Raw genomic sequence first — 91,443 nt, 5'->3', positions numbered from 1 at the left:
CCTTTAAGCTCGTGTGATCGCGTAAATACTGTTGCACCAGCAGCAGCTTAAAATCCTCGTTGTATTGCTTACTCATAAAAACACCCCGAAGGTTGGATTGAGCGTCCAACTTTCGGGGTGCAGTTCACGATGCGCTGGCTTTTGCATTGCGCCATCAAGCGGATTCGAGAGCCAGCTGCTCAATCGAGGTCGAAACACTGCGCGCCCCGGTGAGTACCTCATTGACGATAATTTCAATTTCACCAACGCTGACTTGGCTCGATTTGCCTTGTTCCACTACCTGCTGCATGGCCTGGGTAGTGCGTTCCACTAAGGCGCTGTTCTCTTTCAGTACCCGAGTAATATCCTCCACCGCTTCACTCGACCCTTTGGCCAAGCGGCGCACCTCGCTAGCGACCACCGCAAACCCGCGACCCTGTTCGCCTGCACGTGCGGCTTCTATCGCTGCATTGAGTGATAGCAGGTTGGTTTGATTGGCGATTTTGGCAATTGACTCGGTAATGCTATTGATACTATGTGCCTGCTTGTTAAGCGCAGCGATTAGCTGCTGCGCTTCTGCCAAGGTTAGCGCCGCCTGCTCAGAGTCACGTACCACCCGCTGTAGGTGGCTAAGACCGTTTTGGGCGATCTGCTCTGTTTGCGAAGAGGTGCTTTGGGCGGCAGTGACGGCGCGAGTGGCGGATTCAGCTGCCTGAACGGAACGGGTAATATCGGTGGCGAACTTGACCACTTTTACTACGTTTCCATTGCTATCTTGAATTGGATTATAAGTCGCCTCTAGCCACACGCTGGTGCCACGAGAATCCAAACGCTCGAACTTACCCTGCATGTATTCGCCTTGAGCAAGCCGTTCCCAGAAACGCGGGTTGGCTTGAGAGAAGTTAGCGGGACAAAACATTCGGTGGTGTGCACCCACTAATTCATCATTTCGATACCCCATCGCCTGCTCAAAATTTGAATTCGCATTGAGAATCTCACCGCTGGGGGTAAATTCAATCACCGCCATGGAGCTATTTAACGCGTCTAGCACAGCGTTTTTGCGTTCCGCCTCTTGGTGGGCAGCGGTAATGTCATTGGCAATTTTGAGCACCTCGACAACCTTACCGCGCCGATTACTGATCGGTATGTAGGTGGCCTCTAACCAGATTTCCTCTCCCAGGGCATCCGAACGCCGAAAGCGGCCATGCTGACTATGCCCTGCTGCCAGTGCTTGCCAAAACGCTCGGTACTCTTGGCTATTGCTCTCTTCAGGAAAGCAGAATACACGGTGGTGTTGACCCTTCACTTGGTCAAGGGTGTAACCGACGACGTTTAGAAATTGCTCACTTGCCTTCTTGATAACCCCTTCAGGTGTAAAAGAGATACAAGCGGTATGTTGGTACAGTGCACTGTGTAAACCATTAGAAGCGAGGCGCGTGAACATTGCTAATCCTGTCAAAGAGGCTATTTGAGTCATTTGTACAAGGTTAGAGCAGTCCCGGTTTGTAAGCATCATTTTGTATCTGTATGACACAAAATGTTGCAATTGTGGGTTTTTAGGTGTCTTTTAACATGAGTTTCGGTTAATCATCAGGGCATCTAGCCAGACTGATCATGATAAATAGCGTTAGCTGATGTCACCTGAAAAGCTGCTTGTTCGAGCAATTTGGAAAAAGCAGTGGAGGCCAACCGTTTCTTTTAACTTCTTGTACAGTATGTGTATAATTTTAATTGTAGAGAAAATTCTAAACAAAAGCACTTCAATGTATAGATTTTGTATAATATCTTTGTTGGGCGCACGCAAGTTTCTGCTGATGGGAAGCGTAAGAGGGGCGTGAGGTGGTTTGCAGTGCTTGGTTGAAGGGGCTAATCGTCTAACGTTTGGCGAGAATTATACTGGGAGGCCGGATGATGTTTGCCAGCTTGATGCAAAAGGTCGAATTGGCGGGCGCAGGTGCGGCAGGCCTGGCACATCGACAGATGAATACGCAGCGCCATCTTTTCACGTAACGTTAGGGTTTTGTCCTGCTTTAAGGACATCAACGCCGTGGCTTCGCGGCACATAAGCATATCAGGCTCCTTTTCAACTAATTTAACCAACCATGATCCAAGCACTCTCTTAGCCGCAAACGCGCACGGTGTAAGATAACCCAGCAGTTGGTTTCAGTAATGCCGGTTTCCTTACAGATATCAGCGGTGGAAAGCCCCATGAGTTCACGCAGGGTAAATACCCGTGCAATGCTTTCCGGTAAGGCGATTAGGCAGGCATCAAATACTTGCCAAAAACGCTGGTTTTCTAATACCTGCTCAGGCTCGCCCCAGTGGCTAGGGCGGGCAGCGCTCTGCCAGTGACCATCCTGTTGAAATAGACGATCAAGGGTATCGTCGTCTAAGTCCTGGTCTAGCGGTTGCCAAGTCCCTTGACGGCGCTGCTGACGCAGTTGATCCAGAATTTTGTACTTTAAAATGCCAAATACCCACGTCTCGAACTCGGAGCGACCTTCAAAGGTAGCGCTTTTCTCAAAGGCGGTGAGCAAGGTTTCCTGTACCGCATCTTCAGCGGCGGTTGCATCACGTAGCTGCAACCGCGCAAAGGCCACTAAGCGAGGTCGTAGCTGGGTAAAGTGGGCGGCGGCTAAGGTAGCGGAAAGAGGCATTCAATTCCTTTGAATAAATATTATCCGCTGTGCATGCTGCGAGTGGGGCGGATCACAGCATTTCGCTGTATGGTAAAACTAGGTGCCGCTGAATTGGCTGCCACAATAAATTATTATATATATAAACCTATAATCATCAGGCTTTAAAAGTCAACAGGCCTTGAGCGCTTGTATTGAAAATGTGAAAAGTCCTGTATCAGCATACGGAGATGGTTTTCTTTACCCAACAAGCCTAACGTTCCAGAAATTTTATATAAAGAGTGTAATGATTGTGCATTTCAGAGCACAGAATAGCGTAAGTCAAACAGACGCTGGAAATTTACGTTACTGTGACGTTTTAAAAGTAAGGCGGCTATCTGTAAAATAAGGAGATAGACATGTTGTTTAATAATCTAGCGAAAAAAATGTGCGTAATGGGGCTCTGTATGGGCATCGCTGCAAGCCCGCTAGCCTTCGCCAATAACTCGATTGGGCTAAACAAAGATCGCTCTGCAGGCCATGAGGTAATTGTAAAACCACAATCCCATGCTACGTTGAGAACCGATACGTTCACCAAAAATGACCTTTTATATGACAAAGGAGATCGTCAAACAGACCAAAAGTTCATGACTAAAAAGAGCGAGTATTCAGTGAAAGGAACGACTACCTTGAAGCCTGCGGATCTAGTTCTTCAAAGATAATTAGGGTGCGCGTTGATAATATGTATTTTAATTATACTTGGGTCATTTTTAAAATGATCCAGGCGCTTTTTTATAACAATATATTTGGGGTGTTGAAATAATAATGTTTTGCTCTTTCTTAATGTCTGTATAAATCTTGAGGATTTTGACTGGTGACAGCTATTTCGGGCAGATGGGGGTATCTTTTGTGCTTGAAAAGCCAACATGAGTAAACCAAGCCGTTACATTACCTCCTGCATTATCGCCATCGCTCATTAAAGCAACGCCATTAATCAGGTCAGGGGAGCTGCCGAAGAGCGCAGCAAAGTCTGCACGTACATCGCGGACCTCAGCGACCCATTCCCTAACGCGAGATGAGCCTCCTTGCAGTGCGATTAGTTCGGCACGGTCGGTAAATGCGTTGCTCCAGGTGCTTCCAACCTCTTGAGTGGACGACCAAACATAGTTCACCGATTCCACCTGCCAAGGCAATAGCCCGGTTTTACGTGCAACATAAACACGAGCGGGGTAGTCATCGCCCGCTTTAGTCGTTTCGTCCAATCCAGGGTAGGTATTGCTAACTTGCCAGCACCAGTGCAGATAGGGCGTTTCGTTTAAATCAATATCACGTTCAAGATAGCGGGCAGACGCTTGCCCTTGGGATTTTGCTTCCAGTACCCGTCGTCCCGATTTTTCGACAATTGTGTACTGGGTTTCACCTTCAAAACTGCGCGTAGGCCAGGTCATGATTTGGTTAGGGGTAAAATGCACTTCCTGCGCGAGCGTGATGCCTACCATCAAAGGTGCACTGCATAAACTACTCACTATCATCAACACCACTTTCATGCGCTTAACGAGTGTCATGATAGCTATCTTTATTGAATGATGTGCTCAGGGTGGGGTGGTGATGAACGATCTGGTGGAGCAGGTCGAATTGACGCGCGCAGGCACGGCATGCTCCGCACATTGCAAGATGAAACCGGAGGGCGGTGTTTTCTCGAAATGTCAGTGTTCTATCCTGTTTGAGCGACATTAAGCGCGTTGCTTCACGACACATAATCATAGTGTAACCTCTTACGAATAACGATAGGCGCCCGGAATGGGGCTCATAGAAGATACGCCCGTGGCATTTCATCGCTTAACGTTTAGTGCCTTTTAAGCCAAATGCCTTACAAATTTAAGTGTTAGTAAAACATATAATGAAGGTGATTAGTTAGGCTTAGCGGCGTGAAGCTACCAACTGTTCAAATGCGTCGCGCAATGCGTTAACACTCGTGACCCCTTGGATCGTTTCTTGGCGATTGCCTTGGGCATCAAAGAGTAAAATCGTGACGTGGCCGACACCCTGTTAATTGGCGAAATCAGCACCTTTGGTTGTATTGATATCCACAACGCGCCAAGCTGGTGGCTCGTTTATCTGCGCCAGTGCATCCTCGGCATTGGCTTTTAAGCGTTGGCAAAGTGGGCAACTATGATCATGAATTTGCACGGCGACCGGCGTTCCGCTGCCAATAACGCTAAGATCTGATTCTGTACGCACGCTATGTTCGTTAGCTATTAGCCAAGCAATCGGAACGGCTAGAAACGCAAGTGCAATAAGTATTTTTCTAAACATTGACGTTATTTTTTTTGCAGGATTGCTCGGTGCTTTTTTTTGCCTAGGAGGTAAAGTTTTACGGGTTTTCTTCATATTACGTTAACCAACCTTTTTCAATACAGGCACGTAGCCGCAAGCGTGCACGGTGCAAAATCACCCAGCAGTTTGCCTCGCTTAACGTTAACGCTTCGCAAATTTCCTGGGTGGTTAGCCCCATTAATTCGCGCATAGTAAAAACCCGCGCAATATTGTCGGGCAGCACCATCAAGCAAGTGTCGAGCAAACGCCAAAACGCCGCGTTTTCGAGTACTTGTTCGGGTTCCCCCCAGGGCGTAGGTTTGCTGGCGGCTTGCCAACGCCCATTGTCTTTGAACAGGTTTTCAAATGAATCTTCATCGCTCAGCTCATCGTCTTGCCAAGAAAGGTAACGTCGCTCATGACGGAATCGCTCAAGTATTTTATTTTTTAAAATACCAAACACCCATGTTTCAAAAGCCGAACGCCCTGAAAAAGTCTGGTGCTTCTCCAGGGCGGTGACCAGCGTGTCCTGCACAATATCCTCAGCAGCGGCATTGTCGCGCAACTGTAAAAGCGCAAAGGCAACAAGCTTGGGCCTCAGCGTAGCAATGTGCTCTTCAGTAGAAGGCGTGGCAGTCGTCACGGCAGTCCTCATGGGTAAAATAAGCTAGCAGCAATGTGTTTATTTATAGTTGTATGGCGATCTATGCAGGCGTATCAATAACTTCATTCACCTGCATGACGGGCTCTACGTTGGTGAAGTTGGCAATGTCGGCAAGCAGTTGGTCACCAATAGCGGCAAACGCGGATTCAAAGCGTTGTGCTGACTCAAACCCTAGGTGTGCTACCAAGTGATAAGTGGCTTGAGAGTCGATACAGTGATGTACGCGAAGGTAGCGCAGTCCGTGCTCAGCAAGCAATGAATTGACCAGCGGCGAGTGTTTTTCGATGTAATACGCATCGTCAAAAGCCAAGGTGTCGGAATTAGGGTAAGCGACCATAACGTCGATCATAACTGTCTCCAAATTAATTAAGCCTGTGACCGCATCGACGGCCACAGATAAGCATGGATTATGACGCAGGCGCTTCCCAAGCTAGCGGCTTAAGTTCTTCATTAAGCGGGGTGCCAGCAACATGATTAGTGTAGTTGGAAAGCGTTTTTAGTGCGCAAGCAATCACTAGCTCAAGAACGTGCTGGTGGGTAAAACCTGCTTCAAAAAAAGCGTCCAGCTCGGTTTGCTCTGCCCAGCCGCGCTGCGCATTTAAATGACGGGCGAAACGCGTAACGGCCGCCAGCTTGGCGTCGTTAGGCGTGTTGCGTGCGCGTAGATCTTTGATGATCTCGTCATCGGCACCGGCTTTCTTAATCCCACCTGTATGCGCTGCCACGCAGAATGCGCAGTGGTTATCAGCACTAATGGCGAGCAATGCTGCTTGTTGTTCAACAGGGCTTAGGCTGGTTTTAGCGTAGATACCGTCGAGTGTTAGATAAGCCTCAAGCAGCGTGGGGGCTTCTGCCATTTTGGCAAAAAGATTAGGCAGGAAACCCATCTTTTTTTCAGCGGCTTGAAGGTTCGCTTGAGCCTCTTTGGGTGCGCTCTCAACAGTATGTAAAGAGAAATCAGTCATTTCAAACTCCTTCTGATCAAAAGATGATCGTTTACGTTGTGCATTTAACTGGCCTGAATGATTATGGAACAATTGATCCATAAATGGCAATGGTGATGTCAAAAATACCCAAAACAAATGATATGTCTGCTTGTTTGATGATCAGACTGTAAAGATAGTGGACTGTTGAGCACCAACCTTTACAAGTGCTAGATAAGACGGGGGCGATATGAAAAACGTGTTGCAGAAAATTGGCTACATGATGAGTTGCTGGTTGTCGTGCCCTCGACATGAACAGCCGAGCGCGGGGCAAATTGAGGATCATATTGCCACTTTTTTAAAACCTGGTGATGTTTTATTGGTAGAGGGTTCGTCGCGGTTCAGTGTGGTTATTAAATATTTGACGCAGTCGTCCTGGTCTCATGCAGCGTTATACGTGGGGAGCGAAAATGCCCGACATTTTGGCGCTCATGGCGGTGAGTGTTTTATCGAAGCCGATGTGGCAGAGGGTGTCCGTTTGGTCGGACTGAGTGAGTTTAGCGGTTGTCATTTACGTATATGTCGGCCTGTGGGGCTACAGGTGAGTGAAGTTGAAGCGTTAGTTCAGTTTGTCGGTAGTCGCCTTGGGCATCGTTATGACTTGCATAATATTATTGATTTGGCGCGTTACTTTTTTCCGTTACCCCCCGTTCCCCAGCGTTGGCGTAAGCACTTTTTGACGCTAGGCAGCGGTGATCCTACACGAGCAATATGCTCAACCCTGATCGCCCAAGCTTTTCAGTCGATTTACTACCCTATATTGCCTATCGCGGATGACGAGCCAGCCTCAAACAGTGATCGTTTACTGACCCAGCGTCACTACTCGTTATTCACGCCGCGTGATTTTGATTTGTCGCCTTACTTTGAAATCGTGAAGCCCAGATTGATAGGTGGGTTCGATGCCCACCAGTTGCACTGGCGGGAACCAATAGATTCATCTTCATTGTGATCCTGGCGTGTAAGGAAGTCAGGCGTTCGCTCACTGATTGAATGTAGTACTAAAAAATCAAACAACTAGGCAAGTGCTGGGCTGAGACCTACCAAGGCGCGGCTCTTCACAACAAGGCTGACTTCGAGAGGTGACCCCATGTCGCTCACTAAACAAACCCGCAGTGATTTACTGAATAAACTTCGTCGCCAGGTGCGTTACACCGCACCTGCTTTGGTGCTGGTAGCAGGTGGCGTCGCGCTAGGCGTTTCGGCCAATGAGCAAAACGTATTTGCCAACGATCAATCCACTACCAGTGGACTAATGCTGGCAAGCCATCATGCAGAGGCAGAGGCGCAACCTGAAGGCGAGGCTAGCGCTGAGGGCGAAGCAGAGGCAGATGGCGAAGGTGAGGCAGAAGGCGAGGGCGAAGCGGAAGGAGAGGCTCAAGCCGAGGGTGCTGCGGGGGGAGGCGTGCAGCCTAATGAGCGCACGCAGTTAGTATCCCGACCCGAAGGTTATGTGCCGGGTTACGATGAAAATGGCGACAATCCTAAGTCTTTGATTGAGCGTGGTGAAGCCCTGTTCAACGACACATCACTCAGCACGAATGGTCTCTCCTGCGCCAGCTGTCATGGCAGTGACGGCCAACAAGGCTATCAGGCAACGTTCAATCAGCCCTATCCTCATCCGGTTGCCATGGGCACCAACCTGTTTGGCATTGAAACCGTCCGTGCCGACGAAATGGTGCAACTCTGCATGGTATCTCCCATGGCGGCTGAGCCGCTGGAGTGGGAGTCTGACGATTTAGCCGCCCTGGCGGCCTATGTGGTTAATGCCCGTCAGCGCTTCGCTGGTGAGGCGAACGGCCACTGTAATATGTAGATCAGCAGGGCTTAGAAAAGCACGGCGGCTTTTAGCATTGAGCTGAAAGCTGCCTTTTGGACTGGTTGTTCTTTTTGTGGTAAAAAGCTTTCGCCCGTTGATAAATGAAAAGGATCTTGAATGTTTGCTGACATGGCGAAAAATGCATAGCGTAATTGCCAAGCAACTGACCGTCATGATGCTGGTAATCTTGGTGACGCTTTCAGGTGCTGGCTTTAGCAGCGCTGTAAAAGCAAGCTGTCTGGTTGACGCGCCTGTCTCAGCGACTGTTAGCACGGATAGCCATTGCCACTCTCCCTCGTTGTTAGCGCAAGCCGCAGAGCATGCAGATGCTTCTTGCTCGCCCTACGCACCTGCCGCGGCTAACGCCATATCAGGCGCTATTTTGACGTCTTCGCCCCAATGGTTGATGAAGGTGCCTTATCCCCAGTCACACCCTGAGCGTTTAGAAAAACCTCCCCGCCTTTCATTGCATTTCTGAAGACCTACACGCGTTTTCATACCGCTTCTGAATCATGAGTGCACCTCATGAGCTGACGGTATGTCTGGAAGACATAAACGGAGAAAGCAATGGAATACCCTGCGATTGAACCTATTGCTGTGGCGATTGGGCCACTGGTGATTCATTGGTACGGATTAATGTATGTGGTGGGCTTTTTATCCGCCTGGCTGTTGGGGCGTTGGCGTGCTGACTACCTGGGCCTCAATAAAGAAGACATCAGTGACCTTATTTTTTATAGCGCCGTTGGCGTCATTGTTGGCGGCCGGTTGGGCTATGCCATTTTCTATGGCATGGAGCAGTGGTTAAGTAACCCGTTGTGGGTCTTTCAGGTATGGGATGGAGGCATGAGCTTTCACGGTGGTTTGGTGGGTGTCATTGCTGCAACACTCTTTTTCGCACGCAAAAAGCGTATCGCTTTTATGGATATGGCGGATTTTATAGCGCCTCTCGCCCCTATTGGCTTAGGCGCTGGTCGGTTGGGTAATTTTATTAATCAAGAGCTTCCTGGCCGTATCACTGATGTGCCTTGGGCGTTGATCTTCCCGCAGGTAGGGCCTGCGCCACGCCATCCCTCTGCGCTATACGAGATGTTCCTGGAAGGAGCTGTGTTGTTTGTTGTGCTTTTTTGGCTGTCGCGCCGTCCACGCCGAAGAGGCCTGCTATCCGGTGTTTTCTTATGTGGTTATGGCATTTTCCGCTTTGCGGTGGAGTTTGTACGCATGCCCGATGCCCATATCGGGTTCATCGCCTTTGATTGGGTCACCATGGGCCATTTGCTGACACTGCCCATGTTATTAGGAGGCGCTGCATTGATCCTGTGGTCGCGCTCCCAGTCTGTTACTAGCGTTAAAGGAGCGTAATAATGAGCTTAATGAACACCACCAGTACACGGCGTATTTTTTTAAAAAAGAGTGTTCTCGCTGTCTGTAGTATGACAGCTGTTAGCACCTCGGCATGGCCTTTATTGGTGTATGGCGATGAGGAGGAGTTGCCTGACAACAACCATTACCCTCTCCCTGATAAGGGCAATATGATCGGTCAAGATTACCAGGTAATGGCCAGCCAAGAAGATACGCTTATTGATATTGCTCGTGTGCACAACGTGGGTTATGAAGAGATTCTTTCTGCGAATCCAGAGGTCAGTGTGTGGATGCCAGGTAAGGGAACGGCCGTTACTATCCCTCGGCGCCATATTTTGCCTAATGAAGCACGCAAGGGAATTGTGATTAACGTCGCTGAACTGAGGCTATATTACTACCCGGAGGTTAAGCCGGGTGAAACACCGCGGGTTGAAACTTACCCCATTGGCATTGGCCGTGAAGGCTATAACACACCACTGGGTATTACCAAGACAACGATTCGATTGGAGGATCCAGCCTGGTACCCGCCGCGCTCTATGCGTGAAGAAGCTGCTGAGCGGGGAGACCCCGCGCCGGCGGTGGTGCCTCCCGGCCCTGACAATCCGTTAGGTGAGCATGCGATTTTATTGGATATTCCTGGCTACTTAATTCATGGCACCAACCAGCCCGACGGCATTGGCATGCGCGCTAGCCGGGGCTGCATACGCATGTATCCAGAGGATATTGCCTCCATATTTGATAACGTGCCCAGTGGTACGCAGGTCAATATTATCGACCAGCCCGCTAAGGTGGGCGTTAGTGAAGAGGGCGATGCCTATGTGCAGGTCTTTAAAACGGTTGATAGCGATAAGGTAGGCGTTGACGCGTTGAAAGCGATGCTGCGTTTGCAGTTGTCGGCGTCTGAGGATGATCTCGCTGAGCTGGATAATAACCGTCTACAGGCGCTCTTCGATCAGCCGGATGATCAAATAGTCGCGTTATCGTCACTTACTCAAGTACCGAATGAGAGTGAAGCGGAAGCAGCGAAAATGGATATTTATCAAATGATAACGCAGACGCCTTCAACTTAAAGCTGAGTATAACGCCTTCATGACAGTGCCTTGTCATAAAGGCGTTCCATAAAAAGGCTTAATGTGGATGTGGGGCGCGTGAACACATCTGGCGAGCCTTCCACGTTTTGGGTTTATTAACGATTGAAGCATCAATCGAAAAGGCGTCTTCCCGCTGGAAAGCAATTAACAGCAGGCTGCTGGCAAAGATAATCAGCGAAGGATAAAAAAGTAAGTTAGTGCCTTCCAAATACCAGCCCAGCGGGTCAATGATCGAGGGGAAAACCGCCACTAACGAGGCCCCATTAATCACTACCTGTAGGGGAAGCACCCAGCGGCGTAGAAAGCCGACCAGTATTAATGCCCCGATCACGATTTGTACCACGCCGAAAAAGGTCAGAAGCCCTTCTGCGGACATAAACGAAAGATAGTATTTCTCACTGATTGCCGCGCTCCCTTCAGTATTAAGCAGCTTGTTGGCACCCCAAAATACCATCAGGCCTGCAAGCGAGATACGTAGAAACAGCAGTGTTAGGGCCTTCATGCAACTTATCCTTTGCGTCAATTGTGTAATTGAATAAGTGGGGTCAAAAAATGACCGAACAAACGGGAAACGAGCTTTAGTGGTAGTTGCGTCTATTGCCTTACAGATGCGCGGCGATTTTTCACGTCGACACTACGCAAGCCGCATCACAGTGGGGCATGCTAGCTCCACGATCCTGGCTACGGGGCTAAATCAGTTAAGCCAAGCAGGATGACGCGATAATCTATAGGTGCGTTGAGAAGGTGATCATCATCAATATGTAAGCTTGATCAAAAAAGACGCACCAAGAAGAGCTTAACTTATAAGAAGCCGTCATTTTGAGCTTAAGCTCAATATATGAAGCGAATGCAAGGGAAACGAATGGCAATAGCAGACACAAGGCAGACGGGTGGTCAAAAATCCCAAAGTGCCAGCCACCCACCTTTATGGCCAAGAGCCTTAAAAACGGCGCTAATTGTTGGGCCATTACTAACGGTGATCAACCAATTTGAGGCGTTTTGGCAACTCAGTGACTTCAGCTTCTGGCAATTTGCTTTAACGATGTTGGTGCCGTTTGGCGTGTCATGGCTGGGGGCCTCTGGCGCCAAACAGCACTATGACCATATTAACCGAGGGCACATGAATCGTTTTGATAGTGTCATTGTGCTTGCAGACGAAATTAGCGGGAATGCCTCTCAGGTGAATGACGCGTCACAAAAGCGTTATGCATTCCTTGAGCAGGTGCTGACCCATAGCCGTCAGGCGGGTCAAGAGGCCGAGCATCTGCAGTTGACCGCTGAGCAGAGCTGTAAAACGCTGCGCCAAGCGAATCATGGCGCCACTGATGTGAATTCACGTATTCAATATGTCGCGGATGGCATGTCAAAAGGTCGCGTGCTTACTCAGCAAACGGCTGAGGCGGTGGATACGTTTAGCCAGCAGTTTGAGGATATCCAAGGCATGGCGGCCAGCATTCAGCATATAGCCACTCAAACGAATTTGCTTGCGGTGAACGCGCGTGTGGAAACGGCTCGGGGAGGTGAAGTCGGGCTAGGCTTTGCCATTGTGGCGATGGAGGTCAATAAACTCGCTGACAGCGCTGCTAAAGCGGCGAGTGATATTCACCAGCGGTTATAGGCGCTTTCCTGTACCACTGGCGATGTTAAGCAGAAGATGCACGCACTACAGTCGCAAATCGAAACACTTGACGCCGAAAGCCAGGCGGGCCAGCGCAAAGTGGCCACGGTAACCACGGCGATTGATCACGCCACTATAGGGGCTGATGAGGCGGCTGGCCATGCTCAACGGCAAGTGAAGACAACCCAGGTCGTTATACACGATTTAGCGCAGGTGCTGGATGATACCCAACAAGCGATTGAGCGCTTAGCGAATAACCACCAGCTTGCCTTGGAACTCAGGCCTGTCGCTAACCATGACTTGTGCCCGACTCTGTAACGGCACTCTCTAAATCGGGAGCTCAAAATGGCATGGCGTAACTGGTTTGATGTTTCCCGACACGTGGCCAACTGTTCCCAAGCACTGCAAGATATAAACCAACGGCTGCGTCAGGAAATTGCTGAACGTCGTGAAGCGCAGGCGCTTGTCGAGAGCCTTGCCCGGTTTCCCGAAGAGAATCGTCAGCCGGCGTTGCGTATCGACCACCGTGGAGAGGTGCTCTTTGCAAATAGTGCTGCCCGACCGTTACTTAACCATTGGCATTGCGATGCTCCAACTGATGATGCGCCCCGGCAATTGCAAGTGCCCAGCGCTTGGCAAACACGCATTGATAGTGCCCTGAAAAGCGGGGAACTGGTTGAGGAGGAGTGCTACCTGGAACAACGTTGGTTGTTATTAACGCTTACCCCCCTTGTTGACGGCAACTACGTCAATCTTTACGGCACCGATATCACGGATCGCAAAGCCTATGAGAAGGCGTTAGAGCAGCGTAATCGCTATGACGAGCTGACAGGGTTAATCAACCGGCATTTACTCTATGACCGCGTGGATCAAGTGTATCGCAGTGCTAACCACCAACGCGGGTTCGCACTTGTCGTGCTGGATCTGGAGAACTTTCGCTTAGTGAACAGCTTGCTGGGTCATCAAGGGGGCGATCAAGTGCTTGCTGCCCTGGCTGCGCGTTTGCGCCAGCAGGTGGATGAGGCCGCCACATTGGCCCGTTTGGACGGTGATACCTTTTACTGCCGTTGACGGTTTCGCTCTCCCATTTGGCGGCAAGCGTTGAAGGCTGGCTGGGTGAGCTGGGCAAACCGCTTGCCATTGACGGCGAGCGAATTGAATGCCAAATGGTGGCGGGCATTGCGTTAGGCCCGCAAGATGGAGAGGATGCGCGGGAGCTGTTACGTCATGCCCATTTAGCTGCCCATCGAGCGCGGCAAAGCCAGCAGCGTTACCACTTTTTTGTTAACGAGCTCAACACCCATTTGCACCGACGTCATCAGCGCTCAAGCGCTTTAAAAGACGCCATACACAATGATGTTCTCGTGATGCATTACCAGCTTCAGTTTGATGCATCTGGCGTGGCGGTGGGCGCTGAGGCCCTGATTCGCTGGCCGCAACCGGATGGCAGTATGGTATCGCCGGGTGAGTTTATTCCTCTGGCAGAAGAGAGTGGCTTGATTGTGCCCATTGGTCGATTAGCGCTCAACCACGCCTGCGCGCAAGCTGCCAAGTGGCGACAAAGCGGTTATCCCCTTCGGGTGGCGGTCAACCTCGGCGCTGAGCATATTCACGACCCGGAGTTGCCTGAGTTGATAGAGGGGCTTTTGGCTCGCTATCAGTTGCCTGCCCGTGACCTGGAAATTGAAGTGACCGAAAGCAGCCTGATGGAGAATATCAGCCAAGGCCGCCAACAGTTGCAACGGCTACGCGAGATCGGCATTGAGATTGCGTTGGATGACTTTGGCACAGGTCATACCTCGTTGGCTTACCTACGCGATTTACCCGCTCAACGGCTTAAGCTCGATAGAGAATTTATCACCGACTTGCCCCATCAGCCTCACAACCAGGCGATCTGTCGTGCTGTTATCACTCTGGGGCATGCCATGGGGATGACCGTGCTAGCCGAAGGCGTTGAACGGGAAGAGGAATATGCGCTGCTTAAAGCGCTTGGGGTAGACGAGTTTCAAGGATTTCTGCTGGCAAGGCCTTTGCCAGGCGCTCAAGTAGGCGAGCACCTTAAGGCGTTATCATTAGCGCCGTCAGTTAAATAACGACACGACGTTGATGGTTACCCTGTATTCAGCCGCTGCTTTGTTTATCCCGCACAGCAAGACAACTGCTTCACATCCTTGGTGAAGGTTTGGGCACACAGCTTGAGCCCTTCCACCATGGTCAGGTAGGGGAATAGCTCATCGCCAATGGCTTGTACGGTCATGCCTGTTCTCAATGCCATTACTGCTGTCTGGATCAGCTCACCGGCCTCGGCAGTGACTGCCTGCATACCCAATAATCGTCCTGAATCACGGTCGGCGACCATTTTTATAAACCCATGGGTGTCGAAGTTGACCAGTGCCCGGGGAACGTTCTCCAAATCAAGTACACGGGTATCCACGCTGAAGCCTCGCTTGAGCGCCTCGGCTTCCGTCAGACCTGCGGTGGCAACCTGTGGGTCGGTAAACATCACCCCCGGCATGGCACTGAGATCCAGAGTGGCCTCGCCTCCCGTCATGTTGACCGCGGCCCGACTGCCCCCGGCAGCGGCGACATAGACAAACTGCGGCTGATCGGTACAGTCACCGGCGGCATAGATGCCCGGCACGGTGGTTTGCAACTGTTTATCCACCTTAATCTTGCCTCGCTCGGTTTTCACACCGATATCCTCAAGGTTGAGAAGCTCGGTATTGGAGGTTCGGCCAGCGGCCACCAAGAGTTGATCCGCCCTCAAAGTACCCCTGTTAGTGTCAAGAATGAATTCATGGTTGATATAGTTCACGCGGTTGGTCTGAGTCTGCTGGAGCACCGCAATATTCTCGCGCTTGAACGCTGCCTCTATGGCTTCGCCGATAGCGAGGTCTTCATTGGAAAGTAAACGGCTCCGGGCTAACACGGTGACCTTGCTACCCAACCGGGCAAACGCCTGGGCCAATTCCAGCGCGACGAAGCCTGCGCCAATGACAATCAGCCGGTCGGGTAATGTGTCCAGCACCAACGCACTGGTGGACGTCAGGTAGGGCGTATCGGCCAGCCCTGGTATCGACGGCTCTGCCGGGCGGGCGCCAGTGCCAATAAAAGCGCGGTCAAAGTGAACAGCCTGCTCACCGCCGTCGTTCAGTTTGACCGTTAGATGATGGGAATCGACAAACCGGGCATCGCCTCTTAGCACCGTGATCGCCGGGTGGTCGTATAGAATCCCCTCATACTTGGCACCGCGCAGCTCTTCAACACGTGCTTGCTGTTGCTGAACCAGTTTCGCACGATCCACCTTAGGCGCTTTCTGGGCGCTTACCCCGGCGTCAAAGGGGCTCTCCTTGCGTAGGTGGGTAATATGCGAGGCGCGAATCATGATCTTTGAGGGGACGCACCCGATATTGACGCAGGTACCGCCAATAGTGCCGCGTTCGATCAGGGTGATACGGGCGCCACGTTCTGCTGCCTTCAGGGCGGCTGCCATGGCTGCACCGCCGCTACCGATGACAGCAATGTGCAGGGTGTTATCACTCATCAAAGGAACTCCTTGAAGTTGTAGAGGCTTTCTCACAGTTGGCGTCGTATTTCTTTTTGCGCCATACCGCATAGATGGTCAGGCCAATGAATACGGCAAGGGCTGGAAGCAAAACGTAGTCGAGATACCCGGTCAGGGCGGCCAAGCCCACGGTGGAAAGCAGTATGACGAGAATGGGTGTGAAACAGCACAACGCCACAAAAATGGTGCCTGCTACGCCTACCCGAATCAGGGGCTTAGGGTTTTTCAACATACATTCTCCTTTCGAGATAAGGAAAGTCGAGCATTCGGATCCGCATTTAGATAAGGTTACTTCCGTAGTTAGCTACGGAGTCAAGGCGTATGACTGATAAAGTGAATTCATTGACCATCGGAGGTTTGGCAAAGGCTGCCAGCGTCCATGTTGAGACGATCCGCTATTACCAACGGCGTGGGCTATTATCTGAGCCCCAGCGTCCTCAGGGTGGTATCCGACGCTACGGTACTGCCGATATTGGCCGCTTAGCGTTTGTGAAAAATGCACAACAATTGGGATTCAGTCTTGATGAGATCGGCGATTTACTACGATTGGAAGATGGTGCTCACTGCCAGGAAGCCAGTGCGCTGGCGGAGCACAAGTTGCGGGATGTGCGCGAAAAGATCGACAAGCTGACAAAAATCGAAAAGGTGCTGGGCGACATGATCGGTCACTGCCACGCACAACAAGACAGTGTGAGCTGCCCGCTGATTGCTTCTTTACATGAGGGAGGCGCGGCAGGAGAGTAAAAACGTCAATTTCTCGTGGAGAGAAACTGACCTGGCCGAAAGGGGCACCAGCGTTTAAATGATTTATATGAGCACTCCAATGGCCAGTCTATCCCACCACACCGACCGCTAGAAGTAACACGTGATGTTATAGCTTGCCGGTAAGATGGCTTCTCTAACGACTACTTAGGGTGCAACAGCGCTATCGCCAATCCGTTGAAAAATAACGTCTAGCTCTTGCGCTGCATTGGCTAAGTCGGGGGTGTGTTCTGTGATATAAGGAGCAAAAACATCGTTAGGGTGTTTCCATGCAAGCGTTGCGCTTTCTGCATCTTCCTCGGTGACATAAAACCGCAAGGGCGCTTCGATCATGGCAGGCACGCTTTCACGAATGATGGTCACGGCAAAGTCGTTGCGAAACACACCAACGACCCGGTTACCAGGAATGGTTTCGCCCCGCTGTGTCGCGGCCTCTGTCGGGCCCGCTTCGGTAACGACCGCCATACCAGCGTCTTCGACGGCGTCACGCAAGTCGTCTAACAGTGTCGCGTAGTCTTTCTCGGCAGAAATCACTGTCCAGCCTTGGTCTGGCCAATCATTTAGCGCACTATCAGATGCCTGAGCGGTAAACGATCCAGCGCCCATGGACAAGATAAACGCAGCAAGATAATAGCGTGTTTGATTGAGAAATCGATTCATTGCAAGGACTCCTAGTAGGCAAGAATAGTAGGAAAGAATCACTTAATGGGGTTGCTGTTGCCAATAGCGCAATGTGGATGGATGAACACCAAAATCGCTGGATAACGTTATGTTCATCGATTCACACAACAAACGAATCAGCGCCATATGGTGCACCGTGTGACTGGAGAGAAATGCCAGTTCGCGCCCTAAGCTTGACGTCAATGGAAGGCTATGTCCTTCATCTCCTATAGGGTAGTGGATGATGATAGGTGTATCTATCGGCCGATCAGCTAACGACACCAGAGGCGCCTTAATCACGCTAATTGCCTTGGCCGCAACGTCAGGGTTCTCTTCTAACGCTGTTTGCCGGGGGCGCTGCTCGTAATCAATACCAATCTCCTTAATGCTGTCGTTAATGCCTGTCAACAAGGTATGATAATGCTCCAATATGTGGCGAACGTGTTTGCCGACCGACTGGCTACGAAACAGCCGTTGATAGGACGTGCTTGGCATTGTGGCAAGTAACTTTTGGAGCTGGGTGAGAGGCTGAGTGTTTTCATCCACCAGCGCCTCACTTGTTGAGTGACATACCGCAACGGGCAGTGACGTAACAGGCATAGCGAAGGCTCCTTATAAGCTGAGCTGGTCAACACACCAGCTCAGCACAACGGATAAAGCGGACTATTCAGTATTAACCGGCTTCAGCACCGCCTTCTCCCTCTCCTTCACCTTCACCTTCGGGTTTCTCGCCTTCGCCAGTGCCTTCAGCGCCGCCTTCTGCCAACATCATGGGCGCTTCCTGCATCGAGGCGAATCCTTCGGTGGGCTCGTCTGCCTGAGCTTGAAAAGCAAGTCCGCTTGCCACCAGGGCGAGGGCCGGTGCGGTATAACCGAACTGGCGGCTTAAGCGGCTCAGTAAACGGCGTTTAGCTTCGTGTTGAGACATGATGTTTCTCCTTATAGTGTTACAAGCAAATGCGCCAAATGGCGCGTCTTCCTGCCGCTATAACGCGGCGTGAGAAGGGGGTAAAAGCGTTGTCTGGCTAAGCCACTGAGTAACGGCCTCGACCTGAGGGCTGGTCAGCCGAGCGCGGCAGCGCGTGACCTGGGTCATTTGCTGCAGCGCGGTCAAGGCGTCAGGGCTCAATCCTTGATGGGGTTCTGCTGACGTTATGGTCAGAGGCAGTAGGGCACCTAGTGATTCAAGCGAAGACGGTACCTCCTGGGTGTCGCAATTGTCAGCATCAAACCATAAAAGCCCCGCGCAGGGGCCGCGTTCCTGAAATAAGAACCCGGCACCTTCAATCGGTACATTAAGCGGTTCCAGACTTTTTGGCGTAGCGAGTGAAAGGCGGGCTCCGCGTGTCAGGGCGAGGCCGTTATTTTCCGCCACCGTCTTCAGCGCTTCCATCGCCTGGGGAGCTTCCTGGCTGGGAACAATGCAGACAACATGGCCCTCCTGCCGACTCACCAGGACGACATCAAGTACCAGCTGTCCGTCACTCAAAGTGTGGGATAAACAGTGCTGGATGATAGCGGGGATGATGTCATCCAGGTGTAGGCGCGAACGAATCACCCGACTATCGCTGGTTAGGCAGTAGCCGTTGGCGCTTTCCAGTATATGCAGCGACACGTCAGGGGCTTTGTCGTTGGCGTCGAGCAGGGGCGCCAAGGCGTCGGTAATGCGTTCGACCACGGGCCCTTGGGGCGCGCTGATTGACCAGCGGCGATGATCAAAAAACAGGGTGCTGTGCCAGGTAGCGGGTTGTGCGCGGGCGGGGCAAAACGTGCCGAATGCAGCAGTGTCGCGATCCCCAGGCGCTAGCAGCCCATGCTGCCACCATAGCGAAAGTGTGGCCCACATATCGCTGGCAAGGGTGTCTGCATCGACCTGCCCGCCGCTTGCCGCCTGTAGGTGATCCATCACAGTCTCGATCGACTCGCCTTCGCTGACCAGTAGCCAGATCAGCGCCGCACTGTTGTTAAGCTGGAAGTAGCGCCCGCTTGCGTGGTGGTAAAGCGCCAATTGCTCACCGTCGATAAGCTCGCTGACGTCCTGGCCATAAAACGATAACGACAGCGGGGCAAGCTCAGCCGCCAAACGGTAATCAGCAAGGCTAGGTAGCCCGATAAAGGGCAGGTAGCGATGGGTGTCCTGGGTTGGGTAGAGCGGAACAAATCCACCCATCCGTTCGCGCTCTGCCGCCAGCGCAGCGGCATCGAAGGTAGCCGTGTCCCGGGGCGGCTGATCAAGCCCTGTCAGGGCGATCATATCCTGCACCAGGCCGGTTTTGACGGCCTCTTCGACCACGCCGCCGTGCTCGGGCTTGGCGCAGGTGCCCAGCGAGGGGCTCAGGTTGCACTCCAGAATCCAGGGTTTAAGCTGGTCGTCGACCAGGCAGTCCAGGCCGATCAATTCGTAACAGCCCCGCGGGTCGGCGCTGTCTTCCCGGGAGCGGGCGCGCATCGCCTCGACCCCGGAGAGCGCTGTCAGCGTGGCCAGGTCATGAAGCTGGTCAAACAGTGCCTGGTCGTCGTGGCCCTGCTCCCGCAGCCAGTGGCGGTAGCGATCAAGGTCGATAAACTCCACCGGAATCTCGGCGTCCAGGTTGAGCGCGTTGATGTCGGGGTTGGTCAGCTGGCTGAAGGGGTTGTCGATGTCATCCGGGCTCCACGGCGCCGAGGCCAGCTTGGCAAAGCCCTGGTCGTAGAGATACACGCGTAGCGGGTCGATGCTGGCGATCAGCATATACAGGCGCAGCACGTACTTGTGGCCGCGGATTGTATGCGGGTTGGCAACGTACTCTTGCACCAGCCAGTTGGGCGTCAGCGGTGCGGTGTTCGGGTCGCGCAGCACCTGAACTCCCTGGCCCTTGGACGCATTGGTCGGCTTTAAGATCCAGCGCTTTTCGGGATGCGCGGCAGCATCCTCCACCAGCGCCGGGTAGTCGTGGGGCATTTCATAGGCGCGGGGGAAGAAATTCAGTCGCTCCGTGTTGGGGTGCGTCTCACCGTAGTGACGCTGGGTACGTTTGCGCAGCTCGCTCAAGCCTTTATGCAGGCGGCTCTTGACCGTGAGTGCGGCATTACCGGGAATGTGGTTCATCACTCGGCTGGGGGAAGTCGCCTTGAATGCTGTCCTGGGCGGCATGCCGGTGACCCAGGCTGCCTGCCACTGCGCTTCGTCGCCTTGTTGCCATCCCTTGGCTTCCAGGGTCTGGCGGAAAAAGAGATCCTGCTCGGCATGGCGTTTACCGCTTAGCCAAAATCTTGGCGCTGTATCAGACGAGCGAGTCGCGGAAGGGGGCATGGCAAAGCTCCTGTTTCATTGTTCTAACGTTCAGTGGTGCCGTCTTGGTAATACTTACAGCAGGGCGAAAAAAATCTTCATTCAAGGCGCTATTAGCTAAATCGATATAACCAATATGTATTGTCAGCACCTCTCTTTATAGCGCATGATGCGAATATTGTACCAATCGTTCCTGCGTTATAGAGGAGGTTTTTCCATGAAAGGCGTTATCATCACTGCTATCAGCGTCCTCAGTGTCGCTACCCAGGTTCAGGCGTTAGAGATGACGCCTTTAGTCGACGCCCAGTGGCTGGATGCGCATCAGGAAGAGCCTTCACTGGTTATTTTGGATGTTCGCTCCTCTATCGATAATGGTGGCGATGAGGCCAGTTTTCGAGAAGCCCATATCCCTGGCAGCCGCTACACCAGTTACACCGACGACGGTTGGCGTGAAAGCCGCGATAGCGTGGCAGGCTTGATGCCTGAAGTCGGCGCCTTGGAGGCGCTGATCGGAGGTTTAGGCATTAGCAATGAAAGCGATGTGGTGATTGTGCCTGCGGGTACCGGGCCAACCGATTTTGGCAGCGCGGCAAGAGTGTATTGGACGCTGAAGGTGCTTGGCCATGATGATGTGTCCATCTTAAACGGCGGCTTTGCTGGCTGGCAGCAACAAGGCTACGACGTCGCTAGTGGCAATACTGACGCATTTGATCCAGTGAATTTCGAAGCATCACTGCGCGAGCATTTAGTGGCGAGCACGGAAGAAGTGGAGGCGGCACGGGAAGCGCAAGCGCAGCTAGTGGATGCGCGCCCCTCCGACTACTTTGCGGGTGATACAAAGTCTCCGGCAGCACGAGTAGCAGGTACCATTCCAGGGGCACGCAGCCTGCCTCACCAAAGCCACTTAAACGTTCAAAACGGGGCCTACTACCTTGATGTAGATGGTCTCCAGTCGCGAATTAACGACGCCGACCTGGATAGCCGTGAACGTACCATCGCCTTCTGCAATACCGGCCACTGGGCTGCCACCGACTGGTTCGTGCTCAGTGAAATCGAAGAGTTTGATAATATCGCCATGTACGATGGTTCGATGGCGGCCTGGACTATCAGCGATTCGCGTCCGGTGCAGCTCGCACGTGAAGGCATTAAGCAAGTGCGTGAACTGCTCAATTAATCGTTTTTATCTAATGCCCGCATGCGATGTGCGGGCATTTTTGTTGGTGGACGGCAGGCACTTTCGGCAGTCGGCACGGCCCATATGATATATTAGGCAGCTAATCAGTAAGGTGGGCAGTGGGGGAGACATATGAGCGTTGGAAGACCGATGCAGCATCAACCTGAAGCGGCGCTAAGTGCTGCCATGCATTCGTTTTGGCGTTCGGGATATCACCACACATCGCTGCGTGACCTGTTAAACGCCATGAAAATTTCCCGCAGCAGCCTATACCATATCTACGGCAATAAAGAGGTGCTGTTTAAGAAGGCGCTGTCACGCTACCGCGAGCAGCTCTTGGCTCAGCTCGCGGCGTCGCTAGCACAGGAAAAAAGCGCGTGGTGCTTTATTGAGCGTTTATTGATGCGCACTGCTGAGCAGGCTGAAAGCGAACAAGCCGCCTTGGGCTGCTTGATTTTTAATTCCGCTACCGAGCTGGGCAGCCAAGGCACACCAGAAGCCGATGCCGCCATTCAAAGTGTCCGAGAGATTACTGGGTTTTTCGTAACAGTCATTGAGCAGGCGCAGCAAGAGGGAAGTATTTGCCAAGAGCGTGATGTACAGAGCTCAGCATATTTCTTAACCCTTTCAATATCGGGTCTGCGCATGCTGCTGAAAAGCGGTGCTACTCAGCAGCAGGCCGAACAATTGGTGGAAAATATTTTGCGTGGATTGCGCTGAGCCAAAGGGCATATTCAGCAGGAAGTTTCTCTAGGCTCAATAATGGAAAATACGCTGTTATTAGGATTTTTAGGTAGCTTGGTCGCTGGCCTTCTGACTGCTGTTGGCGCACTACCGGTGCTGTTAGGCAAAACGCCGAGCCGAGGATTTCGCGATTTAGCGCTGGGTTTTGCGGCGGGAGTAATGCTGGCAGCGTCGTTTTTCTCACTGATTATCCCCGCGCTGGACGCCGCAGAAATCTACTATGCCGGTGGCCCGGTGCCTGCTGCGATTGTCTGTGCTGCTATTTTGCTGGGCATGGGCGCGATTGCGCTGCTCAACGAGTATCTCCCTCATGAGCATTTTGCCCAAGGCCGTGAAGGGCCTGAGGCCGCATCGTTGCGCCGTGTATGGCTATTTGTATTTGCCATTACTATTCATAATCTGCCGGAAGGTATGGCGGTGGGCGTCGGCTTTGGCGCCAATGGATTAGAGGGCGGCATGCCGCTGGCGATCGGTATTGGGCTACAGAACATGCCGGAAGGGCTGGCCGTAGCGGTCGCTTTGATGGGAGAGGGCTACTCGAAATGGCGTTCTTGGTCGATTGCTGCTCTAACTGGCCTAATCGAGCCCATCGGAGGGCTGTTTGGCGCCAGTATTGTCAGCGTTTCCCAGATACTGCTGCCGTGGGGCTTGGCGTTTGCCGCCGGCGCCATGCTGTATGTCATCAGCCACGAAATCATCCCCGAAACCCATCGCTGCGGGCACCAGAAAAAAGCCACCTTCGGTTTGGCGATGGGTCTGGTGATTATGTTGTTTTTAGATGTGTGGCTGGGTTAGTCCACCCCTAGCCGATGACATCCGCGCCACCGTGAGGCTCCACCTGATGGCACAGCCGGTGGTCGCTGAGTACGTCAATGATATGGCACTGGCCAACACTGCCCCCCGCGCACTGATTGATCATGCGTTTGAGCTCATCGCGTACCGCAGTGAGTCGTGCCAGCCTCGCTTCCACCTCGGCAAGATGATGTTTTGCCAGCGTATCCACCTCCTGGCAAGGCATCGCTGGGTGGTCGGCCATTTCCAGCAATTCTCTTACCGCCTCCACTGAAAAGCCAAAATCCCGCGCATGGCGAATAAACGTCAATCGACGGATAGCGGCTGTGGTGTAGCGCCGTTGGTTGCCCTCGTTACGCGGTGCTGAAGGCAGCAGCCCAATCTGTTCGTAGTAGCGTACCGTTTCGGGCTTACAGCCGGATTCCCGTGCCAGTTCGCCGATGCCAATATAGCGCTCAGTAGTGGATGGCGCTGGTTTTTGCTCTTTCATTACTTGAACCTCTAGTAACTATAGGTATTACGCTGCTCCTAAGATAGGCGAACTTGGAGCACCGTGCGATGAGTAATTCAACACCCGCTACGACGACACCCACGACGACCACCCTGCGCGTGCAGGGCATGGACTGTGGCGGCTGCGAACGTAAAGTCGAATCAGCGCTAAAGCGCTTAAACCACGTCGATCAAGTCTCCGCGAGTTCGCTGGCGGGGTCGGTACAACTCACCCCTCCGCCAGGGCAATCGCTGGCACGCGCTGAGATTGAGGCGACGATTAGCGCTCTCGGTTACCAGGTGTTAGATGAGTCGGCGGACAAGGCTGAATCAAAAAAAGCGCCTTCTTGGTGGCAATCGCCAAAAGGGCGATTAGTGATCGTTAGTGGCGCATTGCTGGCGCTTGCCTGGGGGCTTAAATTTGCCTGGCCTGCGCTGGGCAGTTGGCCCTTTATTGCGGCGACGCTAGTTGGTTTAGTACCGATTATTCAGCATGCCTGGCAAGCGCTCAAATTGGGCAACCCCTTCACCATTGAAATGCTAATGAGCATCGCCGCGCTTGGTGCGCTGGCCATAAACGCCGCCGCCGAAGCGGCGGTGGTGGTGTTTCTGTTTGCCGTGGGTGAGCTGCTGGAGGGTGTTGCCGCTGCCCAGGCGCGCCGCAGTATTTCGGCACTTTCCAAACTGACGCCCTCCACCGCTCGGTTACTGGAGCAGGGCGAAGTGCGCGAGATAGCTGCCGCCTCGCTCCAGCCGGGGCAACGGGTGCAGATACGTCCCGGCGATCGACTGCCCTGTGATGGGCAAATTATCGCCGGTCACTCCTCGATCGATGAATCGCCGGTCAACGGCGAATCGGTACCGCGAGAGCGGGAAGTAGGTGAAACGGTGTTTGCGGGCACCGTCAATCTGGATGGCGTATTAGAGGTCGAGGTGACCCGTAGCGCTGAAAATAACACTATCGCCCGGGTGATAAAGCTAGTGGAAGAGGCCCAGGCAGCGAAAGCGCCAGTGGCCCGCTTTATTGACCGTTTTGCGTTTTACTATATGCCTGCGGTGGTGGGTGTGGCGCTACTGGTGGCTATCGTGCCGCCGCTGGTGTCGACGATGCTATGGTCAGAATCCATCTACCGCGCCTTAGCGCTACTGCTGATTGCCTGCCCTTGCGCGCTGGTGATTTCGACTCCCGCGGCGATTGCGGCGGGGTTATCGGTGGGTGCTCGCAACGGCCTGTTGATGAAAGGTGGTGCGGTGTTAGAGCAGCTAGGCAAGCTTAAACGGGTTGCGCTGGATAAAACCGGCACACTGACTGCAGGCAAGCCCATGGTAACGGATGTAGAGAGCTTTAATGGCGGCCTTACCGTTAAAAACAGTAGCGATGAAATAGTGCGCCTGGCCGCCGCCCTGGAGCAGGGTTCAAGCCACCCCCTGGCCGTTGCTATTAGTGACTATTTTCAAAATAATAGCGGCCAGCAGTCAAAAGCTACGTTGACTAAAGTAGTTGGCGGTCGTGCGCTCGCGGGGCAGGGCGTAGCAGGGCAGGTGGAAGGGCGTGAGCTGATGCTCGTTAGTCCACGCTACTTACAACGCTTCGATCATTTTGCAAATGAATGGGACGCACGTATTGAGGCATTGGAAGCTCAAGGTAAAAGCCTCGCGGTATTGGTAGAAAATGAGCGGCCTATTGGGCTGATCGCCCTGCGTGATGAGCCTCGCGAAGATGCTCAAAAGGGTCTTCAAGCGTTAGCGCGCTTGGGTGTTCAAGCCGTTATGCTCAGCGGAGACAATGCCCGCACCGTGGCCGCTATTGGTCACCAGTTGGGTATTGAAGCAGAAGGCGAGTTAATGCCCGAAGACAAAGCTCAGCGCGTGCATGAATGGCAGGCTCAGGGGCTGGGGCCGGTAGGCAAAGTAGGCGATGGTATTAACGATGCACCGGCGCTTGCCGCGGCAGAGGTGGGCATCGCTATGGGCAGCGGTACCGATGTGGCACTTGAAACCGCCGATGCCGCGCTGCTTAAAAACCGCGTAGAGGGGATAGCCGAAATGATCGCGCTCTCCCGGGCGACCATGCGCAATGTAAAGACCAACGTAGCGTTGGCGCTGGGCTTTAAAGCGCTGTTTCTGGTCTCTACGGCGCTTGGAATCACCGGAATGTGGGTTGCGGTAATGGCAGACACTGGGGCGACCGTGTTGGTCACCCTCAATGCGTTGTACCTATTGCGTTACCGCTTTAACGATATTAGCTAGAAAACGATCAGTGACCGGCTAGAAAGAGGCGGACTAGTTGCTCTGTACGCCTTAGCCCTGAACGTATTCCACCAGCGCCTGGGCGAAGGAGTCGGTAGAGCCGGTGCCGCCCATATCGGGGGTGACCATATCGCGGCGGGTTTCCAGCACAGTACGGATACCCTGGCGGATGGCGGTGCCTTTCTCCGCCATACCCAGGTGATCGAGCATCTGTGCCGCAGCCAGCAGCAGGGCGCAGGGGTTGGCGATATTTTTGCCTTCGATATCTGGCGCTGAGCCGTGTACGGCCTCAAAGATCGCTGCTTTTTCGCCGATGTTCGCCCCTGGGGCCAAGCCCAAACCGCCGACTAAGCCAGCGCAAAGGTCAGAGAGAATATCGCCAAACAGGTTGGTGGTAACGACTACATCAAACTGATGCGGGTTCATCACCAGCTGCATGCAGGCGTTATCGACGATCATCTCCTGGAATTCGATCTCGGGGTACTCTTTGGCGATTTCGCGCGCCACGTCCAAAAACAGTCCCGAGCTGGTTTTGATGATATTGGCTTTATGTACCGCGGTGACTTTTTTGCGGCCGTTGTTTTTGGCCAGCTCGAAGGCGTAACGCACAATACGCTCGGAGCCCTTGCGGGTGACTTTGATCACTGAAATGCCGGTATCGCCGCCGTCGATCATCTCCTGGCCGTCAGAAAGATAGGCGCCTTCGGTGTTTTCACGCACGGTGATCATGTCGATATCGTCGTAGCGCGATTTAGTGCCAGGGAAGCTAATAGCAGGGCGCACATTAGCGTAAAGATCAAAGTGACGGCGTAGCTGCACGTTAATTGAGGAAAAACCTTTGCCAATCGGCGTGGTCAGTGGGCCTTTCAGTGCAATACCCAACTGTTCGATGGCATCCAGCGACTCTTGTGGAATCAGCGTGCCATGCTTTTCAAGCGCGCCTAAGCCCGCATCAATATGCTGGTAGGTTAAGCCGCAATCTAACGCGTCGAGTACTCGCAGCGTGGCGTCCATAATCTCGGGGCCGATGCCGTCGCCCTTGATGACTGCAATAGATTGGCTCATGTACTGCTCCTCTTTAATCGACTTATCGGCGGAAAAACCGTGCCGCTTCAACGTGAATAGTTGGCAATCCACGTCTCTTTTAACGGCGCAATGATACGTCAAAAGCGGGGCTAAGGTCACTCTGTCTAAAGTGGCGGTGGGAAGCCCACACGTTGAGGTTAGACGTTAGGTGCAATGCAGCAGGATTGCTGATAACATACGCCACTTTGTCGCACCCCGTGCTCTGTAAATTGTTCTGTAAAAGAATCTTTGCTAATGACTAAATTTCCGCATTGCTTTTTAGGGCTGATGACTCCGCCCTAGTTCTTCGCTTCCCTCCTAAGGTGCTGATAGTGCGTTCACCGTGCTGTCATCGTCTTGTGGTATTGATTTAGCCGTAACCAACGCTAGCCCACCCTTTTTTATAATAAAAATTGATCATCTCAGCGTGCCAATTGATGGCAGTGCTTGCTCCTTGTCGGCGGCGCTGTTCGAACGCTTTTGGCCTGTTATTAACCTAAAACCGTGGACCCCTCGCATGTACGAAAAGTTTAAACAATCTTGGCTCTCTAACCTCAAGGGCGACACCCTTGCGGGGATTGTCGTGGCGCTAGCGTTAATACCCGAGGCCATTGCGTTCTCGATTATCGCAGGTGTTGACCCCAAAGTAGGTCTTTACGCCTCATTCGCTATCTGTGTGATTATCGCCTTTGCTGGTGGCCGCTCTGGAATGATTTCTGGTGCAACAGGCGCAATGGCGCTGTTGATGATTACGCTCGTCAAGGATCATGGTCTGGAGTATCTGCTGGTGGCTACCCTGCTAACCGGGGTGCTGCAAATTATTGCAGGGTATCTAAAACTTGCCGAACTAATGCGCTTTGTATCGCGTTCAGTGGTGACTGGGTTTGTGAACGCCCTGGCTATTCTGATTTTTATGTCGCAGTTACCCGAGCTCACGGATGTATCATGGCATGTTTACGCTATGACGGTTGCTGGCCTGGTGATTATTTACGGCTTCCCTTATGTGCCCGTCATCGGTAAAGCGATCCCATCCCCGCTGATTTGTATCGTTGTGTTGACCGTCATCTATATGATGACTGGTATGGATATTCGCAGCGTAGGAGATATGGGTGAACTTCCTGATACCCTGCCAGTATTTTTGTGGCCCGATGTGCCGCTGAACCTAGAAACGCTGATGATTGTATTGCCCTATTCAATTATGTTGATGGTCGTAGGGCTACTGGAATCAATGATGACCGCAACGATCATTGATGACTTAACCGATACCAAAAGCAACAAAAATCGCGAGTGTAAGGGCCAAGGTATCGCCAACATCGGCTCGGGGCTCATTGGTGGTATGGCGGGTTGCGCCATGATTGGTCAATCCATCATTAATATCAAATCCGGTGGTCGTCGCCGTACCTCCTCGCTCATCGCTGGTATCGCGCTATTATTAATGGTGGTCTTCCTGGCGGACTGGGTTTCTCAGATCCCCATGGCGGCGCTGGTAGCGGTAATGATTATGGTGGCAATCGGTACCTTTAGCTGGGAGTCGATCCGCGATCTGAAAAAGCATCCCATGAGCACCAACTTTGTCATGGTGGCAACGGTTCTTGTGACAGTCGGTACTCACAACCTGGCGATTGGTGTGTTCGTTGGGGTACTTCTCGCCGCAATGTTTTTTGCCAACAAAGTCGGCAACATCATGTATATCGGTTCCAAAGAAGTGGAGGCCGGTAAAGAGCGTGAATACGAAGTGGTGGGTCAGGTGTTCTTTGCCTCATCAGAGCGCTTTATAGCTGCCTTTGACTTCAAAGAGAGTATCGATAAAGTTACTATCAACCTCTCCCGCGCGCACTTCTGGGATATTACCGCTGTACAGGCACTGGATCGCGTAGTGATTAAATTCCGCCGTGAAGGTACCGAAGTAGAGATGGTGGGCTTGAGCGAAGCCAGTGCGACAATAGTGGATCGCTACGCGGTACATAATGACCCCGAAGCGGTTGAGAAGTTGATGGGCGGCCATTAATTAAGACAAGGAGAGCGATATGTCAGAACAGGTATTAGCCGCCATTGACGGCTCCCAGTTTTCCGAAGGCGTCTGTGATTACGCCGCCTGGGCAAGCTTGGCCATGGATGCACCGTTAACCTTTATTCATGTGGTTGACAATCACTCGGAATTACCCGAAGAGCAGAACCTTTCCGGCAACCTGCGCTTCGGGGCCCGCGAACGGCTGATGAAAGAGCTCTCTGAGCTTGATGAGCAGCGTGCCAAGATAAATCGTGATCAGGGCAAGCTGATGTTGGAAGCGGCCCATGCCCGAGCTGTTGAGGATGGTATTAGTAACTCAACTACCCGTCAGGTAAACGGGACCTTAGTAGAGTCATTGGTAGAACTTGAAAAAGACGTGCGTTTGTTGGTAATGGGTAAGCACGGTGAAAATGCCCACAAATCCAGCGGTCACTTTGGTTCGAACCTTGAAAGGGTAGTGCGTGAAATGCACCGCCCGATCCTGATGGTGCCACAAACATTCAAGCGTCCAGAAAAGATTCTGATAGCATTTGATGGTAGCAAAACGGCCCGCAAGGGCGTTGAAATGCTGGCGCGATCACCGCTATTTACAGGCACCGAATGCCACGTGCTCATCGTGGGTGCAGAGACGGCTGAACGCCGCTCAGAGCTAGAGTGGGCGTTAAATACGTTGCGTGACGGCGGCCATCAAGCCGAAGGCGCTATTCGTGCCGGCGAAGTAGACGAAGCACTACAGGCTTACGAAAAAGAGCACAGCATTGATCTGCTGGTGATGGGCGCCTACGGGCACTCGCGTATTCGTCATCTGTTAGTAGGTAGCACAACAACGGCAATGCTACGCGGTAGTCGTATACCGGTGCTGATTCTGCGCTAAGGCGCACTGAAAATAGCGCAAAAAAAGTTTAGCTCGCATTTGCGTAGTTTACCCCGCAGCCGGCCCTCACTTATTGAGCGTGCCGGCTTTTTTGTTCTAAGGAGACGCTAATGAAAACTTGGCAGCTCAATAAAACACACATCATCATTAATCAAGCGGATATCGATGTTTCGCTAGAAAATGCATGCGTAGTGCCTGCTAAACAAGAGCAAATAAACGCCTTGGGCAGCAGCGTTATTGGTGAGGCCTGGGTGCTCTCGCAACCATTTCAGGAGGAGGGGGCAGCGGTAATTAAATTTGCACCGCCCCAAAGCAGTAATAGTGATACTAAAACGCTGGCTTTATGGGCCAAGGGCTATCGTAAAATTATTATGGTGGCCGAACGCGAAGAACTTGCTACGCTTTCTATTCCTTTGCCTGGCGTCAATTCTCATGTTCCAGGCGGTATAGAGGCTGTTCGGGAAGCTGTCTTGGCTTTGAGTGATCAGCTGCAACACACGAAACACCTGCACCACTTGCACCTTTATGTTTCCGATGAAGAGAGCGTATGGTCGTTATTCAAATCGTCGTTGTGATCTATTTTTTGAGCATCACGCGGCTTGAAACTGATGGCTTTCCAGCTTTGCGATAAACGTCGAGGGTGCGTCATGATAAGTAAGATCAAGTTGGTGCATTGCTCGTGTGCAGGCCACGTAGAGTAAGTTGCGCTCCATATCCGTCGCATAATGGGTGGCCGTTACCTCGGGCACAATGACGCGGTCAAATTCCAAGCCCTTCGCCATATGGGCAGTACAGATAATAATGCCCTGTCCAAAAGCGGTGCTTTGCTCAGTGAGTAACTGTAGCTTATCGAACTGTCCTTCTAACGCTTTAAAAACGAGACTGGCCTGCTTTTGGGTTTTGCACACAATCCCCAAAGTGTTATGCGTTGAGGCTGTAAAGTCATGGGCTAGTTGCTGAATGGCTGTATGCGATTGCTTGCGTGAGTTGCAGCGGTGAATAGCAGGCGGTTTACCATGACGCTCAATCGGCTCCAGATCGGGGTTATAGGCGATATGCTGAGCGAAGCGGGAGATCTCGATACTCGAGCGGTAGCTTTTGTTCAGCGTTACGTACATGGATTGCCGTAGCACCTGGCGTATCTGCTCGGCTTTCGAGGCGCTATAGGGATTAACCGATTGGTAGATATCGCCTAGCACGGTTTTTTTGCAACGAAACAGCTGGCCGATCACCGCGTACTGCACCGGGGTATAGTCCTGCATTTCATCGATCAATAGATGTTTGGCGTTGCGCCAGCGGGAGTGGACGCCCTCTAAGCGCATCTTTAGGTAGATCAGTGGAAATACATCGGCATACTCAAGTCGCCCTCGGGAAGCGGCCTTGAACAGTTCGGGTTTATCCAGCCAAGTGTAAAACTCCTTATAGGTCTCGCGTAGCGTCTTCTGTTTCAGCATGCCTTTAATAGTGGCTTTCAGCGTCTTGCGCTCGTCAGGCGCTAAATCATAGTTATACTGATTGCCTATTTTTTGCTCAATTTCCCAACTGACCTGCCTTAGACGCTCATTGGTGGGTAGGTTGCGATGCTTTTTAAACACCTCCTCCAGTAACCAGCCAGGCACTAAGCGCCGGGCAATCCAAATATCTTCAGCCGTGAAACGCTTTGCCTCAACTTCGGCTGCATAACGATCGAGCTCTTTAAGGAATTCTGGCGAGGCTTTGAAATGCAGGCGCGCTTTCATAGCCTCGTCATTTTTTTCCAGTAGCGCCGTGGTCTGTTCAAAAAATGTCTCGAAACGATACTGACTGTTGAGCAATTCATCGGCAAGGGTCTCCATTCCCACCTGATTTACGGTCTCTTCACCCAGTTCGGGGAGCACGTTGGCGATATAGTCGGAAAATACTTGGTTGGGCGAGATAATCAAAATATCTTCGGAGGTGAGCGTGTCTTTAAATCGATACAGCAGAAAAGCAATCCGGTGCAGTGCAATCGAGGTTTTCCCTGAGCCGGCCACACCCTGAATAATCAGCGTATGGGCTTCGTCATTGCGGATAATCGCATTTTGATCACGCTGAATAGTGGCGACGATGTTCTTCATGGTGTCGTCAGAGGCTTGGCTCAGCGTGTCTTGCAGCACCTCATCGACCACATGAACATCGCTATCGATCATCAGCTCGATGTTGGCTTTTTTGATTCTAAATTGACGCTTAAGGGTGATATGGCCGCTAATCTCGCCCTTCGGGCTTTGATAGCTGGCGGGGCCGGTTTCATAATCGTAAAACAGTGACGCAATGGGAGCCCGCCAGTCATGGACGCGGCTTTGTCCGGCCAAATCATCATAAAAGTGGTGGATGCCGATATAGATAGGCGTAGGGTAGGCATCGCCTTGCTGGGAAAAATCGAAGCGCCCAAAGTAGGGGGAGTGCCTGAGTTTTTCAAGTTTATGGCGGCGCGCCAACGCATTATCGCCCGTCATCACCGCCTGCTCAATGGATTCCCGAGCGGAGATTTTCTCGATATGATCCATCTCATCACGGCTGGTCCACAAATACTCCTTCTGAGATTGAATGTCCTCTGCATAAGCCGCTAAGCGTTGATTAATCTCCTCGATATTAAGATCAATACATTCGAGGGTGTGTAGTAGTTGATGATGTTCGGCGTCGCGTTGAGAGGTCTCAGTTTTAGTATCCATGGTGCCTGTTAAGTAAAAAAATAGTGATGTTGTATCGGACTGAAAAGGCCTTTAGAGAAAATTACTCATTGATGTATTTCCAGGCCTGAACGCCGCGCACCAACGCTCGATTGGTAACGCTTAGAAATTTTCCGCGCTCTAATATAGCCGACGTAACGCCAGCGCCATGGATATCGCGGTAAACCACCAGCAAAGAAGCTTTGGTATTGATGGGTAAGTATTGGTGAACGCTAGTCCACTCGCTTGAAGTGGTTAATTCATCGATGTTGGGGATAAACGCGTTTTGTGTCTGCATGGTCATTCCACTCACGGTTCTGTTTTGGCAAAGTCACTGCGTTGTGTACGCAATGGATGCATAACGTCGACAGGGTGGAGTAGCGCTAGGGCGGCGTAGGAAGGGAGCCGTTGTGTAACCGTATCATGGGGTTGCCTCATGCAGTTACCAGCGACCTTGGCAAAGGTATCTGGGAAATTAGCGTTTGCGACACCTTATAAAGACGTTAATTGCGCTTTATCGTTCAATCGCAGCGTGATTAGTCATTTGCAAATAGCGATGAGCTAGGCGCATTAAAAGCGCCTAGCCATTATCATGTTACGCGAACACCTGAGTCCACTCATTGCGCTTAGCTAGCAGGTCGCGAGCAAGTACTTGCGCACCTTCCAAGCTATGGCTGGCGGCCCAGCCACACTGCATTTCGTTGCAGGCGGGTACTTCGGTAGCGACAAGCACATCGTTGAGCGTTTGTTCGATGATAGTGATCACGTCGTCATAGTCGTCGTGATTGATCATGGCGATATAGAAACCGGTTTGGCAACCCATCGGGCTGATATCGACGACCTTATCGGTATGATTGCGCGATAGCTCTGCCATTAAATGCTCAAGAGAGTGCAGCGCAGGCATTTCCATATGGGTTTGATTAGGCTGACAAATACGCAAATCGTATTTGTGAATGCGGTCACCGTTTTGACCTTCTTTAATATCGGCTAGCCGTACATAGGGCGCTTTTACCTTGGTGTGGTCAAGGTTAAAGCTTTCGACATTCATTTTCTGTTCGGTCATCTGTGGATATCCTGTGTCTAATAGGTGAGTAGGCTGTGTTTTAACTGAATACCGTCAATGGTATTCCGTCTAGGGCGCCTCCTACACGGGGAATTTTAAACGGGGGACGTTTGGTTAAAGTCCTGCCGCCTGGCGCAGTGCATCGGCTTTATCAATTTTTTCCCAGGGGAAGGCGGTGAAGGTCTCGATTCGTTCTTCTCCCTTATCGTCAACCCAAAGGTAGCTGTGCTCAAACGGCTCGCGGCCAAAGTGTCCATAGGCAGCGGTGAGTTGATACATGGGGTGAAGCAAATCCAGCATTTTAGTAATGGCGAATGGCCGAAGATCGAAGTGTTCACGCACCAGCGCCACAATCTCTGTGTCGTTAATACGTCCGGTACCGAACGTATCAATGGCCACGGAGGTTGGCTCAGCCACACCAATCGCGTATGAGACTTGTATTTCACACTTATCGGCTAAACCAGCGGCGACAATGTTTTTGGCGACATACCGACCCGCATAAGCCGCGCTACGATCCACTTTAGAGGGGTCTTTACCTGAAAAAGCGCCGCCGCCATGACGCGCCATGCCGCCGTAAGTATCGACGATGATTTTGCGGCCGGTTAAACCGCAATCTCCGACCGGGCCACCAATCACAAATTTACCGGTTGGGTTAATGTGATATTGAGTCTGCTCGTCTAGCCACTCGGCGGGGATGACCTGCTCGATAATTTCGTGCTTAACAATGTTGCGCAGTTCCTGTTGATCAATCTCAGGATTGTGCTGGGTAGAAAGCACTACCGCATCGACTCCACAGGGTTGACCTTCTGCGTTGTAGCGGAAGGTAACCTGGCTTTTGGCATCGGGACGTAGCCACGGTAATAAGCCATGCTGTCTGAGCTCGGCTTGGCGCTCGACTAAGCGGTGTGCGTAGTGAATGGGCGCTGGCATATACGATTCAGTTTCGTTGGTGGCGTAGCCAAACATTAATCCTTGATCGCCGGCACCTTGATCTTCGGGCTTAGTGCGATCGACGCCCTGGGCAATATCGACGCTCTGTTTGCCGATTAAATTAACGACACCGCAAGTAGCACCGTCGTAACCAACGTCTGAGGAGGTGTAGCCAATGTTGGTGATAACATCGCGGACGATCATTTCAAGATCAACCCATGCCGATGTGGTGATTTCACCGGCAATAATCGCTACCCCGGTTTTAACCATCGTTTCACAGGCCACCCGTGCCTGCTTGTCACGGGCGATAATGGCATCTAAAACGGCATCTGAAATTTGGTCGGCAATTTTGTCAGGATGACCCTCAGAGACGGACTCAGAGGTAAATAGAGAAAACGCGTTGTGCATTGAATGTTCCAGGTATTTATATATAAGAATGTTGCTGCTAACTGGGCGATTTGCTTAAGAGACTCTGTCGTGCCCACCTACAACGCCTTTTTTACTCAGCACAAACTGCCAAAGCTGTATGTCACGTGCGCGGAACGCCCCCGCACAGCTCAGCAGATAGTAGCGCCACATACGATAAAAGCGCTCGCTGAACTGATCTTTAAATTGTGGCCAGCTGTCTTCAAAGTTTTTGTGCCAAGCCATCAGCGTACGATCGTAATCCGCCCCAAAGTTATGCACATCCTCCACCACAAATAGCGATTCTGCCGCGTTGGTAACGTGACTAAGCGCAGGCAATTCACCATTGGGGAAAATGTATTTATCGATCCACGGATCGGGGGAAGTATTGCGCACGTTTTTGCCAATGGTGTGTAGCAAAAACAAGCCATCGTCTTTTAAGCAGCGGTTAGCGACTTTCATGTACTCGCGGTAGTTTTTACGCCCCACGTGTTCAAACATGCCGACGCTGACAATGCGGTCAAACTGCTCGGTCTCATCGCGGTAATCTTTTAAACGAAATTCAACCGGTAGCCCGCTTTGCATTAGTTGCTTGCCGTACTCAGTTTGCTCCTTGGAGATGGTCAATCCTACGCACTCAACGCCGTAGTGTTCAGCGGCGTAGGCCATAAAACTGCCCCAACCGCAGCCGATATCCAGCACGCGCATGCCGGGTTTTAGCTCAAGCTTGCGGCAAATGAGATCCAGCTTGGCTTCCTGGGCTTCATCAAGGGTCTTGGCGTCTTTCCAATAGCCGCAGGTGTAGGTCATACGCTTGTCGAGCATGGCGGCGTAAAACTCGTTGCCAAGGTCGTAATGCGCCTCACCTACCTGAAACGCACGTTTGGCGGTTTGCAAGTTGATTAAGCGGGTTTTTAGGTGGTGAAACAACAGCTTGCTGTGGTTGACTTGGTCTGGAAGCCGAGCACGCATCAGTTTATAAAAGAACGTATCGAGCTGTTCAGCTTCCCAATCACCGTTCATATACCGCTCGCCAAGGCCGAGGTTGCCTCGCGCTAAAGCGTCTTCTATCACGCCATGAGCATTTAACTGTAAATCCCAGGGGCGATCACCGTTGATGTGAATGTCCGCTTTCTCAAGCAGGGCAGCCACAAATCGTTGCGAAGAAGAGGTTTCGTCAAAAAAAGCGAGATGCTGAAGAGGTGCGTTTTGCAATGATATAGCCTTGTTTGAAGATTAAAAAATCTTACCGATCAAAGGGGTAAGCGCTTTTAGTCTAATTAGCAAACAAGGTTTAAGGTGGGTCAGTCATCATGGATGCCAGCACTTATTGCATTTGCCAATAAATAGCTGATTGTTTTTCGTGACGTTGGTCATGAAAAATAATCAAGCGGTGTGCATAAATGTCAGGCAAAAAACTAGGGTGGAGTCATCAACCCTGATAGTAGGTGTGGCATGGTCTATGGTCCTGTCGATGTATTCAATTTATAGCGAAAAGCCTTCATTTAGAAGCCTAGTAGCCAGGAACCGCGCTGCTAATGTTAGCAGATTAAATATCGGTTGGCACTCTGATGATTCGGCTTCCCGAGGGGGCTGCATTTCCAAAGTGGGCTTTTTTTCGGGTTAAGTAGAGGGAGTTTTTACGTTTTATGATCGAAAAAAGATCGAAAAAACAGTCCATCTAACAATGCTAATGTTGCAACGCGGCTCTATGCTAGTAGACATGCTGTTACCTATTCAATAATTGGTATAGCGTGAGGAGGCCTGACGTGAATATGCCTATGTTGAAAAAAACACCTGTCGGTTTCGATGAAGCCTCTCCTCCCCACCGTTTTGTTGCTGAGCTGCTGGCCGAAGCGGATATTCAGTTAGGTGGAGAGCGACCGTGGGATCTGCAGTTAAAAGCCCCCGGTGTTATTGACAGCGCACTCTCGCGAGGCAATCTTGGTTTTGGCGAAAGCTATATGAAGGGAGAGTGGGACGCCGAACGGTTAGATGAACTGTTTTACCGGCTAATGCGCGCTCAGCTTGGCCAGCGCATCAAGCCTACGCAATTAGCCTACCACTCCTTACGCTCACGTCTGATAAACCGTCAAACGGCGAAGCGTGCATGGGAAGTAGGCGAAAAACACTACGACCTCGGCAACGATTTCTACGCCGCCATGCTTGACCCGCGCATGACCTACACTTGTGGCTACTGGAAAAACGCTCAAACGCTGGAGGAAGCCCAGGAAACCCAGGAAGCCAAGCTTGATCTCATCTGTCGTAAGCTCCAGTTAAAACCTGGGATGCGCGTACTGGATATCGGCTGCGGTTGGGGCAGTTTTATGGCCTACGCTGCTGAACACTATGGCGTTGAATGTGTGGGTCTGACGATCTCCAAAGAGCAAGCAGAATTCGGTCAGCGCCTGCTTAAAAGGGGGTTGCCGGTAGAGTTTCGCTTGCAGGATTACCGTAATGAGAGCGAGCGGTTTGACCGCATTGCCAGTATTGGCATGTTTGAGCACGTCGGCCATAAAAACTACCGCGAGTATATGAGCGTCGCTAACCGCTGCTTAAAAGATGATGGGCTGTTTTTGCTGCATACTATTGGCAAAAACTTAAGCAATACGGTGACTGATCCATGGATTGATAAATACATTTTCCCCAACGGCGAACTGCCCACCTTGGGGCAAATTGCAGCGGCCGCGGAAGCGCTGTTTGTGGTGGAGGATGTGCATAATTTCGGGGCGGATTACGACCGTACCCTGATGGCCTGGCATCACAACTTTGAGACTCATTGGCAGACATTTAAGGCTCAGTTTGGCGAGCGTTTTTATCGCATGTGGCGCTATTATCTGCTGATGTGCGAGGGCGCATTCCGAGCCCGGGAGCTCCACCTTTGGCAATTGGTGTTGAGTAAACAGGGCGTGGTAGGGGGATATAGCCGCGTTAGCTAATCGCTAGCTGACAACATATTATTCAAACGAGGGCTCCGGCATTAGCTTACTGGGCAGCCAGCGTAAGAATGCCACCATGCCAAACAGCTCCACCAACGATTGGAACACAATCACCACGACTGCTGCCTGCCAGGCACTGGGCAGCGTTAGCGCAATGGGCAACATCACAAAGGAGTTACGTGTGCCAAAGCTAAAGGCCAGGGTTCTGGCGCTGGCGGTAGGCAGCTGAAACAGCTTGCCTAGCCCTTTACCCAGCAGTGCCGCAAAGACTAAAAAGCCAATAAAAATAAACACGACTTGAATCAGTATATGGCTAAGCCCGAAAACAGTCGTAACCTGTGAGGCGGCAATCATAAACACGACTAGGGCTAACAGCGGTACCGGTAGTAACCCCATATGATGCACGCTACGCGCAACCGCTTTATAACGTTGAGCGGCGTACTCGGTTAGCCAGGCGAGCACTAAGGGCGTAAGGATAAGCCCCGCAAAAGCGTTAAGCATCTCGGTCGAAAGCGTCAACTGAAACCACTCACTGCCTAAAAACAGCCACAGATAAACCGGTAACGCAATCATCTGCACCAGCAGTAGTAGCGGGGTGGCAGCAACGGCCCGGGCGGTATCCCCTTTGCCTAAATGCGTGAACGTAATAAACCAATCGGTACACGGCACCAGCAGTACCAGTAAAACGCCAGCCAATACGGCAGGGGAGAGCGGTAGCCAAACAACCAACAGCGCTAAAAAACCGGGGATAGCGATAAAGTTACCGACCATTAGCGCAACCATAAAACGCTTATCTTTCATGCCCCGAGCAATATGCAGTAACGGGATTTGGGTAAACGTGGCGTACAGCAATAGGCCGAGCAGCGGCCATAGCAGTTGCTCTAGCGGCTTCGATAGCGCTGGCAGCCAACTACCCAGCCCTAGCCCCAGGCAGATAAACCCCAGGTAGATCCAAGACTGTTGCTGTTCTAAACGGTCGCGCATGAACGTTGCTTCATTGGTTGGTTATGATCGACATGGTTAGGATTGCCGATGAGCCAGCGCGATACGCTCGCCGACGATGGCGGCTAGTAACCATAACGGTAAGCTGACGATGATGTATATCAGCGCCATCCCCATCTGGTCTTGCGCTATAAAGTGCATGGTTTCTAAGCTAAACAGCGAGAAGGTGGTAAAGCCGCCGCAAAACCCGGCCACCCAAAAGGGCTGCCAGCGAGCCATGCCGCTGTGAGGGCCGCGGCTAATCGTTGCCGCCAACCAGCCAATCAAGCAAGAGCCCAGTACGTTAACGGTCAGCGTGCCCCAGGGGAAGGCGCCTCCAAGCGTTGCGAACGCGCCCAGCGACACGCCGTAGCGCAATACGCTGCCTAAGCCGCTGCCTGCACCTACGGCTAAATACGCTTTCCAGGCGCTCATAGGGAACCTCCAGCGACTAGCCAGCCTAGTGCGACCATGGCTAAGCCGAGCAGCAGTGTGACAGCCACATTGAGCGCAGCGCGCAGCGCTTGGCCACTCTGCCACAGCTCAATGGTTTGCAGGCTAAAAGAAGAAACCGTGGTATAGCCCCCCAGCAGGCCGGCCACCATAAATAGCCAAAAAAGCGAGGGTTGCTCGTTGGGTACGTCTAGGCTGGCTAACAAACAGCCTGCGATAAAGGCTCCGCTGGCGTTGACGACCAGCGTTCCCCAGGGAAAGGCTTTACCCCACCAGCGCGCCATCAGGTTAGAAACGCCAAATCGACCCATGCCGCCCAATGCGCCGCCCAGCGCTACCAGCAGTACGCTTGTTAAGCTATACCCCATGCTCGCCCCTAGATTACTCAATAAATCGGTTACTCAATGAATAGGCCGCTAAAATAGTAGGCCACTAAGTGTAACATGCCGCTTTAAATGCGACAGAAGTCGGAGAAAGAACGTTTTAGGGTGTCGCGGGTCAATGAGTTCGTGTAGAAAAGGTAAAGAATATAACAATAACGTTGATGCACCCGCTCAAGGAGAAGTAACCCATGTCAGATCGCGTGTTGGCAGCTATCGATAGTTCTCAGTTTTCAGAAGGTGTGTGTGATTATGCGGCCTGGGCCTCTAAAGCGCTTAATGCCCCGCTAAGTTTTATCCATACCGTCGATAATCATGCCCAGATAGCCGAGCCAGACTTAACCGGTAACCTAGGCTTAGGGACTCGAGAGCACCTGTTAGAAAAGCTGTCAGGCATCGAAGAGGAGCATGCAAAAATTTCCCGTGAACGGGGTCGCCTGCTGCTAGATGCCGCTAAAGAGCGCGCAGTGAACGCTGGCGTTTCTGATCCACAATGTTTACAGCGCAACGGCACGCTGGTGGAAACACTGGTTGAGAACGAAAAAGAGGTGCGTTTGCTGGTGGTGGGTAAGCGCGGCGAAACCGCTCATCAAGCCAGTGGACATCTCGGCTCTAACCTTGAGCGGGTGGTGCGTGAAATGCACCGGCCTATTCTTATGGTACCCAAACAATTTACCCAACCGCATAACGTGATGATGGCGTTCGATGGCAGTAACACCGCTCGTAAAGGCGTAGAGATGCTGGCGAAAAGCCCTCTATTTGAGGGCGCCACCTGCCATGTAGTGATTATAGGCGCGGAAACCACCGAAAATCGCTCTCAGCTCAACTGGGCACTGGAAACGTTACGTGAAGCGGGCCATACCGCCGAAGGGGCCATTCGCGCGGGCGAGGTAGAAGAGTCTTTGCGGACTTACAAGCAAGATAATGGTATCGATATGCTGGTGATGGGCGCTTACGGGCATTCGCGCATTCGCCACTTGCTGGTGGGCAGTACCACGACGGCGATGCTGCGAAAAGCACAGTTGCCGGTGCTTATTTTACGCTGAAGGTGAACGTTTAACGCTCAGCCGTGCTGCTTGTTGCTTCGCGCAGTACGCGCTGGGCCATTAGCCAGCCGGCGATAATAAACAGCAGCATGCCAAATAGAAGGCTATGAAATGGCGCGCCAGCGCCCAGGGCTAAACCGAGCACGGCAGGCGCAATGCCGGTTGAAAACACCATGGCCGCGCTGAGTGCGGAGCGCACGCGGCCAAGGTGCTCGGCGCCCCATAGTTTAATCAGCAGACTAGAGGCGATCAGTTCTTGTGCGCCCATGGCTAAGCCACCGCCTACCATGAGCGCCCAAATACTGATATTCCCGCCGATGGTGAGCGCCATTAACATAGCGATGGCGTAGGGCAATAGGTACAAGCGCGCGAGCTTTACCGGGCCAAGCTTATCGACCCAACGGCCACCCAGTAGCGCGCCTGGCAGTTTAGCGATGCCCATACCGGTTAGCGCCAGGGCATAAACCGCCAATGAGCTATCAAGCGATTCCGTTAGCTGGGTCTGATAAATAAACAGCCCTGTCATGGTAATGGGCAGCGCCATTAACAGCGGTAAAAGCTGCCAAAAGCGTTTTTCGCGAAAAGGGCGAGGGCCGTGGGGAGTTTTTTTCGTCGGTTTAACGCCTGGTGCGTTGGGCCAAGGCGCTTTGAGGAGTATCCATAGCCAAGGTAGCGCGATGATGCCGCACATCAGCCACCAGAAGATTCGCCAATCGGCCCATAGCAACGCGGCGGCAACCAGCGGGGGCAATAACGCTTCACCCAGCGGTATTCCCAGGTTCACCAGCCCAATGGCCCGGCCACGCATGGTGGAAAACTCTCTGCCAGCAAGCGTGTTACCCAGATGGGTTAGCATACCTTGGCCGCATAGCCTTACGATCCCAAGCCCCACTAGCCCTAGCCACCACCAGGGCGATAAGGTCAGCATGGCAACGCCGGTTAACAGTAGCGATAAGACAATGACAGCAAAGCGGCGCGGGTTAATCCAATCAATAGATGGGCCAAAATGCAGCATACAGAAACCGGCTACCAGGGTGACCACTGCGTAACCGGTGCCGAATTGGCCCACGCTAAGCCCTAAATGAGCAGATAGCGGTGCTTGAAAGAGGCCAATAAAATAGCTCTGACCGAGGCTGGAGCTAAACATGGCTAAAAAGGCGATACTGAGTACGCTGCGGTGATCGCGCAGCAGGGTGCGATAGCCCATCGTAACGTTCCCTTCGCGATCAAATAATTAGTAGGTTAACGATTGTCGGTAATGATTGTAGGCTAACTGGAGGCGCAGATGAATCATCCCGAGGTGAATATAGCCGTTATCCGTGAGAAATTGCTGGCGCTTGATGCCACGCTGCGCGAGGAAAGCGCCAGCAGTGAAGACTCCCGGGATACGGTGATGTTGGATCAAACGTCGGTAGGGCGGCTGTCGCGGATGGATGCGATGCAGGGGCAGGCGATGGCCAAAGCAGGCGAGCAGCGCCGTCAGCTTCAGCTAAAACAAATCGCCGCGGCCTTGCAGCGTATTGACAGTGAAAGTTTCGGTGAGTGTATTGAGTGTGGCGAATGGATTGGTGCCAAACGCCTCACCTGGGATCCGTTAGTGTTGAAATGTATCGAGTGTGCCGACTAAGACAACGCTGGCTGAGGCTTCGTTAGGGTAGCATCCGGGTGCGCAGCCTTACTGGCTTGTGCCATATTAATTCCCGATAACAGCGCTTTCAGCGATGCGCTGACGGTGTCGCTATCTTCGGCAACCGCGCAAACTCGCTGACCGTCAATATTAAGCTGTACAAAGGCAATGGCATTGGCCTCGCTGCTGGCACCCAGCGAGTGCTCGCTGTAATCAATAATACTGACGCTGCTACCTGAGTGTTGCCCCCAGGCATCGGTAAAGGCCGACATGGCGCCATTGCCTGCTCCCTTAAGCCGCAGTATTTCGCTACCCTCACTAAGGGTAACTTCAATACCTTCGTTGCGTCCTTTCGCGAGCTGATAATCGGCCAGCGTTAAGGGTGTCTCGTGGGTGAAGTTATCAAACATCACTTGGCGAATCATTTCGCTGGAAAGTTCGCTGCTGCGCTGTTCGCTCTCTTTTTGCACATAGGGCGCCAGAGCCAGCATCATCCAGCGGGGCAGGTTAATGCCGTAGTCGCGTTCGAGTAGAAAGGCCATGCCGCCTTTGCCGGACTGGCTGTTGACGCGAATTACCGCCTGGTAGTCGCGGCCGATGTCGTGAGGATCAATCGGCAAATAGGCGACTTGCCACGGCTCGTCGGTTTTTTGATGCTTGAGGGATTTGCGGATCGCGTCCTGATGGCTGCCTGAGAACGCGGTATAGACCATCTCGCCTACCCAAGGGTGGCGGGGATGCATGGTAATACCGGTGCACTCTTGGACCACCTGGATAATCTCATCGGGGTTGGAAAGGTCAAGTTTCGGGTCGATGCCTTGGCTGTAGAGATTCATGGCTAGGGTGACGATATCCATATTGCCGGTACGCTCACCGTTACCGAGAAGCGTGCCTTCTACCCGGTCGGCACCCGCCAACAGGGCGAGTTCGGCAGAGGCCACGGCACCGCCGCGATCGTTATGGGTATGTACTGAGATAATCACGCTGTCGCGGCGGCTAATATGTTGGCAGAAATATTCGATTTGATCCGCATGGTGGTGCGGCCCTGCGACTTCCACCGTGGTCGGCAGGTTAAGAATGCACTTGTTATCCGGTGTCGGCTGCCAGACGTCCATCACCGCTTCACAGATCGCCAAAGAGAAATCGATTTCGGTGCTAGAGAAGCTTTCGGGTGTGTATTCGAAGCACCATTCGATGTCCGGGTAGCGCTCGGCGTAGGTTTTCACCCAGGTCGCCCCTTGAACCGCGATATCGGTAATTCCGGCGCGATCCATCTCGAACACGCGTTCGCGCTGAATCGTCGAGGTGGAGTTATACAGGTGCACAATAGCGCGCTTGGCGCCGACCAAGGAGGCAAAGGTCTTTTCGATCAGGTGTTCACGGCACTGCACGAGTACTGCAATAGTCACATCGTCAGGAATCTGATCCTCTTCGATCAGCCAGCGCACGAAGTCGTAATCGGGCTGGCTGGCCGAGGGGAAACCTACCATGACTTCTTTGATGCCCACTTTAACGATCTGCTGCCAGAAGCGCTGCTTCTGCTCAACGGTCATCGGCTCAAGCAGCGCCTGATTGCCATCGCGTAGGTCTTCGCTCACCCAGATCGGGGCGTGATCCAGGTCACGATCCGGCCATTGGCGGTTGAAGGCAGGCACGCGGGGTGCAGGACGATATTTGCGATGATCGAAAGCAGACATAGTGAACTTCCTGAAGTAGTGGTCTTCCTGAAATAACCGTTTTATGGATCGCGGCTGCTTGTGGCGGCCGTACTGAGTGATTCGCTGCTTTTGGCAACTCGTACAGTGTAAAGGGTTTGCTGCGCTAGGTTCTTGCGAAGATAGGGGGTATGAGGCAATATTTGGCAGGAAGTTTCTTTAATATTTTAGTTTTTAGCAGGAGCTGCTTTCTATGTCGGTGTCGCCACTGGTGTTGGATCGCTTTGATCGCCATATTTTGGATATTGTCCAGCAGGAGGGACGCATCAGTAACCAGGAACTGGCTGATCGTATCGGGCTTTCGCCTTCGCCCTGTTTGCGCCGGGTGCGGGCCTTGGAGGAGCACGGTTTAATCCTGCGCTACCGCGCGGAGGTCGATTCCCGCCAACTGGGCTATCAGCTAATGGCGCTGCTACATATTTCCATGGATCAGCACACGCCGGAGCGCTTCGATAATTTTGAGCGCCATATTCGTGACATACCTAACGTGATCGAGTGCCTGATCATTACCGGCCAGGCGGCTGATTTTCAGCTTAAGATTCTGGTGCGCGATATGGACGACTATCAGCACCTTTTGCTGCATGTGATCAACCGCATCGAAGGCGTTACCGGTGCGCATACCAGCTTTGTGCTGCGGCGGGTTTTTGAGCATCGCCCGGTGCCTACAGATCGGCTTTGATAGAGCAGGCATAGTCAAGGCTAAGCCTGGCGGTTTAGACTGCGTTTTTTCAACCTGTTAGGAGTTTGCACTATGACTATTCAGCGTCACGATACAAAAGCCCGCATGAGCCGTGCGGTGATTCACCAGGGCGTGGCTTATCTGTGTGGCCAGGTGACTGGCCCCGAGGCCCGCGACGGTGATATTACGGCTCAAACCGAAAGCATGCTGGCGCGGGTGGATGCGCTGCTGAAAGAGATCGGCTCAAGCCGTGAGCAGCTGCTTAGCGCGACGATTTATCTTAAGGATGGAAGCGACTTTGCCGCAATGAACGAGGTGTGGGACAACTGGGTGCCAGAAGGCTACGCCCCAGCGCGCACCTGCGTTTGCGCACCGCTGCCCGCTGATGAGCTTAAAGTGGAAATTACGGTGACTGCCGCGGTGAGTTAACTGCTTTCTATTCACCCCTTACCACTCACCCCTCACTATTTTCCATTCACTTCCCAGGCTTTTCCACCGGAAAGCGGGTATCGCGCAGGCTGTCTTTGATTTTCTTGAGGTGGGGTAGAAAGTCTTCGCCGCGCCTCAAGGTAACGCCTGTGGCCAACGCGTCAATCAGGGTTAACTGAATCACTCGCGAGGTCATCGGCATGTAATGATCGGTGTCTTCCGGCGTGGCGACATCCAGCGTGGCGGTACACTCATTAGCCAGCGGAGAATTGGGCGCTGTAATGCCGAGCACCACGGCGCCTGCGTCGCGGGCGAGCCGAGCGATATCCACCAGTTCCCGGGTGCGCCCGGTGTAGGAGATAATCACCACCACATCGCCGGTATGACAGGCAGCGGCGACCATGCGTTGCATCAGCACATCAATATAGGCCACTACCGGTAGGTTAAAGCGGAAGAACTTATGCTGGGCATCTTGAGCTACTGCGCCGGAAGCGCCCAGGCCGAAAATGTGGATCTGCTTGGCCTGGGTGAGATAGTCGACCATCCGCTCAATAGCGCCCATATCGATTTCACGTTGGGCTTCATCGAGCGCGGCGATGGTGGCGCCAAAAATCTTGTGAGTATACTGAGTGGCGGTGTCACCGGGTTCTACCGCACGGGTTACATAAGGCGTGCCACCGGCTAAGCTCTGGGCCAGTTTGATTTTGAAATCGGGGTAGCCTTTGGCCCCAAAGTTGCGACAAAAGCGGTTAACCGTGGGTTCGCTGACACTTGCCGCCTGGGCAAGGCTTGCAATGCTCAGGCTGGTGGCGACCGTCGGGTCCTCAAGAATTACATTGGCGACTTTACGCTCCGAGCGGTTGAGTTCTTCTAAGCGCTCGCGTAAGCGGTCTAGTAAGTCATGAGCCATTAACGGTCTCCATATGGTTAGTAGAAAGAAGCGGCTTCCACTGCTTGTACCATGTGACAAATGAGTGATGGTACGCGCCAGTTAACGGTCAATTGTGCTGATCTCCAAGCCCATCACAAAAGCACAAACCACTGTGAACGTCGAGAAGGGCAGCGTTTTAATATACGTTAACGATGCAAGTACGCCCAGGTCATTGTGAAGAATCGGGTGCCCCGGGGAAAGCCACCCAAACAGTCCTTCGGGCCAACTGGTCGCGGCGAACTGCTAGCGCATTTGGTCAGCAGCTTGGTGCCGGGTTTGAAAGTCACCGGTCGGATCGCGCGTCATGGCCTTACTCTCTTAGCTGCTACTTGCTTGGAATTATCAACAGTATACGTTCAGGACCGCAACGCTTGTGGGTAGTGTAAAGTGATGCAGGTCATCTTCGCCGTGTTCGCTTCGTATTTTATCCATTTGCCCTGCACGCCTTAGGAGGTGCTATGCCGTTATGCCCACTGTCGTTAGCTATTCTACCTACCATTGGGGCTGTGACGGCAAGCCAGTGGGATGCGCTGGTAGACGACGATCAGCCTTTTTTACGCCATGCCTTTCTACATGCGCTGGAAGCCAGCGGTTCTGTCAGCGTGGCCACGGGTTGGGAGCCTTGTCACCTATGTGTATGGCAAGATAAACAGTTGGTCGCGGCGATGCCGATGTACCGTAAACATCACTCCTACGGCGAGTATGTGTTTGATTGGGGCTGGGCAGAAGCAATCGAACGTGCCGGCGGCCGCTACTATCCAAAAGCGCTCAGCGCGGTACCATTCACGCCTGTTCCAGGGGGGCGCACGCTGATTGCTAAGCACGCCGATGCGCAGGCGGTGCGTGCATTGCTGGCCGATGCCTGGCGCGAGCAGTGTCAAAGCTTTGATCTTTCGAGCTGGCACCTGTTGTTTGCCGATCAACAAGACGTGACCGCATGGCGGGCGCAATGCCCTGAGCTAATCACCCGTGAGGGCGTGCAGTTTCAGTGGCGTGATCGCGGTTTTGGTGATTTCGATGGCTTCTTGGCCAGCCTCACCTCGAAACGGCGCAAAATGATTAAGCGCGAGCGGCGCTTGGTCGCCGACCAAGGCTTGAAGGTGTCACGCTTAGAAGGCGCAGCGATTAGCTCGGCTGCTATGGCGCATTTTTATCGCTGTTACACGATTACCTACCATGAGCGTGGCCGCCCGCCTTATCTAAACCATGACTTTTTTGAGCGTCTGCGCCAAACCATGCCAGAGTCGCTGATGCTGGTGCAGGCCCATGCTGAGGGTCGCCCGGTGGCGGCTGCGCTCTATTTTCGCGGCACTCAATCGCTTTACGGGCGCTACTGGGGAAGCGAAGTAGTCGCTGACTGCCTGCATTTTGAAGCGTGTTACTACCAAGGTATCGAGTACTGCTTGCAGCAAGGTTTGACGCTATTTGATCCGGGTACTCAGGGCGAACATAAGCTGGTGCGAGGCTTTTCGCCTCAGCGGGTTCGCTCGCTGCACTACATTCGCCACCCTGGACTAGCGGCGGGCGTCGCCCAGTTTTGTCATGCAGAGGGCGAGCATGTCAGCGCCTACCGCGATGCAGCCCAGCAAGCGTTGCCATTTAAATAAACCGCCACTCGCTGGGGGTGCCCCTTAGTGGCATAATGCGCGCCTATTCAAAAATAGCTTATTTTAAAATCAGTTTTAAATTCAGTCCAACCGATGGGTTGAAGGGAACAAGTTAGCGGAGAGCCGTGATGCGCAAATGGCTGGTGATGACACTGCTCGCGGTATTGGCGCTGCTGCAATACGAGCTGTGGTTAGGCAACGGCGGCTGGCGCGATTTGCAGAATGTTGAGCAGCGAGTGGCGGTGCAGGAAGCCGCTAATGTGCCCATGCGAGAGCGCAATGCGCGACTGGCTGCCGAAGTGATGGATTTAAAAACCGGTTTAGACGCCGTTGAAGAGCGGGCACGCAGCGATATGGGCATGGTGCGTACCGACGAACAGTTCTTCTGGGTACCTGGAGTGGCGATTGAAGCGGAACTGATCGGCATTAATGCCGGATTAGTCGCGCCCCAGGAGCCCCAGCAGTGAGTCAACTATGGCTAGTGGTTCCTGCCGCAGGCCAAGGCCGCCGTATGGGGGCTGATAAGCCTAAACAGTATTTAACGCTAAGCGACGACCAGCCGGTATTGGCACATACCTTGGCGCGCCTGCATAGCGCCTTTCCGTCCGCTCGCTTGGTGCTCTGTTTAGACGCTGACGACCGCTTGTTCTCGCCACGCTGGGTGCCATTTGCCGACTGGCAGCGAGTGGCGGGAGGCTGCGAGCGAATGGACAGCGTGTTGAATGCGTTGAACGCCATGGCGGCTGAGGACGACGACGTGGTGATGGTGCACGATGTGGCCCGCCCTTGTATCACAACGGGCGATCTGCAGGCGCTTTACCAAGCAGCTTCGACCCATTCCTCGGGCGCCCTATTGGCGATGCCGGTGGCGGACACCATGAAGCGTGCCGATGAGCAGGGGCTCAGTACGCGAACCGAGCCCCGCGAAGGGCTATGGCATGCGCTAACGCCCCAGGGATTTCGCTACGCACTGCTGCGCCGGGCTCTCGAAACTGCCCGCCATCAGCAGACGCTGGTTACCGATGAAGCCTCGGCGGTTGAAGCCTTGGGTGGGTCTCCTCAACTGGTGAGCGGGCGGCGCGATAACCTGAAAATTACTCACCCGGATGACTTAGCACTGGCCATTGCCATTATGGCCGTGCAGAACGAACTCACGTCTACAAGGAGCCGATGATGCGTATTGGCCATGGATTCGATGTGCACCGCTTTGGCCCCGGCGACCATCTAATGATCGGTGGCGTTAAATTGCCATTTGATCATGGTTTTGTCGCCCACTCCGACGGCGATGTATTGCTGCATGCGATTAGCGATGCGCTATTGGGCGGCTGTGCTCTAGGCGATATTGGCCGCCATTTTCCCGATACCGATCAGGCGTGGGCGGGCGCCGATAGCCGCGAACTGCTGCGCCATGTGGTTACGCTTGTTCAACGTCAGGGCTACGGAGTGATCAATGTTGACGCCACACTGATGGCGCAGGCGCCGAAAATGGCGCCGCATATCGAGGCCATGCGGGAAGTCGTTGCGGCGGACCTAGGTGTCGAGCTGGGGCAGGTTAATGTGAAAGCCACTACCACTGAGCGTTTAGGCTTCACCGGTCGTGGTGAGGGCATTGCCGCTGAAGCGGTGGTGTTGCTGGGTCGCACCGGGGCATTGCATGATTAAAATGCCTGAATGGCAGCGCAGCCTGGACGCTCATTTTGGGCCACCTAGGCTGGGGCAGTACCGCGCCCAGCCAGAGGATTTTTGGGTCGATGAGCAGCTTGATTTTATCCCCGAGGCCCATGGAGAACATTTGTGGCTGCGAGTTGAAAAGCGTAATCAAACCACGTTAGATGTGGTAAAAACATTAAGTCGGCTTTGCGGCGTGACGCCCCGCGATATTGGCTATTCAGGCATGAAAGACCGGATTGCGGTGACCCGTCAGTGGTTAAGTGTGCACTTGCCTGGGCGTGACGCGCCGGCTGAGCTTGAAGAGTCGCTTAATGCACTCGGTATCAAGGTAGTTGAGCAGGTGCGCCACCCGCGCAAACTTAAGCGCGGCGTTCACCGCACTAATCGGTTTGTTTTGCGGCTGAGCGGTGAAGCCATTGAAAGCGAAGCGTTTACCAGCCGCTGGGCGGCGCTATGCCAGTTCGGTGTGCCCAACTATTTCGGCCCCCAGCGGTTTGGGCCCGAGGGGCGGAATCTTCAACGAGCCGAGGCGTTACTTAACCGGGGTTGGCGTAAGCGGGATGATCGTCAGGGTATGATGCTCTCAACAGCGCGTAGTTTTTTGTTTAATGAACTGCTCAGCGCGCGCGTAGTGGATGGTACCTGGTCGCAGCCGCTCGCGGGCGATACCGTAATGTTGGATGGCACCCAAAGCGTGTTTAGTGTCGAAACCTCTGATGCCACGCTTGAGGCTCGTGCCGCTGAGTTAGATATTCATCCCACCGGGGTGTTGTGGGGCATTGGTGAACGAAGTCAGGCAGACACGGCGGCCTACGAAACACGCTTGCTGCAGCAGTATCCTGGGCTATGTAATGGCTTGGAGCACAGTGGGGTAAAACAGGCGCGCCGGGCACTGCGCATGCGGCTGCTGGAACCCCAGCTTGCCTGGGAGCCTGACGCTGCTCGGCTGTCATTTGTGCTGCCGCGGGGTAGCTTTGCCACCGCCGTGCTGGGTGAACTTATGCTGGCTAATTAGGGTTGGCAAATTGATGGCGGCAGGCTATTCAGCCGCCAGTGGCTGTATGCCTAATAAGGCCTAAAGGTTAGTCAAAGTGATGGATGTAAGCCGTCATGTTACGAGCTTATGATCAAGGAGACCCGCCATGCGGCGACTACTGCTTTCCAATGATGATGGTGTGCACGCGCCCGGACTGCGTGCGCTGCACGATGCGCTGTTGGCCCACGCCAATATTCGCGTAGTGGCTCCTGACCGAGATCGTAGCGGTGCCAGTAACTCGCTCACTCTGTCACGGCCATTGGCGCTAACACCGCTAGATAGCGGCTTTTATAGCGTCGACGGCACGCCTGCAGATTGCGTCTATTTAGGGGTGCATGGGGTATGGGACGAAAAACCAGACCTAGTCATCTCAGGCATTAATCACGGCAGTAATCTGGGCGATGACGTGCTTTACTCAGGAACAGTGGCAGCGGCGATGGAGGGGCGCAACCTAGGCATGACAGCGATTGCTATGTCGCTATGCGGGGAGCGCCATTTCGCCACCGCTGCCCGAGTAGCCGCCACGTTGATTGGTGCCGCGGATCAGCTCTCGCTACCGCCGCGTACCCTGCTTAATGTCAATGTGCCGGACGTGCCCTGGGAGGAAATCAAGGGTGTTAAGGTGACTCGACTGGGGTATCGCGGGCCGGCAGAAAAGCCGTTAGCGGTTAAAGATCCTCGCGGCCGGACACGCTACTGGATTGCACCAGTGGCGGCTAATGCCGATGACGGTAAAGATACCGACTTTGCCGCCGTCGAGGCAGGCTATGTGTCGATTACTCCCCTACAAACAGATCTAACGCGTCACCCCGCGCGTAACGATGTGCAGGATTGGTTGGATGTTTTTGCCTAATATCTCTCCAGGTGAGTTGCGTGGTCGTGGTATGACCTCTCAGCGCACCCGTGACCGTATGGTCGAGCGCCTTGTGCGGCAGGGGATTAACGATACCCGCGTGCTAGAAGTGATGGCTAGCGAACCGCGGCACCTGTTTGTTGATGAAGCGTTGGCCCACCGTGCTTATGAAGATACCGCTTTACCGATCGGTTTTGGCCAAACGCTGTCGCAGCCTTTCATTGTGGCACGCATGACAGAGCTTGTGCTGCGCGCTTCCCCGCAACGGGTATTGGAACTAGGCACGGGGTCTGGCTATCAGACCCTAATCTTGTCGCGTGTGGTGGAGCAGCTCTATTCCATAGAGCGTATTAGTGCGCTACATGAACGTGCTGCGGAGCGTTTGCGGCGGTTAGCGGCTCCTGCCACATTAGCCGTAGCCGACGGTGGTTATGGCTGGCCTGACGTTGCACCGTTTGACGTTATTCTGTTGACCGCCTGTGCTCAGACGTTGCCGACATCGTTATTAGAGCAATTAAGTTATGACGGGGTACTTATCGCCCCGTTAGAAGAACCCGACGGCAGCCAGTGGCTTACCCAGGTGAAGCGTATTGGTGGGGCCTTTGAAAAACGCCGGCTTGAGCCCGTGCGTTTTGTACCCTTATTGCAAGGAGTAGTGGATTGAAGCGGCAACCCTTGGGGATATTTTTACGTGGCGCCGGGATGGGCGCCGCCGACGCAGTGCCAGGCGTGTCGGGGGGTACTATTGCGTTTATTTGCGGTATATATGAGGAGCTAATTAACACGATCAAACAGTTTGGACCAAGTGCTATTGGCGTATGGCGTCAAGGCGGCTGGCGAGCGCTGAGCGTGCATTTGAATCTCGCTTTTCTTGTCCCGCTGCTCGCCGGGGTGGCGGTTAGCCTGTTTAGCGTAGCGCACTTGGCGCTCTGGTTGATGGAAACACAGCCACTGTTGTTGGATGGCTTCTTTTTTGGTTTGGTTGCTGCCTCGGCGTTGGTGGTTGGACAAGCGAGTAACGGCTGGAAGTTTTGGTACCTGCTGCCACTATTGGTGGGCCTATTACTAGCCCAAGCGTTGCCCGGCATGATGCCGCTGGTGCTGCTGCTGGGTAACGAATTTCTGGTGGTGATGGCGGCGGGCTGTATAGCCATCAGCGCCATGCTGTTGCCTGGGGTGTCAGGCAGCTTTCTGTTGCTGACAATGGGACTCTACGGCACCATCATGGGGGCGATTCGTAGCCTGGATTTAGGCATCATCGTGCTGTTCGGAATGGGCTGCTTGGTTGGCCTAGCACTGTTTTCACGGCTGCTGTCGTGGCTGTTACGGCGCCATCACACCTCCACCATGCAGCTGTTGCTGGGCTTTATCGTTGGTTCACTGCCGGTTCTCTGGCCATGGCGTGAGCTGTTACGCTATCAAATAGGGCCAGAGGGACAGATGATCCCACTGGAACACCGATATTTGCTGCCCGCTGACTATGCCGTATTGACCGGCGCTTCGGCACAAGTAGCTGGTGTGATCGCGCTAATGGCCGTGGGTGCACTGATTGTCGTGTTACTTAACCGGCACGCGGACCGTCGGCCAATCAATACCCAGCTTGGCGCTGAAAAGGAGTAAGGTTTAGATGCGTAAAAGTTCTAGTTTTAAAGTGCTTATGATGTCGACGCTAGCACTGGCAATTGCCGGTTGTGCCAATCAGCAGGGCAGTGGACCCCAGGTGCGTGACTTAAGTGACGCACGCCAAGCGGTGGAAAACTCGCCTCAGTATACCGTTAAAGCCGGTGATACCCTGTATGGCATTGCTTGGCAGCACAATTTGGATTATCGCCAACTGGCGACAATCAATAATATCGAGCCCCCTTACCAAATTCGGCCCGGACAAACAATTGCGCTGCGGGAAGGTGCCCCCTCAACCGCTGTCGCAAGCAACCAATCAACTAATAACGCCTCAAGCGGCGGTGGCGCGGTGGCAACCGGGTTGAATCCGCAGACGGCATCAGTGGCAAACGACGAGCAGGAGTTGGATTGGCTACTGCCTGACGAATCTGCCATTCGGCGTAACCAGCGCCTTACTGCTGAGCGCGACGCCGTAGGTGCGGCCGAGCAAGTAGCGGAGCCCTCAGTCGGTAACGAGCCCTCCGCGTCGACGCCGGAGCCGGAAGTGGCTGCCGCTGAACCTGAACCTTCGTCAGAGCCGGCTCAACAGCCCGCACCGCAGCCGGAACCAGAGCCCCAGCCAGTCTCCAAGCCAGAACCTCAGCCTGAGGTCGCTTCTGCCAACCAAAGCGCCAGCGAAGATCGTTCTTCGCGTACCTATACGCCCGCTGAAACGGTAGCTTGGCAATGGCCCACTGATGGCAACGTCGTCGGCGAGTTTGGCCAAGGTGATAGCATTACCGCCGGGATTGATATCACCGGTGAAAAGGGGCAACCTGTTAAAGCAGCGGGTCCCGGCATTGTGGTCTATGCGGGCAGTGGCGTCAGGGGCTACGGCAACCTCATCCTTCTCAAGCACAACGATCAATTCCTGAGTGCGTATGCGCATAACGACAGTTTGCGGGTCAGTGAAAATGACGTGGTAGAGGCCGGTGAAGTCATTGCCACGATGGGGGATAGCGATGCGGAAAACGTTAGGTTGCACTTTGAGGTTCGCCGCGACGGCCAGCCACAGGATCCTCTGGAGTTTCTGCCTTCCCGCTAGTGCGCTCATTATGGGAATGGGAAGCCAATGTTTTACTGGTACGTTGCCCGAATCGCAGCATTCGAGCGTCATATAACAATTGTCACATAGCAATAGGGTGCGCACCTTTGAGTGCATCCGTTTGACTTTATAAATGGCGGGTAGGCGATAAATGAGGGGTAAGGCCATGAGTATGTTGGAGAAAGATCTACAGGAGGTTGACCTGGATGCTGTTGAAGAGGCGCTTGAAGATACCGATGATGACGTTACGGTAGACGAAGATGCTTTTGAGAAGGCGCTAGGGCGTGAGGATCGTCAATCGACCCAAAGCTTGGATGCAACGCAAATTTACCTCAACGAAATTGGTTTTTCTCCACTATTAACGCCAGAAGAGGAAGTCTATTACGGCCGCTTAGCGCGCAAGGGTGACCCTATGGGCCGCTCCCGGATGATCGAGTCCAACTTGCGGTTGGTGGTTAAAATTGCCCGTCGCTATCTTAATCGAGGCTTAACGCTGCTCGACTTGATCGAGGAGGGCAATTTGGGCTTGATCCGCGCGGTGGAGAAGTTTGATCCCGAGCGTGGGTTTCGGTTTTCGACCTATGCTACTTGGTGGATCCGCCAGACCATTGAGCGTGCGCTGATGAACCAAACGCGCACGATCCGGCTACCCATCCACGTTGTCAAAGAGCTCAATATCTACCTGCGTGCGGCGCGCGAATTAACCCAGAAGTTTGACCATGAAGCCACCGCTGAAGAGATCGCCGAGCACTTGGATAAACCGGTCGAAGTCGTCAAAAAAATGCTTGGCCTTAACGAGCGTGTCTCTTCAGTCGATTACCCCATGGGCGGCGAAAGTGACAAGCCACTGATTGATACCTTGGCCGACGACGAGATTCAGGGGCCCGAAGCCTGCCTAGTGGATGGCGACGTTAAAGAACATGTGGATCTTTGGCTGAACGAGCTGAGCGAAAAACAGCGGGAAGTCGTTGTGCGCCGATTTGGTTTGCGTGGGCATGAGTCGGCAACCCTTGAGGAAGTTGGCGCAGAAATTGGCTTGACCCGTGAGCGAGTCCGCCAGATACAGGTTGAAGCGCTCAAAAAGCTACGCCGTTCGCTGGAAAAACAGGGCCTCTCTTTGGAAGCCCTCTTCGAGACCTAAAAGAGAAACTTAAGCAAAATCTAAGCGAGACAACGCATGCGCCCCCTAGTGGCTGATATTGATCTGGACGCGCTGCGTCATAACTATCACTTGGCTTGCCGCTGCGCGCCACAAAGCCGCTCAGTGGCCGTTATCAAAGCCGATGCCTACGGCCACGGCGCTGTGGCTTGCGCTAAAGCACTTGAAGATCAAGCGCCAGCGTTTGCTGTTGCCTGTATTGAAGAAGCCCTTACGCTGCGGCAGGGAGGAATCACCCAGCCCATTGTGCTCCTTGAAGGCATTTTCAGCGCTGATGAGCTAGCGCTAGTGGATGCCCACGGCTTTTGGATCGCGGTGCACACACAGTGGCAGGTTGATGCCCTGCTGGCGGCAACGCCGCGCCAGCCGATACCGGTGTGGCTAAAAGTCGATTCGGGCATGCACCGCTTAGGCTTTGCCATTGAGGAAGCCGCCTCCCTCTGGCGTCAGCTCAGCGAAGCCTCCAGCGTGGCCTCGCTTCATTTAATGAGCCACTTCGCTAGCGCCGACACCCGCGATAACCGCTACTTCAACCTGCAAATGACCCGGCTTCAGACGCTTGCCAGTGAGCTAGCGGCACCCTTGTGCCTTGCCAACTCACCGGCGACGCTGGCGTGGCCCGTTGCCCATGGCGACTGGAACCGGCCAGGTGTAATGCTCTACGGCAGTGACCCGCTGGAAGTCGCTAACGAAGTCACCCAGCAGTTGCAGCCAGTGATGACTCTACGCTCTGAAATCATTGCCCTGCGCGAGATTGAGGAGGGGGAGCCAGTTGGCTATAGCGGTCGTTGGCGTGCGCCAAGGCGCTCACGTATTGCCGTGGTCGCCTGTGGCTACGGTGATGGCTATGACCGCCATGCCCAGGATGGCACACCGGTACTAGTGAACGGCCAGCGCTGCGCCATTGCCGGTAAAGTTTCGATGGATATGCTGACGGTGGACGTAACGGATGTGCCTAACGCCACGATTGGCAGTGAAGTCATACTGTGGGGCAGAGCCAGCAGTGGGGAAGTGTTGCCGGTGGACGAAGTGGCCCGGCACTGCGACACCATCAGCTACACGCTGTTAACAGGGGTACTGCCTCGGGTGCCGCGGCGTTATCATGGGCGTTCTGTTTAATCGGTTGTTGCTATGTCGAAATCACGTTATCCACGCTCCTTCGCCCACCCGCGTTATTGGCCTACTTGGTGTGCGATAGGGGCGATGTATGTTGCAGCCTGGCTACCTTGGGGATTGAAAATGGCCATTGGCAAATGGCTTGGGCTGCTCGCTTTGCGTTTTGCCAAGCGGCGCCGTCACATCACCCAAACCAATATCGCGTTATGTTTTCCTGAAAAAAACGCCGAACAGCAACGCCAACTGGTCAAAGATACCTTTATTGCCAATGGTATTGGCTTAATTGAAACAGCGACCGGCTGGTGCCGCGATGGTGAGAGTCTGCGCCACCGGGTCGCTTATATCGGCGAAGAGCATATGGCCCGCGCACAAGCCCGGGGCAAAGGGGTAATCATTGTTGGTGTTCACTTCTCTTCCCTCGATTTGGGGGGGGCAATACACGCGCTATTTTTTTCAGCCGACGCGGTGTATCGCCCCCACAATAATCCTTTGTTTGAGCGCTTTATGACTCGCGCCCGTGGGCGCAATTTTGGCCTTTCGATTGACCGTTATGACCTGCGCGGTGCGGTTCGTCAGCTCAAAAAAGGACGTATGGTGTGGTACTCACCGGATCAAGATTTTGGCCGCGATGTCAGCGTGTTTGCGCCGCTGTTCGGACAACAGGCAGCGACTATCCGCTTGACGGCAAAGCTCGCGCGGATGACTGGTGCATTGGTGGTGCCAATGATGTTTCACCGCAATCCCGATAACGCTACCTATACGATTGAGAGTTTGCCTGCCCTGGAGGGGTTTCCAAGCGACGATGAAGCTGCTGATGCAACGCGCATCAACCAGTTTATTGAGCAGGCCATTCGCAAGCACCCGGAGCAGTATTTGTGGTTGCACAGACGATTTAAGACGCGCCCTGAAGGCGAGCCCGGCGTCTATTAAATAGCGATTAAGCGATAAAAAAAGCCAGCGAAAGCTGGCTTTTGACGTTCCGAGACGGCGCTTAGTCTAGGTTACGGGAGTAGAAAATCTCCAGCATCTCTTTGCGCAGACGACTCTCGATATCACGCGCTTCTTCAAACGTGATATCGCGCCGGGACGTGCCGAACAGGTAGTTTTCCAGCTCAAAGTCCTTGAGCAGCATCTTGGTGTGGAACATGTTTTCCTGATACACGTTGACGTCCATCATTTGATACGCATGCTTAGTATCTTCGGCAAGGTAGTCTTGGATGGAGGTAATGGCGTGATCAATGAACAGTTTTTTGCCGTCTACGTCTCGGGTGAAGCCGCGTACCCGATAATCCATGGTGACGATGTCGGAGTCAAAGCTATGGATCAGATAATTCAGCGCTTTTAGCGGACTGATATGGCCACAGGTGGAGACATCGATATCCAGCCGGAAAGTGCTAATACCGTTGTCAGGGTGCGACTCAGGGTAGCTGTGCACAGTGACGTGGCTTTTATCCAGGTGGCCGACCACTGTTTCCGGCAGAGGGCCGGGGCCCGGCGCAATTTGTTCCGGCGCAGCGTCGTCCAACTCATGCTCCGCTATCAAAATCGTCACGCTGGCACCGTGAGGTTCGTAGTCCTGGCGGGCGATATTGAGCACATGGGCGCCGATAATGTTGGTGACGTCTTTTAGAATCTGCGTCAAACGTTCGGCGTTGTATAGCTCATCGATATAATCGATATAAGCCGCACGCTGCTCTTCGGTCTTGGCATAACAGATGTCGTAAATGTTAAAGCTCAACGAGCTGGTCAGGTTGTTAAACCCGTGGAGTCGGAGATTGTCTGTCATGTCCGAACCTCCCTATGGCAGATGAAGACACCCCGACGAGCCAGCGCCGGAACCGATAAATAACTTTCACCCTGTTGGTCGAACAAGGTTTGCAAGCACGCGCTACGCAAACAAGCGGGCACATTATGCCCGTCCAGGCGACGGGTTGCATCCAGCCTTGCCATTTTTTTATGCACTGCTTTAAACACTGCTCGGGGGAGTCGCCCCTGAGCAGTCAAGCCTCGACGATCTCATAGGAGTGAGTGATCTCAACGCCGCCGTTAACGAGCATGATTGAGGCGCTGCAGTATTTTTCAGCAGAGAGCTCAACGGCGCGTTGTACTTGCTTCTCTTTCAAGGCACGTCCGGTGACCACGAAATGAACGTGAATCTTAGTAAATACAGCGGGCACTTCGTCGGCGCGCTCGGCATCCAGCTCTGCTACGCAGTCAGTCACATCGGCACGTGCCTTATCAAGAATATTCAAGATATCAAACGCGGTGCAGCTACCCATGCCCATCAACAGCATTTCCATTGGCCGCGGGCCGGTGTTGCGGCCACCGTGATCCGGCGGACCGTCGATCACGACGCTATGTCCACTACCGGATTCCGCGACGAATTGACGGCCTTCTGTCCATTTTACCCGTGCTTTCACGTTGCTCTCCTCATCTAGGCGACGAAAGGTAAGTCGCGCAGCATACCATTTCTTGGCCTGCGCGCCTCACCAATAGCTTAGCCGTTTAGCTGGCTTTCCAGCGCGGCAAGCCGTTCGGGGGTTCCCACATCGACCCACGCCCCCGGGTAACGTTCGCCACTCACCTGACGGTTATCAATAGCGGCCCTTAGCAACGGCGCTAAGGCAAAGGCGCTTTGGGGCTGCCCGGCCAGTAGAGCGGGATGAATGATGCTAATACCGGCGAAGGTTAAACGCTCAGCGCTTGTTTGATTGACGCGGCCTTCTGCCAGGCCAAAATCGCCGCTGGGGTGGTGGGGTGGGTTATCCACCAGCACCAGGTGCGCCAAATCATCGCCCTTAAGCGCCTGAGGGGCGGGCAGCGCTTTGCACCATACATCGCCATTAATCAGCAAAAACGGCGCCTCACCGAGCAGTGGCAGCGCTTGCTTAATACCACCGCCGGTTTCCAGTGGCGCCGTTTCTTGGCTCCAGTGAATGCGCAGCCCATAAGCGTCACCATTGTCGAGTGCCGCGATAATCTGCTCGGCACGGTAGCTGACATTGATAACGACATCATGGATGCCGACCTCGCGAAGCCGCTCCAAATGGTGGACGATAAGCGGCTTGCCTGCTACGGGGAGCAGCGGTTTAGGGCAGTGGTCAGTGAGCGGCCGCATCCGCTTGCCAAGCCCCGCCGCTAGAATCATTGCTTTCATAAGGCTAACCCTGCAAGCCGTTGTTCAATCGCAGGCCTCAACGTGCGTTTGACCCACTCGGCGAATTTAGTCTGCTGTGCCAAGGTTGAGGAGGGCATGGTTGAGAGCGGTAGTGCTGAAAGGCTGTCTTCCAGATGATTTAGAAAGTGCGGTAAACGCTCAAGGTAGCCACTTTTTTGATCACGCAGGGTTAAGCGGCAGAAAATCCCCAGCACTTTTATCGAGCGCTGAGCGGCCATCGCGTGGCACTGATTCAGAAAGGTGGCAAAATCCACACTGCTGGGAAGACGGCCATCGCGACGTGCCTGCTGATAAAACGCCTCAACAAAGTCGTTAAACTGCTCGCTGCTGAAGCGACAGTAGCGCCCGCGCAGTAGCGAGATAACGTCGTAGCTGAGTGGGCCTGCCACCGCGTCCTGAAAGTCGATCATAAACAGACGCTGGTCATGTACCATCAAGTTCATGGCATCATAATCACGGTGCACGCTAACGACCGGTTGCGCTATGGCTTGCTGGATCAGGTGCTCGCGAATAGCCTGCCAGCTTTTTGGCGGTGGTAGATTGAGCCAAGCGCCAAGACACCATTCGGTAAACAAATCGAGCTCTCGGCCGAGTAGCGCCGTATCATAGGCGGGCAGTGCGTCAGGTCCAGCGCGGTTTTGCAGCTCCGCGATGAGCGTGAGAGCCTGCGCATGATAAGCCTGTGTGGTAGCGTCGTCGGTGAATAAGTTCTGCAGCGGCGTGTTACCCAGGTCGTCGAGCAGTAGAAAACCTTCTGCTAGGTTGGCGGCGAGCACTTTGGGTACCGGTAAGCCTGCGCTATGCCAGCGTTTGGCGATAGCCACAAAAGGCGCGGAATCCTCTTGCTCAGGTGGCGCATCCATAACTACCTGGGTACTGCCGTTGGGTAGCGTTAGGCGAAAATAGCGCCGAAAACTCGCATCGCCCACGGCGGATGAAAGTGAAATATCGGCCTCGGTAAGGCCGTTTTGTTGGGCAGCCCACGTGGTGAGGGCGCTGATCCGATATGAGGACATGCAAGCTCCTTGCTGGTCGGGCATGATGCGGGCTGTATAATACCGATTCTGGATGCCAAGGATAACGAACATGGGCAAGCGATTTTCGCGCACGTTGCCGGTTGCGCACACGCTGATGGGCAGTTTGCTTGCTGGCGCCTCGTTTACAGCGGTGGCACAAGGGCAAACGATGCCTGCTGAAGCGTTAGATTGGCAGCCTTGGGGAGAAGAGGAAGCAGCTAACCAGTTGTGCCGTGGGCGCTATGTGATGCCCGGCTACCGCTTGTCAGCGCAAGATAACCCGGAAACTCTCTCACTAGAAGCCAGTGAAGTCGATTACGCTGCCGATGGTGAAGCGCTGCTGCGCGGTGACGTTGTGTTACGGCGTGGCAGTGAAGAGGTGGAAGCCGAGCGAATCTTTTTACCCGCTGACCGCCAGCAGGTTGATGCAGAAGGTAATATTGCCATCCGCGATGGACAAGCGCTGGTGCGCGGTGAGCAGGCTATGCTCAGACTCAATGAGGATCGCGCGACGCTAGGGAACAGTCACTATGTTTTGTATGAGCAGCATTTGCGGGGCCAGGCCAGCCAATTGGAGCAGACCGGCGAATCCCAATACCGCTTACAGGACGCCACTTTCACCACCTGCGATCCCGGTGAAAATAGCTGGCAGTTAGTCAGTAGCGATATTCGCCTTAACCAGGCCGAAGGCTACGGGACTGCTCGTCATGCGCGTTTACATGTCAAAGACGTCCCGGTGTTTTATTGGCCGTGGTTACGCTTTCCCATTGATGATCGCCGCCATACGGGGCTGCTTTCACCGTCGCTGGGCTTCTCTGCCGATGGGTTCGACTACGCCCAGCCGTTTTATTGGAACATCGCGCCTAATCAAGATGCGACCCTTACACCGCGCTGGATGACCGACCACGGCCTGCTGATGAACGGGGAGTACCGCTACTTGCTCGATGAGAGCGCGGGCATCATTGAAGGCGGCTATTTAAACAGCGATAACGGTGGCTCCGGCGGTGATGCTAACCGTTTTGAGGGCGAGGATCGCTGGTATGTTGATGCTCGCCACGCTGGGCGTGTCAACGAGCGCAGTGATTACCGGATACGCTATGGGGCTGCCAGCGACGGCCGTTACTTTGATGATTTTGGCGGTGAGTTTGGCAGCAACAGTCGTGCCAGCATGGAGCGTTTGGCCCAAGTCGATTACCGTGGTCAACGCTGGCAACTGGATGCTCGAGCGCAGGGATTTCAGCGCCTGGAAGATCCCCTCAGCGATACTGACAAGCCTTTTTATCGTCTGCCGAGCCTAAGCGCCAACGCCAACTGGCAGTTCGACAACGGGCTCTATGCCCAGTGGCGTTCCAACGCGACCTATTTTTGGCGCGATGTTGATGAGCGCCAAGTGCCTGAGCGCGAAGCAGCTACCGGTAGCCGCTTGCATCTTACGCCTGCCGTTGGCTGGCGATTTGAGCAGCCGTGGGGGCACTTGGAGCCGCGTACCGAGCTGTGGAATACCGCTTACGAACTGGATTATGGTGAACGCGATACCCAGCGTAGCGATTCGCCCAACCGCAGCGTAGCAGTTACCACGGTCGACAGTGGGTTGGTGTTTGAGCGGGAGTTAGCGCTGGGGGGGCGCGATTATCGCCAAACCTTAGAGCCGCGTTTGAACTACGCTTATGTGCCGCGAACTGACCAGAGTGAATTGCCTGATTTTGATAGCCGTGAACGTGCCTTCTCATGGGATCAGCTCTGGTCAGCCCAGCGTTTTTCCGGCGCTGACCGGGTGGGTGATCTCAATCGACTCTCCTATGGCGTGCAGTCGCGCCTGTTGGAAGATGCCACTGGTCGCGACCGCTTATCGTTTGGGATAGGGCAGAGTGTTTACTTCGATGAGCGTCGAATCGATAGCGAAGGCGATCCCGATACACTGCCGGATCGGCCGCAAGACAACCCCAACGTTAACCCTGAAAGTCGCTACCAAGCCACTCGGGATCGTTCGCCGCTGGTCACCCGACTGGACTGGCAGATCAATGATCGCTGGAGCAGTGGAGCAGAATGGCTCTACGATGATCACCGTGAGCGTACCGAACGTTCAAGCATCGATGTAGGTTATCGGCACCCGAAAGGGCATGTAGTGAACCTTGGCTACCGTTGGGAGATCGAAGGGTTCGACCCAGGTGTATTACCGGGCGACGATGGCTTTCGCGACTATAACCGCGAAGAGTGGGATCTCTCGTTTGCCTGGAAAGCCACGACCAACATTGATTTGATTGGCCGCTACCTGCACGATCAAGCCAATGAGCGCTCCCTGGAGCAATTGGCCGGCGTGCAGTGGAATAACTGCTGCTATGGACTGCAGCTGGTGTGGCGCGAATGGGTAGACGACAATGACACCGCCCCCATCGATGATGACTTTAATGATCGCGGGCTATTTTTGCGCTTCGTATTCCGTGGCCTAGGCGGTGTTGGTCAGGATGCGGACAGCTATTTTGAACAGACCATTCCTGGCTATCGTCCGACTGCCCTGTAAATGACATCCACTGAATGGCTAATGAAAGAGACGTTTGTTATGAAAATGAGAAAGCCCCTGCTAGGCCGTATGAAACAGCTCTCTGCTGGTAGCCTGTTGGCTCTGTGCGTAGGCGCTGGCATGGCGTTGGCCCCGCTTGCGCTGCAGGCGCAGAACTTCCAGTCCACCCAGCGCCAGGCGCTGGACAGCATCGTGGCGGTAGTTAATAACGATGTCATTATGCGCAGCGAGCTTAACGACCGGATGGTGCAAATTGAGCAGCAGGCCCAGGCTCAGGGCGGTAATCTCCCTCCGCGGTCGCAGCTAGAGCGTCAGGTGCTTGAACGCATGGTGATGGAAGAGATTCAGCTCCAGATGGCAGAAGACACCAGTCTCACTATTGACGACACCGAACTTAACAGTCAAGTGCGCTCCATCGCTGAGTCAAACGGCATGACGCTTGAAGAGTTTGCCGATGCGGTAGAGGGCGACGGCATGACCTTGGCCATGGTACGCGATGATGTGCGCCGTGAAATGCTAATGCGTCAGGTGCAGCAGAGTCAGATTCGCAATCGTGTATCGGTCAGCGATCGTGACGTTGAGCGTTTTTTAAATCAGCAGACGAATCAGTCCGGCGAGCAGAACTTTATTGAAGAGACCCGCGCACGTCATGTGCTGATTGCACTGACCCCTAATCGCGATGAGAATCAAGCCCGAGCCCTTGCTGAAGAGGTGCGCGAGCGCTTGTCTCAGGGCGAGGATTTTGCCTCGGTGGCGCGTGAGGTTAGTGACGATAGCGGTACCGCGCTGAATGGTGGTGAGCTTGGCTGGGTGCGCCCAGGGCAAACCGTTCCTGCTTTTGAAGAAGCAATGCGCGGTTTAAGTGCTAATCAGATATCTCAACCGGTACGCTCTCAGTTCGGCTACCACGTGATTGAAGTGCAAGAGCGCCGCCGCCAGAACGTAACGCAGGAGAGCCAGCGTGAGCAGGTGCGTCAAGCGATTTTCCAGCGCCGCGCCAACGAAGAGCTGCAAACTTGGCAGCAAGAGATTCGCTCACAGGCCTTTGTTGATATTCGTCTCTGATGGCTGATAAAGGTTTAAGGGGAGATGGCGCGGTAACGGCAAGTAGCGCTTTGCCGGTGGTAGTGACGACTGGCGAACCGGCGGGTATCGGCCCTGAATTGATCTTAATGCTGGCAGCGCAGGGCCAGTTGCCCACTGATACCGTTGCCATTGGTGACCCAGATATGCTGCGCCAGCGGGCAGCTATGCTGGGGCTTAACATCACGATTGTTGAATGTTCACCCGGTCACTTACCGGCTGACGCCAAGGTATTGCCGGTCTGGCCTGTTGCGCTTAAAGCGCCTGCTACACCGGGGTGCTTAAACCCCGCCAACGCCGACTATGTGCTGGCTATCTTGGCGCTTGCCGTTGAGGCGTGCCAAACAGGCCACGCCGCCGCTATGGTCACGGCGCCACTGCACAAAGGCGTGATTATTGAAGGAGGGCACCCCAGCTTTACCGGCCACACCGAATGGCTGCGTGATGCTTGCGGTGTCGCTGAAGTAGTGATGCTACTGGCCACTGATGCGGCGCTGCATGCGGCGTCGCCAAACTGGCAGGGTAGCGCTGATCTTCGTGTAGCACTGGTGACCACTCACTTGCCGCTGCGCAATGTGGCTGATGCGATCACTTATGATCGAGTGACCCAGATTAGCCGCTTGCTGGCGGCTGATCTGCAGCGTCAGTTTGGGATTGCCAAACCGCGCATAGCCGTGTGTGGCTTGAATCCACATGCCGGTGAAGAGGGGCATTTGGGCCGCGAAGAGCTGGATATTATTATTCCAGCGCTGGCAGCCTTACGCGCTGAGGGGATGGATATTCACGGTCCGCTGCCAGCCGACACGCTGTTTACTCCCCGACACTTAGCGGGTGTCGATGCGGTACTGGCGATGTACCATGATCAGGGCTTAGCAGTTCTCAAGTACGCAGGCTTCGGTCAAGCCGCCAATATTACGCTGGGCCTACCGCTGGTGCGCACGTCGGTCGATCACGGCACCGCGCTGGACTTGGCTGGAAAAGGGGTAGCCGACCCCGGCAGCCTAAACGTCGCTATCGCCCTTGCCCGCCGTTTAGCCGCACAGCGATTGTCGGCGACTGCCTAGTCTTTGCTGCTACATACTCTCGGCTACATACTCTCGGCTACATACTCTCGATTGAATCCGCACTCCAAGGAACACCGTTTGATGTCTACTGTGCCCCAACACCGCGCTCGTAAACGCTTTGGCCAGAACTTTTTACGCGATCTCGGCATTATTTCGCGGATCGTTCGCGCGGTGGGCCCGCGCTCGGGGGATCGACTTGTCGAAATCGGCCCTGGCCAAGGCGCGCTGACCGAGCCGCTGCTGGAAGCCGCCGGGCACCTGGAAGTGATTGAACTTGATCGCGACCTGATTCCTGGCCTGCGGGTGCAATTTTTTAACTACCCCGATTTTGTCATCCATGAAGGCGATGCGCTCAAGTTCGACTTTGCCGCATTAAAAGGCGATGGGCCTGCGCTTCGCGTGGTGGGCAACCTGCCTTACAACATCTCAACACCGCTGATCATTCATCTGCTGGCCGCAGGAAGTGCTATCGAAGATATGCACTTTATGCTGCAAAAAGAGGTGGTTGAACGCTTAGCCGCAGAGCCGGGTGGCACCGACTGGGGCAGGCTTTCGGTCATGGCGCAGTACTACTGTCAGGTTGAACAGCTGTTTATTGTGCCGCCGGAAGCGTTTGTGCCGCGGCCCAAGGTTGACTCGGCGATTGTGCGCTTAACGCCCCACGGGCAGCTACCTCACACTGCAGAGGATCCCGTGCTGCTGTTTGAGCTGGTGAAGCTCGCCTTTGGTCAGCGGCGTAAAACGTTGCGCAATAACTTCAAAGGACGGGTGAGTCCCGAGACGTTAGAAGAGTTGGGTATTGATCCCATTCGCCGTCCGCAAACCCTGACGGTGGCTGAATATGTGGCGATTGCCAATCGTGTGGCAGCCGATGAGCAGGCGAGAAGTGAGCGGGGCAGCGAAGAGTGAGTGGCCTAGCGATCAAAGTAAGCGTCGCGCCTAGCTATCGAGCCGATGAGTCCAGCGACGTTGAGGCGCGCTACGTGTTTAGCTACACCGTGACGGTGCACAACCAAAGCCCCCACAGCGTTCAACTGATGGCGCGCTACTGGAAAATCACTCAGGGCAGCGGTGACTGCCAGGAAGTGCGCGGCAAAGGCGTTGTCGGTCAGCAGCCGCTGATTGGGCCGGGTCAGAGCTTCCGCTACACTAGTCGTGCCATTCTGCAAACACCGGTAGGAGTAATGGAGGGCGCCTACACTCTGTTAGACACCTCCACCCAGCGCGCCTTTGAAGTGGCGATTACCCCCTTCAGATTGGCCGTGCCGCTACAGCTTCACTAGGCGTCTGAGCTAGCCTGCTCTCCAGGTGGTCGCAAAGCCGCAGAGCCAGTTGCACTAAGGTTAGCGTCGGATTGGCATGTCCGACGCTGGCGAAAAGGCTAGAGCCCGCGATATAGAAATTGTCCTGAGCAAATAGGCGGCAGTCAGAATTAACGATGCCGTCCTCAGGATTCATACTCATCCGCGTCCCGCCCATATGGTGACGGCCAGCGATTTCGCCCTCGGTCGGTAGATGCACCGGGGTATCCGCTAGCCAGTCTTCCATTTGTAGTCTTCCGACCTCGTTGTCGCGCAGATATTCGCCGAGTAGCAGCATGCTCTCGCGAATAGTATGACTGTCCAAATCCGATTGTCGCCAAACCAAGCGGCTGCGCGGTACGCCCAACGTATCCAATTCATCGCTCAGCTCGATACGATTATCGAAGCGTGGCTCCTGCTCCCAGGCGGCCCTAAGCACCGCGCCGTGAATCATACGTCCCTGCGCTTGCCAAGTACTTATCCGTCCAGCCAGCGTAGGCGCCTGGTCAGCAAGCTCATCGATCAATTCCTGGGTGGCCTCAGCGTTCATGCGGTGCAAGCGTAAACCACAGTTAAGCATTTGCCGTGAAGCGATGGCGTCAGCTGTAGGGGAGAGAAACACATTGTACTCATCGTCTAAGCCCAGCGCTGCAGGCTCAAACAGCAGTGCCTTACCCACCGTGGCGTGGGGATGCTCCATCCAGTAGCGCCCCAGGGTGGCATCTTCCGGTATCAGTTGCCCTTGGGCCTGTTGATTGCACCAAAGCAATAGACGTGAGTTTTCAATACCGCCGCAGGCGAGCACGAAGTAGTGAGCTCGAACCTGACGGAAGTCGCCTTGGTAGTTTCTAAACGTGGCGGTGGTGACCTTACCGTTTTGCGTTTCTAGCGCGACCAAATTGGCAGTTAGGCAGCACTGAATAGTGGTCGATTCGCTGAGCGTAGCGGCATGCTTCTCCTTCATGCGGGTGGGGTGACCCAGCGAAAAATAGATACGCTTAAGCGCCGCGTTGGTGATTAAGTAATCGGCAGGCGTCGTCTCTAAGCCAAGTAGGCTGACGGCAGCGTTGTAGTAAGGTTCTAACGCATCGCGGCCAATCGGCCAGGCCGTCTCGCTACTGGCGGTCTTGGCGGTAAAGTCGTAACGATCCAAGGGGCGACAAACGCCTCCCCAGTGGTTGGTCGACCCACCTAAGTAGCGCAAGCGAGCGCCATACAGCGGAATATAAGGGTCTCCCACTGTCTCGCCTCGGTAGCACTCTTGGGAGCGTTCGCTGTAGTCAGCATCGCCGCCTTCGCAGAGCAAGACACTGTGCCCTTGCTCAGCCAGAGTGACTGCCATGGAAATACCCGCAGCGCCAGCGCCAATAATGCACACATCTATGCCGTCCTGATGTTCACTGATCGCCCGGAAATCAATATACATCAGCGGTCGCTAGCCTTAAGCAGCCAGCCGTTCACCGTTACCGGGGCGTGTGGTGGGGAGAGCTTAGGTCTTTCAGCTTGTGCCGTAGGGAGAAGCATGGTGCCGGGCAGCACTACCGAGCCAATACCGGCGAGGGTGACGACGCGCAGTAGCCCGCGCCGGGTATGATCCATTGTCATCTGAGGGTCGTTTTCCTTAACGGTGGTGGCAACGCTTATTAGGGTCGCTTCGTTGGTTGACGTGAGGCTTAAGAGTGTTAATACGTGCTTTTATAGTGATCCAGGTTTGGCTTTTTCACCAGTGTTAATCATTAACAACGACAGCGACGACAGGCAGAGTAAGTAGCGGAGGTGGTAGTATTTAGCTCACTCATTTTATTAATAAAGGCTTCGCGCATGAGTAGCTATGTGATCGGCGATTTACACGGCTGTCACGCCGAGTTTGTAGCCCTTCTTGAGAGGCTCGGCTTCAATCCCGCGCGGGATACGCTTTGGCTGGTAGGCGATTTGATCAACCGAGGACCAGGCTCTTTAGAGTGCCTGCGGGAAGTGCGCGCGCTGGGCAGCGCCGCGCGAACGGTGCTAGGTAATCACGATTTTCATTTATTAGTGGCGGCCCGTGGCGGTGGCAAACTGAAAAAAAACGACACCCTAAGCGATATTCTGAACGCGCCTGATCGCGAAGCGCTGCTGGACTGGCTGCAGAGCCAGCCGCTGAGTGTGTTTGAAAACCATACGCTGATGACTCATGCCGGACTGCTGCCCCAATGGAGCGTGGCCCAAACCGAGACGTTAGGGCGCGAAGTGCAGGCGGCACTTACCAGTGAGACATCCGGTGAGTTTTTAACCCAGCTCTTTGGTAACCAGCCGGATCTATGGTGCGACGATCTAGACGGCATGGATCGCCTGCGCCTGATCGTCAACGTCCTGACCCGCATGCGCTTTATTGATGTTCAGGGGCGGTTGGATTTTGCCGCTAAAGAGGGGCTCGATAGCGCCCCGATAGGCTTTCTTCCCTGGTTTCAATACCCGCGAAGCGATGACACCCGGCTGCTATTTGGCCACTGGGCTGCTCTTGAGGGCAAAACCCCTAAAGCTCGAGTGCCCGTCGAGGCGCTGGATACAGGCTGTGTATGGGGCGGACGATTAACTGCGCTCGATCTGGACAGTGGCGAGCGCACCAGCGTGGCGAGTCATCAGCGGGGAAAATGGCAGTGAGAGAGCCAAACAGTGATCCATGCTTAGTAGGCCTGAGCGTTTATCGGGTCGGCGGCGCCGTGCGCGATGCGCTGTTGGGTTGGCCGGTCTATGACAACGACTGGGTCGTGGTGGGCGCAACACCAGACGCTATGCGCAAGCGCGGTTTTAAGCCTGTCGGGCGCGACTTTCCGGTCTTTTTGCACCCAGAGTCTGCGGAAGAGTACGCACTGGCTCGCACTGAGCGCAAGTCGGGCCACGGCTATGCAGGGTTTGAGGTGCACGCCAGTCCGGATGTGACGCTGGAAGAGGACCTGCTGCGGCGTGATTTGACGATCAACGCGATTGCCCAGAGCACTGACGGCGAGTTGACCGACCCTTTCAATGGTCAGGGCGATATTGAGCGGCGCGTGTTACGGCATATCTCAGCGGCGTTTAGCGAAGATCCGCTGCGGGTGTTGCGTACCGCGCGTTTTTTGGCTCGCTATGCATCGCTGGGTTTCACCATTGCGCCAGAGACGATAGCGCTGATGCGCCAAGTGAGCCAGAGCGGCGAGCTTGAGCATTTGGCCGCCGAGCGGGTTTGGGTGGAAACCGAAAAAGCGCTAGGCGAGCCAAACCCAGAAGTCTACTTCACTACGCTGGAGCGCTGCGACGCGCTCAAAGTGTGGTGGCCAGAATTATCGGATGAGGCATTAGAAAAAGGATTGATTGCGCTGGACCAGGTGCCTTCGAGCAGTACTCTGTCGTTGGCCCACTGGCGCTATGCACAGCTGCTCTCGCCACTAACCGCCGATCAGCGCGAGATTTTGGTCACGAGACTTAAGCTGCCTAACGTCGTTGCTCAGCTTGCCCGCCATACGGCGCATACGCATGCGCTGTTAGCTGAATCGTTAGATGGGCCGAAGGTGCTGCACTGGCTGGAGCGCTTGGATGGCTGGCGTAAACCCGAGCAGGTAGAGGCGCAGTTGGCGTTAGTCAAAGTGTTGGCACCTGATCAGGTTGGCCAGCTTGAAGGCGCTTGGCAGGCAGCCCGTAAGGTTAATCCTCAGACGCTAATAGCCGAAGGGTATCAAGGAGCGGCGCTGGGGGAAGCATTACGCGAGCATCGCGGGCAGGCGGTGGCGTCTGCGCTAACGTAGTGTTCTTGCGTGTTCGCTGCTGAAGAAGTTATCGGCTTGCCGCCGTAAGACGAGGCTGCTCATCTGCTTGGGAGATCCAGCGGCCCCGCCAGCTAAAAGCCACCGGCCAGAGGCGCTGGTTGCCTAGCTCGAAGGCTGCCCATAGCTCAGCGTAAGGCGTGCCGCAAACCGGGTGGTGCTGCTCGGGCAGTAGCTCGGCAAGCGGCTGTAAAACAAATGCATTATGGGTGATTTCGCCGCGCGGTAAACTGATGCCATCAACAGTGTCGCAGGTATCACCCACGGTTAGCAGATCAATATCCAGCGCGCGGGGGCTGAATTTAGCAATATCGGGCAGGCGGCCATGCTCAATTTCGAGCTGTTTACCCCAAGCCTGAAGTTCTCCGGGCGTCCAGGCGCTGTGAAAGGCCACAACCAAATTATAGAAATTACGGCTGTCTGAGAAACCGACCGGCTCGCTTTCAAACACGCGGGAGATATGCAAGGGGCCAAAGGTGTCATTCAATGCATCAAGGCAGAGGCGAAGATGTCGGATGGGTTCAATGTTGCTACCTAAACTGACCGTTACCAGCTTCATGTGCCGAGCTCCTGAGTGGCCTCTGGCAGGACGCCACGGGTAATTTCCAGGCCAACACTGGCAGCGTTGGGAACGGCGCCCGGTTTGCGCACCGTTAGGCGCAGCCAGGTGATCGGAAACTCTGTGCGCAGGCACTCTGCCAAGCGTTCGGCGAAGGTCTCTACCAGGGCAAACTGGTGGGTATCGGCAAACTGCTGGATGCGCTGGCAGATGGCAGCGTAGTCTAGTGTGAGGAGCAAATCATCGGTGGCTGCTGCCGAACGAATGTCAGTAGCCAACGCAAGATCCAAACTCAGCGACTGTTGAATCGAGCGTTCCCAGTCGTAGGCACCAATGACGGTGTCGACGGCTAACGCCTCAATCAAAATGCGATCCATCCCGCTTTCCCCTACGGTAACAAGCGGGCGATTGTACGTTAGGATGGGGGGAAACGACAGTCAGTAGGACCATCGAGTTGGTCTATAAAGCGAGCAGAGCGCCATGGTGTGGATAGTGGTGGGTTATTTAAGCGGTAGTTGGCTGGCAGCGTTGAGCGTTTGCCGCTTGTCTGGTGTGGGCGATCCCCGCCAACACGGCTCGTGTAATCCAGGCTTTTCCAACGTACTGCGACTTTACGGGCCTCGTTTGGCAGCAGCGACGCTGCTGTTAGATGCCTTGAAGGGTATGCCCGCCGTGCTGGGGGCGAAATTAATGAGCTGTCCGGTTTGGCTGCAAGGATTGGTTGGACTAGCGGTTTTGTTGGGCCACAGTTTTCCACTCTGGCACGGCTTTCGTGGCGGCAAAGCGGTCGCAAGCGCATTTGGTGTGCTGCTGGTGTTGGTGCCCTATGTGGCGCTATTCAGTGCGGTTGTCTGGTCGTTGCTGGCGTGGCGGTTGAAGACGGCGGCAATTGCCTCATTAGTGAGTGCCTTATTGGCGCCGCTGTTATGCGTTTGGTTAGCCCCTGAGTATTTTATGGTGGTAGGCGGCTTCAGCCTACTGGTGCTGACTCGCCATGGGTTCAATATTCGCCGACTGCGGCGTGGCGAGGAGCCGCCGTTTCGCGGCTCTTAACCGTTAGAGAGTGGTGAGGCTCTTGGGCGGTGCGAGTTGGTCTAGTGGCCAGCGGGGCGTTGCCTGCATCAAACCGGATATATCGCACTCGCCTGCCGCCAGGCGTTGCGCGCCGACATAAGCAATCATGGCGCCATTGTCGGTGCAGAAACGCCCCCTTGGGTAGTAAGCCCGAGCTTGGCGCTTCTCACACTCAACGTGCAGTCGTTCGCGCAGACGCTGGTTGGCGCTGACGCCACCTGCGACCACTAAACGTTTCAAGCCAGTTTGGTCCAGCGCTCGGCGGCACTTAATCACCAGCGTATCGACAACCGCCTCTTCAAAGGCACGGGCAACGTCGGTGCGGGCTTGGGCGTCAAGTTCGTTGGCGGCCTTTAATTGACGAATGGCTGTCATGGTATGGGTTTTTAAGCCCGAAAAGCTGAAATCAAGCCCTGGGCGGTCGGTCATGGGGCGTGGGAAACGAAAGCGCTTGGGGTCGCCCTGTTCTGCTAGCTTGGCGACTTCAGGCCCACCTGGATAGGTAAGGCCTAGCATCTTGGCGGCTTTGTCAAACGCTTCACCCGCCGCGTCATCCACCGATTCGCCGAGCAGTTGATAGCGTCCCAGCCCCTGCACTTCAACTAGCTGGGTATGCCCGCCGGATACCAGTAGCGCGACAAACGGAAATTCAGGAGACTCTTCTTCCAGCATCGGCGCCAGCAGGTGGCCTTCCATATGGTGAACGCCAAGCACCGGAATATTCAGTGCGCGGGCCATGCCATGGGCCGTACTGGCACCCACCATTAAAGCGCCCACCAGGCCTGGCCCGGCGGTATAGGTAATGCCATCCAGATCGTGGCGCGTCAGTTTGGCATCGCTGAGCACCTGCTCAATCAATGGTAGCAGTTTACGTGTGTGATCCCGAGAGGCGAGCTCGGGCACCACGCCGCCAAATTCCATGTGCATAGCGATTTGGCTATACAGCGCGTCAGCCAGCAACCCTTTGCCGCCTGTCAGCGCGGTGTCATAAAGCGCGACACCCGTTTCATCGCAGGATGTTTCAATGCCCAGTACACGCATAAAAAAGGGACTCTTTGAGGATGCATTTGCAGAAAGTGGGGTGAAAAATATCAGTGCAATAGTTTAGCATTGTACTTGTAGACGAGCGTTAGCATTTGCAAAGATAGCTAGTGGCGACTAGACTATTGTGCGCTGTAAAACTGGGTCGTACACCGCATTCTAAACCGCAACATTGCAGTGTACGTACTATCCGAACTCAAGACTCCTTAAGGTAGGTGAGTGCTTAATGCCTTCTGTAAAAGTACGTGATAACGAGCCGTTTGACGTCGCCCTGCGTCGCTTCAAGCGTTCTTGCGAAAAAGCCGGTGTTCTCTCTGAAGTACGCCGCCGCGAGCACTATGAGAAGCCGACTGCTGAGCGTAAACGCAAAGCGGCAGCTGCCGTAAAACGCCACGCCAAGAAAGTTCAGCGTGAGCAAAAGCGTTTCGAACGGCTCTATTAGATCCGTACCCGAGGGGGCCGGAGCAATTAGCTGGTCGTCTCAAGAGGGATGCCAAACGGCCGCCACTAGGTGGCCGTTTGTTTTTCGATACTTGATGGCTGTTTGTGACCATCGCTGTTTAAGGTGATCTGGCAGTGGGCCGGATGATCTTAGGCACTGTTTTAAAAACATGTTCTTAAGCGCTATGTTCTTGAATATTATGTTCTTAAATATCATGTTCTTAAAAACATTGTCTTCAAAGCCAGCGCTTTGCGCGAGGATGCCCGACGTTCATGGCAGGCCAGATTCCACAGCGTTTTATTGATGACCTGTTAGGCCGCGTTGACGTGGTCGAGGTGGTTGGTGAGCGTGTGCAGCTTAAAAAGGCCGGTCGTAACTACTCGGGACTATGTCCGTTCCATCAAGAGAAAACGCCGTCGTTCACCGTCAGTGCTGATAAGCAGTTTTATCACTGCTTTGGCTGCGGAGCGAATGGCAATGCACTACGCTTTCTGATGGAGTACGACAAATTACCGTTTCCTGAAGCGGTAGAGCAGTTAGCTGGTCGTCTGGGTATTGAAGTGCCCCGCGAGGGTGCCGATGATCCGCGTGCCCAGCAGCGGGAAAAGATGCGCAAAGAGGGTGTTAACTTGCTGGAGCTCGCCGCAAGTTTTTATCGCGAGCGATTAAAGATGCAGGAAGGCCAGCCTGCCCAGCGTTATCTGTCGGGGCGTGGGCTCTCTGGTGACGTTATCAAAACCTATGGTATTGGCTATGCCCCGGCTGGTTGGGAGGCGCTAAAGCAGCACCTAAGCGAGCGCGGTATTGGTGAGCCGGTTCAGGTTGAGTACGGCCTGCTGATTCACCGCGAAGATACCGGGCGTACCTATGACCGCTTTCGAGATCGGGTCATGTTCCCGATTCGCGACCTGCGTGGTCGCACGATTGCTTTTGGCGGCAGGGTGATGGGCGATGATCAGCCTAAATACCTCAACTCGCCTGAAACACCGGTGTTCCATAAAGGCCGCGAGCTATACGGTTTGTATGAGGCGCGCCAAGTTTCGAGCAAACTTGAGCAACTGGTGATGGTCGAAGGCTATATGGATGTCGTGGCGTTAGCGCAATACGGCATCCATAACGCTGTGGCAACGCTGGGTACCGCCACCACGGAAGATCACTTGACCCGCCTGTTTCGATTGGTGAGTCGCGTGGTGTTCTGTTTCGACGGTGACCGTGCGGGCAGGCAGGCGGCAAGCCGGGCGTTGGAAACCGCGCTTCCGCAAATGATTGATGGCCGAGAAGCGCGCTTTCTGTTTCTGCCTGAAGGTGACGACCCGGACACCCTGGTGCGACGTGAAGGTGCCCAGGCGTTTCAGGATCGTGTGACCTGTGCCATGCCACTGTCGGAGTTTTTGTTTGAGCAGGCGGCCCAAGGGCGCGATCTGAACACGGTGGAAGGGCGTGAGCGATTTGCCAGTCAGGTGCTTGAAGCATTGAACAAAGTGCCCGAAGGCATGCTCAAATCACTACTGCTCGAGTCTTTGGCCCAGCGTAGCGGGCTGGCGCAGGAGCAGTTGAGAGTGCTGCTCGAAAAGCGTGCTCAGGCAGCGCAGCAGCGTCTCGTTCAGAAACAGGGCGAGCAATTTGCAGAGGCGTCGCCGTCGTCAGTAGACGTTCAGGCTGCGGTTGCACCGTCGTCAAGGGCGCGCTCGCAGGCGCTTTCCCCTGTTGGGCGTATTGTTCAGTTGCTATTGCATGAGCCTAACTTGGTATCGGTGCTACCCGATCACTTGGAGTGGTTGCCGGAAGATGACGATGCGCCTTTATGCCGAGAGTTGATTGCACTGCTCAAGGCCGGGCGTTATCGCAGCCCACAAGTCGTATTGGCGCATTTTCAGGGTAGTCAGCAGGGGCAGGCTTTGGCGGCTTTCGCCAAGCGCGAACTGTTAATTCCAAAGGCCGATAGAGAAGCAGAACTGAATGGCTGGATAGAGCACCTACAGCACGTTCAGCGCCAGCGCTCTCCGCATGAGGAGTACGTTGCATTGCTGGCGCAGGAGCGCGCCGGGAAAAAGTTAGATAAGGAGCAGCGCCAGCGCTTAGCAAGCTTGGTAATGCAGCTTGCGCAGCGCCAGTAAGGCGGTGTTTTGGACGATAGGGGTTGAATTCTTACCGTTTCAGCACCAAATATGAGGTCAGTCACTAAGCGCTGACCTAACCGAACAAACTAACACACCTGAATAGCCGCGCAAATACGTCGAACTGGAAAATTTCCGGTCAATTACGCTATACTATTCGGCTTGTTGAATTTAATCGATTCAGCGCCCAGGTGTTTCATTCTTCTTCGTCGAGATAGGGTTTCTATGGCTGGAAATGCGCAGCAGCAGTCACGTCTGAAGGAGTTGATCGCGCGAGGCAAGGAACAGGGCTACCTGACCTATGCCGAGGTCAACGACCATCTACCCGAGGATATCGCCGACCCGGATCAAGTGGAAGACATCATTGGCATGATCAACGACATGGGTATAAGTGTCGCTGAAGAAGCGCCAGATGAAGACACTTTGATGATGTCGGATCACTCCACGGACGAGTCCGCTGCGGAAGAGGCCGTAGCGGCCCTTGCCGCCGTGGAAAGCGATGTAGGCCGTACCACTGACCCAGTGCGCATGTACATGCGTGAAATGGGCACGGTTGAGCTTCTAACCCGTGAAGGCGAAATTGAAATCGCCAAGCGAATTGAGGAGGGCACCCGTGAAGTGATGTCGTCCTTGGCCTATTTGCCGGGTGCCGTTGCGTCTATTTTGGATGCTTACGACGCTACCCAGGATGAAGAAGCGCCGGGACGTCTTTCGGATCTGTTTTCTGGTTTTATCGACCCGGATGAAGGTATTCCCGGCGTTGCTGAGGCAGAAGTACCTGAACCGGAACCCGAGTCTGATCTTGACGACGACGTCGATAGCGACGGCGATGATGAAGACGAAGACTCCACGGCCAGCGAAGGCGGTCCGGATCCTGAAGAGGCACGTGCGCGTTTCGAGCAGATTCGCGAACAGAATGCCTTGGTGGAGGCCGCGTTTGCAAAACATGGTCGCGGCAGTGCTGAATTAAAAGCTGAGCAGGCTCGTTTGGCGGTGCTTTTCTCGCCCATCAAACTGGTACCCAAGCATTTTGAGCGGCTAGTTGGCCAAGTGCGTATCAGCGTTGAGCAGGTGCGTGCCCAAGAAAAAGCGGTAATGCAGCTGTGTGTGAAAAAAGCCAAGGTGCCGCGTAAAACGTTTATTAAGTCGTTCCCTGGCAACGAGTCACGTAAAACGTGGCTGGATGATTTCCAGGCGGCGCAGAGCAAGTACGCCGATCGCCTCGAGCCGCTTCGCGCCGATATCGCCCGTGCCCAGCGCAAGATCGCCTTCGAAGAAGATATGGTGCAGCTCTCGGTTGCCGATCTCAAAGAGGTCAATCGCAAGCTCTCGATTGGTGAGGCGAAAGCTCGCCGCGCCAAGAAAGAGATGGTTGAGGCTAACCTGCGTTTGGTTATCTCGATTGCCAAGAAGTACACCAACCGTGGCCTACAGTTCTTGGACTTGATTCAAGAGGGCAACATCGGCTTGATGAAAGCGGTCGATAAATTCGAATACCGCCGTGGTTATAAGTTCTCAACCTATGCCACTTGGTGGATTCGTCAGGCGATTACCCGTTCGATTGCTGACCAGGCGCGCACTATTCGTATTCCGGTGCACATGATTGAGACGATCAATAAGCTCAATCGCGTATCACGCCAGATGCTGCAGGAAATGGGGCGTGAACCGACGCCGGAAGAGCTCGGCGAGCGCTTGGAAATGCCGGAAGATAAAGTACGCAAGGTGCTCAAAATTGCCAAAGAGCCGATCTCCATGGAGACGCCAATTGGTGACGATGACGACTCACACCTGGGCGACTTTATCGAAGACGGCACCATGCTGCTACCCATCGATATGGCCACCGGTGAAGGTCTTATCGAAGCCACGCGCAACGTGTTAGGCGGCTTGACCGCCCGGGAAGCGAAAGTGCTGCGCATGCGCTTTGGTATCGATATGAATACAGACCATACGCTGGAAGAGGTGGGCAAACAGTTTGACGTGACGCGTGAGCGAATCCGCCAGATTGAAGCCAAAGCGTTGCGCAAGCTGCGCCACCCCAGTCGCTCGGAGCCGCTGCGTTCGTTCCTTGACGAGTGAATGCCGTAAGTAGTGAGTGGAGAATAGCCACCGCTAAGATCAAAAAGCCCGCCGTTCAAAGAACGGCGGGCTTTTTGCGTTAAAGGATGTAAGGGCTTATAGCGTGTAGTAGGTGGCGGAGCCAGGGCCAACAGGTAAGCCAAACACAAAAACCCAAACGAAGAACAGCAGGCTCCATCCAATCAGCATAAACAGCGTATAGGGAAGCATAATAGCAACCAGCGTACCAATGCCCATATCTTTCCGGTAGCGAGTTGCTACGGCTAGGATCAGGCCAAAGTAGCTCATCATCGGGGTGATCAGATTAGTGACTGAATCACCGATACGATAGGCTGCTTGAATGACTTCGGGGGCGTAGCCCATTAACATTAACATGGGTACAAAAATGGGAGCCGTCACCGCCCACTGTGCCGAGGCGCTGCCCAACGACAAGTTGACGAACGCACACATAATAATGAACAGAGCAAACAGGCCGGGGCCGCGTAGTCCGAGAGATTCCAGCAGATCCGCACCAGCAATCGCGGTCACAGTACCAAAGTTACTCCAGTTAAACAGTGCCACGAACTGAGCAGCGAAGAACACCAGAACAATGTATAAACCCAGGCTGCTCATGCTTTTAGCCATGGCATCTACCACATCGCGGTCATTGTGCATGGTGCCTGCCAAGCGGCCATAAACAAAGCCCAATAGAGTGAATGACACCGCTACAATCACAACAATTCCGCGTAAAAAAGGCGAGCCGCTTATTAGCCCTGTTTCAGGGTTGCGCAGTATGCCGCTCTCCGGCACTACCATCCCGGCGACCAGAGCAACTAGTACCAGTGCGGCTAAGCCGGTACCTTTTAGGGCACGTTTTTCTGTTGATGAGAGACCGCCCATGCTTTGATGGTTAATATCACTATCGGCTTGATCAGAGTCGAATTTACCCAGTTTGGGTTCTACGATGCGCTCGGTGACTAAGCCACCAATCAGTGTCACAAAGAAGGTGCTGACGAACATAAAGAACCAATTAGCTTCTGCGCCCACTATATAAGCAGGATCGAGAAGTCGCGCCGCTTCCTGGGTAATGCCTGAAAGTAATGGGTCAACTGTGCCGATTAGCAGGTTAGCGCTATACCCCCCAGAAACACCGCAGAATGCAGCAGCTAGGCCCGCAAGGGGATGCCTGCCCAGTGAGTGGAATATCATAGCGGCAAGCGGAATCAGTACTACATAGCCAAGCTCTGCAGCCATATTAGACATAATGCCTGCAAAGACTACCGCGTAAGTAACAATTCGGGGTGACCGGTTGAGCACTAAGGCGCGCATGGTCGCGGAGAGCAGTCCCGAATGCTCGGCAACGCCCACGCCTAGCATAGCCACCAACACGGTGCCAAGCGGGGCGAAGCTAGTGAAATTGGTCACCATTTCAGTGACTAGTCGGCGTAAACCTTCGGCATTAAGCAAAGAGTTAACGGCGATCCATTCGCCTTCATTGGCGGGCCGAGGGTCAGCCACGGAAACCCCAAAAGCTGCCGCGACCCCGCTTGCAACAACGACTAATACGCACAGTATTGCAAACAGAGTAACGGGGTGAGGAAGTAGGTTACCCAGCCACTCAACGCTATCTAGAAAACGGGTGAAAAAACCTCGCTGCAGGTTTTTTTCATCATGCTTGGTTTTATTCATGAGGTTTATGTCGTCAATGTAAGGGTTTCTAGTAAAAAATATGGTTGTGAAGCATAACGAGCGACACTACGTTGAAGAGCAGTGGGTCGCAAACGGCTTTTTGCATAACGAGATTCGAAAAATGAAACGCCGCCTTGCTTCGCAAAGACGGCGTTTGTCACTGATGCCTGGGGGAGGGGCTAGCAAGCAGGAGTCGGGGGCGTTAATACGACGTTTGTCGGGCCCGATAAACACGCCGAGCCAGGAGCAGTAGTTCCAGCGTGGCGATCAAGATCAGGCTGTAACCAAGCAGCTCTACAACTTCTTCAGCGACGCTCTTAAAGGTACCCGAGTAGCTGTCTTCAAGAATGGCTTGCCAGAATTCTTGCCGCCCATATAAGCGCGAGAAAATATAGGTGGTTAAAACGCCCGCCGTAAACAGGCCAAAGGCAAAGGTGTTGCTGTAATGGGCGAACTCCTCAAAAAAGCGTTGGCGCTGCTTAACCACCCAGAAAAGCGTGGGGAGAATAATCAGCGCAACAAGCACCTTCCAGGTGTTGTCAGCGACATAGGTATCTAAAAAGTGATCCTGTTCACGCACCAGCGAAGCGGCCAAAAATGCTAGCAGGAGCAGCGTGACGTTGGGCCAGACTTTAAGCACCTGGCGAATATAAATCAGCATGGCGCAGCAGATGGCTAGTACCAACGTTTGGGTAAACTCGGTAAAGCCCCACTCTGAAAAGCGTACTGAGGGTAGATAAAGTGCTTCTAAATAGGCACCTTGGGTAATCGCACCAATAAACAGTACGTAGAGCACCGCACGCACTAAGAGAGCTCGAAAGCCGATAGGCCATGGAGGGGGAGGAGACATACCAACATCCTTTGTGGGTAGGCAGTGTCGCTGTTCGCAGATACAAACATGCATGAGTGAATGTTCATTATAACTTCACATTTATGTGTTAGCACGTCGATATTGCGGTTAATCAATCGATGTTTGGTCGTTGGCGCTAGTAGCTAATGGGTAGGCAGTAACAATTTTTCTGGCCGTACAATGGCATGCTTGCCGCCAATCCCACCGAGTGCTAGGTCATCAAGCGCTAGGCCAGCGGGTTCTTGGGCAATAAGCTGTCAATGTTGGCAATCAGGTAGTCGACTAACTGGCGGATTTTGGGCGACAGATGGCGGTGGCGGGGGTAAACCGCCCAAACGGCAGTATCGTAGTGCTGAAAGTGCTCAAGTACAGCTACCAGCTCACCGCTAGCCAAATAGGGGGTGACGTAGTAATCCGGCAGTTGTGCAAGCCCCAGTCCTTTGCGTGCCGCATCCAGCAGTGCCGGGCCAGAGTTGCCCGTCCAGCAACCCTCTACGCGCACTTCACGGCGCTGGCCGTTGACTTCAAACAGCCAGTTTGGGCGTGAGCCAATCAGACAGCGGTGTTGGCTAAGTTCAGCCAAAGTGTGAGGGCGAGGTACTTGGCGAAAGTAACTTTGAGAGCCGACGATATACTCCCGGCGGTCACATAGGCGTCTTGCGATGAGGCTGGAATCCTTTAATACGCCCATCCGAATGGCAATATCGTAGCCCTCTTCGATGAGTTCCACCGGGCGGTTAGTGAAGTGCATATGAACATCCAACTGCGGATGCAAACACTGAAAGTCATTCACCAGCGGGGCAATAAAGCGCTCGCCAAAGGTCGTGGCTGAGGTGAGTTTAAGTAGTCCGCTGGGCTTGGCCTGGAGTTCGCTCAGCGCCTGCTCGGCATCCCGCAGCCCATCGAATAGATGGCGGCAGTGTTCTACGTAGGTGGCACCTGCATCGGTTAACCGGATCTGTCGGGTGGTGCGATAAAGTAATTGTACGCCCAACTGGTTTTCGAGCTGACTAATCAGGCGACTGATATGCGAGGTCGACACCTTCAGGTGGCGGGCCGCAGCAGAGAAGGTGCCTAAGCGGACTACCTCGATAAAGGCTTCGATACGGCTCCAGTGCTGCATGCTAACTCCTTGGATCGATAATGATTGTTGCTGTGTGGCAATAATCTTATGAGTGTATCCCGGTTTATCAAGAGCGCCTAGTTGGCCTAAACTGCACACATTGAAAACAAACCGAGCAGTGGGGCAATGCCCGCTGCTGGCGATGCTAGAAGGAGCAGGCTTAATGAAATCACGCGCAGCTGTTGCACTAGAGGCGGGTAAGCCGCTGGAACTGGTTGAGATTGATGTTGAAGGCCCGAAAGCGGGGGAAGTGCTGGTTAAAATGGCCGCTACCAGCGTTTGTCACACCGATGCCTACACACTCTCCGGTGCTGATCCGGAAGGTAACTTTCCCGCAGTGCTTGGCCATGAAGGGGCGGGCATCGTGCAGGAAGTAGGCGAGGGCGTTACCAGCCTTAAACCGGGCGACCATGTCATTCCTCTTTACACCGCCGAGTGCGGCAAGTGTAAATTCTGCTTGTCGGGTAAAACCAACCTATGTGGCAGCGTGCGCGCTACCCAGGGTAAAGGGGTAATGCCCGACGGCACATCGCGCTTCTCACTCGATGGTAAGATGCTTCATCACTACATGGGCACCTCCACGTTTAGTGAGTACACCGTGTTGCCTGAAGTATCGCTGGCAGTAGTTTCCAAAGAAGCCCCCATGGATAAAATCTGCCTGCTGGGCTGCGGCGTGACCACCGGTATTGGTGCGGTGCTCAATACCGCCAAAGTAGAGCCGGGTGCTACCGTGGCGGTGTTTGGTCTTGGAGCTATCGGTCTTGCTGTCATTCAAGGCGCGATGATGGCCAAAGCAGGGCGTATCATTGCCATCGACGTCAATGCCGATAAGTTCGAGCTGGCCAAGCAGTTTGGTGCTACCGACTTTGTGAACCCGAAAGAGTACTCAGATCCGATCCAGCAGGTCATCGTCGATATGACCGATGGCGGTGTCGACTACTCCTTTGAGTGTATCGGCAACGTCAATGTGATGCGTTCGGCGCTGGAGTGCTGTCATAAAGGCTGGGGTGAGTCGATCGTGATTGGTGTTGCCGGTGCCGGTGAAGAGATCTCAACCCGGCCATTCCAATTGGTCACGGGCCGGGTCTGGAAAGGCTCCGCCTTTGGTGGTGTTAAAGGGCGTAGCGAACTGCCGGGCTACGTTGAGCGGTATATGAACGGTGAAATCAATATCGACGATTTCATTACTCACGATATGCCGTTTGATCAGATCAACGAAGCGTTTGATTTACTGCATGCAGGTAAGAGCATTCGTACCGTGCTGCATTACTAGGTTCTGCACGGCTAAGTGCCAGGGCAGGTTTCCGCGAGGGCGCTGTGAACCCATCCGTGGGCGCTACTTTTGACATCTGACCGCCATGGATGGCGGAAATGCCGGAATTGTCAGGAATACTTTCCGGCCCTGTCAAAAGCCCCTCGCTACAACCTGCCCTGGCACTCCGTTATCGGCAGTTTTACAGTCAGCCATTTGCTCTGTGCATTAGCATGACTAGGCCCAGCATTATTAAGTAGTATAGTCAGTACGTTTAAAACGCGGTGGGGTCACCTGCCGCGTTTGCTGCATTTAAAGGAACCTGCCCATGAGCATGAGTGAAACGCTAGAACTGGTGTCCGCCAACCGTAGCTTCGGTGGCTGGCATAAACGCTACCGCCACTACTCCCGTGCGCTGGACTGCGACATGATCTTCGCCGTTTACTTGCCACCCCAGGCGGAAAACGAGCGCGTACCGCTGTTGTGGTGGCTCTCGGGGCTGACCTGTAACGACGAAAACTTTATGCAGAAAGCCGGTGCTCATCGTATCGCCGCTGAGTTGGGGGTGGCCATTGTTTGCCCTGACACCAGCCCACGGGGCACAGACTTGCCCGGCGAACACGAAAGCTTTGATTTGGGCTCCGGGGCTGGGTTTTATGTCAACGCCACCGAGTCGCCGTGGAAATCTCATTATCGTATGTACGATTATGTGATTGAGGAGCTGCCCTCAGTGGTGCGTCAGCACTTTCCGGTTAATGGTCGTGAATCTATTAGTGGGCACTCGATGGGTGGGCATGGCGCATTGATTCTGGCGCTGCGTCATCCTGGGCGTTTCCGCTCGGTATCGGCCTTTTCGCCGGTGGTCAACCCGATGAATAGCCCCTGGGGGCAACAGGCGTTTACCGCTTACCTAGGCGAAGATCAGTCACGCTGGCGCCAATATGACGCCTGCGAACTGGTCGCCAATGGGGCATCACGCCAGCGGCTATTTATCGACCAAGGCGAAGCGGATCAATTCCTGGAAGAGCAGCTTCAGCCTGAGCGTTTAGAGGCCGTTTGTGAGCAGCACGACCATCCGCTTACGCTGCGTCGCCAGCCGGGCTATGATCACAGTTACTTCTTCATTGCCTCGTTCATTGAGGATCACCTGCGGTATCATGCAGACCACCTCTTGAAGCGTTAAGGATAACGGGATGCTCAATCGCTCGCTGCGCCGTTTTATGCGTCTACTATGGCGGATTATTTGGCGTGGCGTTTTAGCGTTTGTGCTGCTGTCAGTCGCGCTGGTACTGCTGTTTCGTGTCGTCCCCCCACCCGGCTCAATGGTCATGGTCGAGCGCAAAATACAGAGTTGGGTCAACAGTGAGCCGATCAACATACAGCACGAGTGGCGCGGTTGGGATTCGCTCTCTGTAAACGCCAAGCTGGCAGTGATTGCCTCCGAGGATCAGCGCTTCCCGCACCATAGTGGGTTTGATCTGGTTGAGCTACGCCGCGCGTTGCAGGCGAGCCAAGACGGCGGGCGACTACGCGGGGCCAGCACTTTGAGCCAGCAAACGGCCAAGAACGTGTTTCTATGGACAGGCCGAAGCTGGACGCGGAAGGGGGTGGAGGCGTGGTTTACGCTGTTGATCGAGATACTCTGGAGTAAGCAGCGCATTCTGGAAGTCTATCTTAACGTCGCCGAGTGGGATCGCGGCGTGTTTGGGTTAGAAGCCGCTGCTCAGCACTATTTCGGTGCCTCTTCCAGCTCGCTTACCGAGCGTCAGGCTAGTCTACTGGCGGCTATTCTACCCAGTCCGCTAACCCGCAGCGCCGCTCGGCCCGATGCGCAAGTCGAGCGGCGTAGCCAGTGGATACGCCAGCAAATGCGTAACTTAGGCGGCGCGGATTATTTAGAGCATTTGTAAATTTGTTAGGTTATAGCGACTTATTTTGCGGGTTTACGAATAGCCATCACCACCCCGATGATAGCGATCAACATCCCTACTAGCCCCAGTAAGGGGAGACGTTCGTCAAATAACCACCACGCCTGTAGCGCAGTGACCGGTGGTACAAGATAAAAAAGACTTGCAACCCGTGAGGCTTCCCCCTTTTTAATCAAGGTCATGAGTAACAGGATAGCGGCAATCGAAAGAATCAATACCAGCCAACCTAGTGTCAGTGCAAAGGTGCTACTCCACTCCACTTGGCGACTCTCAAACAGCAAGGCGCCACTGCCGAGTAGTGCCCCCGCAGCGAGATATTGAATAACCGCCCCAGAGAGCAGCGGCATACTGGTACAGTATCTTTTTTGATAAAGCGTACCCAGTGAGATGCCTACCAAGGCTGCAGTGACGCACAGCAATGCACTGATGCCAAAGCCATCGAAGAGTGATTCACCGATCTCTAGCTTACTGCCAAGTACTAAACTGATCCCGATTAACCCAAATGCCAGCCCCGACCACTGTCGACGCATAAGCTGCTCGCCTAATAGTGGTCCGGCAAAAGCAGCGGTTAGCAGCGGTTGCAGACCCACCAGCAGTGCCGCTAAGCCTGCTGGCATTCCCAAGTAGATGCCATAGAAAACACCTCCCAGGTAGGCTCCATGAACTAGAAAACCCGATATGGCGATATGTGTCCATAACATGGGCGATGCAGGCCAAGGAATACGCATGACTATCACCAATGGGATTAACAGCAGTAGCGTTAATGCAAAGCGAATAAATAAAAACGTGAAGGGTTCAGCATAAGGCAGGCCAAATTTAGCGCCGATAAATCCCGTGCTCCAAAGTAGAACAAAAAGAATAGGCATGGCTGCCAAGCCGAGTGAGGTTAAGTCATAAAATCGTAACTTATTGAATAACATTGCTATTGTATTTCCGAGGTGGCATGCTGCGTTGAGTTTTAGATACATAAAGTTCTTTTTGTTACTAACTTTTACATAATAGTTTGAACCTGCTTGAGATTGATGCGTCACAGTGGGCACATACACAACGCAACATTGAGGTTTTAACTATGCAACGTATGACTGCTCTGTTCTCTGCTGCCCTGCTCGCTACTGGTCTGATGACGGCTACTGCCCACGCCCAGCAAGAGCAAGGTTCTGCACAAGATCCCATGGCTACCCAGCAAGCAGCACCTGCCCAAGATTTTTCTGATGACCAGCTCCAGCAGTTTGCCGATGCTTCTCAAGAAATTGCCGTTATTTCTCAAGAATATACCCAGCGTCTGCAGGATGCAGAAGATGAGTCTGCGCAGCAGGAAGTGCGCACTGAAGCCAACGACCGCATGATTGAAGTGGTTGAAGACAGCGGCCTAGATGTTGATACCTTCAACGCCATTGGTCAATCCATTCAGCAAGACCCTGAAATGATGCAGCGTGTACAGGAAATGGCCGGCCAATCCTAAAGCGTAATTAACGCCAGCATAGTCATGGCTATCAGAGCCCGGTGCAAAACTGCACCGGGCTTTTTTTGTGGTTTTCAGCTTACCGCTACCTTTATCATGCTTGCTGGGGTTTACCTAACTTAACCTTCACGCCACACTTTAGACCACGCCACACTTTAGACTATGTATTCTGACACGCCCGAGGAGTCCGTATGGATGTCGAATTGTTAGAAATACGTCAGCATATGGGACGTTTTCCCCCTTTTGATGGGCTGTCGGATGATCTGCTTGATGCCATTGCTGAGCAGGTGGAAGTTAGCTACTTCAAAACGGGCAGCCATATTTTAGTGCTCAACGAGATGCTTGAAGAGCTGTGCTACATCCGCAGTGGTGCTGTAGAGGTCTACCGCAGCCAGGGGGAGCTATACAATCGTTTGGGCGAAGGCGATATTTTTGGACATTTCAGCCTGCTGCGGAACCATAAGGTGCGTTTTCCCGCCCAAGCGATTGAAGATACCCTTATCTACTTTATCCCTAAGGCGGTGTTCCAACGGTTGTGTGAAGAGGATGATCATTTTGCTGATTTTGTCGAGTTGGAGCGTCCTCGGTTAGAAACTGCCGCCGAGCAGCAGAAGAAATCCAACGAAATGATGGTCACCCGGATACGCAAGCTACTAACCCGCTACCCGGTGATGGTTGAAGCCTCTACCAGTTTGCAATTGGCGGCACAACAGATGAGTGAAGCCCAAGCCTCTGCGCTACTGGTACTAAAAGAGGGCAGCGATAATCCACGCTATAGTTTTAAAGATAGCGAAGGCCAAGCTTGGCAGATGTGCGGCATCCTCACTGACCATGATTTTCGTACTCGCGTTGTAGCGGAAGGGCTATCGTCACAAACACCGGTAAGTGAGGTCGTTTCTTCCCGGCTAATCACGATTCAGTCGGACGCCTCTGTTTATGAAGCGATGCTCACGATGTTGCGCAGTAACGTTCACCACCTGCCGGTGCTCTATCGTCAGCGCCCGGTGGGTGTGGTGCACCTCTCCGATATCATCCGATACGAGACCCATAGCGGTCTTTATTTGGTTACTAATATATTTAATCAGCCCAGCATTCAGGGGCTGGCACGCCTTGCGCCGGATGTGCGGGCTGCGTTTGTTCGTATGGTACAAGAGGATGCGAACTCACAGATGGTAGGCAGCGCGCTCTCTACCATCGGGCGTAGCTTTACACGGCGATTGCTGGAAATGGCCGAAGAGGAGCTTGGCCCGCCGCCTGTTCCGTATTGCTTTATGGTCAACGGCTCCATGGCGCGCAATGAGCAGAGTATTGTGACCGACCAGGATAATGCACTGATCCTCTCCGATGATTTCGACCCTGAGCAGCATGATGACTATTTTTACGCCCTAGCAAAAATAGTCAGCGATGGTTTAGATGCCTGCGGTTACACCTATTGTAAAGGCGATGTCATGGCGACCAACAGCCAATGGCGTCAGCCGCTGAGCGTTTGGAAAGGTTACTTCCTGGATTGGATGGCCAACCCAACACCAGAACGCTTGCTACACAGTTCGATTTTCTTTGATTTAGATAGCTGTTATGGCGAAGATATTTATGTGGAGATACTGCAGGATTTGATCGCACAGACGGCACCGCAGTCACCGCTATTTTTGGCCGCGATGGCGCGTAATGCTTTAAACCGCACACCGCCGCTAGGGTTTTTCCGCACCTTTGTGATGGAGCAGGACGGCAAGCACAACAATTCCATCAACCTCAAACGCCGCGGTACTGCACCCATGGTCGATTTAGTGCGTATTCACGCTTTGGCCTGCGGCTCCAAAGCGCAAAACTCCTTTCAGCGCTTGAATGACATCAGTAAGACCCAGCTCTTGGCGAACGGTATGAGCGATAAGCTCAGCTACGCGTTTGAGTTTTTATGCATGTCGCGGGTGCGTCATCATATGATCGATCTGCAGGAAGATCGTCTACCAGATAACAATATCGAGCCCGAAAACGTTGCGGATAGTGAGCGCCACACCCTCAAAGATGCCTTTCAGGTGCTGAGTAACGCGCAAAAGTTTCTGAAGTACCGTTACCCAATGCCTGCACAGCGGTCGGGGCGCTAAGATGTACGGTATACGTCCACGTCAAAAGATCACCCAGACCGACTGGGCAGGCTATATGGCTCAACGAGCACGGCGGGCCGGCTCTCAGGCTATTCAGCAATTCTATGACACGCCGTTGCCTGACCCCGAAACGCCTATCTCTGAGGTGCCGATGGTAGCGCTGGATATGGAAACCACGGGGCTTGATGAGCGCCGTCACGCCATTGTCAGCATCGGGATCGTGCCCTTTACGTTACATCGTATCAAGCTGGCCGAGCGTCGTTACTGGGTGGTCAATCCTTCCCGGCCGCTCGATGAGGCTTCCATTACCTATCATCACATTACCCACTCGGAGATTGCTCAGGCACCGGATTTAGAAGCGATCCTGGACGAGCTGCTGGTGCAGCTAGCCGGCCATTTGGTGGTAGTGCATTTTCGTAATATTGAGAGGCCGTTTTTGGATGCGGCGGTGAAGGCCCGCCGGGGGGAAGGGGTGCTATTTCCAATGATTGATACCATGTCACTGGAAGCAAGGCTGCATCGACAAACGTTGTGGGCGCGTTTTCGTCGCTGGCTGGGCCGCCCGCCGGTTTCTATACGCCTGCACGCTAGTCGAGAACGCTATGGCTTGCCTGCGTATCAAGGGCACCATGCCCTGGTCGACGCGCTGGCAACCGCGGAATTATTACAAGCACAAATTGCCACGCACTACCGACCCGATACGCCACTGAAAGACATTTGGTGCTGAAGGCCATGGGGTATTGAAGGTCGTCTGGTATTGAAGCGCATAAAAAAACGGGCAACCCAGTGGGTTGCCCGTTTGCCTACTTACCTAGTTTTAAACGGATTGCCGGTTTAAAGCTGAGTGTCGGTTTTAAACTAAGTGTCGTTATAAGCATTGCTAGACGGCTTTTGGCTCGCTCATCAATCCTTTGATGATCGCATAACATGCCACCAGCAAAATGATCGTGAACGGGAAGCCGGTTGATACCGCCATGGTTTGCAGTGCGGTTAAGCCGCCACCCAGTAGCAGCGCAATTGCAATCGCGCCTTCAATGATCGCCCAGAACACACGTTGTGGCGTCGGTGCATCTACCTTGCCGCCCGCTGTAATGGAGTCAATGACCAGCGAGCCGGAGTCAGAAGAGGTCACGAAGAACACGATCACCAGCACGATGGCGACGAATGAGGTGATTTGTGAGAGCGGTAGTTGCTCCAGCATTATGAATAGCTGCAGATCGACACCAGCATCACGTACGGCCTCAATACCCTGACTCACATACTGATCAATTGCCGTGCCGCCAAAGGTGGTCATCCACAATACAGATACTGTGGACGGCACCAGCATTACCGAGACGAGAAACTCACGCACGGTGCGGCCACGAGAAACACGGGCGATAAACATACCGACGTATGGAGACCATGAGATCCACCAGGCCCAGTAGAAGGCCGTCCAGCCTTGGCTGAAGTTGGCGTCTTCACGACCAAACGGATTAGATAGCGCCGGCAGATGAACCGCATAATTCCACAGATTCTCAAAAAAGCCGGTAGCAATTAATAGTGTAGGGCCAACCGCAATTACAAAGAAAAGGAGTATGGCCGCCAGGATAATGTTGATTTTGGAGAGTAGCTGTACGCCCTTATCAACCCCCGCAACGATTGAGCCGATGGCAATCATCGTAATGCCGATGATCAACAGGATCATGGTTATATCACTTTCCGGCGCGCCAAACAGATAGGTTAGGCCCGCTGCAGCCTGGGTAGCACCTAGCCCAAGAGAGGTAGCCAAACCAAACAGCGTGGCAAATACCGCCAGGATATCAATCACGTGACCCGGCCAGCCCCAAACGCGCTCACCCAGAATGGGATAGAACACAGAGCGCATGGAGAGCGGCAGACCCTTATTGAACGAGAACAGTGCCAGTGAAAGCGCAACAACCGCGTAAATCGCCCATGGATGAAGGCCCCAATGAAAGATAGTCGCCGCCATGCCCAGCGCTGCAGCACCTTCAGCATCGCCCTCGGCGCCACCAAGCGGTGCCCAACTGCCACCGTCAAAGGCGGTGCCAAAGTGGGTCAACGGCTCGTTAACACCGAAGAACATCAGGCCAATGCCCATGCCCGCGGCAAATAGCATTGAAAACCAGCCCATATAAGTAAAATCGGGTTTGGCATTAGCACCACCAATGCGGATTTTACCTAGCGGCGAGAAGATCAAGCCAATGCATAAAATAACGAATATATTTGCCGCTAAAATAAAGAACCAGGCCAAATTGCCTGTCAAGAAACCGAAAATGGCGTCATATATCGGTGCGATGGTGTCTTGCAACGCCAGCGTCAGTATTACAAACAGCAACACCACCACGGACGAAATGGTAAATACCTTGCCGTGCAGGTCTAAATTTAGACCCATGGTATTGGTGGTGATGTTGTCTTGGCCGATGACATAATCGGTATCAATCAAATTCGCTGGACCATCTGGCGACGGTATACCCTCAGAGACTGGCTCTTCAGGAGGGCGCTTTTCATCGTGGTTATCCACAGGAGCCTCTCTACTTTTATCAAGAAGTGTCAAAAAATGAACAGAAACCAAAATCTGGCTAATAACCAGCATTGAATGGCGCTTATATAGCCGCTCACAATAGCAAATCTGCTAAAACGCCATTCAACGTAATGTGAACCATCACATCTGAAATTGCGATTATACAACGACAGCAGAGAACCAGAGCCCTCCGCTGCCTTACTTGCTTGAGTTATTTAGCTATCGAGCCACTGCTCGACCACATCCTGGTTATCTTCAACCCACTGTTTGGCGTTCTCATAGGGGTCGCTGTCGTCTTCCTGATTCATGAGCATTACTTCGCCCATTTGCTCAGGTGTCCACTCGAAGGCATCGAGAATGGCGTAGGCTTCTGGCATATCATCTTCAAGACCTTGACGGACAACGGTATGGATTTGTTCGGCACCGCCATAGACTTCTTCGGGATCGTCTAGGTATTTAAGATCGAAGCGGGCGAACATCCAGTGAGGTGTCCAGCCGGTAACCACGATATTCTCTTCGTTGTTAATGGCGCTTGCCAGCGCCGCTGTCATGGTGGCGCCACTGCCACTACGCAAATCCAGCTCAAGGTCATAGGTATCCACAACCTCTTCGGACAGCGCCATTAGGCCTGCACCGGGGTCAATACCGATGATCTCGCCATTAAAGCTGTCGGCGTTATCGTTAAGGTCAGCAATGGAATCAACGTCAGTATACTCCGGTACAACCAAGCCTAGCTTGGTGCCATCCAGGTTAGCACCTAGATCTTCCGTGTTT

The 91,443-nt window shown here is 53.8% G+C and carries 96 protein-coding genes (1 of these 96 running past the window's edge); 52 read left to right on the top strand and 44 right to left on the bottom strand.

Going from position 1 to position 91,443, the window contains the following annotated elements; genetic code table 11:
- Positions 1–154: 154 nt before the first annotated feature.
- The 3 genes from QT230_RS09440 to QT230_RS09430 all read right to left on the bottom strand — a co-directional run bounded on the left by QT230_RS09440 (position 155) and on the right by QT230_RS09430 (position 2,636).
- The gene (locus QT230_RS09440) at positions 155–1,423 is read right to left on the bottom strand and encodes a PAS domain-containing methyl-accepting chemotaxis protein (RefSeq protein ID WP_308321392.1); all 1,269 of its coding nucleotides are present in this window, start codon (positions 1,421–1,423) and stop codon (positions 155–157) included.
- Positions 1,424–1,845: 422 nt separating this feature from the next.
- Positions 1,846–2,049 carry a zf-HC2 domain-containing protein gene (locus QT230_RS09435; protein ID WP_308321391.1) on the bottom strand — a complete coding sequence of 68 codons (204 nt, stop codon included), beginning with the start codon at positions 2,047–2,049 and terminating at the stop codon, positions 1,846–1,848.
- A 17-nt stretch (positions 2,050–2,066) separates the two neighbouring features.
- The gene (locus tag QT230_RS09430) at positions 2,067–2,636 is read right to left on the bottom strand and encodes a sigma-70 family RNA polymerase sigma factor (protein ID WP_308321390.1); all 570 of its coding nucleotides are present in this window, start codon (positions 2,634–2,636) and stop codon (positions 2,067–2,069) included.
- A 377-nt stretch (positions 2,637–3,013) separates the two neighbouring features.
- On the opposite strand from QT230_RS09430, the gene QT230_RS09425 reads away from it, so the two are divergent.
- Positions 3,014–3,316 carry a hypothetical protein gene (locus QT230_RS09425; RefSeq protein ID WP_308321389.1) on the top strand — a complete coding sequence of 101 codons (303 nt, stop codon included), beginning with the start codon at positions 3,014–3,016 and terminating at the stop codon, positions 3,314–3,316.
- 159 nt (positions 3,317–3,475) lie between these two features.
- Here QT230_RS09425 and QT230_RS09420 read toward each other — a convergent pair whose 3' ends face one another.
- From QT230_RS09420 to QT230_RS09395, 6 genes are all read right to left on the bottom strand, one after another.
- Positions 3,476–4,159 carry a DUF3047 domain-containing protein gene (locus QT230_RS09420; protein ID WP_251048223.1) on the bottom strand — a complete coding sequence of 228 codons (684 nt, stop codon included), beginning with the start codon at positions 4,157–4,159 and terminating at the stop codon, positions 3,476–3,478.
- On the bottom strand, positions 4,146–4,352 hold the full coding sequence (locus QT230_RS09415) for a zf-HC2 domain-containing protein (RefSeq protein ID WP_308321414.1): 207 nt from the start codon (positions 4,350–4,352) through the stop codon (positions 4,146–4,148). The genes QT230_RS09420 and QT230_RS09415 overlap by 14 nt, the downstream gene beginning before the upstream one ends.
- 291 nt (positions 4,353–4,643) lie before the next feature.
- On the bottom strand, positions 4,644–4,985 hold the full coding sequence (locus tag QT230_RS09410) for a hypothetical protein (protein ID WP_308321388.1): 342 nt from the start codon (positions 4,983–4,985) through the stop codon (positions 4,644–4,646).
- Position 4,986: 1 nt separating this feature from the next.
- Complete coding sequence (locus tag QT230_RS09405; protein WP_215092022.1) at positions 4,987–5,553, bottom strand: sigma-70 family RNA polymerase sigma factor; 567 nt, start codon at positions 5,551–5,553, stop codon at positions 4,987–4,989.
- 61 nt (positions 5,554–5,614) lie between these two features.
- Positions 5,615–5,923: an EthD family reductase gene (locus QT230_RS09400; RefSeq protein ID WP_215092020.1), complete on the bottom strand. Its 309-nt coding sequence runs from the start codon at positions 5,921–5,923 to the stop codon at positions 5,615–5,617.
- Between the two features lie 58 nt (positions 5,924–5,981).
- The gene (locus QT230_RS09395; RefSeq protein WP_308321387.1) at positions 5,982–6,539 is read right to left on the bottom strand and encodes a carboxymuconolactone decarboxylase family protein; all 558 of its coding nucleotides are present in this window, start codon (positions 6,537–6,539) and stop codon (positions 5,982–5,984) included.
- 208 nt (positions 6,540–6,747) lie between these two features.
- Between QT230_RS09395 and QT230_RS09390 the strand changes: the two genes are divergently transcribed.
- The 5 genes from QT230_RS09390 (at position 6,748) to QT230_RS09370 (ending at position 10,802) form a co-directional block, all read left to right on the top strand.
- A complete protein-coding gene (locus QT230_RS09390; RefSeq protein WP_308321386.1) occupies positions 6,748–7,506 on the top strand; it encodes a YiiX/YebB-like N1pC/P60 family cysteine hydrolase in 759 nt (252 codons plus the stop codon).
- Between the two features lie 138 nt (positions 7,507–7,644).
- The gene (locus QT230_RS09385; protein WP_308321384.1) at positions 7,645–8,370 is read left to right on the top strand and encodes a c-type cytochrome; all 726 of its coding nucleotides are present in this window, start codon (positions 7,645–7,647) and stop codon (positions 8,368–8,370) included.
- A gap of 142 nt (positions 8,371–8,512) precedes the next feature.
- Positions 8,513–8,851: a hypothetical protein gene (locus tag QT230_RS09380; RefSeq protein WP_308321383.1), complete on the top strand. Its 339-nt coding sequence runs from the start codon at positions 8,513–8,515 to the stop codon at positions 8,849–8,851.
- An 89-nt stretch (positions 8,852–8,940) separates the two neighbouring features.
- The gene (gene lgt / locus QT230_RS09375) at positions 8,941–9,732 is read left to right on the top strand and encodes a prolipoprotein diacylglyceryl transferase (protein ID WP_308321382.1); all 792 of its coding nucleotides are present in this window, start codon (positions 8,941–8,943) and stop codon (positions 9,730–9,732) included.
- A gap of 2 nt (positions 9,733–9,734) precedes the next feature.
- A complete protein-coding gene (locus QT230_RS09370; RefSeq protein WP_374694450.1) occupies positions 9,735–10,802 on the top strand; it encodes a L,D-transpeptidase family protein in 1,068 nt (355 codons plus the stop codon).
- 58 nt (positions 10,803–10,860) lie between these two features.
- Here QT230_RS09370 and QT230_RS09365 read toward each other — a convergent pair whose 3' ends face one another.
- Positions 10,861–11,325 carry a DoxX family membrane protein gene (locus QT230_RS09365; protein WP_308321381.1) on the bottom strand — a complete coding sequence of 155 codons (465 nt, stop codon included), beginning with the start codon at positions 11,323–11,325 and terminating at the stop codon, positions 10,861–10,863.
- 360 nt (positions 11,326–11,685) lie between these two features.
- Here QT230_RS09365 and QT230_RS09360 point away from each other — a divergent pair, with 360 nt between their 5' ends.
- From QT230_RS09360 to QT230_RS09345, 4 genes are read left to right on the top strand one after another with little or no spacing between them, the layout of a single operon-like run.
- Positions 11,686–12,441 carry a methyl-accepting chemotaxis protein gene (locus QT230_RS09360; protein ID WP_308321380.1) on the top strand — a complete coding sequence of 252 codons (756 nt, stop codon included), beginning with the start codon at positions 11,686–11,688 and terminating at the stop codon, positions 12,439–12,441.
- A 36-nt stretch (positions 12,442–12,477) separates the two neighbouring features.
- Positions 12,478–12,759, top strand: coding sequence for a hypothetical protein (locus QT230_RS09355; RefSeq protein WP_308321378.1), 282 nt, complete (start codon positions 12,478–12,480; stop codon positions 12,757–12,759).
- Between the two features lie 27 nt (positions 12,760–12,786).
- Positions 12,787–13,512 (top strand): GGDEF domain-containing protein, encoded by a 726-nt coding sequence (locus tag QT230_RS09350; protein ID WP_308321376.1) that lies wholly within the window; start codon positions 12,787–12,789, stop codon positions 13,510–13,512.
- Positions 13,509–14,534: a GGDEF domain-containing phosphodiesterase gene (locus QT230_RS09345; protein WP_308321375.1), complete on the top strand. Its 1,026-nt coding sequence runs from the start codon at positions 13,509–13,511 to the stop codon at positions 14,532–14,534. Before QT230_RS09350 ends, QT230_RS09345 begins: the two co-directional genes overlap by 4 nt.
- Before the next feature lie 44 nt (positions 14,535–14,578).
- Here QT230_RS09345 and merA read toward each other — a convergent pair whose 3' ends face one another.
- Entirely contained in the window at positions 14,579–15,985 is a 1,407-nt protein-coding gene (gene merA, locus QT230_RS09340; protein WP_308321374.1) for a mercury(II) reductase, read from the bottom strand.
- Complete coding sequence (gene merF, locus QT230_RS09335) at positions 15,978–16,235, bottom strand: mercury resistance system transport protein MerF (RefSeq protein ID WP_308321412.1); 258 nt, start codon at positions 16,233–16,235, stop codon at positions 15,978–15,980. Before merF ends, merA begins: the two co-directional genes overlap by 8 nt.
- A 92-nt stretch (positions 16,236–16,327) precedes the next feature.
- Here merF and merR point away from each other — a divergent pair, with 92 nt between their 5' ends.
- The gene (merR, locus tag QT230_RS09330) at positions 16,328–16,750 is read left to right on the top strand and encodes an Hg(II)-responsive transcriptional regulator (RefSeq protein ID WP_308321373.1); all 423 of its coding nucleotides are present in this window, start codon (positions 16,328–16,330) and stop codon (positions 16,748–16,750) included.
- A gap of 165 nt (positions 16,751–16,915) precedes the next feature.
- On the opposite strand, the gene QT230_RS09325 is transcribed toward merR, so the two are convergent.
- The 4 genes from QT230_RS09325 to QT230_RS09310 all read right to left on the bottom strand — a co-directional run bounded on the left by QT230_RS09325 (position 16,916) and on the right by QT230_RS09310 (position 20,720).
- The gene (locus QT230_RS09325) at positions 16,916–17,428 is read right to left on the bottom strand and encodes a DUF302 domain-containing protein (RefSeq protein WP_308321372.1); all 513 of its coding nucleotides are present in this window, start codon (positions 17,426–17,428) and stop codon (positions 16,916–16,918) included.
- A gap of 42 nt (positions 17,429–17,470) precedes the next feature.
- Complete coding sequence (locus QT230_RS09320; RefSeq protein ID WP_308321371.1) at positions 17,471–18,028, bottom strand: hypothetical protein; 558 nt, start codon at positions 18,026–18,028, stop codon at positions 17,471–17,473.
- 73 nt (positions 18,029–18,101) lie between these two features.
- Positions 18,102–18,356 (bottom strand): hypothetical protein, encoded by a 255-nt coding sequence (locus QT230_RS09315; RefSeq protein WP_308321370.1) that lies wholly within the window; start codon positions 18,354–18,356, stop codon positions 18,102–18,104.
- Between the two features lie 57 nt (positions 18,357–18,413).
- Entirely contained in the window at positions 18,414–20,720 is a 2,307-nt protein-coding gene (locus tag QT230_RS09310) for a PqqD family peptide modification chaperone (RefSeq protein ID WP_308321369.1), read from the bottom strand.
- A 196-nt stretch (positions 20,721–20,916) separates the two neighbouring features.
- Here QT230_RS09310 and QT230_RS09305 point away from each other — a divergent pair, with 196 nt between their 5' ends.
- The 3 genes from QT230_RS09305 to QT230_RS09295 all read left to right on the top strand — a co-directional run bounded on the left by QT230_RS09305 (position 20,917) and on the right by QT230_RS09295 (position 23,412).
- Positions 20,917–21,873, top strand: a complete 957-nt coding sequence (locus QT230_RS09305) for a sulfurtransferase (RefSeq protein WP_308321368.1) — start codon at positions 20,917–20,919, stop codon at positions 21,871–21,873.
- 150 nt (positions 21,874–22,023) lie between these two features.
- The gene (locus QT230_RS09300; RefSeq protein ID WP_308321367.1) at positions 22,024–22,593 is read left to right on the top strand and encodes a TetR/AcrR family transcriptional regulator; all 570 of its coding nucleotides are present in this window, start codon (positions 22,024–22,026) and stop codon (positions 22,591–22,593) included.
- A 42-nt stretch (positions 22,594–22,635) separates the two neighbouring features.
- Complete coding sequence (locus QT230_RS09295) at positions 22,636–23,412, top strand: ZIP family metal transporter (protein ID WP_308321365.1); 777 nt, start codon at positions 22,636–22,638, stop codon at positions 23,410–23,412.
- 7 nt (positions 23,413–23,419) lie between these two features.
- Here the strand turns inward: QT230_RS09295 and QT230_RS09290 are convergent, their stop codons facing one another.
- Positions 23,420–23,899 (bottom strand): helix-turn-helix domain-containing protein, encoded by a 480-nt coding sequence (locus tag QT230_RS09290; protein ID WP_308321364.1) that lies wholly within the window; start codon positions 23,897–23,899, stop codon positions 23,420–23,422.
- Positions 23,900–23,967: 68 nt separating this feature from the next.
- Between QT230_RS09290 and QT230_RS09285 the strand changes: the two genes are divergently transcribed.
- Entirely contained in the window at positions 23,968–26,148 is a 2,181-nt protein-coding gene (locus QT230_RS09285) for a heavy metal translocating P-type ATPase (protein ID WP_308321362.1), read from the top strand.
- Between the two features lie 51 nt (positions 26,149–26,199).
- On the opposite strand, the gene QT230_RS09280 is transcribed toward QT230_RS09285, so the two are convergent.
- Positions 26,200–27,213, bottom strand: a complete 1,014-nt coding sequence (locus QT230_RS09280) for an isocitrate dehydrogenase (RefSeq protein ID WP_308321360.1) — start codon at positions 27,211–27,213, stop codon at positions 26,200–26,202.
- 517 nt (positions 27,214–27,730) lie between these two features.
- On the opposite strand from QT230_RS09280, the gene QT230_RS09275 reads away from it, so the two are divergent.
- From QT230_RS09275 to QT230_RS09265, 3 genes are all read left to right on the top strand, one after another.
- Entirely contained in the window at positions 27,731–29,221 is a 1,491-nt protein-coding gene (locus QT230_RS09275; protein ID WP_308321359.1) for a SulP family inorganic anion transporter, read from the top strand.
- Between the two features lie 19 nt (positions 29,222–29,240).
- Positions 29,241–30,098: a universal stress protein gene (locus QT230_RS09270; protein WP_308321358.1), complete on the top strand. Its 858-nt coding sequence runs from the start codon at positions 29,241–29,243 to the stop codon at positions 30,096–30,098.
- A gap of 110 nt (positions 30,099–30,208) precedes the next feature.
- Positions 30,209–30,673 carry a hypothetical protein gene (locus QT230_RS09265; RefSeq protein WP_308321357.1) on the top strand — a complete coding sequence of 155 codons (465 nt, stop codon included), beginning with the start codon at positions 30,209–30,211 and terminating at the stop codon, positions 30,671–30,673.
- Positions 30,674–30,688: 15 nt separating this feature from the next.
- Here the strand turns inward: QT230_RS09265 and QT230_RS09260 are convergent, their stop codons facing one another.
- The 5 genes from QT230_RS09260 to cfa (QT230_RS09240) all read right to left on the bottom strand — a co-directional run bounded on the left by QT230_RS09260 (position 30,689) and on the right by cfa (QT230_RS09240) (position 36,398).
- Entirely contained in the window at positions 30,689–32,788 is a 2,100-nt protein-coding gene (locus tag QT230_RS09260) for a UvrD-helicase domain-containing protein (protein ID WP_308321356.1), read from the bottom strand.
- A 61-nt stretch (positions 32,789–32,849) separates the two neighbouring features.
- The gene (locus QT230_RS09255; RefSeq protein WP_308321354.1) at positions 32,850–33,083 is read right to left on the bottom strand and encodes a hypothetical protein; all 234 of its coding nucleotides are present in this window, start codon (positions 33,081–33,083) and stop codon (positions 32,850–32,852) included.
- Positions 33,084–33,380: 297 nt separating this feature from the next.
- Positions 33,381–33,848 carry an S-ribosylhomocysteine lyase gene (locus QT230_RS09250; protein ID WP_308321353.1) on the bottom strand — a complete coding sequence of 156 codons (468 nt, stop codon included), beginning with the start codon at positions 33,846–33,848 and terminating at the stop codon, positions 33,381–33,383.
- A gap of 114 nt (positions 33,849–33,962) precedes the next feature.
- Entirely contained in the window at positions 33,963–35,186 is a 1,224-nt protein-coding gene (metK, locus tag QT230_RS09245) for a methionine adenosyltransferase (protein ID WP_308321352.1), read from the bottom strand.
- A gap of 54 nt (positions 35,187–35,240) precedes the next feature.
- Positions 35,241–36,398, bottom strand: coding sequence for a cyclopropane fatty acyl phospholipid synthase (gene cfa, locus QT230_RS09240; protein WP_308321351.1), 1,158 nt, complete (start codon positions 36,396–36,398; stop codon positions 35,241–35,243).
- Between the two features lie 560 nt (positions 36,399–36,958).
- Here cfa (QT230_RS09240) and cfa (QT230_RS09235) point away from each other — a divergent pair.
- Entirely contained in the window at positions 36,959–38,122 is a 1,164-nt protein-coding gene (cfa, locus tag QT230_RS09235; protein ID WP_308321411.1) for a cyclopropane fatty acyl phospholipid synthase, read from the top strand.
- 18 nt (positions 38,123–38,140) lie between these two features.
- On the opposite strand, the gene QT230_RS09230 is transcribed toward cfa (QT230_RS09235), so the two are convergent.
- The 3 genes from QT230_RS09230 to crcB are packed head-to-tail and all read right to left on the bottom strand — an operon-like array spanning position 38,141 to position 39,924.
- Positions 38,141–39,106 (bottom strand): arsenic resistance protein, encoded by a 966-nt coding sequence (locus QT230_RS09230; protein WP_308321350.1) that lies wholly within the window; start codon positions 39,104–39,106, stop codon positions 38,141–38,143.
- Positions 39,107–39,142: 36 nt separating this feature from the next.
- Positions 39,143–39,538 (bottom strand): CrcB family protein, encoded by a 396-nt coding sequence (locus QT230_RS09225; protein WP_308321348.1) that lies wholly within the window; start codon positions 39,536–39,538, stop codon positions 39,143–39,145.
- Positions 39,535–39,924 (bottom strand): fluoride efflux transporter CrcB, encoded by a 390-nt coding sequence (crcB, locus tag QT230_RS09220; protein ID WP_308321346.1) that lies wholly within the window; start codon positions 39,922–39,924, stop codon positions 39,535–39,537. The genes QT230_RS09225 and crcB overlap by 4 nt, the downstream gene beginning before the upstream one ends.
- Positions 39,925–40,127: 203 nt before the next feature.
- Here crcB and QT230_RS09215 point away from each other — a divergent pair, with 203 nt between their 5' ends.
- Positions 40,128–40,982 carry a universal stress protein gene (locus tag QT230_RS09215; protein WP_308321345.1) on the top strand — a complete coding sequence of 285 codons (855 nt, stop codon included), beginning with the start codon at positions 40,128–40,130 and terminating at the stop codon, positions 40,980–40,982.
- A 10-nt stretch (positions 40,983–40,992) separates the two neighbouring features.
- Here QT230_RS09215 and QT230_RS09210 read toward each other — a convergent pair whose 3' ends face one another.
- Positions 40,993–42,189, bottom strand: coding sequence for an MFS transporter (locus tag QT230_RS09210; RefSeq protein ID WP_308321344.1), 1,197 nt, complete (start codon positions 42,187–42,189; stop codon positions 40,993–40,995).
- 78 nt (positions 42,190–42,267) lie between these two features.
- On the opposite strand from QT230_RS09210, the gene QT230_RS09205 reads away from it, so the two are divergent.
- A complete protein-coding gene (locus QT230_RS09205) occupies positions 42,268–42,609 on the top strand; it encodes a TraR/DksA family transcriptional regulator (protein ID WP_308321342.1) in 342 nt (113 codons plus the stop codon).
- Here QT230_RS09205 and QT230_RS09200 read toward each other — a convergent pair.
- Complete coding sequence (locus tag QT230_RS09200; protein ID WP_308321340.1) at positions 42,606–44,306, bottom strand: 2-isopropylmalate synthase; 1,701 nt, start codon at positions 44,304–44,306, stop codon at positions 42,606–42,608. The genes QT230_RS09205 and QT230_RS09200 overlap by 4 nt on opposite strands.
- Positions 44,307–44,517: 211 nt before the next feature.
- Between QT230_RS09200 and QT230_RS09195 the strand changes: the two genes are divergently transcribed.
- Together QT230_RS09195 and QT230_RS09190 are read left to right on the top strand one after the other, a co-directional pair.
- A complete protein-coding gene (locus tag QT230_RS09195; protein WP_035585145.1) occupies positions 44,518–45,003 on the top strand; it encodes an Lrp/AsnC family transcriptional regulator in 486 nt (161 codons plus the stop codon).
- A gap of 72 nt (positions 45,004–45,075) precedes the next feature.
- Positions 45,076–45,432 (top strand): RidA family protein, encoded by a 357-nt coding sequence (locus tag QT230_RS09190; RefSeq protein WP_308321338.1) that lies wholly within the window; start codon positions 45,076–45,078, stop codon positions 45,430–45,432.
- Between the two features lie 46 nt (positions 45,433–45,478).
- Here the strand turns inward: QT230_RS09190 and QT230_RS09185 are convergent, their stop codons facing one another.
- On the bottom strand, positions 45,479–46,342 hold the full coding sequence (locus tag QT230_RS09185; protein ID WP_308321336.1) for a MurR/RpiR family transcriptional regulator: 864 nt from the start codon (positions 46,340–46,342) through the stop codon (positions 45,479–45,481).
- 479 nt (positions 46,343–46,821) lie between these two features.
- Between QT230_RS09185 and QT230_RS09180 the strand changes: the two genes are divergently transcribed.
- The 12 genes from QT230_RS09180 to lpxL all read left to right on the top strand — a co-directional run bounded on the left by QT230_RS09180 (position 46,822) and on the right by lpxL (position 57,439).
- Positions 46,822–47,970, top strand: coding sequence for a GNAT family N-acetyltransferase (locus QT230_RS09180; protein WP_308321334.1), 1,149 nt, complete (start codon positions 46,822–46,824; stop codon positions 47,968–47,970).
- 128 nt (positions 47,971–48,098) lie between these two features.
- Positions 48,099–48,437, top strand: a complete 339-nt coding sequence (gene ftsB / locus QT230_RS09175; RefSeq protein ID WP_308321333.1) for a cell division protein FtsB — start codon at positions 48,099–48,101, stop codon at positions 48,435–48,437.
- On the top strand, positions 48,434–49,144 hold the full coding sequence (gene ispD / locus QT230_RS09170) for a 2-C-methyl-D-erythritol 4-phosphate cytidylyltransferase (protein WP_308321332.1): 711 nt from the start codon (positions 48,434–48,436) through the stop codon (positions 49,142–49,144). The genes ftsB and ispD overlap by 4 nt, the downstream gene beginning before the upstream one ends.
- On the top strand, positions 49,144–49,632 hold the full coding sequence (ispF, locus tag QT230_RS09165; RefSeq protein WP_308321331.1) for a 2-C-methyl-D-erythritol 2,4-cyclodiphosphate synthase: 489 nt from the start codon (positions 49,144–49,146) through the stop codon (positions 49,630–49,632). Before ispD ends, ispF begins: the two co-directional genes overlap by 1 nt.
- The gene (gene truD / locus QT230_RS09160; protein ID WP_308321330.1) at positions 49,625–50,656 is read left to right on the top strand and encodes a tRNA pseudouridine(13) synthase TruD; all 1,032 of its coding nucleotides are present in this window, start codon (positions 49,625–49,627) and stop codon (positions 50,654–50,656) included. The genes ispF and truD overlap by 8 nt, the downstream gene beginning before the upstream one ends.
- A gap of 127 nt (positions 50,657–50,783) precedes the next feature.
- Entirely contained in the window at positions 50,784–51,530 is a 747-nt protein-coding gene (gene surE, locus QT230_RS09155; RefSeq protein WP_308321329.1) for a 5'/3'-nucleotidase SurE, read from the top strand.
- Positions 51,517–52,194, top strand: a complete 678-nt coding sequence (locus QT230_RS09150) for a protein-L-isoaspartate(D-aspartate) O-methyltransferase (RefSeq protein WP_308321328.1) — start codon at positions 51,517–51,519, stop codon at positions 52,192–52,194. The genes surE and QT230_RS09150 overlap by 14 nt, the downstream gene beginning before the upstream one ends.
- Positions 52,191–53,150, top strand: coding sequence for a DUF368 domain-containing protein (locus QT230_RS09145; RefSeq protein ID WP_308321327.1), 960 nt, complete (start codon positions 52,191–52,193; stop codon positions 53,148–53,150). Before QT230_RS09150 ends, QT230_RS09145 begins: the two co-directional genes overlap by 4 nt.
- Positions 53,151–53,157: 7 nt before the next feature.
- The gene (locus QT230_RS09140; RefSeq protein WP_308321326.1) at positions 53,158–54,234 is read left to right on the top strand and encodes a peptidoglycan DD-metalloendopeptidase family protein; all 1,077 of its coding nucleotides are present in this window, start codon (positions 53,158–53,160) and stop codon (positions 54,232–54,234) included.
- A gap of 166 nt (positions 54,235–54,400) precedes the next feature.
- Entirely contained in the window at positions 54,401–55,375 is a 975-nt protein-coding gene (gene rpoS / locus QT230_RS09135) for an RNA polymerase sigma factor RpoS (RefSeq protein WP_308321325.1), read from the top strand.
- Positions 55,376–55,411: 36 nt separating this feature from the next.
- Entirely contained in the window at positions 55,412–56,512 is a 1,101-nt protein-coding gene (gene alr, locus QT230_RS09130) for an alanine racemase (RefSeq protein WP_308321323.1), read from the top strand.
- Positions 56,513–56,524: 12 nt separating this feature from the next.
- The gene (lpxL, locus tag QT230_RS09125; protein WP_308321321.1) at positions 56,525–57,439 is read left to right on the top strand and encodes an LpxL/LpxP family Kdo(2)-lipid IV(A) lauroyl/palmitoleoyl acyltransferase; all 915 of its coding nucleotides are present in this window, start codon (positions 56,525–56,527) and stop codon (positions 57,437–57,439) included.
- 61 nt (positions 57,440–57,500) lie between these two features.
- On the opposite strand, the gene speD is transcribed toward lpxL, so the two are convergent.
- The 4 genes from speD to QT230_RS09105 form a co-directional block, all read right to left on the bottom strand.
- A complete protein-coding gene (gene speD, locus QT230_RS09120) occupies positions 57,501–58,295 on the bottom strand; it encodes an adenosylmethionine decarboxylase (protein WP_308321319.1) in 795 nt (264 codons plus the stop codon).
- A gap of 214 nt (positions 58,296–58,509) precedes the next feature.
- Positions 58,510–58,929 carry an OsmC family protein gene (locus QT230_RS09115; protein ID WP_308321317.1) on the bottom strand — a complete coding sequence of 140 codons (420 nt, stop codon included), beginning with the start codon at positions 58,927–58,929 and terminating at the stop codon, positions 58,510–58,512.
- 77 nt (positions 58,930–59,006) lie between these two features.
- Complete coding sequence (murU, locus tag QT230_RS09110; protein ID WP_308321315.1) at positions 59,007–59,666, bottom strand: N-acetylmuramate alpha-1-phosphate uridylyltransferase MurU; 660 nt, start codon at positions 59,664–59,666, stop codon at positions 59,007–59,009.
- A complete protein-coding gene (locus QT230_RS09105) occupies positions 59,663–60,703 on the bottom strand; it encodes a phosphotransferase (RefSeq protein ID WP_308321314.1) in 1,041 nt (346 codons plus the stop codon). The genes murU and QT230_RS09105 overlap by 4 nt, the downstream gene beginning before the upstream one ends.
- Positions 60,704–60,773: 70 nt before the next feature.
- Between QT230_RS09105 and QT230_RS09100 the strand changes: the two genes are divergently transcribed.
- From QT230_RS09100 to apaG, 5 genes are all read left to right on the top strand, one after another.
- Positions 60,774–63,224: an LPS-assembly protein LptD gene (locus tag QT230_RS09100; RefSeq protein ID WP_308321312.1), complete on the top strand. Its 2,451-nt coding sequence runs from the start codon at positions 60,774–60,776 to the stop codon at positions 63,222–63,224.
- 39 nt (positions 63,225–63,263) lie between these two features.
- Complete coding sequence (locus tag QT230_RS09095) at positions 63,264–64,289, top strand: peptidylprolyl isomerase (protein ID WP_308321310.1); 1,026 nt, start codon at positions 63,264–63,266, stop codon at positions 64,287–64,289.
- Positions 64,289–65,371, top strand: coding sequence for a 4-hydroxythreonine-4-phosphate dehydrogenase PdxA (gene pdxA, locus QT230_RS09090; protein ID WP_308321308.1), 1,083 nt, complete (start codon positions 64,289–64,291; stop codon positions 65,369–65,371). The genes QT230_RS09095 and pdxA overlap by 1 nt, the downstream gene beginning before the upstream one ends.
- 81 nt (positions 65,372–65,452) lie before the next feature.
- On the top strand, positions 65,453–66,280 hold the full coding sequence (rsmA, locus tag QT230_RS09085) for a 16S rRNA (adenine(1518)-N(6)/adenine(1519)-N(6))-dimethyltransferase RsmA (RefSeq protein WP_308321307.1): 828 nt from the start codon (positions 65,453–65,455) through the stop codon (positions 66,278–66,280).
- A complete protein-coding gene (apaG, locus tag QT230_RS09080) occupies positions 66,277–66,654 on the top strand; it encodes a Co2+/Mg2+ efflux protein ApaG (protein WP_308321305.1) in 378 nt (125 codons plus the stop codon). Before rsmA ends, apaG begins: the two co-directional genes overlap by 4 nt.
- On the opposite strand, the gene QT230_RS09075 is transcribed toward apaG, so the two are convergent.
- Positions 66,623–68,098: an FAD-dependent oxidoreductase gene (locus tag QT230_RS09075; protein ID WP_308321304.1), complete on the bottom strand. Its 1,476-nt coding sequence runs from the start codon at positions 68,096–68,098 to the stop codon at positions 66,623–66,625. The two genes, apaG and QT230_RS09075, sit on opposite strands and share 32 nt — an antisense overlap.
- Positions 68,098–68,277, bottom strand: a complete 180-nt coding sequence (locus QT230_RS09070) for a hypothetical protein (protein ID WP_308321303.1) — start codon at positions 68,275–68,277, stop codon at positions 68,098–68,100. The genes QT230_RS09075 and QT230_RS09070 overlap by 1 nt, the downstream gene beginning before the upstream one ends.
- 216 nt (positions 68,278–68,493) lie before the next feature.
- Between QT230_RS09070 and QT230_RS09065 the strand changes: the two genes are divergently transcribed.
- Complete coding sequence (locus tag QT230_RS09065; protein WP_308321302.1) at positions 68,494–69,315, top strand: symmetrical bis(5'-nucleosyl)-tetraphosphatase; 822 nt, start codon at positions 68,494–68,496, stop codon at positions 69,313–69,315.
- Positions 69,306–70,436: a polynucleotide adenylyltransferase gene (locus QT230_RS09060; RefSeq protein ID WP_308321301.1), complete on the top strand. Its 1,131-nt coding sequence runs from the start codon at positions 69,306–69,308 to the stop codon at positions 70,434–70,436. The genes QT230_RS09065 and QT230_RS09060 overlap by 10 nt, the downstream gene beginning before the upstream one ends.
- A 28-nt stretch (positions 70,437–70,464) precedes the next feature.
- Here the strand turns inward: QT230_RS09060 and folK are convergent, their stop codons facing one another.
- Together folK and folB are read right to left on the bottom strand one after the other, a co-directional pair.
- Positions 70,465–71,013, bottom strand: coding sequence for a 2-amino-4-hydroxy-6-hydroxymethyldihydropteridine diphosphokinase (folK, locus tag QT230_RS09055; RefSeq protein ID WP_308321300.1), 549 nt, complete (start codon positions 71,011–71,013; stop codon positions 70,465–70,467).
- Positions 71,010–71,390, bottom strand: a complete 381-nt coding sequence (gene folB, locus QT230_RS09050) for a dihydroneopterin aldolase (RefSeq protein WP_308321299.1) — start codon at positions 71,388–71,390, stop codon at positions 71,010–71,012. The genes folK and folB overlap by 4 nt, the downstream gene beginning before the upstream one ends.
- A gap of 103 nt (positions 71,391–71,493) precedes the next feature.
- On the opposite strand from folB, the gene plsY reads away from it, so the two are divergent.
- Entirely contained in the window at positions 71,494–72,066 is a 573-nt protein-coding gene (plsY, locus tag QT230_RS09045) for a glycerol-3-phosphate 1-O-acyltransferase PlsY (protein WP_308321298.1), read from the top strand.
- 3 nt (positions 72,067–72,069) lie between these two features.
- Here the strand turns inward: plsY and tsaD are convergent, their stop codons facing one another.
- The gene (gene tsaD, locus QT230_RS09040) at positions 72,070–73,128 is read right to left on the bottom strand and encodes a tRNA (adenosine(37)-N6)-threonylcarbamoyltransferase complex transferase subunit TsaD (RefSeq protein WP_308321297.1); all 1,059 of its coding nucleotides are present in this window, start codon (positions 73,126–73,128) and stop codon (positions 72,070–72,072) included.
- A gap of 226 nt (positions 73,129–73,354) precedes the next feature.
- On the opposite strand from tsaD, the gene rpsU reads away from it, so the two are divergent.
- The 3 genes from rpsU to rpoD all read left to right on the top strand — a co-directional run bounded on the left by rpsU (position 73,355) and on the right by rpoD (position 77,763).
- Positions 73,355–73,570, top strand: a complete 216-nt coding sequence (gene rpsU, locus QT230_RS09035) for a 30S ribosomal protein S21 (RefSeq protein ID WP_008956349.1) — start codon at positions 73,355–73,357, stop codon at positions 73,568–73,570.
- Positions 73,571–73,842: 272 nt separating this feature from the next.
- Positions 73,843–75,687 carry a DNA primase gene (dnaG, locus tag QT230_RS09030; protein WP_308321291.1) on the top strand — a complete coding sequence of 615 codons (1,845 nt, stop codon included), beginning with the start codon at positions 73,843–73,845 and terminating at the stop codon, positions 75,685–75,687.
- 225 nt (positions 75,688–75,912) lie between these two features.
- Complete coding sequence (rpoD, locus tag QT230_RS09025; RefSeq protein ID WP_308321290.1) at positions 75,913–77,763, top strand: RNA polymerase sigma factor RpoD; 1,851 nt, start codon at positions 75,913–75,915, stop codon at positions 77,761–77,763.
- 96 nt (positions 77,764–77,859) lie between these two features.
- Here the strand turns inward: rpoD and QT230_RS09020 are convergent, their stop codons facing one another.
- The 3 genes from QT230_RS09020 to QT230_RS09010 form a co-directional block, all read right to left on the bottom strand.
- The gene (locus QT230_RS09020; RefSeq protein ID WP_308321289.1) at positions 77,860–79,431 is read right to left on the bottom strand and encodes an AbgT family transporter; all 1,572 of its coding nucleotides are present in this window, start codon (positions 79,429–79,431) and stop codon (positions 77,860–77,862) included.
- Between the two features lie 202 nt (positions 79,432–79,633).
- Positions 79,634–80,281, bottom strand: a complete 648-nt coding sequence (locus QT230_RS09015; RefSeq protein WP_308321287.1) for a hypothetical protein — start codon at positions 80,279–80,281, stop codon at positions 79,634–79,636.
- A gap of 226 nt (positions 80,282–80,507) precedes the next feature.
- Complete coding sequence (locus QT230_RS09010) at positions 80,508–81,404, bottom strand: LysR family transcriptional regulator (protein ID WP_308321286.1); 897 nt, start codon at positions 81,402–81,404, stop codon at positions 80,508–80,510.
- A gap of 163 nt (positions 81,405–81,567) precedes the next feature.
- On the opposite strand from QT230_RS09010, the gene QT230_RS09005 reads away from it, so the two are divergent.
- The 3 genes from QT230_RS09005 (at position 81,568) to mtgA (ending at position 84,566) form a co-directional block, all read left to right on the top strand.
- Complete coding sequence (locus tag QT230_RS09005; protein WP_308321285.1) at positions 81,568–82,677, top strand: S-(hydroxymethyl)glutathione dehydrogenase/class III alcohol dehydrogenase; 1,110 nt, start codon at positions 81,568–81,570, stop codon at positions 82,675–82,677.
- Positions 82,678–82,984: 307 nt separating this feature from the next.
- Complete coding sequence (fghA, locus tag QT230_RS09000) at positions 82,985–83,839, top strand: S-formylglutathione hydrolase (RefSeq protein ID WP_308321284.1); 855 nt, start codon at positions 82,985–82,987, stop codon at positions 83,837–83,839.
- Positions 83,840–83,849: 10 nt separating this feature from the next.
- Positions 83,850–84,566 (top strand): monofunctional biosynthetic peptidoglycan transglycosylase, encoded by a 717-nt coding sequence (gene mtgA / locus QT230_RS08995; protein WP_308321283.1) that lies wholly within the window; start codon positions 83,850–83,852, stop codon positions 84,564–84,566.
- A gap of 20 nt (positions 84,567–84,586) precedes the next feature.
- Here the strand turns inward: mtgA and QT230_RS08990 are convergent, their stop codons facing one another.
- Positions 84,587–85,450: a DMT family transporter gene (locus QT230_RS08990; RefSeq protein ID WP_308321282.1), complete on the bottom strand. Its 864-nt coding sequence runs from the start codon at positions 85,448–85,450 to the stop codon at positions 84,587–84,589.
- Between the two features lie 203 nt (positions 85,451–85,653).
- On the opposite strand from QT230_RS08990, the gene QT230_RS08985 reads away from it, so the two are divergent.
- The 3 genes from QT230_RS08985 (at position 85,654) to QT230_RS08975 (ending at position 88,875) form a co-directional block, all read left to right on the top strand.
- Positions 85,654–86,046, top strand: a complete 393-nt coding sequence (locus tag QT230_RS08985; RefSeq protein WP_308321280.1) for a DUF4168 domain-containing protein — start codon at positions 85,654–85,656, stop codon at positions 86,044–86,046.
- Between the two features lie 191 nt (positions 86,047–86,237).
- Positions 86,238–88,148 (top strand): DUF294 nucleotidyltransferase-like domain-containing protein, encoded by a 1,911-nt coding sequence (locus QT230_RS08980; RefSeq protein WP_308321279.1) that lies wholly within the window; start codon positions 86,238–86,240, stop codon positions 88,146–88,148.
- 1 nt (position 88,149) lies between these two features.
- On the top strand, positions 88,150–88,875 hold the full coding sequence (locus QT230_RS08975; RefSeq protein ID WP_308321278.1) for a 3'-5' exonuclease: 726 nt from the start codon (positions 88,150–88,152) through the stop codon (positions 88,873–88,875).
- 153 nt (positions 88,876–89,028) lie between these two features.
- On the opposite strand, the gene QT230_RS08970 is transcribed toward QT230_RS08975, so the two are convergent.
- Positions 89,029–90,669, bottom strand: a complete 1,641-nt coding sequence (locus QT230_RS08970; protein WP_308321277.1) for a BCCT family transporter — start codon at positions 90,667–90,669, stop codon at positions 89,029–89,031.
- A gap of 215 nt (positions 90,670–90,884) precedes the next feature.
- On the bottom strand, positions 90,885–91,443 hold the 3' portion of the coding sequence (locus QT230_RS08965) for a glycine betaine ABC transporter substrate-binding protein (protein WP_308321276.1). Its footprint extends 317 nt past the window's final position; the window shows 559 of its 876 coding nt (coding positions 318–876); its start codon lies off the right edge, out of view — the gene reads right to left on this strand; its stop codon occupies positions 90,885–90,887.

This window comes from Halomonas sp. SpR8 (assembly GCF_031010195.1).
Lineage (GTDB): Bacteria > Pseudomonadota > Gammaproteobacteria > Pseudomonadales > Halomonadaceae > Vreelandella.
The sequence above is the reverse complement of the archived record's forward strand: the minus strand, read 5'-3'. Positions and strand labels throughout refer to the sequence as shown.

Coding starts and splice junctions, on each gene's coding strand:
- QT230_RS09420 (WP_251048223.1), bottom strand. CDS start 4,159: ATGACACTCGTTAAGCGCATGAAAGTGGTGTTGATGATAGTGAGTAGT.
- QT230_RS08975 (WP_308321278.1), top strand. CDS start 88,150: ATGTACGGTATACGTCCACGTCAAAAGATCACCCAGACCGACTGGGCA.
- QT230_RS09195 (WP_035585145.1), top strand. CDS start 44,518: ATGTCGGTGTCGCCACTGGTGTTGGATCGCTTTGATCGCCATATTTTG.
- dnaG (WP_308321291.1), top strand. CDS start 73,843: ATGGCAGGCCAGATTCCACAGCGTTTTATTGATGACCTGTTAGGCCGC.
- QT230_RS09015 (WP_308321287.1), bottom strand. CDS start 80,281: ATGTCTCCTCCCCCTCCATGGCCTATCGGCTTTCGAGCTCTCTTAGTG.
- ispF (WP_308321331.1), top strand. CDS start 49,144: ATGCGTATTGGCCATGGATTCGATGTGCACCGCTTTGGCCCCGGCGAC.
- speD (WP_308321319.1), bottom strand. CDS start 58,295: ATGACAGACAATCTCCGACTCCACGGGTTTAACAACCTGACCAGCTCG.
- QT230_RS09290 (WP_308321364.1), bottom strand. CDS start 23,899: ATGAAAGAGCAAAAACCAGCGCCATCCACTACTGAGCGCTATATTGGC.
- QT230_RS09140 (WP_308321326.1), top strand. CDS start 53,158: ATGCGTAAAAGTTCTAGTTTTAAAGTGCTTATGATGTCGACGCTAGCA.
- QT230_RS08990 (WP_308321282.1), bottom strand. CDS start 85,450: ATGCCTATTCTTTTTGTTCTACTTTGGAGCACGGGATTTATCGGCGCT.
- QT230_RS09005 (WP_308321285.1), top strand. CDS start 81,568: ATGAAATCACGCGCAGCTGTTGCACTAGAGGCGGGTAAGCCGCTGGAA.
- rpoD (WP_308321290.1), top strand. CDS start 75,913: ATGGCTGGAAATGCGCAGCAGCAGTCACGTCTGAAGGAGTTGATCGCG.
- pdxA (WP_308321308.1), top strand. CDS start 64,289: ATGGCTGATAAAGGTTTAAGGGGAGATGGCGCGGTAACGGCAAGTAGC.
- QT230_RS09215 (WP_308321345.1), top strand. CDS start 40,128: ATGTCAGATCGCGTGTTGGCAGCTATCGATAGTTCTCAGTTTTCAGAA.
- QT230_RS09060 (WP_308321301.1), top strand. CDS start 69,306: ATGGCAGTGAGAGAGCCAAACAGTGATCCATGCTTAGTAGGCCTGAGC.
- QT230_RS09385 (WP_308321384.1), top strand. CDS start 7,645: ATGTCGCTCACTAAACAAACCCGCAGTGATTTACTGAATAAACTTCGT.
- QT230_RS09075 (WP_308321304.1), bottom strand. CDS start 68,098: ATGTATATTGATTTCCGGGCGATCAGTGAACATCAGGACGGCATAGAT.
- QT230_RS09020 (WP_308321289.1), bottom strand. CDS start 79,431: ATGAATAAAACCAAGCATGATGAAAAAAACCTGCAGCGAGGTTTTTTC.
- QT230_RS09310 (WP_308321369.1), bottom strand. CDS start 20,720: ATGCCCCCTTCCGCGACTCGCTCGTCTGATACAGCGCCAAGATTTTGG.
- metK (WP_308321352.1), bottom strand. CDS start 35,186: ATGCACAACGCGTTTTCTCTATTTACCTCTGAGTCCGTCTCTGAGGGT.
- merA (WP_308321374.1), bottom strand. CDS start 15,985: ATGAGTGATAACACCCTGCACATTGCTGTCATCGGTAGCGGCGGTGCA.
- folB (WP_308321299.1), bottom strand. CDS start 71,390: ATGGATCGCATTTTGATTGAGGCGTTAGCCGTCGACACCGTCATTGGT.
- QT230_RS09070 (WP_308321303.1), bottom strand. CDS start 68,277: ATGACAATGGATCATACCCGGCGCGGGCTACTGCGCGTCGTCACCCTC.
- lpxL (WP_308321321.1), top strand. CDS start 56,525: ATGTCGAAATCACGTTATCCACGCTCCTTCGCCCACCCGCGTTATTGG.
- QT230_RS09365 (WP_308321381.1), bottom strand. CDS start 11,325: ATGAAGGCCCTAACACTGCTGTTTCTACGTATCTCGCTTGCAGGCCTG.
- plsY (WP_308321298.1), top strand. CDS start 71,494: ATGGTGTGGATAGTGGTGGGTTATTTAAGCGGTAGTTGGCTGGCAGCG.
- QT230_RS09285 (WP_308321362.1), top strand. CDS start 23,968: ATGAGTAATTCAACACCCGCTACGACGACACCCACGACGACCACCCTG.
- QT230_RS09280 (WP_308321360.1), bottom strand. CDS start 27,213: ATGAGCCAATCTATTGCAGTCATCAAGGGCGACGGCATCGGCCCCGAG.
- crcB (WP_308321346.1), bottom strand. CDS start 39,924: ATGGGGTATAGCTTAACAAGCGTACTGCTGGTAGCGCTGGGCGGCGCA.
- truD (WP_308321330.1), top strand. CDS start 49,625: ATGATTAAAATGCCTGAATGGCAGCGCAGCCTGGACGCTCATTTTGGG.
- QT230_RS09360 (WP_308321380.1), top strand. CDS start 11,686: ATGGCAATAGCAGACACAAGGCAGACGGGTGGTCAAAAATCCCAAAGT.
- QT230_RS09065 (WP_308321302.1), top strand. CDS start 68,494: ATGAGTAGCTATGTGATCGGCGATTTACACGGCTGTCACGCCGAGTTT.
- QT230_RS09100 (WP_308321312.1), top strand. CDS start 60,774: ATGGGCAAGCGATTTTCGCGCACGTTGCCGGTTGCGCACACGCTGATG.
- QT230_RS09300 (WP_308321367.1), top strand. CDS start 22,024: ATGCAGCATCAACCTGAAGCGGCGCTAAGTGCTGCCATGCATTCGTTT.
- tsaD (WP_308321297.1), bottom strand. CDS start 73,128: ATGCGTGTACTGGGCATTGAAACATCCTGCGATGAAACGGGTGTCGCG.
- QT230_RS09305 (WP_308321368.1), top strand. CDS start 20,917: ATGAAAGGCGTTATCATCACTGCTATCAGCGTCCTCAGTGTCGCTACC.
- QT230_RS09200 (WP_308321340.1), bottom strand. CDS start 44,306: ATGTCTGCTTTCGATCATCGCAAATATCGTCCTGCACCCCGCGTGCCT.
- QT230_RS09395 (WP_308321387.1), bottom strand. CDS start 6,539: ATGACTGATTTCTCTTTACATACTGTTGAGAGCGCACCCAAAGAGGCT.
- surE (WP_308321329.1), top strand. CDS start 50,784: ATGCGGCGACTACTGCTTTCCAATGATGATGGTGTGCACGCGCCCGGA.
- QT230_RS09230 (WP_308321350.1), bottom strand. CDS start 39,106: ATGCGCGACCGTTTAGAACAGCAACAGTCTTGGATCTACCTGGGGTTT.
- cfa (WP_308321411.1), top strand. CDS start 36,959: ATGCCTATGTTGAAAAAAACACCTGTCGGTTTCGATGAAGCCTCTCCT.
- QT230_RS09295 (WP_308321365.1), top strand. CDS start 22,636: ATGGAAAATACGCTGTTATTAGGATTTTTAGGTAGCTTGGTCGCTGGC.
- QT230_RS09260 (WP_308321356.1), bottom strand. CDS start 32,788: ATGGATACTAAAACTGAGACCTCTCAACGCGACGCCGAACATCATCAA.
- ftsB (WP_308321333.1), top strand. CDS start 48,099: ATGCGCAAATGGCTGGTGATGACACTGCTCGCGGTATTGGCGCTGCTG.
- QT230_RS08980 (WP_308321279.1), top strand. CDS start 86,238: ATGGATGTCGAATTGTTAGAAATACGTCAGCATATGGGACGTTTTCCC.
- QT230_RS09250 (WP_308321353.1), bottom strand. CDS start 33,848: ATGACCGAACAGAAAATGAATGTCGAAAGCTTTAACCTTGACCACACC.
- QT230_RS09315 (WP_308321370.1), bottom strand. CDS start 18,356: ATGTCTCAACACGAAGCTAAACGCCGTTTACTGAGCCGCTTAAGCCGC.
- mtgA (WP_308321283.1), top strand. CDS start 83,850: ATGCTCAATCGCTCGCTGCGCCGTTTTATGCGTCTACTATGGCGGATT.
- QT230_RS09010 (WP_308321286.1), bottom strand. CDS start 81,404: ATGCAGCACTGGAGCCGTATCGAAGCCTTTATCGAGGTAGTCCGCTTA.
- QT230_RS09370 (WP_374694450.1), top strand. CDS start 9,735: ATGAGCTTAATGAACACCACCAGTACACGGCGTATTTTTTTAAAAAAG.
- lgt (WP_308321382.1), top strand. CDS start 8,941: ATGGAATACCCTGCGATTGAACCTATTGCTGTGGCGATTGGGCCACTG.
- rsmA (WP_308321307.1), top strand. CDS start 65,453: ATGTCTACTGTGCCCCAACACCGCGCTCGTAAACGCTTTGGCCAGAAC.
- QT230_RS09205 (WP_308321342.1), top strand. CDS start 42,268: ATGAATCATCCCGAGGTGAATATAGCCGTTATCCGTGAGAAATTGCTG.
- QT230_RS09180 (WP_308321334.1), top strand. CDS start 46,822: ATGCCGTTATGCCCACTGTCGTTAGCTATTCTACCTACCATTGGGGCT.
- QT230_RS09435 (WP_308321391.1), bottom strand. CDS start 2,049: ATGCTTATGTGCCGCGAAGCCACGGCGTTGATGTCCTTAAAGCAGGAC.
- QT230_RS09190 (WP_308321338.1), top strand. CDS start 45,076: ATGACTATTCAGCGTCACGATACAAAAGCCCGCATGAGCCGTGCGGTG.
- QT230_RS09225 (WP_308321348.1), bottom strand. CDS start 39,538: ATGAGCGCCTGGAAAGCGTATTTAGCCGTAGGTGCAGGCAGCGGCTTA.
- merR (WP_308321373.1), top strand. CDS start 16,328: ATGACTGATAAAGTGAATTCATTGACCATCGGAGGTTTGGCAAAGGCT.
- QT230_RS09350 (WP_308321376.1), top strand. CDS start 12,787: ATGGCATGGCGTAACTGGTTTGATGTTTCCCGACACGTGGCCAACTGT.
- QT230_RS09105 (WP_308321314.1), bottom strand. CDS start 60,703: ATGTCCTCATATCGGATCAGCGCCCTCACCACGTGGGCTGCCCAACAA.
- QT230_RS09150 (WP_308321328.1), top strand. CDS start 51,517: ATGTTTTTGCCTAATATCTCTCCAGGTGAGTTGCGTGGTCGTGGTATG.
- QT230_RS09410 (WP_308321388.1), bottom strand. CDS start 4,985: ATGAAGAAAACCCGTAAAACTTTACCTCCTAGGCAAAAAAAAGCACCG.
- QT230_RS09185 (WP_308321336.1), bottom strand. CDS start 46,342: ATGGCTCATGACTTACTAGACCGCTTACGCGAGCGCTTAGAAGAACTC.
- folK (WP_308321300.1), bottom strand. CDS start 71,013: ATGAAGCTGGTAACGGTCAGTTTAGGTAGCAACATTGAACCCATCCGA.
- QT230_RS09320 (WP_308321371.1), bottom strand. CDS start 18,028: ATGCCTGTTACGTCACTGCCCGTTGCGGTATGTCACTCAACAAGTGAG.
- QT230_RS09265 (WP_308321357.1), top strand. CDS start 30,209: ATGAAAACTTGGCAGCTCAATAAAACACACATCATCATTAATCAAGCG.
- rpsU (WP_008956349.1), top strand. CDS start 73,355: ATGCCTTCTGTAAAAGTACGTGATAACGAGCCGTTTGACGTCGCCCTG.
- QT230_RS09380 (WP_308321383.1), top strand. CDS start 8,513: ATGCATAGCGTAATTGCCAAGCAACTGACCGTCATGATGCTGGTAATC.
- QT230_RS09440 (WP_308321392.1), bottom strand. CDS start 1,423: ATGTTCACGCGCCTCGCTTCTAATGGTTTACACAGTGCACTGTACCAA.
- QT230_RS09415 (WP_308321414.1), bottom strand. CDS start 4,352: ATGTGTCGTGAAGCAACGCGCTTAATGTCGCTCAAACAGGATAGAACA.
- QT230_RS08985 (WP_308321280.1), top strand. CDS start 85,654: ATGCAACGTATGACTGCTCTGTTCTCTGCTGCCCTGCTCGCTACTGGT.
- rpoS (WP_308321325.1), top strand. CDS start 54,401: ATGAGTATGTTGGAGAAAGATCTACAGGAGGTTGACCTGGATGCTGTT.
- QT230_RS09390 (WP_308321386.1), top strand. CDS start 6,748: ATGAAAAACGTGTTGCAGAAAATTGGCTACATGATGAGTTGCTGGTTG.
- murU (WP_308321315.1), bottom strand. CDS start 59,666: ATGAAAGCAATGATTCTAGCGGCGGGGCTTGGCAAGCGGATGCGGCCG.
- QT230_RS09275 (WP_308321359.1), top strand. CDS start 27,731: ATGTACGAAAAGTTTAAACAATCTTGGCTCTCTAACCTCAAGGGCGAC.
- QT230_RS09425 (WP_308321389.1), top strand. CDS start 3,014: ATGTTGTTTAATAATCTAGCGAAAAAAATGTGCGTAATGGGGCTCTGT.
- QT230_RS09430 (WP_308321390.1), bottom strand. CDS start 2,636: ATGCCTCTTTCCGCTACCTTAGCCGCCGCCCACTTTACCCAGCTACGA.
- QT230_RS09270 (WP_308321358.1), top strand. CDS start 29,241: ATGTCAGAACAGGTATTAGCCGCCATTGACGGCTCCCAGTTTTCCGAA.
- QT230_RS09325 (WP_308321372.1), bottom strand. CDS start 17,428: ATGAATCGATTTCTCAATCAAACACGCTATTATCTTGCTGCGTTTATC.
- QT230_RS09255 (WP_308321354.1), bottom strand. CDS start 33,083: ATGCAGACACAAAACGCGTTTATCCCCAACATCGATGAATTAACCACT.
- fghA (WP_308321284.1), top strand. CDS start 82,985: ATGAGCATGAGTGAAACGCTAGAACTGGTGTCCGCCAACCGTAGCTTC.
- alr (WP_308321323.1), top strand. CDS start 55,412: ATGCGCCCCCTAGTGGCTGATATTGATCTGGACGCGCTGCGTCATAAC.
- QT230_RS09095 (WP_308321310.1), top strand. CDS start 63,264: ATGAAAATGAGAAAGCCCCTGCTAGGCCGTATGAAACAGCTCTCTGCT.
- QT230_RS09355 (WP_308321378.1), top strand. CDS start 12,478: ATGCACGCACTACAGTCGCAAATCGAAACACTTGACGCCGAAAGCCAG.
- QT230_RS09400 (WP_215092020.1), bottom strand. CDS start 5,923: ATGATCGACGTTATGGTCGCTTACCCTAATTCCGACACCTTGGCTTTT.
- QT230_RS09210 (WP_308321344.1), bottom strand. CDS start 42,189: ATGGGCTATCGCACCCTGCTGCGCGATCACCGCAGCGTACTCAGTATC.